Here is a 113804-nt window from a genome sequence, read left to right as displayed (position 1 = left end):
CCGCGAGCGCGCCAAGCCGCTCCTCGGCTTCGCCGAGCGCGGCGTCCTGCAGGTGCTTCCCGGGGGCCTGCTGGCCAACCTCGGCCCGGTCCCCGCTGCGGACGACTCCCCGTCGTCATCGCCGTCCCCCGGCAAGAAGCCGAAGAAGGACGGCGCCGGACCTGCCGGCGTCCCGACGCCGGCCGCAACCAAGTAGAGGAGTCCGAGCGGTGCGAATTCGCAGCAGTGATGATCCCGCGGTGCCCAACTGGGCGCTGCGGCTGGTGCTCGTCGGCGCGGTGCTGGTGCTCGCCGGCGCGGCGACGCCGCAGGGCGCCGTCGCGATCGCGAACGTGCAGTACTTCCTCAACTTCTTCGCGGGCGTCTTCGCGCTCGTGTCCTACACCACCGCGGTGATGGTCGGGGTGCTGGCCACCGACCGGCTGATCCTGGAGATCCGGCACCGGGTCCTGGCGCAGGCCGTGCACCGCGCGGCCGCGACCATGGGAACGGCGATGCTGGTCGCGCACATCTCGGTGAAGGTGATGAACGGCATCGCCGCGCCGATCCAGATCGTCGTCCCGCAGGGGGCGGTCGGACTGGGCACGGTCGCCGCCTGGCTGATGTTCCTCACCTTGATCACCGGTGCGGTGCGGGCGCGGTTCGTGTCCCGCGGCAAAGCCTGGGTGTGGCGGTCGATGCACGTGCTCGCCTACGCGGCCTGGCCGATGGCGATCGTGCACGGCCTGATCACCGGGCGGCCCGCGGCGAACTGGGTGGTGCTCAGCTACGTGATGAGCGTCGTACTCGTCGTGCTCGCCCTGGTCACTCGCATGATCGTGGTGTTCAAGCCGCGGGAGCTGTCCCGCGCCGGCGACGAGATCGACCCGTTCTCGGTGCCCGACGGCGCCGGACGCCGCCGGGACCGGCGCGCCATGGCGGCGCGGCAGCACGAGGAGGGACGCGTCGCCGCGATGGCGCGGGCCAGGGCGGGAGACGACTACCGCGGCATGTTCGACGACCCGCGCGGTCTGGACGACTCGCGCGATTTCGGCGACGCCCGCGACTTCGGGAACCGGAACTTCGACGACAGGGACTTCGGCTCCGGCGGCTACGACGACCCCCGCCGGACCGTCTCCGATCCGCGCGGCATGCCCGTGACCGGGCAGGGCGGTGACACCGAGGTCATCCGATGACCTCGACCGTCACCGTCTCCAACATCGGCGGGCCCCGGCTGACGCTCGGATTCGACCGGTTCGACCGGCTGGACCTCGACCGGCACCTGGCGGTGCACGGCAGGCTTCGGGCGCCGGCGCTGGACGACCTGGTGCGGATGGCCGAGCAGGTCGACCTGAGGGGGCGCGGCGGGGCGGGCTTCCCGTTCGCCCGCAAGCTGATGGCGGTCGCGGCGCGGGTCAACTACCCGACCGCCGACCAGACCGCGCTGCTGCCCGGTGAGCGCGGCGACGAGCGTGGCTCCAGCGAGGACGTCGTCGTGGTGGTCAACGGCGCCGAGGGCGAGCCCGGCAGTTCCAAGGACAAGGTCCTGCTCGGCCGGGCCCCGCACCTGGTGCTCGACGGCGCGCAGATCGCGGCGAACGCGCTCGGCACCCAGCGGATCGTGCTGGCCGTCGAGAGCGACGAGGCCGCCCGGTCGGTCCGCGCCGCGATCAGGGAGCGGCGGATGCCGGCCCGGGTCGTCCGGCTGACCGAGCGGTTCATCTCGGGGGAGAGCGGCGCGGTGATCCGCGCGATCAACGGGGAGACGCCGATCCCGCCGGGCGTCAAGGTCCGCGCGTCCGACTCCGGGGTGGACGGCTTCCCGACGCTGCTGTCCAACACCGAGACGTTCGCGCAGCTCGCGGTGCTCGTCTCCCTCGGCCCCGACCTGTACGCCTCGGCCGGGACGGACGACGAGCCGGGCACCACCCTGCTGACGATCGGCGGGACCCAGGTCGTCGAGGCGCCCCTCGGCACCCCGCTGCAGGCCGTCCTCGACCACTGCGACGTTCCTGCCTCGCCCGGGGTGCTCGTCGGCGGCTACCACGGGATGTGGCTCGACCCGGCCGCGGTGTCGCGGGCGGTGCTGTCGCGCGCCGGGATGCGGCGCGTCGGCGGGACGGTCGGGGCCGGGATCATCCTGCCGCTCACCCAGGGCACCTGCCCGCTCGGCGAGGTCACGCGGATCGCGTCCTACCTCGCCGCTCAGTCCGCCGGGCAGTGCGGGCCGTGCCGGCTCGGGCTGCCCGACGTCGTCCGGTCCCTGATGGCGCTCACCGAGGGGGCCGGGACGGTGGAGGACGTCCGCCGCGCGGCCGGCGTCGGCCGGGGCCGGGGCGCCTGCACCCACCCCGACGGGACGGCCAAGTTCGTCCTGTCGGCGATGGAGGCCTTCACCGCCGACATCGACGCGCACCGGTGGGGCGCCGGGTGCGGCCAGTCGACCTACGGGGTCCTGCCGCTCCCGGTGCCGGACGGCACGGAGGGTCGGGTCGCGATCGACTGGAGCCGGTGCGACGGGCACGGCCTGTGCGCCTACCTCGTGCCCGAGCTGATCCAGCTCGACCGGTACGGCTTTCCCGTCGTGCTCGGCACCGACATTCCCTCGTGGATGGAGAAGGACGTCCAGAAGGCGGTCGCCATGTGCCCCGCATTGGCGCTCCGCGTCGTCGACAGCGTCCCGGGAGCACCGTCGAGGCGGTGAATTGCGGGTCGTGCGGGAAAACGAATTCAGGTGGACACCGTTGAACCTCGCCGTCGACGCGGTGCGTATGTCCTAAGGACTCCGTGCTGTGGGCGACGGAGACCGCGAGAGACGGAGGAGGAATTGTGAAAAGCTCCTACGGAATAGATGAAAAGCGCGGGCCGCGCCTTCTCCAGAGGCGCGGGCTCCTGCTCGCGGGGGCCGGCGGCGCCGTGGCGGCCGCATTCGGGGTGGTCATGAATCCGGTGGGCCTCCCGGCCAGCGGGGCGGCGAACCTCGGCGGCACCGTGAACACCAAATGGGGACGGCTGAGCACCCTCGACAGGACGGTACTCGTCAAGGTCAGGCAGGCCAATCTGTGGGAGATGCCCGCGGGCCAGCAGGCTCAGCAGCGTGCGTCCGCCCCACGGGTGCGGCAGGTCGCCGAAATCATCTGGAGGCAGCACATGCAGCTGGATGTCGCCACCAGGGGAGTCGCGGAGGAGCTCGGCGTGCTCCTTCCCGTCGAACCCAACGGGGCACAGAAGAGCTACCTGAGAGAAATGTCGAGCAAGTACGGCGATGACTACGACAAGACCTTCGTGCTGCGGCTCCGCGCGGCCCACGGGCAGGTGTTCCAACTTCTCGCCAAGGCCCGCGCGCAGACCGAGAACACCAAGATGCGCCCCTTCATCGAAGCCGGTATGAAATTCGTCAACACGCACATCTCGCTGCTGGAGAGCACGGGCCTGGTTCCCAGGCGCGCCTTGCACTGAAGGGGCGGAGGAGGAGCCATGAAGAATTCCTACGGAATGACTGAAATGCGTTGGCTCTCGCGCCTTGGCCGGGGGCGCGCGCTCATGCTTCTGGCGACCGCGGTCGCCATTACGGCCGCCTTTGTGGCCGTCATGAATCCGATCAGGGCTCCCGCCAGCGGCGCGGCGGACACGGGTGGCACCGTGAACACCAAGTGGGGGCCGCTGAGCGCATCGGACAGGCGGCTCCTCGTCGAGGTCAGAACGACCGCACTGTGGGAGATGCCCACGGGTCAACAGGCTCAGCAGCATTCCGAGTCGGCCCGGGTGCAGAAGGTCGGCGAGACCATCTGGACGCAGCACTTGGAGAGGACGGACCCCGATGTCCGCTATGTGGCGCAGCAACTCGGGGTGCTGATTCCCAACGCGCCCGACGGCGCGCAGAGGAACTGGCTGAGAGAGTTGTCGGGCAAGTTCGGCGCCGACTACGACAAGACATTCGTACAGCGGCTCCACACTGCGGACCGGAAGATGTCCCAGCTCATCTCCAAGATTCGTGCGCAGACCAAGAACACGTTGATCCGAGAGTTCTCCGAACGCGTTCTGAAGGTCGTCAACACGCACATTTCCCTGCTGGAGAGCACGGGCTTGGCCTCCTGACGCGTTGAATGCACATCCAATCCCCTCAAAGGGAGCACTTTTCCATGGGACGAAAGAAGAAAGCCTTCGCCGCGGTGATCCCGGCGCTCGCCCTGGTCGCGACGGCCTGCCAGGAGACCCCCGGCGCGGCGGCGCAGCCGTACACCCCCGCGACCACCAGGGCGGCGAACCCGGCCGCCTATCCGGCCCGGCCCGCGGACGGCTCCGGGATTCCGAAGCTCCAGGGCGGCGGCCAGACGACCCCGCCGGCCGATCCGGAGGGCGGCCAGCAGCCCGGCGGAGGCCAGCAGCCCGGCGGTCAGATGGGTGACGGCGGCCAGATGGGTGACGGCGGCCAGATGGGTGACGGCGGTCAGATGGGTGACGGCGGTCAGATGGGCGATGGCGGTCAGATGGGCGATGGCGGCCCGATCGACGGCGGCCAGACGACCCCGCCGGCCGATCCGCAGGGCGGCCAGCAGCCCGGCGGCGGGCAGGACAACGGCCAGAACGGCGGCCAGAACGGCGGGCAGAACGGTGGCCAGAACGGTGGCCAGAACGGCGGGCAGGCCCCGGCGAATCCGGAGCTGCGCGCGGACCAGTTCGTCGACATCCGCAAGGCGCCGCGCGTGCGGCAGCCGCGCCGCAGCCGCCAGGCCTCGACCGGCGTGTTCGCGTCCAGCTGCGGGGTGAACGCGGGGCAGGCCCACAGCAACCCCGACAACGTGCTCGCGGCCCCCGGCGTCGTGAACGGCGCGCACCACATCCACGACTACGTCGGCAACCTGGACACGAACGCGTTCTCCACCGACGAGACCTTCGCCGCCGCGGGGACCACCTGCACCAACGGCGACAAGTCGGCCTACTTCTGGCCGGTGATCCGGCTCCGCGACGGCCAGGACAACTCCGACCGGGCGCAGCAGAGCACGGCGGACGGCAACGTCGGCAGCATCGTCACCCCGTCGAGCGTGAAGCTCCAGTTCCTCGGCAACCCGCGCAGCAAGGTGACCGCGATGCCGCGGTTCATCCGGGTCGCCACCGGTGACGCCAAGGCGGTGACGAACGGCCTGAAGAACGCGCACGCCAGCTGGACGTGCACCGGCTTCGAGAACCGGGCCTTCACCGACAAGTACCCGCTGTGCCCGCAGGGCAGCAAGGTGCTGCGCGTGCTGAACTTCCCGAGCTGCTGGGACGGCCAGAACACCGACAGCGCCAACCACCGCGACCACATCCAGTTCCCGGACCAGCGGACGGGGCAGTGCCCGCAGGGCACGAAGGCCGTGCCGCAGCTGCGGATGACGCTGGCCTACAACCTGCCGGCCAAGCCGCTGGCGTTCGCGCTGGACAGCTTCCCCGAGTCGGGCCACGACCCGGTGACCGACCACGGCGACCTCATCAACGTGATGGACGAGCAGCTGATGGCGAAGGCGGTGAACACGATCAACGGCAGGGCCGGGACGCGGATCAAGCGCCGCCGCTGAGCGGAGACCGGTTCCGAGGGTCCCGGGCGCGCGTCCGCGCGCCCGGGACCCTCGCGTCCTACGATCGCGGCATGAACATCGTGATCGCGGGCGGGCACGGGCAGATCGCGCTGCGGCTGTCCCGGCTGCTGGCCGCACGGGGGGACACCGTGCTGAGCATCATCCGCAACCCCGGCCACGCCGGGGACATCCGGGACGCCGGCGCCGAACCGGTCGTGTGCGACCTGGAGTCGGCGACCGCCGACGAGGTCGCCGGCCACTTCGCCGGGACGGACGCGGTCGTCTTCGCCGCCGGGGCGGGGCCGGGCAGCGGCGTGGCGCGCAAGGACAGCGTCGACCGGGCCGCCTCGGTGCTGACGGCGGACGCGGCCGAGCGCGCGGGCGTCCGCGGCTTCGTGCAGATCTCGGCGATGGGCGCCGGCGAGCCGCCCGCGCCCGGGCGCGGCGAGGTCTGGGAGGCCTACATCAGGGCCAAGGGCGAGGCCGAGGACGACCTGAGGCGCCGCGACGCCCTGGACTGGCTGATCCTGCGGCCGGGCCGCCTCACCGACGACCCGCCCACCGGGCTCGTGGCGCTGGCCGAGCCGCCGATCGGGCACGGCGCGGTCACCCGCGACGACGTCGCGGCGGTCATCGCCGCCCTGCTCGACGCGGGCGACGTCCGCCGCCACACGCTCGACCTGCTCAACGGCTCCACCCCGATCGAGGACGCCGTCGCCGCCCTGCGCCCGGCCCCCGGCGGGCCGGGCGCCTGAGCGCGGGCGGCACCCCGGGTCAGCCGGTGTAGAGGGCGTCGATCTCGTCGGCGAAGTCCTTCATCACCACGTTGCGCTTCACCTTCAGGCTCGGCGTCATGTGGCCGGCCTCCTCGGTGAAGTCGACGCCGAGGATGACGTGCTTCTTGATCGCCTCAGCGCGGCTGACCGACTTGTTGGCGTCGGCGACCGCGGCCTCGACCTCGGCGATGAGGTCGGGGTCGCGCCGCAGCTCGTCCACCGTCATCGCCTCGGGCTTGCCGTGCTGGGCCTTCCACGGGCCGAGCGCCTCCTCGTCGAGGGTGACGAGCGCGCTGATGAACTTGCGGCCGTCCCCGACGACGAGGCACTGGCTGATCAGCGGGTGCGCGCGGAGCCGGTCCTCCAGCGGGGCGGGCGCCACGTTCTTGCCCGCCGCGGTGACCAGGATCTCCTTCTTCCGGCCGGTGATCTTCAGGAAGCCCTCGTCGTCGAGGGAGCCGAGGTCGCCGGTGTGGAACCAGCCGTCGTCCAGGGCCTCCTTGGTGGCGGCCTCGTTGTTCCAGTAGCCGCGCATGATGTTGATGCCGCGGACGAGGACCTCGCCGTCCTCGGCGATGCGCACGTCGACGCCGGGGATGGGCCGCCCCACCGTGCCGATCTTGAGGGCGGAGGGCCGGTTGACGGCGGCGGGCGCCGTCGTCTCGGTGAGGCCGTAGCCCTCCAGGATCGTGATGCCGACGCCGCGGAAGAAGTGCCCGAGGCGCTCGCCGAGCGCGGCGCCGCCCGACACCGCGTACTCCACCCTGCCGCCGACCGCGGCGCGCAGCTTGCGGTACACGAGCGCGTCGAAGACCCTGTGCCTGGCCTTCAGCCCGAGGCCGGGGCGGCCGTCGTCCAGCGCCCGGCTGTAGGCGACCGCGGTCTCGGCCGCCGCCTTGAAGATCTTGCCCTTGCCGTCGGCCGCGGCCTTCTGCTCGGCGCCGTTGTAGACCTTCTCGAACACGCGCGGGACGGCCAGCAGGAACGTCGGCCGGTACGAGGCGAGGTCCGGCAGCAGGTTCGGGACGTCGCTGTGCCCGAGCACGATGCCGCCCTCGATGGTGGCGACCTCGATCAGCCGGGCGAACACGTGCGCGAGCGGCAGGAACAGCAGCGTGGAACTGCCCTCGACGGCGATCTCGGCGATCGCCCCCTGCACGGCGTTGCGGGCGGTCGACACCAGGTTCCCGTGCGTGATCTCGCAGCCCTTGGGGCGCCCGGTGGTGCCGGAGGTGTAGACGAGCGTGGCGATGTCGGCGGCGGTGCGGGACCGGCGGCGCTCATCGACCACGTCGTCCCCGACGTCGGCGCCGAGCCGGGTGACCTCCGCGACCCCGCCCGCGTCGATGCCCCACACGTGCGCCAGCTCCGGGAGCCGGTCCCGGACCTCCGCGACGGCCGCGAGGTGCGCGTCGGTCTCGGCGAACACGGCCTTCGCCCCGGAGTCGCCGACGATCCACTCGATCTGCTCGGCGGAGGACGTCTCGTAGATCGGGACGGAGATCGCGCCCGCCGCCCAGATCGCGTAGTCCAGGACGGTCCACTCGTAGCGGGTCCGCGACAGCAGGCACACCCGGTCGCCGGGTTCGACGCCGGCGGCGACCAGGCCCTTGGCGACCCCCGCCGTCTCGGCCGCGAACTCCGCGGCGGTGACGGCGCTCCACGCGTCGCCGCTCTTGCGGCGCAGCACGATCCGGCCGGGCTCGTCGGCGGCCCTGGTGAAGGGCGCGTCGGTCAGAGTGGCGGAGTCAGGTACCTCCACCATCGCGGGGACGCTGAACTCGCGCACGGCCCACTCCTGTAGTCGATCTGGTCGGCGGGGGCCCGCGCGGACCGGCCGTTGCGGCGGCGATGTGCGGACTCCCTCGATGCCGCATGATACCCACGAGTAGGAATAACGCCGCGAACCCCGGCGGTTAACGGCACGGCAAAGACCGTCCGCCGGCCCCGAGGCGCGCCGCCGGTTCGCCTACGCTTGAGCCGGTCGCACAACGCAAGCGGGTTCCCGGGGGTCGCCATGTCGCTGCTGGAAGTGATCGCGCTGACCGCGGCGGACGCGCGCGCGGCGCAGGAGGGCGGCGCCGACCGCCTCGAGGTCGTCGCCGACATGGCCGCGGACGGGCTCACCCCCGACCCCGACCTGGTCGCGGCCATCCGGGAGGCCACGTCGCTGCCGATGCGGGTGATGCTGCGCGCCAACGCGGGGTTCCGCACCACCGGCGCCGAGCTGGACCGGCTGCGGCGCGCCGCCGCCGGCCTGGCGGACGCGGGCGCCGACGGTTTCGTGCTCGGCTTCCTCGACTCCTCGGGCCACGTCGACGCGGGCGCCACCGGCAAGCTCGCCGCCGACACCGACCCGCTGCCCTGGACCTTCCACCGGGCGGTCGACCACGCCGCCGACCCCGCCCAGGCGTGGGGCGCGGTCCGCGCGTTCGGCGGCCGGCTCGACACGGTGCTGACGGCGGGCTCCGCCCGCGGCGTGGACGCGGGCGTCGACGTCCTCGTCCGGCGCGCCGCCGAGGACCCCGCCGCGGCGAAGATGATCATGGCCGGGGGCGGGCTGCGCCGCAAGCACGTCGCCGTCCTGTCCGCCGCGGGCATCACCGCGTTCCACGTGGGCACGGCCGTGCGGCCGGACGGCGACTGGGAGGCCCCCGTCGACCCCGCCCTGGTCCGGGAGTGGCGCACCCTCGTGGCGGCGGCCGCCGGCTGACCCGCCCTCTCCGCGCCCCCGCCCTCCACGCCCCCGCCTTCCCCTTGACCCGCCCGTTCACCGGAGCGGTGGGCGGCATTACATTCGGTTTCATGCGGATCCATGTGGTGAGCGACGTCCACGGCCGCGCGGACGCGCTGGCGGGCGCGGCGGACGGCGCGGACGCCCTCATCTGCCTGGGCGACCTGATCCTGTTCATCGACTACCACGACCACGGGCAGGGGATCTTCGCCGACCTCTTCGGCCAGGAGAACGCCGACCGCTTCATCGCGCTGCGCACCGAGAAGCGCTTCGCCGAGGCCCGGGAGTTCTCCAGGGGCCTGTGGGCGTCGCTGGACGGGGACGCCCGGCCGCACATCGAGCGCGCCGTGAACCGGCAGTACGCCGAGCTGTTCGCGGCCATGCCCGCCCCGGCGTACCTGACCTACGGCAACGTCGACGTCCCCCGGCTGTGGGACGCGCACCTGCGCGACGGCCACCGCGTCCTGGACGGCGAGACCACCGAGATCGGCGGGCTGCGGTTCGGGTTCGTCGGGGGAGGCCTGCGCACCGAGTACCGCACCCCCTACGAGCTGGACGACGAGGCGTTCGCCGCCAAGGTCGAGGCCGTCGGCGAGGTGGACGTGCTGTGCTGCCACATCCCGCCCGCCGTCCCCGAGCTGCTGTACGACACCGTGGCGCGCAGGTTCGAGCGCGGCAGCGAGGCGGTCCTGGACGTGATCCGCCGCACGCAGCCGAAGTACGTGCTGTTCGGGCACGTCCACCAGCCGCTCGCGAGCCGGGCCCGCATCGGCCGCACCGAATGCGTGAACGTCGGGCACTTCCGCGCGCGCGGTGTGCCCTACGTCCTGAACGTGTGACCCATACTCTCCTAGGGACAGCGGGCCCGCAGGGGCCCGGGGCGAGCCGGAGGGAGACGCAGATGGCGGACCGCACGAGTTCCTCCATCACGGTCAAGGCCGGGAAGTCCGAGATCATGGCGGTGATCGCCGATCTCGAGGCGTACCCGGGGTGGGCGAGCGGGATCCGCGAGTTCACCGTGCAGGAGAGGGGCGAGGACGGGCGGGCCTCGCGCGCCCGGCTCACGTTCGACGGCGGCCCGTTCAGCGACACCGTCGGGCTCGCCTACACCTGGGAGGGCGACGACCGGGTCTCGTGGGAGCTAGTCGAGCCGGGCACGGTCGTCACCGGCCTGCACGGCACCTACGGCCTGGCGGAGCGGGACGGCGTCACCGAGGTGACCTACGAGCTCGCCGTGGACGTGCGCATCCCCATGATCGGCATGGTGAAGCGCAAGGGCGAGAAGCGGATCATCGACTCGGCCCTCAAGGGCCTCAAGCGCCACGTGGAGGGCTGAGCCCCCGCGGGTGGCGGCCCGATCACGGCGCGGAGGCGACAACAGGCGCGGAGGCGATACCGTTCACGCCGACGACGGATGGAAGATGGAGTCATGAGCGACCAACCGGGCGACGTCCTGGACGAGGCGGCCAAGCTCTTCGACGCGCTGATGAAGCGGGTGGGCGGCGGCGGCCGGGGCGAGCCCGCGGGCCGGGAGGAGCCGGCCGGGGACGTGTGGGACCGTGCCATCGCCGAGGAGTCGGCCGAGGGCGCGGCCGGAGGGCCGGCCGCGGGCGGGCACGGGCCGCGCATCGCCACCGGCGCCCCGGAGTGCCGCGACTGCCCGGTCTGCCGGGCCATCGCGATCAAGCGGGAGTCCGGCGGCGACGTGGGACGGCACCTGCGCGAGGCCGGGCGCTCGCTGTTCGCCGCCGCGCTGGACGTCGTGGCGGCGTTCGAGCGGACGGGCGCCTCCGGTGGTGCGGGCTCCGGCAGCTCGGGTTCCGGCAGGGCGGGCTCCGATCGTGCGGCCTCCGACCGGACACGGCCGCCGGAGGGGTCGGAGGGCGCGAGGGCGGGTACGTCCGATCGGTCGGAACGTCCCGATCCGGGCGACCCGTGGTCGGCCGCCACCGGCGGCGGCCCCATCGACATCGGGTAGAGCGGGAGTGGCTCCAGCCAGGGGCGACGCGAGGAGGAGGAAGGGTTACATGACCCTGACCATCGGCGTGGATGTGGGCGGCACGAAGGTGGCCGCGGGGGTCGTCGACGACCGGGGGACGATTCTGGAGAAGGTCCGCCGGCCGACTCCCTCGACGAACCCCAAGGAGACCGCCGAGACCATCGCCGAGGTCGTCGACCTGCTCAAGGGCAAGTACGAGGAGGTCGCGGCGGTCGGGCTCGGCACCGCGGGCTTCGTCGACGAGACCCGCTCCACTGTGCTGTTCGCGCCGAACCTCGCCTGGCGCGACGAGCCGATCAAGGAGAAGGTGGAGAGCCTGGTCGGGCTGCCGGTCGTCGTGGAGAACGACGGCAACGCCACCGCGTGGGGCGAGGCCCGGTTCGGCGCCGGGCGCGGCGAGAACTTCCTCGTCCTGGTGGCCCTCGGCACCGGCATCGGCGGCGGCATCATCATCAACGGCGAGCTCTACCGGGGCCGCTTCGGCATCGGCGCGGAGATGGGGCACTTCCGGGTCGTCCCGGACGGGCGCCGCTGCGGCTGCGGCAACCGCGGCTGCTGGGAGCAGTACGCCAGCGGCAACGCCCTCGTGCACGAGGCGCGCGACCTGGCCCGGGTGGCGCCCGCGATGGCGGGCCGCCTTCTGGAGCTCGGCGGCGGGCGGCCCGAGGGCATCAGCGGCCCCGAGGTGTCGCAGGCGGCCCGCGAGGGCGACAAGGCGGCGCTGGAGTGCTTCCGGACGATCGCGCACTGGGCGGGCCAGGGCCTGGCCGACCTCAGCGCGATCCTCGACCCGGGCGCCTTCATCATCGGCGGCGGCCTGTCGGACGCCGGCGACCTGCTGCTCGACCCGATCCGCGCCGCCTTCGAGGACGCCCTGACCGGCCGCGGCCACCGCCCGCTGCCCGACATCCGGATCGCCGAGCTGGGCTCCGCGGCGGGCATCGTCGGCGCCGCCGACCTCGCCCGCGTCCGCCCGTTCCAGGACGTGGTCGTCTAGGCGTGGCCGCCGTCCGGCTGCTCTCCTACAACGTCCGGTCGCTGCGCGACGACCCCGCCGCCGTGGCCCGCGTCGTCCGGGCGAACGCCCCCGACGTGGTGTGCCTGCAGGAGGTCCCGCGCTTCTGGGGCTGGCGGCTGCAGCGCCGCCGCCTCGCGCGCGCCTGCGGCCTGCGGATCGCGGCGGGGCGGCGGGCCTGCGGGCTCGCCGTCCTGGCCGCGCCGCACGTGCGCCGCGTGGCCCGCGAGTTCCACCTGCTCACTCCGGACCCGGGCCTGCACCGCCGCGCCCTCGCGATCGCCGTCCTGGAGACCGGCGGCGCCCGCCTGATCGCCGCGAGCACCCATCTGGACCTGGCGGACGGGCCGCGCCTGCGGCACGTCCACGAGATCCTCGCCCACCTGGACCGCGCACGCCGCCGCCACGGCGCCCCGGTGGTCCTCGCGGGCGACGTCAACGAGGAGCCGGGCGGCCGGTCCTGGTCGCTGCTTGCCGAGCGCTTCCAGGACGGCTACGCGGCCGCCCCGGCGGGCGGGGAGGCGACCTTCACCGCACGCGCACCGAAACGCCGCATCGACGGGGTCTTCGCCGACCCGGCCGTGCGGGTCACCGCGTGCGGGGTCCCGCCGGACGACGCCGGCGACCACCCCCTGGCCACCGACCACCGGCCCGTCCTGGCCGACCTGGCGGTGCCCCAGGCGATGCCGCCCCTGGACGACGGCCCCTAGACGACGGCTCCGTCGTCGGGGTCGCGCGGCTCGTCGCCCATGCGCAGGACGAGGGTGACGAAGCCGCCGATGAACGCGGCGACGGCGAGGAAGGCGGCCCAGCCGGGGACCTCCCAGTCGAGGATCACGGTGACGAGCAGGTAGACGGGGCCGCCGATCAGCGCGATCCAGGCGCCCTTGGTGAGCGGGTCGGCGCTCGGCAGCGGCGGGGGAGGGGGCGGGACGTAGTGGCCCTCGTCGTCATCGTCGTCGGCGGGGAACTCCGGCGCCTCGGCCGGCCGGATCACGCGGGCCCGGGGCAGCCGCCCGGTGCGGTCCTCGCCCTCGCCCGGGGGGTCGGCGGGCTCGCGGATGTTCTCCTCGTCGGGCCACGGGACCTCGTCGCCCTCCGGCACGGTGTCGAACCCGGCGACGATCTCGGCCCAGATGGCGTCCTCGTCGCGCTCGGCGGGGCCGCCCGGCTCGGCGGCGCCCGCGCCCGGGTCGGCGAGGCCGGTGCGCTCCGCGGCGCCCGGGCGCCCGGCGTCGAGGCGGTCCGCGTCCAGGCGGTCGGCGTCGCCGGCGCCCTCGCCGTCGGCGCCGCGGGCGGAGGCCTCGCGCAGCCGGGCGAGGTGGACGCGCAGGATGCCCTCGGCGGCCGGCTTCATCTCGACGTCCACGTACAGCCGGTCGAGGACGTCGCCGGCGACGGGCTCCACGACCGTCTCGGCCACGTCGGGCAGGCCGGACTGCGACGCCGCGTAGGCCGCGACCCCGGCCTCGCCGAGGGCCGCCAGCATCGCGTCCGCGAGATGCGGCGCGAGGTCGACCAGTGGGGCGTAGGTGTCCGCTGACAGTCCATTGCCACGGCGATTCACGGGGCCGGCTCCTTCGACGACTCCGGCGTGACCGACAGCACCGGCATGGCGGCCTCCGCTCCCCCCATTGACATGTGGTGCCCGGTCGCGCCCCGACGGGCAGGCGCTCCCGGACACCCCGAAACGTGTGTCCCACGGTATTCGCTGCGCCGCCCGGGACAAGCCCTCCGGCGCACCCGATTGAGATTTACCGCTCAGAGCCTACGTTCATTCCCGGTCCGCCGCCGGAGCGCGGCCGGGTTCCGCTGAGAGGTACCGGCCGGTAGATCGATGGGACGGAGAGTGGGAAGATGTCCCATCATCCCCCGTCGGCCAGGACCGGGCAGGCCCGCCCGGAGGCGTCCGCTCGGTCCGAGGAAAGGTGCCCGCGAACGATGCTCTGGTTCTGGATCATGCTGAGGATCGTCCTCTCCCCGGTCATGTACCTGCTGTGGTGGCCGCGGAACCGGGGGGTGCGCAACGTCCCGAAGCGCGGGCCGGCGCTGATGGTGAGCAACCACCTGTCGTTCGCCGACCACTTCTTCGGCCCGCTGCCGCTGATGCGCCCGATCTTCTTCATCGGCAAGGAGGAGTACTTCACCGGCCGGGGGATCAAGGGGCTGATCAGCAAGGGGTTCTTCACCGGCGTCGGGGTGGTGCCGGTCGACCGGACCGGCGGCTCGGCGGCCGAGGCGGCGCTGCAGACGGGGCTGCGCATCCTCGGCGAGGGCAAGCTGCTCGGCATCTACCCCGAGGGCACCCGGGCGCCCGACAACCGGCTGTACCGCGGCAAGACGGGGGTCGCGCGGCTGGCGCTGAAGTCGCGGGTGCCGGTGATCCCGATGGCGATGATCAACACGTTCGAGCTGATGCCGCCCGGCAGGCCGTACCCGCGGCTCGGGATCCGGCCGGGCGTGCGGTTCGGCGAGCCGATGGACTTCTCCCGCTACTACGGGCGCGAGGACGACCACGAGGTGCTCCGCGAGATCACCGACGAGATCATGATGGCGATCCGGAAGCTGTCGGGTCAGGAGTACGTCGACCGGTACTCCGCCGAGGTGAAGGCGGAGCTGGCCGGCAAGGAGGTGCGTCCCGTCGAGGACGACGACGGAGGGCTGAGTGACCGCGGCTGAGCCGCGCGGGACGGGCCTGGAGACCGCCCTGTGGCGGGCCGTCGCGGTCTACCGCGGCCTCGCGCTCTGCTACGCCGCGATCCTGATCGCCATGAACTCCGGCGGTTACGCCCACCCGCTCGGCGGATGGGCCGTCCTCGCCGCCATGGCCGTGTGGACGGGGTACGCGTCGTTCGCCTTCGGCCCCGCCTCGTTCCCCCTGGACGGCCTGGGACGCCGCGCGCGGGCGCTGCTGGCCGCCGACCTGGCCGTCGCGGCGGCCTGCGTCCTGGCGACGGCGTGGGTGGAGACGACCCGGCACATCACGGCCGGGCGCCCGACGCTGCCGGTGTCGTGGGTGGCGGCCGCGGTGCTGTCGTGGGCGGTCGCGGGCGGGCGGCGGGCCGGCCTCGCCGCCGCGGCCGTACTCGCCGCAGCGAACCTGGCGGTGCACGCGGTCGCCGGGACGGCCGGCGGCATCGGCGGGACGACGATCAACGGAATCGTGCTGCTGTTCCTCGCCGGACTCGTCGTCGGGCACGTCGTCCGGCTGGCGCGGGAGGCGGAGGCGCGCCTCGCGCGGGCCGTCGAGCTGGAGGCGGCGACCCGGGAGCGGGAACGGCTCGCGCGCCGCATCCACGACTCGGTGCTGCAGGTCCTCGCGATGGTGCAGCGGCGCGGCGGCGAGCTCGGCGGCGAGGCGGCCGAGCTCGGCCGCCTGGCGGGCGAGCAGGAGGCGGCGCTGCGCTCCCTCATCGGCGCGGGCTCGGCGCCGCCGCCCGAGCCTCCCGGCACGGGCGCCGGGACCGACCTGCGCCCGCTGCTGACCGGGCACGCGTCCACTTCCGTGACGGTCTCGACGCCCGCCACGGAGGTGCGGCTGCCCCCGCACGCCGCCAGGGAGGTCGAGGCCGCGGTGGCGGCGGCGCTCGACAACGTCCGGCGGCACTGCGGCGACGGCGCCCGCGCGTGGGTCCTGCTGGAGGACGGCGCGGGCGAGGTCACCGTCAGCGTCCGCGACGACGGGCCGGGCATGCCCCCCGGGCGGCTCGACCGCGCCGCCGCGGACGGGCGGCTCGGCGTCGCCCAGTCCATCCGCGGCCGCATCGCCGACCTCGGCGGGACCGTCACGATCTTCTCCGCGGAGGGCGACGGGACCGAGATCGAGATGACCGTGCCGCGGGCTAGGGTGTGACCGTGAGCGAGGTTTCCCTCCGGGTCATGGTCGTGGACGACCATCCGATGTGGCGCGAGGCCGTGGCCCGCGACCTGGCCGAGGCCGGCCACGACGTGGTCGCGACCGCCGGGGAGGGCCGTGCCGCCGTCCGCATCGCCGCCGCCGCGCGCCCGCAGGTCGCCGTGGTCGACCTCCAGCTGCCCGATCTCAGCGGCGTCGAGGTGACCCGCCGCCTGGCCGCCGCCGACCCGCCCGTCCGCGTGCTGGTGCTGTCGGCGAGCGGCGAGCAACAGGACGTCCTGGAGGCGGTCAAGGCCGGGGCGACCGGCTACCTGCTCAAGTCCGCGGCCCGCGACGAGTTCCTGGACGCCGTCCGGCGGACCGGTGAGGGCGACGCCGTCTTCACCCCCGGGCTCGCCGGCCTCGTCCTCGGCGAGTACCGCCGCCTCGCCGCCGCCCCGGCCCGCGAGGACGACGGCGCCCCGCGGCTGACCGAGCGCGAGACCGAGGTGCTGCGCCTCGTCGCGAAGGGGCTGACGTACAAGCAGATCGCGCAGCGCCTCGTCCTGTCCCACCGGACGGTGCAGAACCACGTGCAGAACACCCTCGGCAAGCTCCAGCTCCACAACCGCGTCGAGCTCGTCCGCTACGCCATCGAGAAAGGCCTCGACGAAGAGGAGTAGCGCGGGGGGCGAACCGCCGTGGCGCCGCCTGCGTCAAATCGCGCAAAAGTGCATCGCGACGGGAGCGCGCCATGGCGGACGAGATCCTGGGCCCCCAGTTGGGGTTCCTCGCGGCCCACATCCTGGTCGGACTCGTGCTTCTGAAGATCCTTCGGGGCCGCCGGGCGGCGGTGAAGCGCGGCACGCCCCCCTTGCGCAAGCTGCACCCGTACGAGGTCGCCTACCTGCACGGCGGCGGGCGGCACGCGATCGCGGCCTCGATCACGGCGCTGCGGCTGGACGGCGCCGTCGACGCCTACGCCGACGGCCGGCTGATGGCCACCGGGCCGTCGGCCTCCGGCCCGCACGCGGCCGGCAAGCCGCTGGACGCGGCCGTCTTCGGGGCGATCGCGGTCGGCCGGGCCGGGACGCTCGCCGAGCTGACGGCCGAGCCCGGCGTGCGCGCGGCGCTCGACCAGCTCCGCGACGGCCTCGTCGCGCTGGGCATGCTGCTCTCGCCGAGCGGGCGCCGCCGGCTGCGGACCCTCCAGCTGGTCATGTTCGGCTGGGTGCTGGTCGGCGGTGTCGCCTTCGTCCTGAGCGACGCCTTCAGCGGGTTCCCGGCCAAGGCCGTTCCGGTGATCGCGCTGATGGGCCTCACCGCCGGCGCTCTCGGCCTCGACACGTCCGGCGAGCGGACGGATGAGGGCAAGCAGGCCGTGGAGCGGCTCAAGGAGTCCGAGACCGGCCTCGATCCGGAGCACACGCCGTCCTACACCGGGCTGCCGCCCCAGGCCGCGCTCATGGGCGTGGCGCTGTTCGGCACGCCCGCGCTGATGGCGCTCGACCCGACGTTCGCCCAGACCGTGGGGCTCGGCCGCTACCTGGAGATGACCCGGGTCGCGGCCGTCTCCGGGGCCTCGTCGGGGTCGTCCTCCTCGTCGGACGGCTACGTGTGCTCGTCGACCGCCTCGGTGTGCTCGTCGTCCTCCTGCGGTGGCGGCGGCTCGTGCGGCGGCGGAAGCAGCTGCGGCGGCGGGGGCGGCTGCGGGGGAGGCGGAGGCTGCGGCGGTGGCGGAGGCTGCGGCGGTGGGAGCTGACGTGCGGCTGGGCGTGGGGATCGGCTGGCGCCCCGAGATCGCCGGGTTCGTGGGCGCCCTGCCGGGGCTGCGGTTCGCCGAGGTGATCGCCGAGTCGGTGCATCCGGCGGGGCCCGCGCCCGAGCTGCTCGCGCTGCGCGACCGCGGCGCGATGATCGTCCCGCACGGGGTTCGGCTGTCGCTCGGCGGCGCCGAGCCCGTGGCCGCCGAGCGCGTCGCGCACCTGGCCGCCTGCGCCGAGGCGCTCGGCGCGCCGCTGGTGAGCGAGCACGTCGCGTTCGTCCGCGCGGGCGGCGTCGAGGCCGGGCACCTGCTGCCGGTGCCGCGCACCCGGGCCGCCCTGGACGCGCTGACCGCCAACATCCGCCGCACGCAGGCGGAGCTGCCCGTCCCGCTCGCCTTGGAGCCCATCGCCACGCTCTTCGACTGGCCGGACGCCGAGTTCACCGAGGCCGACTTCCTGACCGAGCTGCTGGAGCGCACCGGTGCCCTCCTGCTGCTGGACGTCGCCAACGTGTACGCCAACGCCCGCAACCGGGGCGAGGACCCCGTCCGCCTCCTCGACCGCCTGCCGCTCGACCGCATCGCCTACTGCCACGTCGCCGGCGGCTCGGAAGAGGGCGGGCGGTACCACGACACGCATGCCGCCGCCGTCCCCGCCGAGGTCCTGGACCTGGTCGGGGAGCTGTGCACGCGGCACCGGCCGCCCGGCCTGCTGCTGGAGCGCGACGGCCGCTACCCGCCCGCCGCGGAGCTGCGGGCCGAGCTGGACGCCATCGCCGCCGCCTCCGGACTGGCGCCCGTCACATGAGCGGATCGGAACGCATGAGCGGATCAGGGGCATGAGCGGATCAGGGGCATGAGCGGGTTCGACGCCGGGCTGGCGGCGGCGCAGGAGGCGCTCGTCCGGGCGATGACGGCGGGCGGGCCGCTCCCGGACGGGTTCGACGCCGGGGCGGTGCGGGCGGCCGCGCACGGGATCCTGCTCAAGCGCGCCGGCGAGGTCGCCCGCGCCTGGCCCGCGCTGGCCGCCTCCTACGGGGCGTCCTGGAAGGGGGCCTTCGCGGCGTGGGCGGCCGAGCGCCCGACGCGCGGCTCCTTCCGGGACGGCTGGGACTTCGCGCGCGAGCACCGGGACCGGCTCGCCGGCGACGCGGCGCGGGAACTGGCGCTGGCCGAGGTCCGGTGGTCCTATGACGGGCGGGAGCCGCCGCGCCCGCGCCGGGCGGCGGTGCGGCGCCTGCCCGGGGGAGCGGCGGTGCTGTTCCGGGGGCGGGTCCGCGTCCTCGGCCGGGGCCCGTCCGGCTGAGGCGGCGGTCCGGGCGAACGGTGTGCCGCCGGCGCCCGCGACGGGCTATGGTCTAGACCAATGTCGGCGCGCCGGGACCTTTCGGAAGGCCCGTGCCGCCGCGTGCGGCGACTAGTCTGGAAACCTCGATCGAGGGAGGAGTCCGGTGGCGGGAGAAGGTGACGGCATGCGCGTCGGAGTGCTGACCGGGGGCGGCGACTGCCCCGGCCTGAACGCGGTGATCCGCGCGGTCGTCCGCAAGGGCGTCCAGGTCTACGGCTACGAGTTCGTCGGGTTCCGGGCCGGCTGGCGCGGGCCGCTCGAAGGCGACACCGTGGCCCTCGACGTCCAGGCCGTGCGCGGGATCCTGCCGCGCGGCGGGACGATCCTCGGCTCCTCGCGGACCAACCCGGTCAAGGTCGAGGGCGGCGTCGAGCGGATCAAGGACAACCTCGCCGGCCTCGGCGTGGACGCGCTGATCGCCATCGGCGGCGAGGACACCCTCGGCGTCGCGCGCGAGCTGTACGCCAACGGCGTCAACGTCGTCGGCGTCCCGAAGACGATCGACAACGACCTGAACGCGACCGACTACACCTTCGGCTTCGACACCGCGGTGAACATCGGCATGGAGGCCGTCGACCGGCTGCACACCACCGCCGAGAGCCACCACCGCGCGCTGATCTGCGAGGTCATGGGCCGGCACGCGGGCTGGATCGCGCTGCACGTCGGCATGGCCGCCGGCGCCAACGTCATCCTCATCCCCGAGCGGCCCTTCGACATCGAGAAGGTCTGCGAGTACGTGGAGAGCCGGTTCAAGACCCGCTACGCGCCGATCATCGTGGTGTCGGAGGGCGCGCACCCGATCGACGGCCAGATGCAGCTGCAGACCGGGGAGCGGGACGCGTTCGGCCACGTCCGGCTCGGCGGCATCGGGCAGGCCCTCGCCGACGAGATCGAGAAGCGCACCGGCAAGGAGGCCCGCGCCACCGTGCTCGGGCACATCCAGCGCGGCGGCACCCCCACCGCGTTCGACCGGGTCCTCGCCACCCGCTTCGGCCTCCAGGCCATCGACGCCGTCAAGGACGGCGACTACGGCAAGATGGTGGCCCTCCAGGGCACGAGCATCATCCGGGTCGGGCTCGACGAGGCCACCAAGGAGCTCAAGACCGTCCCGCTGGAGCGCTACTCCGAGGCCGAGGTCTTCTTCGGCTGATCCGCCCGCGCGGGAACAGGGATTCCGGGTCGCGGTGTTGCCTTCTCTGGGCCACACTGGAAGTTCCCCGCTTCCACCCTGTTCGTCCATCTTGTTCGTTCGACCCTGTTCCCGCCAGGAGGATCCCGCATGACCACGCTCGACACCGCGCCGGCGGACGTCCGGGAGCAGTCGCCGGTCGACGGCGAGCCGTGCGTCCTGCTCAAACTGGGCGAGGTCGTCCTCAAGGGCAAGAACCGCGAGCAGTTCGAGCGCCGCCTCGCCGACAACGTGCGCACCGCCGTCCGGCCGATCGCCCGGGTGGACGTCGTCCGGCGGCACGGCGTCTTCATCGTCCGTCGATCCGGTGCTGATCTCGCCACCATGGAGCGGATCGCGCAGCGGATCACCGACGTCATGGGCATCGTGTGGGCGCACCGCGCCTGGCGGGTCGGCAAGGACGTCGCCAGCGTCGAGCGCGCCGCCCTGGAGCTCATGGACGGCCGGACCGGCACGTTCGCCGTCCGGTCGCGGCGCCGCGACAAGCGGTTCCCGATGACCTCCACCGAGCTCGACCGGCACGTCGGCGCGCTCGTCGCCGCCCGCTACGGCCAGCCCGTCCGGCTCAAGGACCCCGAGCACACCCTCTCGATCGAGGTCGACCGCGACGAGGTGTTCGTCTACTCCGGCGGCCTGCCCGGGCAGGGCGGCCTGCCCGTCGGGATGAGCGGCCGCGGCCTGGTGCTGATGTCGGGCGGCATCGACTCGCCCGTCGCCGCGTACCGGATGATGCGCCGCGGCCTGCGGGTCGACTACCTGCACTTCTCCGGCATGCCGTTCACCGGCCCCGAGTCGATCTACAAGGCGTACGCGCTGGTCCGCGAGCTGGACAAGTTCCAGGGCGGGTCCCGGCTGTTCGTCGTGCCGTTCGGCAAGGCGCAGCAGCAGATCAAGTCGTCCGGCGCCGACCGGCTCGCGGTGATCGCGCAGCGCCGGCTGATGCTGCGCACCGGCGAGGTCCTCGCCCGCCGGCTGCGCGGCTCCGCGCTGATCACCGGTGACGCGCTCGGGCAGGTGTCCAGCCAGACCCTCGCCAACATCACCGCGCTGGACGACGCCGTCGAGCTGCCGATCCTGCGGCCCCTCGTCGGCATGGACAAGGTCGAGATCATGGACCAGGCGCGCCGCATCCGGACCCTGACGATCTCCGAGCTGCCCGACGAGGACTGCTGCACCCTGCTCGCGCCCCGCCGCGCCGAGACCCGGGCCAAGATCGGCGACCTGCGCCAGATCGAGAAGCGCCTCGACGTCGGCGAGCTCGCCGACCAGCTCGCCGCGTCCGTCCAGGAGCACCGCCCCGCCTACGGCGCTGTGTGACAAACAGTCCCGGCCCACTTCGCTCGCCTGGCGGCTCGCTGCGTGACCGGGCCTGGGCGAACGCGGCATCGCTTCGCGATCTGCCCGGTTCCGCTCGCCTCCGGCTTCGCTCCACCGGCCAGGTCACGCGTTCGCGCGCGTGGCGAGGCCAGTTCGAGACAGGTTCCAGGTCGCCTCGCGCCGGGCCGCTTTGATCCGCGCGGTCCGGCGCGCGGCTTCGACCCGGGGTTGTCCGATCTCGCCCCGCCTCGGACCGGGGCGTTCCACCCGGCTCGCCTGGCCTGATCTGGCCCGGTGGGCCTGGCCGCCCCGGCCCGGCGGGCCGCCTGGCCGAGTGGGTGTCGGGTGTGCGGGCGGGTCAGCGGGCGTCGAAGTCCGTCCGGCGCGGGGGCTCGGGGCCGTCCGGGCCCAGCAGGGTGATCCGCTCGATGCGGACGATCCGGAAGCGGCGCCCCGCGACGGCGATGCCGTTGCGGCGCGTGCGGTCCTCCATCAGCTCCGCCGCCTCGGCGAACCGGGCGACGTCCACCGCGGCCGGGCTCTCCACCGCGGGCACCACGTGCCTGAAGTAGGTGGCCAGCGAGTCGCGGGCCTGCTGCGGCGCGTCGTACAGCCGGCCCACGGGCCGCCAGCGCCGCTCGCCGCGCTCGGCGACGGTGAACGCGGGCGCCAGCGCGACCGGGGTGAGGAACGCGCCGGACGGCTCGCTCCCCGTGGCCGCCGCCGCGTCCAGCACCTGGCAGAGCAGCTCGGCGGTCGCGAGGTCGGACGCCGGGCCGTCCTCCGGCAGCAGCTCGTACGCGCGGGCGGGCGGGACGCGCCCGGCCGCGGGCAGCGGGTCCAGGTCGGTCGGGCGGGGCGGCTCGGGCCCGTCCGGGCCGGTGCGGACCAGCTGCTCGATCCGCACGATCCGGAACCGCCGCCCGCCCGCGGCCACCTCGTCGGCCGGCTCGTGCCGCAGCGTCCGGGCCGCGGCCGCGAGCCCGCGCGCCGCCGCGCCGGAGCCGGGCGCCGCCCGGTCCTCCAGATGGTCGGCGAGGATCTCGCGCGTGCCCTGCGGCAGCGGGTCGAACGGGGTCACGACCTGCCAGCCGCCCGGAACCTGCTCGGCGGCCGCGAACACGGCCCCCAGGGCCACCAGTTCCGGGTAGGCGGACAGGGCGCGGCGGGCATCCGCCAGCAGCACCGCGGCGACCGGGTCGACCCCGTCCAGGTCCTCCGGGAAGAGCCGCCCCCCGGCGTCACCATCTCCCGTCGTCATGCCGGTCATCATCCTCGCCGCGCCGCGCCCGGCCAATGGTTCAGACCAATTCGTTACCGCCCTGTGCGCCCGAGCGGCGGCCGCGCCGCCGCCCGGGCGCCACGAGGACCACGAGGCTCGCCGCCAGCAGCACGAGGCCGCCCAGCGCCGCGCCGCCCAGCCGCTCGCCCAGCAGGGCCGTGCCGAGCACCGCTGCCACCGCCGGCTCCGCGAGGGTCAGGGTCGTCGCCGTCGTGGCGGGCGTCGTGCGCAGGCCCCGGGCGAACAGCAGGTAGCCGCCGCCCGTGGTGACCACGCCGAGGTAGAGCGCGATGAGCGAGCCGCTCCCGGTGAGCAGCCAGCCCGTCGGCCCGGCGAGCAGGACGGGGAGCAGCGGGACGGCCGCCGCCCCGAACAGCGCCGCGGCGACGGCCCGGTCCTCCTCGCCGCGGGTGATGAGGACGGACGCCACCGTCGCGTACACCGCGTACGACAGCCCGGACAGCAGCGCCAGCCCGATGCCGAGCGGCTCGGCGCCCGCGTCCCGGCCGCCGCCGACGAGCAGCGCGCAGCCCGCGACGGCGCCCGCCGTGGCGAGCGTCCACCGCCCGGTCAGGACGGCCCGGCGCGCGAGCAGCCCGAGCACGCCGCTGAACACGGGCGCGCTCCCGATCGTGACGACGGTGCCGACCGCGACGCCGGTACGGCCCGCGGCGACGAAGAACGCCGTCTGGTAGACGGCGATGGAGACCGCGCCGATGCCGACGAGCGGCAGGTTGCGGCGGTCGCCCAGCAGGCGGCGCAGCCCGGCGCCGCCGCGCGTGGACGCGGCGAGGGCCAGCAGCACCAGCCCGCCGATGACGATGCGGACCGCGGCGACCGAGTAGGGGGAGGCGCCGTCCGCGAACGTGCGGACGGTGCCGGTCGTCCCCCAGAGGGCGGCCGCCAGCAGGACGTCGGCGCCGCCGCGCCGGGCGCGGGCGGGCGAAGGCTTTTCGGACGCGCGCCGAAGAGAGGTGTTGTGCGACACGGAGAAGGGCTCCTGGGCTCGAATCGGAGGAGATGGTCCGGATTCGGGGCGCAGGACGGCGCGGCCGGGCGCACGCTCGCGCCGGGCCGTGTCGTGATCAGCAGGGAATGCGGTCGCCGCGCCCCGTCAGGAGCGCGGCGGTCCGCAATCAGGTGCCCAGTAAGCCATGGTTCAGGACGATACCCGCTACCGGGTCAGGCGGGGACGCGCGGTCACGCGGGGACGGCGTCGGGGTCCTCGCTCCTGGTGAGGGAGCGGCCGACGATCGGGGGCAGGTCGCGGACGAGCTTGGCGAGCTCGCGCAGGTCGCCGTCCACCAGGGCCTGCGAGCCGTCGCACAGCGCGGTCTCCGGGTGCGGGTGCACGTCGATGATCACGCCGTCGGCGCCGACCGCGATCGCCGCGCGGGTCAGCGGCAGGACGAGGTCGCGGCTGCCGCCCGAGTGCGACGGGTCCACGATCACCGGCAGGTGGGAGAGGCGCTGCGCCACCGGCACCGCGGAGATGTCGAGGGTGTTGCGGGTCGCGCGCTCGAAGGTGCGGATGCCCCGCTCGCACAGCACGATGTCGAGGTTGCCGCGCTGCGCGACGTACTCGGCGGCCATCAGCCACTCCTCGATCGTCCCGTTCATGCCGCGCTTCAGCATGACCGGCTTGCCGGACTCGCCGGCCGCCTGCAGGAGGGCGAAGTTCTGCGCGTTGCGGGTGCCGATCTGCAGCATGTCGGCGTAGGAGGCGACGAGGTCGACGTCGGCGGCGTCCACGACCTCGGTGACGATCGGCATGCCGGTCTCCTCGCGGACGTCGGCGAGGATCCGCAGCCCCGCCTCCCCGAGGCCCTGGAACGCGTAAGGGGACGTCCGCGGCTTGAACGCGCCCCCGCGCAGCAGCGTCGCGCCCGCGGCCTGCGCCATCTGCGCCGCGCCGAGGGTCTGCTCGGGGGTCTCCACCGCGCACGGGCCGGCGATCAGCGTCATGGTGCCGGGGCCGATGGGCACCCCGCCGACCCGGACTACCGAGCGTTCGCCGTGGTTCTCGCGGCTCACCAGCTTGTAGGGCGCCGAGATACGGATGACGTCGCTGACGCCGCGCATGCCGCGCAGGTTCAGCGTGCCGAACTGCTGGACGTCGCCCACCAGCCCGACGATGGTCCGCTCCACGCCGCGGCTGATGAAGGCGTCGCCTCCCGCCGTCTCGACCAGTGAGACGACGGCTCTGACATCCGCTTCGCTGGCCTCCGGGGCCATGACGACGACCATGGGTGTGCTGCCTCTCCTTCAGGCCCCGGGAAGCCGGTCCGTCCCCGGAACGGCGAAAGCCCCGGGCCGGCCGGCCCGGGGCTTTCGCCTTCGTGGTCTGTCAGCGCAGCGTCTGGCAGACCAGCCGTCCGGGCTGGTCGAGCCAAAAGAAATACACGACGTTGCGCACGGGCCCAAGCGTAGCCGATGTCCGGACGCGCGGCCCGCACGCACCCCGGATATGGCTCAGGTCACGCCGGATGGCAGGATGGCCGCGTCATGACGCACCCCGAACAGTCCGCGCCGCAGCCGGGCGAACTGCCCCCCGGGCAGTACGTCCCCCGGGGCTGGCCCGTCCTGCACTACGGTCCCGTGCCGAAGTTCCGTCCCAAGGACTGGGACTTCCGCGTCTTCGGCGCCACCGAATCGGGGGAGCAGCACCGCTGGACCTGGGACGAGTTCGACGCGCTGCCGAAGGCCCGGTCGGTCGCCGACTTCCACTGCGTCACCAAGTTCACGATCCCGGGCAACGAGTGGGAGGGCGTCCCCGGCACGGCGATCACGGAGCTGGCGCCGCCCGCGCCCGACGTCACGCACGTCATGGTCTGGGCCGAGTACGGCTACAGCGCCAACATCCGGATGAGCGACTTCCTCGCCGAGGGGACGATGTTCGCCACCCACCACGACGGCGAGCGGCTCACGCCCGACCACGGCTTCCCCCTCCGCATCGTCATCCCGCACCTGTACGCGTGGAAGAGCGTGAAGTGGGTCCGGGGCGTCGAGTACCTGGTGAAGGACCGCCGGGGCTTCTGGGAGGAGCGCGGCTACCACAACGTCGCCGACCCGTGGCGCGAGCAGCGCTACTCCTACCAGGAGGACGAGGGCGAATCGCCCCCGCTGTGATTGGTCCGCCGGGCGGGCCGGCCGCGCGGGCCGAGCGTGTCCCATTCGAGACCTCGGTATATCGGCAACAGCCGCACCCGCGGCGATGATAGCCATTACCGTACGTTTCCATGGACCTACCGTCCGTCACAGATGTCGTGGTGTGCGCCGCGGCGGCCGGGGTCAGCGGGGTCTGGGCGCCGCGCAGGTGGTGCCTCCTGCCGCGGCGCGGGCCCGCCGAGCCCGCGGAGTCGGCGGCGTTCGCCGCCCTGCACCTGATCGCGCACGCCGCGCCCCCGCTGCGGGCCGGGCTCACCGGCGACGCGGCGCGCAGGTCGACCCGGCTGCTGCGGGCGCTGCTCGGCGCCGAGGCGGTCGCGATCGTGGCGGTGCGCCCGCCGGACGACCCGGACGGCCCCGACGATCCAGGTGATCCCTCCGAGCCGGACGGTCCGGCCCAGGCGGGGGCGGGCGGGCGCGACGCCCCGCGCTTACTGGCCTGGGACGGCGCCGGCCGCGGCGCCCACGCCGACGAGGCGGTCGCGCACGCGCTGCCGGTCCTGGCCTCCGGCCGGCCCCGGGTCATCGCGCCCGAGCCGCTCGCGTGCGGCGACCCGCGCTGCGGCGTCCAGGTGGCGATGGTCGCCCCGCTCACCGTCGAGGGCCGCGTCGAGGGGGCGCTGACCGCGTACTGGCCGAGCCCGTCCACCGCGCGGGTCCGCGCGGTCGGGGAGGCGGCCCGGCTCGTCACCGGCCAGCTCGAACTGGCCGAGCTCGACTCCGCCCGCGTCCGCCTCGCCGAGGCCGAGCTGCGGGCGCTGCGCGCGCAGATCTCCCCGCACTTCGTCTACAACTCGCTGACCACGATCGCCTCGTTCGTCCGCACCGATCCCGAGCGCGCCCGCGGCCTGCTGCTCGACTTCGCCGACTTCGCCCGCTATTCGTTCCGCAACCCGCGCGACTTCACCACGCTCGCCGACGAGCTCCGCTCGATCGACCGCTACCTGCTGTTGGAGCGCGCCAGGTTCGGCGACCGGCTGCGGTGCGACGTCGAGGTCGCGCCGGAGGTCCTGCCGGTCGCCGTTCCGTTCCTGGCGCTCCAGCCGCTCGTGGAGAACGCCGTCCGGCACGGCATGGCGGGCGGGCGCGAGGCGTTCCACATCTCGATCACGGCCCGCGACTCGGGCGCCGAGGCCGCGATCAGCGTCGAGGACGACGGGATCGGCATGGACCCCGAACGGCTCGAGGAGATCCTCTCGGCGCCGCTCGGACGCCCCGGGCCCACCGGCTGGGGGAGCGTGGCGACCCACGACCGGCCGGAGGGCGGCCCCGGCATCGGCCTCGCGAACGTCGACGCGCGCATGCGCCAGGTCTACGGCGAGGAGTACGGGCTCACCGTCGAGACAGCGCTCGGCGCCGGAACCAAGGTCAATCTGCGCGTTCCGAAGTACCGTCCCGGCGTCTTTCCCGACTGAGGGGCGATCCGGGCGACACGCCACTCACTTTTTGGAACCGATTGCGGACAGACGGTAATCGCGGCAAAGTCGCCCTCATGCTTCACGTCCTCGCCGTCGACGATGAACGCCCCGCCCTGGAGGAGCTGACCTACCTGCTCCGCAAGGACCCGCGGATCGGGCGGGTCACCGGGGCGGCGGACGCCTCGTCCGCGCTGCGCGACCTGAGCCGCATGCTCGTCGACGGCGAGCGCCTCGACGCCGTGTTCCTCGACATCCGCATGCCGGGGCTCGACGGGCTCGACTTCACCCGGCTGCTCACCGGGTTCGCCGCGCCGCCGCCCGTGGTGTTCGTGACCGCGCACGACGACTGCGCCGTCGCAGCCTACGAGCTCGGCGCCCTCGACTACCTGCTGAAGCCCGTCCGCCCGGAGCGGCTCGCCGTGGCGGTCGGGCGGGTGGCGTCGGCCGCGCGCCGGACGTCCGGGACCGCGGGGGAGGCCGCCCCCGACCCCGACGACGAGATGATCCCCGTCGAGCTCGGCGGGCGGACGCGCCTGGTGTCCCGCCGCGCGGTGACCCACGTCGAGGCGAAGGGCGACTACGTCCGGCTGCACACCGCCGACGGCGGCTACCTGGTCCGCATGCCGCTGTCGGCGCTCTCCAAGCGGTGGGAGGGGGCGGGCTTCATCCGGATCCACCGCAGCACCCTCGTCGCGGCGGCGCACATCACCGAGCTGCGCTTCGACGGCGGCCGGGCGGCCGTCCAGATCGGCGACGAGCTGCTGCAGGTCAGCCGCCGCCACACCCGCGAGGTCCGCGACCTGTTCGTCCGCAGGTTCCACCAGCCGGACGGGGACCCAGGAGGCCCCGGAGACGCCGGGGAGGGTACCGATGACCGATGAACGCCGCGAGACCGCCGCCGGAGGGGCGGCCGTCCGCCCCCGCGCGCTGCCGGAGGGCGCGGCGCCGGGCACTGCGGAGAGCGCCGGGACCGGCACCGCCGGCGCCGAGGCGCCCGCGGCCGACCAGGCGGACCCCGATCCGCCCGATACCGCCCTGGCCGATCCCGCGCCGTTCGATACGGACCCGGCCGATTCCGACCTGACCGATATCGATGCGGTCCGCGCCGTCCCGCCCCTTCCCGGTCCGCCCATCGGCGCCGCCGAGACCCGCGCCCTCATCCGCACCCAGCTGCGCACCGCCCTCGGCACCGGCGCGTTCGTCATGGCCGTGGTGACGGCGCTCCCGGTGCTGATGGCGCTCGTCCCGGCGGTGGCCCGCGCCCGCGTCCACGGCGTCCCGCTGCCCTGGCTCGTCCTCGCGTTCGGCATCCAGCCGGTCTGGGTCGCGGTGTCGCTCCGCCAGTTCGCCCGGGCCGAGCGCGCCGAGCGCGAACTGGCGAGACCGGCGGGCCGGCGATGACCGCCGTGGCGGTCGCGGCGCTCCTCGCACTGCTGGTGACGACCGCCGCCGTCGGCGCCTACGACCGCCGCTCCGCCTGCGCCGCGGGCGACCTCCTGACCGCCTCCCGGGGCGTCACCCCCTGGCGGAACGCCTCGGCGATCAGTGGCGAGTACCTGTCCGCCGCCGCGTTCCTCGGCACCGCCGGGCTGGTGCTCGCCTACGGCGCCGACATGCTGTGGCTGCCGGTCGCGGCGACCGCCGGATACGTCCTGCTCCTGGCGTTCGTGACCGCGCCCCTGCGGAGGTCCGGCGCCTACACCGTCTCCGACTTCGCCGAGTGGAGGCTCGGCTCGCCGGCCGTGCGGCGCATCGTCACCTGCTGCGTCTGCTTCATCGGCTGGTTCTACCTGCTGCCCCAGTTCCAGGGCGCGGGCGTGACGCTGCGCGTGATGACCGGCGCCCCGGTGTGGGCGGGCTGGGCTGTCGTCGTCGCGGTCACGCTGCTGCTGGTCACCTCCGGCGGGATGTACAGCATCACCGCCGTCCAGAGCTTCCAGTTCTGGGTGAAAGTGGTCGCCCTCGCCGTGCCCGCCGCGGCGCTGCTGCTCATGTGGAACATGGACGGCCGCCCCGACCCCGTAGGCGAGGGGCCCGCGCGGTTCGCGCACACCACCCGGGTCCACGTGCGCACCGAGGTCGAGGTGGTCGCCCCCGCCGCCGTCATCGTCACCGCCCGCGGACGCGTGGACGGCGTCCGCCGCGACGGCGGGGCGATGACCCTGACCGCGGGCCGGCACGCCATCGGCCAGGCCACCGAGGTGGTCTTCCCGGCCGGCGCGCCGGTGCCCCATGCCGACCGCCTGCCCGTCCAGGACGGCGAGACCTGGGCCACCCCGTTCGGCCGCGGCCAGGAGCACGGCCTCTACCGCACCTACTCTGCGCTCCTGGGCATCCTGCTCGGCACCATGGGGCTGCCCCACATCCTCATGCGCTTCTACACGAACCCGAGCGGAAGCACCGCCCGCCGCACGGCGGCGCTGGTGCCGGTCCTCCTCGCGCTCTTCTGGGTCTTCCCCGCCATCTACGCGGCCATGGGACGCCTCTACGCGCCCGAACTGCTGATGACCGGCGACACCGACGCGACCGTCCTGCTGCTGCCCCAGCGCGTCCCCGGACCGGCCGGAGCGCTGCTCACCGCGCTCATCACCCTCGGCGCCTTCGCCGCGTTCATATCCACCTCCTGCGGCCTCGTCGTCGCCATCGCCGGGACGGTCACCCAGTGCGCCCGCCGCAGAGGCACCGCGTCCTTCCGCACCGCCACGGTGCTCGCGCTCGCCGTCCCGCTCGTCCTGCTCCCCAGGATCGGCGCGCAGAGCGCCGCGGGCCTCGTCGCCCTCGCCCTGTGCGTGTCGGCGTGCTCCCTGTGCCCGCTCCTCGTCCTCGCCATCTGGTGGCGCGGCCTGACCGCCGCCGGCGCCGCCGCAGGCCTGCTCGTCGGCGGCGGCCTCGCCGTCGCGGCCGGCGTCCTGCACCTCTACGAGGTCCCCCTGACCGGCTGGCCCGCCGCCGCCGTGGCCGAGCCCGCCGCGCTGGTCGCCCCCGCCGCGTTCGCGGTCATGGTCGCCGTGTCCCTCCTGACCCGCCGCCGCGTCCCCCGCCGCGCCGACCGCGCCCTGACGAGACTGCACCTCCCCGAGGACGTGTACGCGCGTTGAGTCCCGCCTTGCGGCATTTGCGACGCCCCCACCTGCCGCGACCCGGCAGCGGGAACCGCTCGTCCCGCCTCACGGACCGCTCATCGACTGACTACGCTCCGTATATCTCTGACTACACACCGTTCATCGAGTGCCGGGCCGTCTTGGGGCCCACAGGCGGCGCCGCCCCTCTAGTGTTCTCAGTGGCACCACACGCCACACCGCCCAAGGAGGGGCGGGCGGCCCCCCGGCCGCGAACCCTCCCACAAGAGCAAATCCGGAGATCCGGCGCCACATGCCGGATCGTGAGTCGCAGGATCCCGTACCGGGGGGGTGGGATCCCGCGACCTGTGGCTCGGGCGTCGCTGAACAGTCGGGGGGTTGTCCAGCGGCGCCCGAGCTGTTTTTATTGCTTTTTTCTCCTCCTTCGGGCCTGGCGGCCCTCCATCGTCGATAAAAGCGGGCGATCGCTGGCATCGCTCCGTCTCGCCTTGCGGCTCGCTGCGCGATCAGTTTCTTGCTTCGCTCGAAACTGCCTTCGGACGCGATCGCGGCCCCCAGGTTGTCGCGTGGTGCTGTAGTGGCTGAAGTCGTTGCAGTAGTGGGTTTCTGCTTGTGGGCGGGGCTCGCCTGGCGGCTCGCTGCGATTTGATTCTCGCTTCGCTCGAACCTGGCCTGGGGGGCGATCGCAGATACGCGGCGTCGGAACCGGAGCAGGCTGACTGGATCCGCGATGTGCCTAGTGCGCTGGGGATGGATCAGGAGCCCTAGGCGTGGCCTTGTGCCCGGCGGTCGGGTTAGGGGGTGTCTCTAAGGCGTTTTAGGGTTTCTATGTCTTTGGCGTGGGGGGCGGGGGCTCGGCCTGGGGTTTCGATTATGAAGGGGACGCCTGTTGTGGCGGGGTGGTTGAAGAGGTCGGCGAAGGGGGGCTCGCCTATTTGGCCGGCGCCTATGTTCTCGTGGCGGTCCTTGGCGGAGGCGCAGGCGTCCTTGGAGTCGTTGGCGTGGACCAGTTTCAGGCGGCCTTCGCCTACAGCGGCCACCAGGGCGTCGAGGGTGTCCTTGGCGCCGCCGGGGGCGGTCAGGTCGTGGCCGGCGGCCCAGGCGTGGCAGGTGTCGAAGCAGACGCCGAGCTTCGGGTGGTGGTCGAGGCGCTCGAAGAAGGGGCCCAGGTCCTGGACCTTGGCGCAGAGCATGTTGTTCTGGCCGGCCATGGGCTCCAGGAGCAGGTCGGGGCCGTCCTCGGGGATCTCGTCGAGGAGGGGGAGGACGTGGTCGCGGATCTGGGCCATGGCCTCGTCGTAGGTCCGGGTCACGGCGGAGCCGGTGTGGACGACGACGCCGCGGGCGCCGATGGCGCGGCCCCGGGTCAGGGAGTGGCGGACGGCCGCCAGCGACTTCTCCAGCGTCTCCGGGGTGGGGGAGCCGAGGTTGACCAGGTACGGGGCGTGCACGTAGACGGGGAGGCCGCCGTCCCGGAGCTTGGCGTCCTCGGCGGGCTTGCCCTCGGGCAGGGCCCAGCCGCGCGGGTTGGAGACGAACACCTGGAGCGCCTCGGCGCCGATCTCCGCGGCGTACTTCAGGCCGCCGGTGGCGAGGCCGCCGGCCACGGGCACGTGTGCCCCGACGGGGCTGATGGGTGAGGTCATGGCGCGTTCAGACTAGCCGCTCAGGGACCCCGGACGATCGTGATGGTGGAGCCGCGCGGGGCCTCGCCGCTGTTCGGGGACTGGAAGCGCACGGTGTTGCCGCCGAAGCCCGTCACGTTCACCCGGAAGCCGGAGTCCTCCAGGGCGCGCTTCGCCTCGCCCACGCGGCGGCCGGTCAGGTCCGGGACGGGGACGTTCTGGTTGCCGTCGCCGTCCTTGCAGCCGAGATGGACGTCGCCCACGTCGAGGATGCAGTCGCGCTTGTTGACGACGATGGTGACCTCGTCGCCGCGGGAGACGCCGGTGCCCTCGGACGGGTCCTGGCTGATGACCGTGTCGGGCTGCTTGCCCTCCACCTGCTTCTTCTGGACGGTGACGTTCAAGCCCATGGAGCGCAGCTGGTTGGCGGCGGAGTCGCCGTTCTGGCCGAGGAGGCCGGGCATCGACATGCCGCTGGAGACGACGACGGCGACCGGCTCGTCGGGGGACTGCTTCTCGCCCGCGCCCGGGTCGGTGCTGATGACGTCGCCCCTGGCGACGGTCTGCGAGGGGGTGGTGCTCGTCCGGCCGACGGTGAAGCCCTTGTCCTCCAGGGTCTTCTTGGCGTCGGCGACGGACTTGCCCTCGACGTCGGGCACCTCGCGGGGCGTGATGCCCTTCGACGGCGTGAGCGTGACCGTCTGGCCCTTGGCGACGCGTGCGCCGGCGGGCGGGTCGGACTTGGCGACGCCGCCCTTGTGGACGCGGTCGCTGTAGACCGCCTTGGCGGTGCGCACGTCCAGGCCGTCGGACTCCAGCTGGTCGCGGGCGTCGGCGACCTTCATCCCGATGATCGAGGACGGGACGTGCTCGTACTGGCCGGACGTCTGGTACCAGACGGCCCAGCCGAGGATGACGGCCGCGATCAGCCCGAGGGCGACCATGACGTAGCGGCCGGTCAGGGCGCCGATCGCGCGGTCGGTGCGGGTGGGGCGCGGGACGTACTCGGGCGCCATGGTGTCGGCGTCCAGGAGGGCGGTGCGGCCGTGGGCGGGCGGCGGCGCCTCCAGCACGCTCGTGGCGTTGCGGGACGACTCCTCGACGCGCCGGTCGAAGTCGCGCGGCAGGCCGCCGAACACCTCGGCGACCTCGGCCAGGTACTGGTTCGCGTCCTGCGGGCGGCGGGCCGGGTCGTGGCTCGTGGCGTCGGTGACCAGGGCGTCCACCCGCGCGGGGATGCCGGGGACGACGCTCGACGGCGGCGGCACCGTCTCGTTCACGTGCTTGTAGGCGACGGCGAGGGGCGTGTCGCCCTGGTGCGGCAGCCGCCCGGTCATCAGCTCGAACAGCATGGTCCCGGCGGCGTACACGTCGGAGCGGACGTCGGCGTTGCCGGACAGCACCTGCTCGGGCGCCAGGTAGCCGACCGTTCCGATGATCATGCCGGTCTTGGTCATCTTGCTCGCGGTCTCGGCCCGCGCGAGGCCGAAGTCGGCGACCTTGACCTGGCCGTCCTCGGTGATCAGTACGTTCTCGGGCTTGACGTCGCGGTGCACCAGGCCGGCCCGGTGCGCGGCGCCGAGCGCGGCCAGCACCGGCTGCATGATCTCCAGGGCGGCGCGCGGGCCGAGCCTGCCGAGCGAGTTCAGCGCGTCGCGCAGGGTGCGGCCGGCGACGTACTCCATCACCAGGTAGACGTGCTCGCCGTCGGTGCGCTGGTCGTAGACGGCGACGACGTTCGGGTGGGACAGCGCCGCGGCCGCCTTGGCCTCGCCGATGAAGCGGGCGACGAAGTCCTCGTCGGAGGCGAGCCCCGCGTGCATCACCTTGATCGCGATGATGCGGTCGAGCCGGAGGTCGCGCGCGAGGTAGACCGTGGCCATGCCGCCGCGGGCGATGCGGGACTCAATGCGGTAGCGCCCGTCGAGCACCCGCCCGACGAGTGGATCAGCAACCGTCGTGTCCATCGATGCGAGTTTACGGGGGAATCCCCGCGGATCTCATCAGTCGCGAGTATGAGCATCGACGAGTCCGGAGGGCGACTCCTCCGGGGCGGCGGGTGCGGGAGCGACGGGCGGGACGCGGCGGCGGAGCGTCCGCGTGCTGCGGGAGACGGCCACGCCGGTGAGGCACAGCAGCCCGCCGCCGAGGGTGACCAGGCCGGGGACCTCGTCCAGGAACAGCCACGACATCATGACCACGAGGGCGGGCGCGGCGTAGGTGGTGGCGCCCATCTTCCCGGCGGACGTGCGGGCCAGCGCGTACCCCCAGGTCGTGAACGCGAGCGCGGTCGGGAAGACGCCCAGGTAGACCATGTTGAGGGTGGCGCCCGCGGGGGCGTCCGCGGCCTGCGAGACGAGCTGCCCGGAGAACGGCAGGCAGGCCGCCGCGCCGATCGCGCAGGCGAAGGTGGTGAACTGGAGCGACGACGCGTGCCTCAGCGCCGGCTTCTGGGCGACGACGCCCGCGGCGTAGGTGACCGCGGCCGCCAGGCAGAGCAGCACCCCGCCGACGGACGAGCGGCCCTCGCCCGACATCGACAGCCCCACGACGGCGGCGCCGGTGAACGAGACGGCCATGCCGAGCACCAGCCGGGACGACAGGCCCTCCTTCAGCAGCCAGCCGCCGAGCAGCGCGATGAGGATCGGCCCGATGTTGACGACGAGGGCGGCGGTGCCCGCGTCCACGAGCTGCTCGCCCCAGTTCAGCACGACCATGTAGCAGCCGAACCACAGGAGGCCCGCGGTGACGATGCCGGGCCAGGCCGCCTTGGGCGGCAGGCCCTCGCGCCGGACGAGCCAGAGCGCCCCCAGCACGACCGTCCCGGAAAGGAGGCGGCCGAGGGCGAGCGCGCCGGGGCTGTACTCGTCGCCCGCGCTGCGGATCGCGACGAAGGCCGAGGCCCAGAACACCACCGTGACCGTTGCCGCCGCCACCGCTAGCTTGTCGACGCGCGCGCCGCTTTCCTGCTGCATGTCACGCACCTTAGGTAGGGGATGTTTCCACCGACACCGAAGCGTTTCGCGCGGTTGCGGCTCCGGTGGACGGATTCAGTCTGTGGTGCCCGACATTTCAGGTCTAGCGAATATTTCTACAGGTGGGTCTTTAGCGTCGCTACGACGTCGCCAGGCCCTCGAACGGGGAGGACGCCTGGGCGTAGCGGCGCTTGGGGATGCGTCCGGCGAGCCGCGCGAGCCGCCCCGCCTCGACCGCGTGCCGCATCGCCGCGGCCATCCGCGCCGGGGACTGCGCGCGGGTGACGGCGGTCGCGAGGAGCACCGCGTCGCAGCCGAGCTCCATGGCGAGGGCGGCGTCCGACGCCGTGCCGAGCCCCGCGTCCAGGATCACCGGGACGTTCGCGCGCTCCACGATCAGCTCGATGTTGTGCGGATTGCGGATGCCGAGCCCCGACCCGATCGGGGAGCCGAGCGGCATCACGGCGGCGCAGCCGAGCTGCTCCAGCCGGTGCGCCAGCACCGGGTCGTCGTTGGTGTAGGGCAGGACGGTGAAGCCGTCGTCGACGAGCTGCTCGGCGGCCTCGACCAGCTCGATCGGGTCGGGCAGCAGCGTGCGCTCGTCGGCGATCACCTCCAGCTTGACCCAGTCGGTGCCGAGCGCCTCCCGGGCGAGCTTGGCGGTCAGGACGGCCTCGCCCGCGGTGAAGCAGCCGGCGGTGTTCGGCAGCACCCGGATGCCGCACTCGGCCAGCACGTCCAGCACCGAGCCGCGCGCGGCCGGGTCCACCCGGCGCATCGCGACCGTGGTGAGCGCGGTCCCCGACGCGGTGAGCGCCTCGCGCAGCACCGCCATGCTGGGCGCCCCGCCCGTGCCCATGATCAGCCGCGAGTCCAGCTCCTCGCCCGCGATGACCAGCCCGTCGGTGCCGGTGTTCCCTGTGCCGCTGTTCCTCGTGTCCATCCTCACCCTCCCTGGACCGCGGTCAGCACCTCGACGCGGTCGGCGTCCTTCAGGGGCGTGGCCTCCCAGGCCGAGCGCCGGACGACCTCGTCGTTCAGCGCCGCGGCCACGCCCGTCGCCGCGGCCGTGACGGACGCGACGACCTCGGCCACGCTCGCGCCCTCGGGCAGCTCGCGCGGCTCACCGTTGACGATCACCTTCATGCGCTCACCTCGGGGGAGAAGCGGTCGGGGGCGAACGGCCCGGCGACCTCGGGGACGGGCCCGTCCAGCAGCATCGCGGACAGGATGTCGGCGCTCACCGGCGTGAGCAGGATGCCGTTGCGGAAGTGCCCGGTGCCGACGAACAGGCCGGCCAGCGAGGTCGGCCCCATCACGGGCGCGTTGTCGGGGGAGCCGGGCCGCAGCCCGGCGGTGACCTCCGCGAACTCCAGCTCGGTGATGCCGGGCAGCAGCTCGCGGGCGTCGCGCAGCAGCTCCCACAGCCCGCCGGCGGTGACGCGCGTGTCGAAGCCCAGCTCCTCCTGCGTGGCGCCGAGGACGATCTCGCCGTCCGGGCGCGGCACCAGGTAGACCGAGGATCCCCGGACGAGGCCGCGGGTAGGCCGCCGCAGGAACGGCGTCCGGGTGCGCAGCCGGATCACCTGCCCCTTCACCGGGCGGACGGGTGGAACGGTCCCGGGGGGCAGCCCGCCGACGTCGCCCGACCACGGGCCCGCGGCCAGCAGCACCCGGTCCGCGCGGATCACGGTGCCGTCGTCCAGGCCGACTCCGACGGCCGCGTCGTTCTCGACGACGACGCGCGCGGCCCGCCGCCGGACGAGCCGGACGCCCAGCCGCTCGCACGCGGCCAGCAGCGCGGGGGCGAGCCTGCGGGGGTCGACCGATCCGTCCCGCGGAGCGAGCAGGCCGCCGCGCACGCCGGGCGCGAGCATCGGCTCCAGCCGCCGGCACTCCCGGCCGGTGAGCGCCTCCGCGGGGATGCCGAGGTGCTCCTGGAAGCGGCGCAGGTCGTCCAGGTACCGCAGGTCGTCGGAGTCGAACGCGACCTCGATGATCCCGTCGGTGCGGTAGCCGGTCTCCAGGCCGGTCAGCTCCTCCAGCTCCGCGACGAACGCGCCGTAGCGGTCGCGGGAGGCGAGGCCGAGCCGCAGCAGCGGCTCCTCGCCGTAGGTCAGCTCGCTGACGGGGGTCAGCATGCCCGCCGCGACGGAGGAGGCGCCCGACGCGGGCGCGGGGTCGACGAGGGTGACGGCGGCGCCGCCGGCGGCGGTGCGCCAGGCGGTGGCCAGGCCGACCACCCCGGCGCCGATGATCGCTATCTCCATGCGCGCTCCCTTCGCCGGCATGATCCGGATCAGGTCCTGGCGGTCGGCGGCCCGTTCAGCCGCCCTCTCAGCCCGGTCGCACCGGACTCCCGCGCTTTGTTCTGTTCTGTGCAGGTTTCTGCTCGTCACCACCTTACGACCTCGGGGGAGCGGGCGGCTGATTGGACACCTGTCCACCCACCTGTCCGTCCGCGGAACGCGGGCCGTTAATGTGGCCTTCCATGGACAGGGTCATCGTCGTGGGTGGTGGGCTGGCCGGCGTGCGCGCCGTGGAGGCCCTGAGGAGCAAGGGGTACGAGGGCGCGCTGACCCTCCTGTCGGCGGAACGGCACCGGCCCTACGACCGGCCGCCGCTGTCGAAGGCCGTCCTCGCGGGAGAGTCCGACGACACGACCGTGGACGCCGACTGGGACGCGCTGCGCTGCGAGCTGCTGCTCGGCGAGCGCGCCACCGGCCTGCGGCTGGACGAGCCCGGACGCGGCGGGACGGTGGCCTCCACGGTGGGCGACCTCCCCTTCGACGGCCTGGTGATCGCGACCGGTGCCGCCCCGATCACCCTGCCCGGGGACGGGCGCCAGCACGTGCTGCGCACCATCGACGAGGCCCGCGACCTGCGCGCCCGGCTCGTCCCGGGCGCCCGCATCGTGATCGTCGGGGCGGGCTGGATCGGCGCCGAGGTCGCCACCACCGCGGCCCGCAAGGGCTGCGCGGTCACCGTCGTCGAGGCGGCCGACACGCCCCTGGCGGGCGCGGTCGGGCCCGAGGTCGGCGCGCTCACCGCCCCCTGGTACGCGGAGGCCGGCGTCGAGCTGCGGACCGGGGTCAAGGTCGCCGAGGTGCGCGGGGGCGGCCTCGCCCTCGCCGGGGGCGGGCGCATCGACGCCGACGAGGTGGTAGTGGGCATCGGGGTCAGGCCCGTCCTGTCGTGGCTTGAGGGCTCGGGGCTGCTGCTGGAGCGCGGCGTCGTGACCGACGGCTCGTTCCGGACCTACGCGGGCGAGGAGGCCCCCGGCGCGCTGCGCCCGGACGTCGTCGCGGTCGGCGACTGCGCCGCCTGGTGGTCGCACCGGTACGGCCGGCGGCTCCTCGTCGAGCACTGGGACACCGCCCTGAACGCCCCCGAGACCGCCGCCCTGGCCCTCCTCGGCCGGGAGGCCGTCTACGACGCCGCCCCGTACTTCTGGTCGGAGCAGTTCGGGCGCATGGTCCAGTACGCGGGCGACCACTCGGCGTCCGAGCGGCTCGTGCGCCGGGGCGACCCGTCCGGCCGCAAGTGGGCGCTGGTGTGGCTGACCGGCGACCGCCTCGACGCGGTCCTCACCGTCGACCGGCCCCGCGACCTGGTGCAGGCGCGGCGGGTGATCGCGGCGGGGACGCCCGTGGATCCGGAGGCGATCGCCGACCCGGACGTGCCCGTCCGGCAGGCCGTTCGCGGATAGCGATCGGCGATGGAGGGTAACGGCTGCGCACCGGGTTTGAGTCTTCCGAAGGCGTGGTAGCAAGGGGGCGTGACGCAGATGCACGCAACCGTTGACAGCGCACTGGACCCCCGCACCGACGCCCTGGCCGGCGAGTGGCTCACCCTCAAGGAGACCGCCGACAGGCTCGGGATCAAGCCCAACCGGATCAAGCAGCTCATCCACGAGCACCGCATCCTCGCGGTGCGCCGGGGCGGGGAGCCGATGGTCCCCGCGGCCTTCATCAAGGACGGCCAGGTCATCAAGGGTCTGCCCGGCACGCTGACCCTCCTGTCGGACGCCGGCTTCGACGACGCCGAGACGATCCGGTGGCTGTTCACGGCCGACGACACGCTGCCGGGGACGCCGGTGGACGCGCTCACCGAGAACCGGGGGACCGAGGTCCGCCGCCGCGCCCAGGCGCTCGCCTTCTAGGCCGCCTCCGGCGCCGTACGACGCACGTGACACGATCGCGGGGTCGCGCGCGGCAGGTCAGCACGCGCGCGATCCCTTGATCATCTGTCGAAAGGACGTTCCCCGGCCGTGTCCAGGCATCTCCCGTCCGAGCACGCCGTCGCGCTGCGCGCCCGGCTCAGCCGCGCCCGCCTCTACCTCTGCACGGACGCGCGGGAGCGCCAGGGGGACCTGCCGGCCTTCCTCGACGCGGTGCTCGCGAACGGCGTCGACATCGTCCAGCTCCGCCAGAAGGGCCTGGAGGCCCGGCAGGAGACGGCCCACCTGGAGGTGTTCCGCGCGGCGTGCGAGCGGCACGGGGCGCTGCTGGCCGTCAACGACCGCGCCGACATCGCGCACGCCGTCGGCGCGGACGTGCTGCACCTCGGCCAGGACGACCTGCCCGTGCCCGCCGCCCGCGAGATCGTCGGGGGCGACATGCTGATCGGCCGGTCGACGCACTCCGGGGAGCAGGCGTCGGCGGCGGCGGCCGAGCCCGGCGCCGACTACTTCTGCGCGGGCCCGGTGTGGCCCACGCCGACCAAGCCCGGCCGTCCCGCGCCCGGCCCCAAGCTGCTGGAGTACGTCGCGGCGCAGCGCGTCGCGCGGCCGTGGTTCGCGATCGGCGGCATCGACCTCGGCAACCTGGACGAGGTCCTCGCCGCGGGCGCGGAGCGCGTCGTGGTGGTCCGGGCGATCACCGAGGCCGGTGACCCGGGCGCCGCCGCGGCGGAGTTCGCGCGCCGGCTGGCCGCCCGGCCGCTCGGCACGGCCTGACCGGAACGATCGGAACAGCACGGGCGGATCCGCGCGAATTGCCGCGGATCACGGTGCGGACTCCGGCCGGATCGCCGACAATGGGGATCATGAGCGTGGGACCCGACGACGACCGCACGGTCGAGCTGGACGACGACCTGGAGATCCTGCCGGACCAGACGTCCGACGACACCGACACCGGGTGGGGCGAGTGGCGCGCCGGCGGCGACGACGACTCGCGCCTGCTGGAGGACCGCCCGCCGCACTGGTGACGGGCCCTTCTGCTCGGACCGGGACGCCGCTCAGACCAGGACGCCGAGCAGGAACCCGGCCGCCACGACGGCGCCGAGCGCGACCATCATCCGCCACCGGTAGCGCGGGATCCGCGTCGGGCGCGGCTTCGGCGCCGGGGCCTGCCCCTCGCGCAGCGCCCGGACGATCTGCGGCGCCGTCGGGCGCGCGGCGGGGTTCTTGTCCAGGCAGCGGGCCGCGAGCTCGCGCAGCGGGCCCTCCATGTCGCCGAGGTCGGGCCGGCGCGACGTCACGCGCCGCATCACGGCCGCGCTCGGCCCGGTCCCGAACGGCGGCCGCCCCGTCGCGGCGAACACCATCGTGGCGCCCCACGCGAACACGTCGGCGGGCGGCCCGACCGGCTCGTCCTCGATCTGCTCGGGCGCCATGTAGGCGGGCGTCCCGACCGGGCCGGTGGTCAGCGGGGTCGCGTCGGCGGTGCGGGCGATGCCGAAGTCGATGACCTTGGCGCCGTCCGGGCCGAGCAGCACGTTCCCGGGCTTGAAGTCGCGGTGCACGATCCCGGCGCGGTGGATCGCGGCGAGCGCGGCGGCGGTGCGCAGCGCGAGCTTGCGGAGCCGCGGCGGGGCGAGCGGGCCGCGGTCGGCGACGACGTCCTGGAGTGAGGGCCCCTCGACGAACTCGCTGACGATGTAGGGGCGGTCGCCGGTCATGTCGGCGTCCAGGACGCGGGCCGTGTGCCGCCCGGACACCCGCAGGGCCGCGTCCGCCTCCTTGACGAAGCGGCTGCGCGCCCGCTGCCCGGCCGCCACGCCGCCGCGCAGCAGCTTGACGGTGACGAGCTCGCCGTCGCCGTCCCGGCCGAGGTAGACGACGCCCTGGCCGCCCTCGCCGAGGCGTCCGAGCAGCGTGTACTCGCCGAGGCCGCGCGGGTCGTCGGGACCGAGCGGGGCGTCGGGCCGGTGGTCGCAGCCGTGCGCGGGCCGGGACGCGCCGCGTCCGGGCCCGGGGCGCGCCGCGGCGGGCCGGCCGGCGTGGCCCCGGTCGGCGCGCGCGGCGCGGCCGGGGCGGTTGGAAGAGGAACGCGGGGGATGGGGGTCCGTCCTCCCGCGGGAGGTGTCGTGCGGCACTGGGGGACTCCGACTCGGCGGGGGCGGACGAAGATCTCCCCATTTGTACCCTGTAACCGGGGAGCGGGACAGCGGAACGGCGATCTTCGCCGTCAGCGGCACGTCCCGAGCGTCCCGGTCCGCGCGATGCGCCGGGACGAGTCGCCCACCATGATCTTGTAGCAGCCGGGGGCGACCTTCCACGCCTTCGCCGCCTGGTTCCAGTAGGCGAGCGAGCGCGGCGACAGCGGGAACGTCACCTTCGCGCTCTGCCCGGGCCCGAGGGCGACCTTGGCGTACCCCTTGAGCTGCTTGGGCGGCTGGGGGACCTCCACTCCCGGCGACGGCATGCCGATGTAGAGCTGCGGCACGGCCACGCCGGCGCGCCGGCCGGTGTTGGTGACCGTCACCCGCACGGCCTTGGACGTCACGGACAGCCCGCCGTAGGCGAACGTCGTGTAGGACAAGCCGTGCCCGAACGGGAACCGCGGCGCGATGCCCTTCGCGTCGTAGTGCCGGTAGCCGACCATGACGCCCTCGGAGAACGTGGCGCTCTTGCCGAGACCGGGGTACTGCGCCGGGTTCCCGGACGCGGGCGCGTCGTTCTCGCTGACGGGGAACGTCACGGGGAGCCGCCCGCCGGGGTCCACGTCCCCGTAGAGGACGCGCGCCAGGGCGTCCCCCGCCTCCTGGCCCGGGTACCAGGCCTCGACGATGCCCCTCACCTGCCCGGCCCAGGGCGTCAGCACGGGCCCGCCCGTGTTCAGCACGACGATCGTGTTGGGATTGGCCTTGGCGACCTCGGAGATCAGCCCGTCCTGGTCGCCTCTGAGCGGGTCGCCGCACTGCAGCGTCAGGCACGACTTGTCGAAGAACTCGCCCTGGCTGTCGGTCGCGAACACGATGGCGAGGTCCGCGCCGCGGGCCGCCTCGGCGGCGCCTCCGCGGTCGTCGCCGTCGTGGTAGGTGACCTTGGTTCCGGCCCCCGCGCGGCGGGCGATGCCGTCCTGCGCGCTCACGGTCCCGAACGGGACGACCTTGGCCGAGCCGAAGCCGCTCGGGCTCTGCCGGGCGGCCCGGCCGATCAGCGCGATCGACCTCGGGGCCGCGAGCGGCAGGACGCCGTCGTTCTTCAGCAGCGTGATCCCGCCCTCCGCGATGGCCCGCGCCGCGTTCCGGCTGCCCGTCCGGTCGATGCGGGTGAGGTCGTTGGGGTACGCCTGCCGGTCGAACACGCCGAACCGGAACATCGTCCGCAGGATGTTGCGCACGTGCGCGTCGATCGTCGCCTGCGCGACCTTCCTCTGCGCGACGGCCGACTTCAGCAGGAGCGCGTTGTACCTCCTGCCCATCGGCAGTTCCATGTCGAGGCCGCCGTTCGCGGCGCCGGCGGCGTCCTGCGCGGCGGTGTGGTCGGACGGCACGAACCCCGTGAACCCCCACTCCGACCGCAGGATCCCGTTGAGGACGGCGCCGTCCTGGCAGGCCCACCGGCCGTTCAGCCGGCCGAACCCGCACATCACCGTCGCGGCGCCCGCGTCCTTCACCGCGGCCTCGAACGGCGGCAGGTAGATCTCGCGGAGCGTGCGCGGGTCGACGTTCATGCCGAGCGACAGCCGGTCGGTCTCCTGCGTGTAGACGGCCATGTGCTTGACCGAGGTCATCACGCCCTGCGCCTGCGCGCCCTGGATCCACGGCACGCCGAGGGTCGCCGACAGGTAGGGGTCCTCGCCGAAGCCCTCGAACGTCCGGCCGTTGCGGGGCGTGCGCAGGACGTCCACCGTCGGGCCGAAGACCAGGTCGTTGCCCCGGTGCCGCGCCTCCCACCCGACCGTCCCGCCGTACAGCCGCGCGGCCTTCGGGTCGAAGGCCGCGGCGAGCGCGATCGGCGCGGGCAGCGCCGTCGCCTTGCCCTGCCGGACGCCGGCCGGCCCGTCGGCCATGAGGACCGGCGGGACGCCGAGCCGGGGGATCCCGCCGGCGGTGTCGGCGTGGGCGTCCTCGGAGAACCCGCCGAGCGGCCCGCCGAACGGGTCGTCCGCCGCCAGCAGCGCGATCTTCTCGTCGGCGGTCAGCCGCGGCAGCAGCAGCGCCGCCCGCCGGTCGGGCGCCAGCGCGGCGTCGCACCACGGCCGCGAGGCCGGGTCGCCGCAGCGCCCGGCCGCCGCCCGCGCCTCGCCGGGCGCGGAGGCCGCGGTCAGCACCGCCGTCAGCGCCAGCGCGGAGGCGACCGCGAGCGCCCCCGGCAGCCCGCGCCCGGGTTTCGTCCCCCTCATCCGCCCGCCCCGTCCTCGTGCTGGACCCGCAGGGCGTTCAGCGCGAAGGCGACCATGTGGTAGTGGCCGATCAGCATCACCAGCTCGATCAGCTCGCGCTCCCCGAAGCGCGTCGACAGCTCCGTCCACGTCGCGTCGCCGATCGTGCCGTGCTCGTGCAGCTCGTCCGCGGCGGCCAGCACCATGCGGTCGCCGCCGCTCCAGCCGTGCTCGTCCGGATCCTTCCGGAGCGCGGCGATCTCGTCCTCGGTGAGCCCCGCGTCCAGCGCGACCCGCCGGTGGTGGTCCCACTCGTACTCGCAGGAGCGGTGGTGCGCCGTCCGCAGGATCGCCAGCTCGCGGTCGCGGGCGCCCAGCGTCCCGTTCATCAGCAGCATCGAGCCGAGCCCGATCCACGACCGGAACAGCTCCGGGTGCCGGGCGAGCGTGGTGATGACGTTCAGCGGGCCGATCGTCTCGGTCACGGCCTTGACCACGTCGTCCCACTCCTGCTCGGGGAGCGGGTCGACGCGCGGGACGCGTTCTCCTGGGGTGGCGGCGCACATGGCGACCTTTCTGCCACCAATTGGTGGGAAAGTTCTAGTGCGCCGCGAAAACTTGGCCGGATCGTGTCACGGGGGGCCGCCGAACCTCACCGGGACGACCGCGCCGCACCGGGACCGCCGTGCCGGAAGCGGCTCAGGTGCTGCGCGTGGTGGCCGCCACCGCGAGGTCCGCCAGCGCCTCCCGGGCGTCCTCGGTGATGGGGGCCGCCGCCAGGGCCTGCTCCGCCTCGGTGAGGTAGCTCTTGATCATGGCCTCGCACGCGGCCAGGCCCCCGGTCTCCTCGATGATCGCGCGCAGCTCGTCCACGCCGGGGCGGTCCAGCGCGGGGTCGCCGAGCCGGCGCTCCAGGGCCGCGGCCTGGGCCGCGCTCGCCCGCTCCAGGGTGAGCGCGACCAGGACGGTGCGCTTGCCCTCGCGCAGGTCGTCGCCGGCGGGCTTGCCGGTCTCGGCCGGGTCGCCGAACACGCCGAGCACGTCGTCGCGGAGCTGGAAGGCGATGCCGAGCGGCAGGCCGTAGCCGGTGAGCGAGGCCGCCACGTCCGGGCGTGCGCCGGCCAGCGCCGCGCCGAGGTGCAGCGGCCGCTCGATCGTGTACTTGGCGCTCTTGTACTCCACCACGCGCAGCGCCGTGGCGACGTTCGCCTGGCGGCGCGCCCCCTCCAGCATGTCGAGGTACTGGCCGCACATGACCTCGGTGCGCATGAGGTCGTACACCGCCCGGCCGCGCAGCCGGCTGGCACCGTCCAGCCCGGAGGTCTCGAACATCTCGCTCGACCAGGCCAGGCACAGGTCGCCCAGCAGGATGGCGGCGCCGCCGCCGAACGACTCGGCGTCGCCGGGCCACCCCTGCGCGCGGTGCAGCGCCTCGAACCGCCGGTGGGCGGACGGCTGGCCGCGCCGGGTGTCGCTGGAGTCCATCACGTCGTCGTGGACCAGCGCGCTCGCCTGTAGCAGCTCCAGGGACGCGGCGGCGGCCACGATGCCGGGCCCGTCCTCGCCGCCCGCCGCGCGCCACCCCCAGTAGCAGAAGGCGGGCCGCAGCCGCTTCCCGCCGCCGAGAAGGGCGTCCAGGGCGGCCAGCAGCGGCTCGAGGTCGTCGCTGATGGCGCGCAGGGCGGGGCGCCGGCGGTCGACGAAGGCCAGCAGCGCCTCGTCGACCTCCTTGCGGATCTGGCTGGTCGACATGCCGAGATCGTATCCAGCTGGGTGCTTTCCACCCTCCATCAAGAACGTGAGATGTCACTAGATCTTCGGGAATACGGACATAACGCCCGTCCGGTGTGGCGAGCATCACGCGGATCGGCTGTCGGGCGCCGCCGCCCGCTCCCTCCGCACGCAGAGTGCTTCCGCAGGGCGCTTCTGTAGGCTTGGGGGATGCGACGCGTACGCCCTGACAGGCCCCCCACCGTCCGAGAACTGCTCGCCTCGGGCGAGCGCTCGTTCTCGTTCGAGTTCTTCCCGCCCAAGACCGACAAGGGCGCGCGGAACCTGTGGCGTACGATCCGCGAGCTGGAGTCGCTGCACCCGACGTTCGTGTCGGTGACCTACGGCGCGGGCGGCGGCACCCGCGACACGACCGTCGACATCGTCGAGCGCATCGCCACCGACACCACCCTCACCCCGGTCGCGCACTTCACCGCCGTGAACCACTCCCAGGCCGAGCTGCGCAACCTGGTCGGCCGGTTCGCTGCCGCCGGCGTCCGCAACGTCCTCGCGCTGCGCGGCGACCCCCCCGGCGACCCGATGGGGGAGTGGGTCAAGCACCCCGACGGCGTCGAGTACGCCGCCGAGCTGGTCCAGATGATCCGCTCCTACGGCGACTTCTGCGTCGGCGTGGCCGCGTTCCCCTACAAGCACCCGCGCTCGCCCGACATCGAGAGCGACACCCGCTACTTCGTGGACAAGTGCCGGGCCGGCGCCGACTACGCGATCACCCAGATGTTCTTCCGCGCCGAGGACTACTTCCGGCTGCGCGACCGCGTCGCCGCCGCCGGCTGCGACGTGCCGATCCTGCCCGGCATCATGCCGGTCACCCAGCTCAGCACGATCGAGCGGTCCGAGCAGCTGTCGGGCGCGCCCTTCCCGCCCGAGGTGCGGGCCCGGTTCGAGGCCGTCGCGGACGACCCGGAGGCCGTCCGCCGGCTCGGCATCGAGCACGCCGCCGAACTGTGCGGGGAGCTCCTCGACCAGGACGCGCCGGGGATCCACTTCATCACGTTCAACAAGTCCACGGCGACGCGCGAGGTCTACTCGCTGCTGGACGGCGCCGGGTACGGCGCCAGCGGCAGGGTCCCGCCCATGACCGCGTAGCGGGGCCCGCCGCCCGGGAACTCGAAGTCGGTCAGCAGGTCGACCATGCCGACCGAGCGGTAGAGGTGGCGGGCCGGTGTCTCCGGCCGCCTGTCGAGCGTCGACAGCACGACCGTGCGCTCCGTCCGCCCGCCGCACAGCGCGTTGAGCAGCGCCCGGCCGAGGCCCTTGCCCTGCGCCTGCGGATGGACGTGCAGCTCGGCGACCTCGAAGGCGTCCTCCAGCCACGTGTCGGCGTGCTCGGGCCCCTCCCGGTCGGCCAGCGCCTGGTAGACGACGTCGTGCCACCACTGGCCGCGCGCCCCGTGGAACCCGTAGGCGAACCCCTGGACGGGCGCCGGCATGACGGGCAGCGCGCCCCGCCGCTCGACCACGAACGCGCGGAACCCCGGATACGAGGCGTGCCGTTCCATGATGGTGTGCCGGCCCGGGAGCTGCTCGTTCGGCGGCTCCATCGCGGCCGCGTACACGTCCAGCATGGGGCTCAGCCTGCGTAGGAAGGCGCGTTCGTCGATCTCGCGCAGCTTCGGGTCCCTCACCCGACAGAGACTAGACCCGCGTGACGGTCCGCTGGGTGGCGGAGAGCCGATCGTAGAGGTCCCAGAGGATCCGGTCGGCGGCCTTGCGCAGCGTCCCGCGGTTCGCGTCGAGCTGCCCGCCCCACTCCCGCGCCTCCGGGCCGAGCCACGCGTCCGTCCCACCGAGCGTCCGCGCGGGCGCGTCCAGCGCCTGCCGGAGCCGGTCGATGCTGCCGTAGGCGTCCGCGTACGCCTGGTAGAGCTGCTGGTACTCCGGATTGGGCTGCTCGGCGGGCGACAGCCGGGCCGCCGCGGCGCCGCTGATCGGCGGGGGCAGGCTGCCGGGGGGCGGTGGAGCGGCCATGGCGACCTCTCAGGCGGTGTCGGTCTTTCAGGCGGTGGCGGCGGACGGGTGCAGGTCGAGCCTGGCGACGGCCTCGCGCGTGCGGGCGCTCATGTCGGCGCCCAGGAGCACCTGGACGGCGACGGGACGGATCCCGGCGCGGTCGGCCTCGGCCAGGAAGGCGCGCAGCCACTTCACGTCCATCGGCAGGTGGTGGCTGGCCATGCCGAGGGACTGCTGGACGGCCGTCAGCCTCGCGCGGTCCCCCTGGGCGGCCTTCAGCAGCTCGGCGGCGGCCGCCGGGCCGAGCCGCTCGTACAGCTTCTCGGTGTAGTCGGGGTCGCCGGCGTCGGCCTTCAGGTGCCTCCACACCGAGTCCGGGACGGGCCGGCCCTCCTGGACGGCCGTCGTCACGGCCACCGCGTCGGCCCTGGCGGCGCGGGCGGCGGCGGGCCGGTCGGGGAAGTTCCCGATGTCACCGGCGCCGTGCGGGGTCGGCTGCGGCACCGCCTTGGCGGGCGGGGTCCGGTGCGGCGGCGCCTTCACGGGACGCGGCGTCCCGACCGGGCCGCCTCCGGTCTTCCGCGGCGAGGGGGCCGGGGCGGGCGCCGGCGGTACGTCGACGCCCCCGCCGGGAGAGGGATGGGTGACCGCGAAGTTGTACCGCCGCGTCAGCATCCCGAGCTGCTCGACGGCCCACCGCGCCACCTCGTCGGCCTGCCGGTACCCGGCCGCGGACACCCCGGGCGGCGGGCGGTGGCCGTTCAGCCAGCCCTGGATCGCGTTCTGCGCGTCCTGGAGCTGCCTGATCACCTGGTTGAGCGCGGGCGGGTCGATCCCCCGGAACTCCGGGTCGCGCGCCGCCGGACCCGTCCGCATCTGCGCCGCCATCACCCCTCCGGAGGCCGTCCTTCGCCGTATCCCGACTCCCCAGAATCACACCGGTGTCACTGGCTGTCGAGGGCCTTGCGCACCGATTCGGCATCGCGCGCCACGACGGCGCTCTCGCCCGTCAGGACGATCGGACGCTGGATCAGCACCGGGTTCGCCACCATGACCTCGATCCAGCGGGCCCGGTCGCGCTCCATGTCCTTCAGCCCGAGCTCCTTGGCGACCGGCTCGTTCAGCCGCGCCACGTCCCAGGGCTCGGCGCCGATCCGGGTGAGGACCTCGTCCAGCTCCTGCGCCGTGGGCGGCCGGTCGAGGTAGCGGCGTTCGGTGTACTCCACGCCCGCCTCGTCCAGCGCGGCCTTGGCGGCGCGGCTCTTCGAGCAGCGCGGGTTGTGCCACAGTTCCATCACTCCGCCTCTCCGTATCTTCACCTGCGCGTCACATCGCCTGCGTCACTCCGGCGGTGTCACTTCAGCCGGGTCACTCCACCTCCGCGGGAGTCCCGCCGGTGATCCTCAGCAGTTCGCCGTACGAGGTGGGGAAGACGGTGTGCGGGTGCCCGCCCGCCGCCCACACCTCGTCGTACCGGTCCAGCCAGACGTCCACCAGCGTGCGGATCGGCGCCGGGTGGCCGACCGGCGCGACGCCCCCGATGGGCTGGCCCGTCGACTCCCGGACGAACTCCGGCGTCGCCCGCCGCACCTTCGCCGCGCCGACGAGCGCCGCGACCTTCACCGTGTCGACGCGGTGCGCGCCGCTGGTCAGCACCAGCAGCGGCGACCCGTCGGCGTCGAACACCAGGCTGTTGGCGATCGCGCCGACCTCGCAGCCCAGCTGCTCCGCGGCGGCCCGCGCCGTCGGCGCGGAGTCGGGAAGCTCGACGACGGCCCCGGCCGCGCCCAGGTCGAGCAGAGCCTTCGCGACGATTTCGGCATTCGGATGCATGGGTAGAACTTTAAGGTCAGCGCATGCGAGGGAGACCGATCGACGTGCGGAAAAGCGCGGTTCTGCTCATAGCGGCCGTCGTCCTGACGGGCTGCAACGACATCGACGCGGCGGCTCCCGCCCCGTCGAAGGGGTCGCCGGAGGGGACGCCGTCCAAAGCGCCGGCGACGCCCCGCCCCAGCCCCACGCACCGGAAGCTGAAACCGGGCGCCAAGGGGGCGGACGTGAAGGCGCTCCAGCGCCGCCTCAAGGAACTGCACTACGACCCGGGCAAGGCGGACGGGAAGTACGGGCCGTCCACGGAGACGGCCGTGTGGGCATTCCAGGCGGTGAACCGGCTCAAGCAGAAGAGCACGCTCACCGCGTCGTTCTGGAAGGCCCTGGACGCTCCCAAGGAGCCCCGTCCGATGGCCAAGAAGCGCGAGAAGAACCGCGTCGACGTGGATCTGAAGCGCCAGTACCTCGTCCTCTACAAGAACGGCGCGCCGCGGCTCATCACGCACGTCTCGTCGGGCTCGGGGGAGTACTACTGCGCCAAGGACCGCGGCGCGACCTTGGCGCGCTGCCGCTACGCCACGACCAGCACGGGCGACTTCCGGACGGGGCGCCGCGCCTCCGGGTGGGAGACCTCGCCCCTGGGGCAGCTCTACAACCCCATCTACTTCAACGGCGGCATCGCCTTCCACGGTGCGCTGGACGTGCCCAAGTACCCCGCGTCGCACGGCTGCGTCCGCATGCCGATGCACATCGCCGAGTACTTCCCCGACCTGGTCGGTACGGGCGTCCCCGTGCACGTCAGGAGGCCTGGCTAGCCGCCTGCGGGGCCTGCCGACGGACCCGCCGAGCCGGGGGACGCGACGTGCATTCGAACACGTTGACGAATCGCCGTCAGGACGGTTTACTGTGAAGCGCGTCGAACTTATGTTCGATGTGGTGCGGGACTCGCGGCCCGCACCAGGGCGACGTCCCCGCCGATCGCGGTGTTTCGGCGGGACGGACGGCCGGGCGGAGTGAGGGGAAGCTCTCCGCCCGGCCGGCCCGAGCCCCGGAAGGAGGCAGACATGTCCGGAACGATGACCGCACGCGGAATCCACTCCGCAGCCCAGTCCGTCCCGTCCCCGAGTCCTCGCCCACGCCACCGCCCGATGCCCGCGCCGCGCCCGGCGCACACGGCCGTCGGGCAGTTGCACGCCGCCCGCATGGGCCTCGCCGAGGCGGCCGAGGCCACCTCGCCCGCCGTCCGCTACGTGTGCGCCCACCTGGCGGCGCTGCGCGCGGCGGCCGCCGTCCTGGCGTCCAAGGAGCCCCTGGAGACCCACCGCCGCGGCCGTCCGCGCAGCGTCTGGGTCCTGCTGCCCGAGGCCGAGCCCGCGCTGCGCGAGTGGGCCGCCTTCTTCGCCGCCGGCGCCGACAAGCGCGCCGCCGCCGAGGCGGGCCTGCCGCGTGCCGTCACCCCGCGCGAGGCCGAGGAGCTCCTGCACGACGCGGAGGTCTTCGTCACCCTCGTCGAGGACACCCTCGGCGTCGACGGGCAGCCCACCCTGCCCGTCCCCGAAGCCGGCTGAGCCACCTCGGAGGCCGTCCCACTCCCTCCCCTCGGGACGGCCCCCCGCCGGAGGCCGGGGACGCCGCCGCGCCATGGGGAGCGGCGTCCCCGGCCTCCGGCGGCCGCCTCGGGCCTTCGGACCGATCGCGCCGGCGGGACCGCCACCCCCCGAGCCGGCCCCGCCGGCGCGATCCCAACCGCCCGTCTCACCTCGCCCCGTGGCGCTGTCCCGTTTCCGCCCGGCGGCGCGTCTCCCTGCGCCCCCGAGGCGGTCCTGCGCGTCCCGCGGGGTGGCTCACCCCGGCTCCCGGCGCCGGGCGGGGCGTTGGTAGACATGGCCGATGACCGACCTGCCACCGCCGTCTGATCCAGCAGAGCCGACCGAGCTGCCGCTGGACGGGATGCGCGTCATCGAGCTGTCCAGCTTCGTCGCCACGCCGCTGGGCGGGATGACCCTGGCGCAGCTCGGCGCGGACGTCATCCGCGTCGACCAGATCGGCGGCGGGCCCGACATCGACCGGTGGCCGCTCGCGCCGTCCGGGCGGAGCCTGTACTGGGCCGGGCTGAACAAGGGCAAGCGCTCGGTCGCCGTCGACCTGCTCTCGCCCGAGGGGCGCGGCCTCGTCGCCGGGCTCGTCGCGGACGGCGGCATCCTCCTCACCAACGCGCCGCCGCGGCCGGGGCTGGGCTACGAGGAGCTGAAGGCCGCCCGGCCCGACCTGATCCACGTCCGGCTCCAGGGGACGAGGGAGGGCGGCAACGCCGTCGACTACACGGTGAACGCCGCCATGGGGTTCCCGACGATCACGGGACCCCCCGACCGGGAGGCCCCCGTCAACCACGCGCTGCCCGCCTGGGACGTCGCGTGCGGCCTCTACATGGCCGTCGGGCTGCTCGCGGCGGAGCGGCACCGGCTGCGCACCGGCGAGGGCCGGCGGATCCAGGTCGCGCTGCAGGACGTCGCCCTGGCCACCGCGGGCAACCTCGGGTACCTCGCGGAGGCCCAGCTCGGAGCCGCCAGGCCGCGCCTGGGCAACCACCTCTTCGGCGACTTTGGGCGCGACTTCGCCACGGCGGACGGACGGGTCATGGTCGCGGTCCTCACCGCCCGGCACTGGCGCGACCTGGTGGAGGCCGCCGGCCTCGGCGAGGTGGTCGAGGCCCTCGAACGCGCCCTCGGCGCCGACTTCCGCCGCGCCGGCGACCGCTACGGCCACCGCGAGGCGCTCGGCGGCGTGCTCGCGTCGTGGTTCGCGTCCCGTACCTGCGAGCAGGTCGCGGCCGGGCTGAAGGGCACGTCCGTCCTGTGGTCCCGCTACCGCGACTTCGCGGAGGTGGCCGCCGGGCTGCGGGACGAGCCGCTCATGGCGCCGCTCGACCAGCCCGGCGTGGGCCCGCACCTGGCGCCGGGCTCACCGGTGCGGCTCGGCGAGGCCTCCCTGCCGCCGGTCCCGGCCCCGACCCTCGGCGAGCACACGGAGGAGGTGCTCCGGGACGTCCTGGCCCTGCCCCCCGAGCGCGTCGAGGCGCTGCGAGCCAACGGGACGATCATGGGTTTGTGATCACCGCGGGCGTGGAAATCCTTCCCGTAGGCATTCCGAAAAGTGGGTTTCGTTTGGCCTGCCGTGAAGGTCGGGCCGGCGTGCCCCGTCGCGTCCGAACGACGAAGGGATCCGCCGGATGGCCCTCGACGCCGCCCCGGAGCAGTCCGCGCCCGCCCACATCCCGCACCCGCTCGACAGCGACGCCGACGGCGTCAACCGTCCGGGACTGCACAAGAACGCCCGGTACCACGAGATACGCGAGACCGGCACCGGCGTCGCCGAGGTGCGGCGCCACGACGGGACCACCGCCAAGCTCGTCACCCGCTACCACGACGTCGAGCAGGTGCTGCGCAACCAGGAGGTCTTCTCCCGCGAGGCGGCCCTCGACGCCGACGCCGTCGACCTCGAGGGGACGATGCTCGGCCTGGACCTGGACGGGCACGCGGCCGTCCGCGGCGCCGTCAAGGACTGGTTCTCCCCGCAGGCCACCGAGCGGCTGCGGCGCACGGCGCGGGAGCGGGCCGCCGCCCAGCTGCGGACGATGCTCGCCGGCGAGGAGCCCGCCGACCTCGTCACCGCCTTCGCGCTGCCGTTCTCGCTCGACCTGATCTGCGACATGATGGGGCTGCCGCAGGAGGACCGGCTGCGCTTCCACGCGTGGGGCGACGCGTTCCTCGGCACCAGCGCCCAGACCCGCGTCGACGCGGCCGAGGCGCAGATGGCGATGGTCGGCTACCTGAGCGGCCTGGTGGAGGAGCGGCGGCGCGACCCGTCCGGCGACCTGCTCTCCCAGGTCGCCGCCGGCGCCGCGGACCTGCCGTTCGACCGGCAGGTCAAGCTGCCGATGACCCTCGTGCTCGGCGGCTGGGAGACCGTCGCGAGCAGCATCGGCACGCAGATCCACGTCCTGCTCACCCACCCCTACGAGGACCACGAGACCGCCTACGCCTACCTCACCGGCCACCCCGAGGCCGTCCCCGGGGCCGTCACCGAGCTGGAGCGCCTGTTCTCCACCACCGCGGCGGACGACCTGCCGCGCCGGGTCACCCGCGAGGTGACGCTGCCGAGCGGTGAGCGGCTCCTGCCCGGGGACCTGGTCATCCCGTCCCACGACGCCGCCAACTGCGACCCCCGCGTCTTCACCGACCCGCACCGCATGGACTTCGGCCGGTCCCCGAACCGGCACCTGTCCTTCGGCTACGGGCCGCACCACTGCATCGGACGGCACCTCGGGCACATGGAGGTGGAGACGGCCGTCGCGCTGCTCACCCGCGAGCTGCCGTCCCTGCGCCTGGCGGTGCCGTCGGACGAGATCACCCGCAAGCCGGGCCACGTCATCAACGGCCCCTCCGCCCTCCCCGTGGCCTGGAGCGCGCCCGCGGACTGACCGCACCCCGCCCGCCCCGCCCCGCGCTTGAAGGCGTTTCGCCCCGGTATGAGATTGTTAGGGAGGCGAACCAAGGAGGGCACGGTGGCGGGGCGGGAGGTGCGCGGGCTGGTCCCGCTGCTCGCCTTCCTCGGCGTGATGGCGTACTCGCTGTCGATGGCCGTGGTGACGCCCGCCCTGCCGCAGATCCAGGACGGCCTGCACACGACCCCGGCGGGGGCGGCGTGGGCGCTCACCGCGATGACGCTGTCCGCGGCCGTCGCCACCCCGGTGGTCGGGCGGCTCGGCGACCTGTACGGGCCGCGCCGGGTGCTCCTCGCCGTGCTCGCCGTCGCGACCGCGGGGACGGTCGTCGCGGCCCTGGCCGGCACGGTCCCGGTGATGCTGGCCGGTCGGGTCCTCGGCGGCATCGGCGGCGGCGTCTTCCCGCTGGCGTACACGATCATCCGGGACATCGTCCCGGCCGCCCGGCGGGCCCCGGCCGTCGGGCTCATGTCGTCCATGCTGGGGCTCGGCGGCGCCGTGTCGTGGTGCCTGGCCGGGCCGATCATCGACTTCCTCGGCTGGCGGTGGCTGCTGTGGGTGCCGGTCACGGGCCTGGTGCCCGGCATCGTCCTCGCCTGGTGGATCGTCCCGGCCGCGGACCGCCGCGGGGCCTCGCGCACGGCCGCCGCGCGGGTCGACTGGTGGGGCGCGGCCCTCTTCGCCGCCTGGCTGGTGGCCGCGCTCACCGCCCTCACCCAGGGGATGGACTGGGGCTGGACGTCCCCCGGCGTGCTCGGCCTGCTCGCTCTCGCACTCGTTGCGGCAGGCGCGTGGCTCTGGGTGGAGGGCCGCGTGCCCGAGCCCCTGATCGACCTGCGCCTCATGCGGGTGCGCGGCGTGTGGACGGCGAACGCCGCCTCGCTCCTGTCCGGCTACGCGCTCATGGCGGGCGGGCTGCTGTTCCCCCTGCTCGTCCAGCTCCCGGCGGACACCGGGTACGGCTTCGGAGGGACGGCCACGCAGGCGGCGCTGCTCCAGCTTCCCGCCAGCATCGGCATGACCGTCGCCGGCATGACGGCGGGCCTTCTCGACCGGCGTGTCGGCTCGCGCGCGGTCCTGCTCGGCGGCGCGGCGCTGACCGGCCTCGGCTACGCGTTCGTGGCGGTCGAGCACGGCGCCATGTGGCACCTCTACGTGGGCGGCCTGGCGCGGGGCGTCGGCCTGGGCTTCGCCTACGCCGCCGTGGCGACCCTGGTGGTCGCCGCCGTGCCGCCCGGGGAGACCGGCGTGGCCACCGGCATCAACACGCTGCTCCGCACGGTCGGCGCGTCCCTCGGGACGCAGATCAGCGCGGTCATCGTGGTGGCGGTCCCCGGCGAGGGCGGGTTCTCCGGCGGGTTCGCGGTGAGCGCCGCCGTCGCGGCGGCCGTCGTCCCGCTGGCCCTGCTCGTCCCGCGTCCGGGACGGCGCGGACGCGGAAGGGGCCCCGGACGCGGAACGGGGCCCGGCGCGGTGCCGGACCCCGTCACGGTCGTGCGGTGAAGCGGGTCGTGCGGTGAAGCGGTGGAACAGGCGGGTCGATCAGAACGACTCGACGGCGCGCCGCGCCTCCGGGTCGAGGACGCCCCAGCCGATCAGCTCCTCGGTGAGCTCGGTCGGGGACTTGTCATAGATGACCGCGAGTGAACGCAGGTCCTCCTGGCGGATGGACAGGACCTTTCCGTTGTAGTCGCCCCGCTGGCTCTGGATCGTCGCGGCGTAGCGGGCGAGAGGACCGGCCTTGTCTTTCGGAAGCTGCTGCAACCGCTCTAGATCGATCACGAGCTTGGGTGTAGGCCCGAGCGGGCTCGGCGCGGCTCCGCCGGGCAGCAACTCGGAAACCGGCACGCCGTAGAAATCGGCGAGCTCGGCCAGCTTCTGAACGGTGACGGCGCGGTCGCCCCGCTCGTACGAACCCACGACGACGGCCTTCCAGCGGCCGCGGGACTTCTCCTCCACGCCGTGCAGGGACAGGCCCTGCTGGGTGCGGATGGCGCGCAGGCGCGCGCCGAGAGCCTTAGCGTATTCAGACGGCATTATGCGGCCCCCAGGCTCACTTTCGTCGTCGTCGGACCCCGGCTTGTCACCGGGGGGAGACAGATTCGCGAAGCCCGGGGGCTCCAAGAGTCTGTCTCCAGGGATGGTTACGGACAGTGACGGTAAAACGGGTACGGCCCCAGGTCAAGCTGATTGGAAAAAAGCGGTCGAATCCGCAGGACTCGATCCGGCCGGTCCGGATCCCCTCCTCCCCGTGCGCGCGGGGCTCCGGCGGCCCTGCCGCGCGTCCGCGCCCCCGTCCGGCATGCCCCCGAATGTGACCCCTCTCACCTGCGAAGACGCGGGCCGGTCCGGGGTGCGGGGCAAGCGTGACCGGCTGCTAACGTGTGGGGGACACGACGTCCTTTAAGGCCCGTCCCGTGAGGCGGGGAAGGAGGTTTCGGCGGTGAATGCTGCCTCCAGGCAGGAGCAGCGCGTGGCGGACGGTGACCCCCGGCCCAAGGCCGTTCTCGAGGGTCCCGACATCAGACGCGCGCTGACCCGCATCGCACACGAGATCCTCGAGCGGACCAAGGGCGGCCACGACGTCCTGCTGCTCGGCATCCAGACCCGCGGCGTGACGCTGGCCGAGCGGCTCGCCGGGGCGCTGCGCGAGGTCGAGGGCCGCCCGGTGCCCTGGGGCTCGCTCGACGTGACCATGTACCGGGACGACCTGCGCATGCGTCCCGCGCGCGCCCTCGGCCGCACGGAGCTGCCCCCCGAGGGGATCGACGACAGGGTCGTCGTGCTCGTCGACGACGTGCTGTTCTCCGGGCGGACGGTGCGCGCCGCGCTGGACTCGCTGAACGACCTCGGCCGGCCCCGCGCCGTCCAGCTGGCGGTGCTGGTCGACCGCGGGCACCGGCAGCTGCCGATCCGCGCCGACTACGTGGGCAAGAACCTGCCCACCTCGATGCGCGAGACCGTGAAGGTCCTGCTGGACGAGAACGACGGGCGCGACGCGGTGCTGCTCGGCCCGACGGGGGGTGCCGAATGAACCGCCATCTGATCTCCGCCGCCGACCTCAGCCGCGACGACGCGCTGCTCGTGCTCGACACGGCCGAGGAGCTCGCGCAGATCGCGGGCCGCTCCATCAAGAAGCTGCCGACGCTGCGCGGCCGGACGGTCGTCAACCTGTTCTTCGAGGACTCGACCCGCACCCGCATCTCGTTCGAGGCCGCGGCCAAGCGGCTGTCCGCCGACGTGATCAACTTCTCCGCCAAGGGCTCCAGCGTGTCCAAGGGCGAGAGCCTGAAGGACACGGCGCTCACGCTGGAGGCGATGGGCGCGGACGGCGTCGTCATCCGGCACAACGCCTCCGGCGCGCCGCACCGGCTGGCCGGATGGGTGCAGGGCAGCGTGGTCAACGCCGGGGACGGCACCCACGAGCACCCCACGCAGGCGCTCCTGGACGCGTTCACGATGCGCAAGCGCCTGGGCGACCTGGAGGGCCGCAAGGTCACCATCGTCGGCGACGTGCTCCACAGCCGCGTGGCACGATCCAACGTCCTGCTGCTCGACACGCTCGGCGCCGACGTGACCGTGGTCGCGCCGCCGACGCTGCTGCCGGTCGCGATCGACACCTGGCCGTGCGCGGTCTCCTACGACCTCGACGCCGTCATCCCCAAGAGCGACGTCATCATGATGCTGCGCGTCCAGCAGGAGCGCATGAACGCCGCCTACTTCCCGACCGTGCGCGAGTACAGCCGCCGCTACGGGCTGGACGCCGAGCGCATGGCCGAGCTGCCCGAGCACGCGATCGTCATGCACCCCGGGCCGATGAACCGCGGCGTCGAGATCGCCGCCGAGGTCGCCGACTCGGTCCGCTCCACGATCGTCGAGCAGGTCGCCAACGGCGTCAGCGCGCGCATGGCCGTCCTCTACCTGCTGCTCGGAGGCTCCGAGCCCGCCATCGGCCAGGAGGTCCCCCAGTGAGCACCTACATCATCAAGGGCGCCCGGATCCTCGGCGGAGAGGCCGCCGACATCCTCGTCCGCGACGGCGCCATCGCCGCGGTCGGGGCCGGGCTCGACGAGGCCGGGGCCGAGGTCGTCGAGGCCGGGGGGCTGGTCGCGCTGCCCGGTCTCGTGGACCTGCACACCCACCTGCGCGAGCCGGGCCGGGAGGACGCCGAGACCGTCGAGTCCGGGACGCGGGCCGCCGCGATGGGCGGGTACACCGCCGTCCACGCGATGGCCAACACCGACCCCGTCGCCGACACGGCCGGCGTGGTCGAGCAGGTGTGGCGCCTCGGGCGCGAGGCCGGGTACTGCGACGTCCAGCCGGTCGGGGCCGTCACCCGCGGCATCGCCGGCGAGCAGCTCGCCGAGCTGGGCGCGATGGCCGACTCCGCCGCCGAGGTGCGGGTCTTCTCCGACGACGGGCACTGCGTGTCGGACGCGGTCATCATGCGCCGGGCCCTGGAGTACGTGAAGGCGTTCGACGGCGTCGTCGCCCAGCACGCCCAGGAGCCGCGCCTCACCGAGGGCGCCCAGATGAACGAGGGCGAGATGTCCGCGGCGCTCGGCCTGCGCGGCTGGCCCGCCGTCGCCGAGGAGGCGATCATCGCCCGGGACGTGCTGCTCGCCCAGCACGTCGGGTCGCGGCTGCACGTGTGCCACGTCTCCACGGCCGGCTCGGTGGAGATCATCCGCTGGGCCAAGAGCAAGGGCTGCCCGGTGACCGCCGAGGTCACCCCGCACCACCTGCTGCTGAACGACGCCAAGGCCGGGTCCTACGACCCGATCTTCAAGGTCAACCCGCCGCTGCGCACCGCCGACGACGTCACCGCGCTGCGGCACGCCCTCGCCGACGGGACGATCGACTGCGTCGCCACCGACCACGCCCCCCACCCGGTCGAGGCCAAGGAGACCGAGTGGGCCGTGGCCGCCATGGGCATGATCGGCCTGGAGACGGCGCTGCCGGTCGTCCAGGAGGCGATGGTCGAGACCGGCCTGCTCGACTGGGCCGGGGTCGCCGACCGCATGTCCGTCCGCCCCGCCCGCATCGGCCGCCTTTCCGGACAGGGTCGTCCGCTGGAGGCAGGTTCGCCCGCCAACATCACGCTGTACGACCCGTCGCCGCGCCGCGCCGTGGACCCGTCCGCGATGACCTCCAAGAGCCGCAACACCCCGTTCGCGGGGCTGGAGCTGCCCGGCCGGGTCGTCGCGACGTTCCTGCGCGGCAAGCCGACCGTCCTCGAAGGGAAGCTCCAATGAACCCTGCTCTGCTCGTTCTGGAAGACGGCAGGGTGTTCCGCGGGGCCGCGTACGGGGCCGAAGGCGAGACCTTCGGCGAGATGGTCTTCAACACCGGCATGACCGGCTACCAGGAGACCCTCACCGACCCCTCGTACGCGCGCCAGATCGTGGCGATGACCTCCCCCCACATCGGCAACACCGGCGTCAACGCCGAAGACCCCGAGTCCCGCCGCATCCAGGTGGCCGGCTACGTGGTGCGCGAGCCCGCCCGGGTGGCGTCCAACTGGCGCGCCACCGGCTCGCTCGGCTCCGCGCTGCGCGAGCAGGGGGTCGTGGGCATCGCCATGCCCGGCACGCGGGCGCTGACGCGGCACCTGCGCGACAGGGGCGCGATGCGCGCCGGCATCTTCAGCGGCGCCGCCGCCGCCGGCGGCGAGGACGCCCTCGTCGAGCGCGTCCGGCAGAGCCCCTCGATGGAGGGCGCCGACCTGGCCCGGGACGTCTCCACCACGGAGCCCTACGTCGTCCCGGCGCGGGGCGAGAAGCGCTACACGGTCGCGGCCGTCGACCTCGGCATCAAGTCGATGACGCCGTACCGGATGTCCGAGCGGGGCTGCGAGGTGCACGTCCTGCCGGCGACCAGCACGGCCGCGGACATCCTCGCCCTCGCCCCCGACGGCGTGTTCTTCTCCAACGGCCCGGGCGACCCGGCCGCCGCGGGCTACGCCGTGGAGGCGCTGAAGGGCGTCCTCGACACCGGGACGCCGTTCTTCGGGATCTGCTTCGGCAACCAGATCTTCGGCCGCGCGCTCGGCCTCGGCACCTACAAGCTGAGGTTCGGCCACCGGGGCATCAACCAGCCCGTCCAGGACCGGACGACCGGCAAGGTCGACGTGTCGGCGCACAACCACGGGTTCGCGGTGGACGCCCCCGTCGGCGGGCCGTTCGACACCCCCTACGGACCCGGCGAGGTCAGCCACGTCAACCTCAACGACGGGTGCGTCGAGGGGCTGAGGCTGCTGGAGCGCCCGGCGTTCAGCGTGCAGTACCACCCGGAGGCAGCGGCAGGTCCGCACGACGCGTCCGGGCTCTTCGACCGTTTCTGCGACCTGATGGAGGCGTCGAAGTAATGCCGCGCCGCGAAGACCTGAACTCCGTCCTGGTCATCGGCTCCGGGCCGATCGTCATCGGACAGGCGTGCGAGTTCGACTACTCCGGCACCCAGGCGTGCCGGGTGCTGAAGGCCGAGGGCCTGCGGGTGACGCTGGTGAACAGCAACCCGGCCACGATCATGACCGACCCCGAGTTCGCCGACGCGACCTACGTCGAGCCGATCACCCCCGAGGTCGTCGAGAAGATCATCGCCAAGGAGCGGCCGGACGCGCTGCTGCCGACCCTCGGCGGCCAGACGGCCCTGAACACCGCCATCGCGCTCTACGAGGGCGGCGTCCTCGCCAAGTACGGGGTCGAGCTGATCGGCGCCGACGTGGACGCGATCCAGGCCGGCGAGAACCGGGAGCGGTTCAAGGAGGTCGTCGCCAAGGTCGCCCGGGAGCAGGGCCTGAACGCCGAGTCGGCCCGGTCGGTCATCTGCCACTCGATGGCCGACTGCCTGGCCGCGGCGGGCGGGCTCGGCTACCCCGTCGTCGTCCGGCCGTCCTTCACGATGGGCGGGCGGGGCTCCGGCTTCGCCCACGACGAGGCCGACCTGCGCCGCATCGCGGGCGCCGGGCTCGACGCGTCCCCGACCGGCGAGGTGCTCCTGGAGGAGTCGATCCTCGGCTGGAAGGAGTACGAGCTGGAGGTCATGCGCGACCGCCACGACAACGTGGTGATCGTGTGCTCGATCGAGAACCTCGACCCGATGGGCGTGCACACCGGCGACTCGATCACGGTCGCGCCCGCGCTGACGCTGACCGACCGCGAGTACCAGAACATGCGCGACGTCGCGATCGCGGTGATCCGCGAGGTCGGCGTCGACACCGGCGGGTGCAACATCCAGTTCGCCGTGCACCCCGGCACCGGCCGGATGATCGTCATCGAGATGAACCCGCGGGTGTCGCGGTCCTCGGCCCTGGCGTCCAAGGCCACCGGCTTCCCGATCGCCAAGATCGCGGCGAAGCTGGCCATCGGCTACACGCTGGACGAGATCCCGAACGACATCACCCGGGAGACGCCCGCGTCGTTCGAGCCGACGCTCGACTACGTCGTGGTGAAGGTGCCCCGGTTCGCGTTCGAGAAGTTCCCCGGCGCCGACGGCACGCTCACCACGCACATGAAGTCCGTGGGCGAGGCCATGGCCATCGGGCGGTGCTTCACCGAGGCCCTGCAGAAGGCCCTGCGGTCGCTGGAGCAGAAGGGCACCTCGTTCAGCTGGGCGGGGGAGGCCGACGCCGCCGCGCTGGTCGAGTCGGCCGGGCGCCCCCACGACGGGCGGCTCCGGGACGTCCAGCGCGCGCTCTGGGCCGGCGCCTCCATCGAGGAGGTGTACGAAGCCACCGGCATCGACCCCTGGTTCCTGGACCAGATCGCCGCCATCAACGAGGTCGCGGAGGAGATCCGCACCGCCGACGACGCGCTCACCAAGGACAAGCTGCTGCGCGCCAAGCGGCACGGCTTCTCCGACGCGCAGATCGGCGAGCTGCGCAACCTCTCCGAAGAGGTCGTGCGCGAGCTGCGGCACGCGCTCGGCATCCGCCCGGTCTACCTGACCGTCGACACCTGCGCCGCCGAGTTCGAGGCGCAGACCCCCTACCTCTACTCCGCCTACGACGAGGAGACCGAGGTACCGCCGGGGACGAAGCCGAAGGTCATCATCCTGGGCAGCGGGCCCAACCGCATCGGCCAGGGCGTCGAGTTCGACTACTCCTGCGTCCACGCGTCGTTCACGCTGGCCGAGGCCGGCTACGAGACCGTGATGGTCAACTGCAACCCCGAGACGGTCTCCACCGACTACGACACCTCCGACCGGCTCTACTTCGAGCCGCTCACGCTGGAGGACGTCCTCGAGGTCGTCTACGCCGAGCAGCAGTCCGGCGAGGTCGCGGGCGTCATCGTCCAGCTCGGCGGGCAGACGCCCCTCGGGCTCGCCCAGAAGCTGAAGGACGCCGGCGTGCCGATCGTGGGCACCTCGCCGGAGAGCATCCACCTCGCCGAGGAGCGGGGGGCGTTCGGGCGCGTCCTGCACAGGGCGGGCCTGCTCGCGCCCAAGCACGGCACGGCCACGTCCTACGAGGAGGCTCTGGAGATCGCCGCCGAGATCGGCTACCCCGTGCTGGTCCGCCCGTCCTACGTGCTGGGCGGGCGCGGCATGGAGATCGTGTACGACGACGCCACGCTGGAGTCGTACATGGCGCGGGCCACGGAGGCGAGCCCCGAGCACCCCGTCCTGGTCGACCGCTTCCTGGACGAGGCCATCGAGATCGACGTGGACGCCCTGTTCGACGGCGAGGAGCTTTACCTCGGCGGTGTCATGGAGCACATCGAGGAGGCCGGCATCCACTCCGGCGACTCGGCGTGCGCCCTGCCGCCCATCACGCTGGGGCACGACGACATCCGCCGCATCCGCGAGTCGACGGAGGCGCTCGCGCGCGGCGTCGGCGTGCGGGGGCTGATGAACGTCCAGTACGCGCTGTCGGCGGGCGTCCTGTACGTGCTGGAGGCGAACCCGCGGGCCTCCCGCACGGTGCCGTTCGTCTCCAAGGCGACCGCCGTGCCGCTCGCCAAGGCGGCGGCCCGCGTGATGATGGGCGCCACCATCGCCGAGCTGCGCGCCGAGGGCATGCTGCCGGAGGCCGGCGACGGCGGGTCCCTGCCGCTGGACGCGCCGATCGCGGTGAAGGAGGCCGTCCTGCCCTTCGACCGGTTCCGCAACGAGCACGGGCAGGGCGTCGACATCGTCCTCGGCCCCGAGATGCGCTCCACCGGCGAGGTCATGGGCATCGACGAGGTGTTCGGCACCGCGTTCGCCAAGTCGCAGCAGGCCGCCTACGGGTCGCTGCCGACCAAGGGGCGCGCGTTCGTGTCCGTGGCGAACCGCGACAAACGGCACATGGTGTTCCCGGTGAAGCGGCTGGCTGACCTGGGCTTTGAGATTCTTGCCACGGAAGGGACCGCGGAGGTCCTGCGCCGCAACGGCGTGCGTGCCAAGATCGTGCGCAAGCACAGCGAGGGTCCGGGCCCGTCCGGCGAGCCCACGATCGTGCGGCGCGTCCTGGACGGCGAGGTCGACCTCATCGTCAACACTCCCTTCGGCAGCCCCGGCCAGTCCGGGCCGCGGCTCGACGGCTACGAGATCCGTACCGCGGCCGTGCTGCGGGGCGTACCGTGCGTGACGACGGTCCAGGGGCTCGCGGCGGCCGTGCAGGGCATCGAGGCCGTCACCGGCGGCCAGGTCGGCGTCCGCTCCCTCCAGGAGCACGCCGAGCGGCTGAGCGGCGCGCACGGCCGCGCCGGCGCGCCGGACCCGGACGGGCAAGGCACTGTGACGCCCGGCTGAGAGTGACCGGGCGGGCCGGGCGCATGCCGTGCGCCCGGCCCGCCCGGAGTACGCGACGAGGAGAGGGAGACGGGTGTCCGACACGCCGGTGCAGACCTCGGCGACGGTCCTGACGGTCCGCCAGGTGCAGGACTACCGCGCGATGACGCTGGTGGCCCCGGCCATCGCCGAGCGCTTCAGGCCCGGCCAGTTCGTGGCGCTCGCGGTGGGCGGCGAGCACACCTCCCGCCTGGTCCGCCGGTGCTTCGGGGTCCACGAGGTCAAGTCCGACTACGGCGGCACCGTCGAGCTGGTGTTCGCCGACACCGAGCCCGGCACCGCCTGGCTCGCCGGCCGCCGCTCCCGCGACCAGCTCGACCTCGTCGGCCCGCTCGGCCGCCCGTTCCGGCTGCCCCGCGACCCGGTCACCTGCCTGCTCGTCGCCGGCGGGCCCGGCGGCGCGGCCGTGTTCGCGCTGGCCGACACGCTGCTGCGGCGCGGCTGCCAGGTGCACTTCGTGCTCGCCGGCGCCTCCGCCCGGCAGGTGTTCGGCTCCCGTATGGCGCAGCGCATCGGCGACAGCTCCGCCGTCGTCACCGAGGACGGGTCGATGGGGGAGAAGGGCGCCGTCCGCGACGTCCTGCCCCGGGTCATCGAGGAGACGGGCGCGGACGTCGTCTACGGCTGCGGCCCCACGTCCCTGCTCCGCTCGGTCACGCAGATCGCCGGCGCCTTCGGGCTGCCCTCGCAGGTGTCGGTCGAGGAGTTCCTCCAGCAGACGGGCGCGTGCGGCATCGGCGTGTGCATGACGTGCATGCTCCCCGTCCACGGCGAGGACGGCGTGACCCGCATGATCCGCGCCTGCGCGGACGGGCCCGTCCTGCGCGGCGACCGCGTCCGCTGGGGCGACCTCGGCACCATCCCGTTCGACGCGCTCGGCGCGCCGCGCGTCCTGAGCGTCTCTGAAGGGGGCTCCCAGTGAGCGACCGGGTCATGACCGCACTCGGGCCTCTGGAGCTCCCCAATCCCGTCCTGACGGCCTCCGGGTGCGGCGGGACGGGACGGGAGCTCGCCCAGTTCTTCGACCTCACCCGCCTCGGCGCCTTCGTCACGACGTCGGTCATGGCGCAACCGCGCGCGGGGCGCCCCACGCCCCGGGTGACCGAGACCCCGAGCGGCCTCCTGACCGCGATGGGCCTGCCAGGCCCCGGGCTGGAGACGTTCCTGGAACGCGACCTGCCCTGGCTCATCGAGCAGGAGGTCCGCACGATCGTGTCCGTCGCGGGCAACAGCGTCGAGGAGTACGGCGACCTCGCGCGCCGCCTCCGCAACGTCCCGGGCGTCGCCGCGATCGAGGTCAACGTCGCCTGCCCCAACGTCGAGGACCGCGGCCGCATGTTCGGCTGGCACCCGGCCGCCGCCGCGTCCGTCGTGCGGGCCGTGCGCGCGCACGCCCGGCCCGGCGTCCCGATCTTCGCCAAGCTCGCCCCCGACGTGACCGACATCGTCACGATCGCGCTCGCCTGCGTCGACGCGGGCGCCGACGGCCTCACCCTGATCAACACCATGGAGGCCATGGCGATCGACCCGCAGACGCTGCGTCCGGCCCTCACGGGCGTGTCCGGCGGCCTGTCCGGGCCCGCCGTGCGGCCCATCGCGGTCCGCTGCGTCTACCAGGTGCACGCCGCGCTGCCCAGCACCCCCGTCATCGGGGTCGGCGGCATCTCCACCGGCCTGGACGCGCTGGAGTTCATCCTCGCCGGGGCCTCCGCCGTCGCCGTCGGCACCGCCCTGTTCCACGACCCCACGGCCGGCCCCCGCGTGCTGCGGGAGCTGGAGGAGGCGCTCGCGGCCCGCCGCATCGCCCGCCTCGCCGACGCCGTCGGCCTCGCGCACAAGCCCGCCGGGTACGTCCCGCCCCAGGTGCGCCCGCAAGAGCCCGAGAAGGAGAAGCTGTGACCGCCCCCATCGCCGTCGCGCTGGACGCGCCCGACCTGGAGACGGCCGCGCGCTGGGCCACCCTGGTCACGCCGCACGTCTCCACCGTCAAGGTCGGCCTGGAGCTGTACCTGCGGTACGGGCCGGACGTCGTCGCCAGCGTCCGGGGCGCCAGCCGCGTCCAGGTCTTCCTCGACCTCAAGCTGCACGACATCCCCGCCACCGTCCGCGGCGCCGCCCGCGCCGTGGCGCGCCTCAAGCCGGCCTACCTGACCGTGCACGCCGCCGGAGGGCCCTCGATGATCCGCGAGGCGGTGGAGGCCGTCCCCGCCACCAAGATCGCCGCGGTCACGGTCCTGACGTCGCTCGGGGACGCCGATCTCGCCGCCCTCGGCCTCGCGGGGCCCGCCCCGGACGCCGTCCGCCGGCTCGCCGTCCTCGCCGTCGAGGCGGGCGCCCAGGCGCTCGTGTGCTCTCCGCAGGAGGCCGCCGCCGTCCGCGCCGAGGTCGGGCCGGACATCACGCTCATCACGCCCGGTGTCCGCCCCGCGGGCTCCGGCAACCAGGACCAGGCCCGCGTCGCCACCCCCGAGGACGCCCTCGCCGCCGGCGCCGACCTGCTGGTCATCGGCCGCCCCATCACCGCCGCCCCCGATCCGGGCGCCGCCGCGGCCGGGATCGCCGCCGCGCTGCGCCGCACGTCCGCCGGCACGGCCTGAACGGGCACGGCCTGAACGGGCATGGGCCAGGCCAGGCCGCGGGCCGGGCGGGCACGGGGCGGGCGGGCACGGGGCGGGCGGGCACGGGGCGGGCGGGCACGGGCCGGCGGCCGGGGCAGGGCTCGGCAGGGGCAGGCGGCTCGGGCGATGGCCGCGCGGGCGCCGGCGCGCGCGGCGTCCCCGCCCGCGGACATCCCCGGCGCCATTGGTGCGCGGGTGCACAGAACGCTTTGCGGGCGAGTTTTGTGGCGTGCGCCATCGCGCTTTGTGGTTTTAGTCGCATGCGAATGCGGGGGCCGAGTCGTCGCTTTGCGATACGTGCCGAACGGTGAACTCGGTCACGCGGAGGCGCGATTCCGGACCGGGGGGAGTCTCCGGAGGGGCGGCCGGCGCTTCCGCGTCCGTGGCGGTGCCCTGGCGGCGGGCTGGGGGAGCTGGTGCGGTGGGGGTGTCCTCCGGGCCGAACGAACGATCTTGGCGGTGTGTTGTCGAGGATGACAGTAACGGTGCCGGGGCGACGTGCGGAACGGCGCGGCGTGACGAGTGTCACTCGGTCGGGATCACTTGTGGGAGCCCCCGCGGGGACGGCCGGGACGGCGTCCCGGGGCGGTGGCGGGACCGTGGCGCAGGGGCCGCTCAGGGGAGCGAAGCGCAGCGGCGAACGGGTACCGAGTGCCACATGTGCGGGCAGAATGGGCGGATTTTCACGATCATGCGAAAGTCCCAGCAAGCCAAGGGGTTGGGGCTCTGAGGGGCCGGAGTTGGGTACACTCTGTATTCAGGACACTCCGAGGAGTGATTTTCGTGAATTTGTGGTGGGCTAAACGGCACTTCACGTTGCCTTATGGGTGGTGAACTCGCTAGTTTCCCAACCCGTCCGACTCCGTCGAGTGGAAACCTGAGGTGACCCGGCGTGGCTCTTCCGCCCCTAACCCCCGAACAGCGCGCCGCAGCCTTGGAGAAGGCTGCCAAGGCTCGCAAGGAGCGGGCCGAGGTTAAGAACAAGCTGAAGCACGGGGGAACCTCGCTCGCCGAGGTTCTCAAAGAGGGTCAGTCCGACGACGTCATCGGAAAGATGAAGGTGTCGGCCCTCCTGGAATCGCTGCCCGGTGTGGGCAAGGTCCGTGCGAAGCAGATCATGGAGCGCCTGGGCATCGCCGAGTCCCGCCGTGTGCGGGGCCTCGGCGCCAACCAGCGCGCTTCCCTGGAGCGTGAGTTCGGCGGAAGTGCGAACCGCTGACGTGCGACTCACGGGCGGGCGCGGCGGCCAGACCGCCGCGGCCGGCTCGGGGCGACCCGGGAACGGCACCATCCCGTCCGGCTCCGGCGCACCCATCGCTGCGCCGGAGGGCTCCAGGCCGAATGGCCCGCTCGCGCGGCGGCTGACGGTCCTGTCCGGGCCGTCGGGCGTCGGCAAGAGCACGGTCGTCGCCGAGATCCGGCGCTCACACCCCCGGGTGTGGCTGTCGGTCTCGGTGACCACCCGGGCCCCCCGCCCGGGTGAGACCGACGGTGTGCAGTACTTCTTCGTCGACGACGCCGGTTTCGACCGGCTCGTCGCCGAAGGGGAGCTCCTCGAATGGGCCGAGTTCGCGGGCAACCGCTACGGCACCCCGCGCCGGCCCGTCGAGGAGCGCCTCGCCCGCGGCGAGCCGGTCCTCCTGGAGATCGACCTCCAGGGCGCCCGGCAGGTCCGGCGGTCCATGCCCGAGGCGCAGCTGGTGTTCCTCGCTCCCCCCAGCTGGGAGGAGCTCGTCCGCCGCCTCACCGGACGCGGCACCGAGCCCCCCGAGGTCATCGAGCGCCGCCTCGACGCGGCCCGCGTCGAACTCGCCGCCGAGAAGGAGTTCGACGTCACGCTCGTCAACACGGCCGTGCAGGACGTGTGCGACGAGCTGCTAGCCTTGATGGCTGACCAGTAGCCGTTCTACCTAGCGGAAGGCCACCGAGTGGCAGCCAGCAACGAGGGCATCACCAACCCTTCGATCGACGAGCTCCTCGAGGTCGTCGACACCAAGTACGGCCTCGTGAGCATCGCGGCCAAGCGCGCCCGGCAGATCAACGCCTACTACGCCCAGCTGGGCGAGGGCCTGCTGGAGTACGTCGGCCCGCTCGTCGAGACGCAGGTCCAGGAGAAGCCGCTGTCGATCGCCCTCCGCGAGACGCGCGAAGGCCTCCTGAACGCCGAGCCCATCGAGGGCTAGGGGCTACCGGGGGCGACCGATGCTGCTCGTCGGCCTCCGGCCGCCTTCGCCCAGGCCGCGTCCGCTGCGCCGCCTGGGGGGCGACCCCCAGACCCCCGGGCCGGGGCGACCGATGCTGCTCCTCGGCCTCCGGCCGCCTTCGCCCAGGCCGCGTCCGCTGCGCCGCCTGGGGGGCGACCCCCAGACCCCCGGGCCGGGGCGACCGATGCTGCTCGTCGGCCTCCGGCCGCCTTCGCCCAGGCCGCGTCCGCTGCGCCGCCTGGGGGCGACCCCCAGACCCCCGGGCGAGCCAAGGCAGCCTCCGGCAGGACCCCGGCATGAGGGCGGGGGGCGTGTGATGGGATCGTGGGCCGTATGACCTCCCCCAAGCCGCGCGTCGTGCTCGGAGTGAGCGCCGGAATCGCCGCGTACAAGGCGTGCGAGCTGCTCCGGCGGCTCACCGAGTCGGGCCACGACGTCACCGTCGTGCCGACCGCCGACGCGCTCCGCTTCGTCGGAGAGCCCACCTGGGCCGCGCTGTCCGGCAAGCCGGTGTCCCCGCGGGTGTGGGACGGCGTCGCCGAGGTCCCGCACGTCCGGCTGGGGCAGCAGGCCGACCTCGTGTTCGTCGCGCCGGCCACCGCCGACCTGCTCGCCAAGGCGGCGCACGGACTCGCCGACGACCTGCTCACCAACACCCTGCTGACCGCCCGCTGCCCCGTCGTGTTCGCGCCCGCGATGCACACCGAGATGTGGCAGCACCCCGCCACGCAGGCCAACGTCGCGACGCTGCGGGCACGCGGCGCCGTCGTGGTGGAGCCCGCCTCCGGGCGCCTGACGGGCAAGGACACCGGGCCCGGGCGGCTGCCCGACCCCGCCGAGCTGTTCGAGATCGCCCGGCACGTGCTCGCCCGCGGCGCCGGCGGGCGCGACCTCGCCGGACGGCACGTGGTGGTCTCCGCCGGCGGCACCCGCGAGGCCATCGACCCCGTCCGCTTCATCGGCAACCGCTCGTCCGGCCTGCAGGGCTACGCCCTCGCCCGGACCGCGGTGGCCCGCGGCGCCAGGGTGACGCTCGTCTCCGCGAACGTCGCCCTGCCCGACCCGGCGGGCGCCGAGACCGTCCCGGTCGGGTCGGCCGAGGAGATGCGCAAGGCGGTGGTGGAGGCGGCCGGGTCGGCCGACGCGGTCGTCATGGCGGCCGCGGTCGCGGACTTCCGGCCGGCCGACTACCGCGGCTCCAAGATCAAGAAGGCCGAGGGGGCGGAGCCGGAGCCGATCCGGCTCGTCAAGAACCCCGACATCCTGGCCGAGCTGGGAGCGAGCCGCCGTCCCGGCCAGGTGATCGTGGGCTTCGCCGCCGAGACCGACGACGTCCTCGCCAACGGCCGGGCCAAGCTCGCCCGCAAGGGCTGCGACCTCCTCGTCGTCAACCAGGTCGGCGAGAACCTCACCTTCGGCCGCCCCGACAACGCCGCGACCGTCCTCGGGGCGGACGGGTCGGCGACCGAGGTGCCGCGGGGCGCCAAGGAGGCGCTCGCCGAGGTCGTCTGGGATCTCGTCTCGGCGCGGCTGGAGGGCCCGCCGTCAGGCGTTCGTCAGGGCGAAGGGCGATGATCCGGCTAGACTTCTGGCCCTAGCGTCCATTGGCCCTAACATCCATGGGGAACCATGGCGGGGGGCGGCGTCCCTCGCCGAAGTCGACAAAGAATCCGTTCTGCGACGTCAGTCAGCAGCCGCTGCAAGGAGTTCACGTACGTGTCTCGCCGCCTGTTCACCTCCGAGTCGGTGACCGAGGGTCACCCGGACAAGATCGCGGACCAGATCAGCGACGCGATCCTCGACTCGATGCTCAAGGACGACCCGAAGAGCCGGGTCGCCGTCGAGACGATGATCACGACCGGTCAGGTCCATGTGGCCGGTGAGGTCACCACCGAGACCTACGTGGACATCCCGGGCGTGATCCGGGAGAAGATCCTGGAGATCGGCTACGACTCGTCCAAGAAGGGCTTCGACGGCCACTCCTGCGGCGTCTCGGTGTCGATCGGCGCGCAGTCGCCCGACATCGCGCAGGGCGTCGACGACGCCTACGAGACCCGCGAGGGCGAGGGCGTCGACGACCTCGACCGGCAGGGCGCGGGCGACCAGGGCCTGATGTTCGGCTACGCCACCAGCGAGACGCCCGAGCTGATGCCGCTGCCGATCACGCTGGCGCACCGGCTCGCCCGGCGGCTGTCGGCGGTCCGCAAGAGCGGCGACGTGCCGTACCTGCGCCCCGACGGCAAGACCCAGGTCACCATCGAGTACGACGGCGACCGCGGCGTCCGCCTCGACACCGTCGTCGTGTCCAGCCAGCACGCTCCCGACATCGACCTGAAGGAGCTGCTCGCCCCGGACGTGAAGGAGCACGTGGTCGACCCGGTGCTCGCCGAGTTCGACCTCGACACCGACAACTACCGGCTGCTGGTGAACCCGACCGGCCGCTTCGAGATCGGCGGCCCGATGGGCGACGCCGGCCTCACCGGCCGCAAGATCATCGTGGACACCTACGGCGGCATGGCCCGGCACGGCGGCGGCGCGTTCTCCGGCAAGGACCCGTCCAAGGTGGACCGCTCCGCCGCGTACGCGATGCGCTGGGTCGCCAAGAACATCGTCGCCGCGCAGCTCGCCGACCGCGCCGAGGTGCAGGTCGCCTACGCGATCGGCAAGGCCCACCCGGTCGGGGTGTTCGTGGAGACGTTCGGCACCGAGAAGGTCGCCCCCGAGAAGATCGAGAAGGCCATCGGCGAGGTCTTCGACCTGCGCCCGGCCGCGATCGTCCGCGACCTCGACCTGCTGCGCCCGATCTACTCGCAGACGGCGGCCTACGGCCACTTCGGCCGCGAGGAGCCCGACTTCTCCTGGGAGTCGACCGACCGCGCCAAGGACCTGGCCTCCGCCGCCGGCCTGTAACCGGTCTCAACGAAGAAGGGCCCCGGGACGCCCCGGGGCCCTTTCTCGTCCCACGCCGCTGTGTCAGCGACGCCGCTGTTTTGGCCCCCGGGATGGTGGCTCCTGTGACGGTGGCTCCTGTGACGATGGCACCCGGTTGTTTCGGCCAGGGCGCTCGTTCGGGGCAGTGCGGCGCTGTGCTCGGGCTGGGCTCGGCCGGGTCAGGGGGCGCAGTGGTTGCCGCGGTGCAGGCCGTAGCGGGCGGCGATGGTGTAGCGGCCCTGGGCGCGCGCCTGCAGCCGGACGAACTCGCCCTCGCGCGCCAGGCAGGCGTCCCCGCCCGTCACGCTCAGCCAGGGGGACCAGGAGACCCGCACCAGGAAGGATCCGCTCGACGGCACGTCGACGACGAGCTTCCCGGAGTTGAGCGTGCTGACGAAGGCGGGCCGGTCGACCAGCGGCGTGGGGCTCGCCACGCGGTACAGCCGCCAGTGCTCGTCCCGCCAGATCTCCGTCAGGTACGGCTGGCCCTTCTCGACGAGGGCGGCCTCCTCCTGCGACGACCAGTCGACCTCCTGCTCGGGCAGGACGACGTACTGGACGGCCCACTTGTGCAGCCAGTCGCGGTACGAGGCGGGCGTCAGCGCGCCCTCCTCGTAGAACAGTGCGTGGCGCTCGGCGTCGACCTGGCGGTTCCAGCCGCGGGCGAGCGCGAAGTGGCGGCTGAGGCCGGAGGACTCCCAGTGGGAGCGCAGCGGGACGGCCTCGATGCGCGCGTCGCCCGCGCCGACGGCGTTCAGCTCGCCGATGAGGCCGCGGGCGTGGTCGGCGGCGGCGTCCGCGGGCTCGGTGTGGATGAGGTCGTCGACGGGCTTCACGACCTGCCAGGACGCCGTGACGATGAACGCCAGCGACAGCACGGCGATCCGGAGCCGCCCGTGTGCGCGCGCCACGGCCGACAGCAGGAACATGCCGCCGAACAGCAGCGAGAGGCGTTCGACGTTGCTGCCGATGGGGGAGGGGATCAGCCAGGTCAGGATGATCCCGGCGAGGTAGACGCCGGCGCCGATCCGGACGAACGTCCAGGTCTTCGGCGCGCAGAGCAGGATCGCGATCACGCTGGTGACGGCGGGCAGCACGATCGCGTCGAGGGAGATCGGCTGGACGCCGCTGAACGGGAAGAGCAGGCTGGTCGTCCCGACCACGACGGGCAGGCCCACGGCGACGCAGACCCCGGCGCGGCGGCGCCCGGTCAGGAACAGCGCGGCGGCCAGCACCAGCAGGAACAGGCCCGCGACGGGGCTCGCGAGGGAGGCCAGCACGCTCAGGACGGCCATCGCCGCCGCGCGCAGGGCGGGCGTGCCGCGCGGGGTGAACGCCACGATGGTCGCCATGAGCGCGAACATCAGCCCGAGGCCGAACGTGACGCGTCCGGAGGCGGCGTTGCAGGCCAGCGCGAAGGCGGCCCAGAGCGACGCGGGCAGCGCGACCGGGGCCCTGAACTGCTTGAGCAGGTACCCGGTGAGCGCGGCGCAGATCGTGCCCGTCACCACCGCGACCGTGCGGATGCCGAACACCGCCATCAGGTACGGCGACATGACGCTGTAGGAGGCGGGGTGCATCCCGCCGTACCAGGCGAAGCTGTACGCCGCGCCGGGGTGCTTCCAGACGAAGTCCGTCCACGCGGCCTGTGCCGCCAGGTCGCCGCCCTCGGTCGCGAGGAGCAGCCCCCACACCAGATGCAGGACGGCCGCGGCCAGCGTGGCGGCCACCACGGGGTGGCGCGCCCACTTCTTCCACTTCTTCCGCCTGGAGGCGGCTGAGGGGCTTGGGGAACGGCGTGACGCCCCGCCGCCGGCGGGGGAGTCCGTCCGCTCATGGGTATGAGCTGTGGTCACTTCGCCTGCAGGGGCTCGTCGGACGGCGAGGGTGCGGACGGGCGTCGGGCAATGGGCCGGAGGACGCGCACCCGTTCAAACGGGTCAACCCTAGCGCGCGGGATCGGCTGTCGGCTCGATCTGGTAGGACGGGGACGTGACGAAGGACGGCGGGGGAACGGACCTGATCCCGGGGCTGGACGCCCTCCCCGGCGCGGCCGCCGGCAAGCCGGACGACTCCGGAAAGCCCGGCGCGTCCGGCAGGTCGTCGGGCAAGTCGTCGGGCAGGTCGTCGGGGAAGAAGGGGGCCCGCCGGCCGGCCGCGGAACTGCCCGTCGCGCGGATCGCGGTCGACATGTCGCTCCCGCACCTGGACCGTCCGTTCGACTACCTGGTGCCCGCGGAGCTGGACGCCAAGGCGGTCCCCGGGTGCCGGGTGCGGGTGCGCTTCGCGGGCCAGCTCGTCGACGGCTTCCTCCTGGAGCGGGTCGCGGAGAGCGCCCACGGCGGCAAGCTGCTGTTCCTGGAGCGGGTGACCTCCCCCGAGCCCGTCCTGGCGCCGGAGATCGCCACGCTGGCGCGGGAGGTGGCCGACCGGTACGCGGGGACGTTCGCCGACGTCCTGCGCCTCGCCGTCCCGCCCCGGCACGCCCGTGTGGAGGCCGAGCCCGTGGAGGAGGCCGCCCCCGCCTCCCCGGAGGCGCCGGACGCCGGCGTGTGGCGGGAGTACCCGGCGGGGGAGTCGTTTCTGAGCGCGCTGGCAGGCGGCAGAGCACCGCGCGCCGTGTGGACCGCGCTCCCTGGGCCCGACTGGACGGCGGCCATAGCGCGCGCGGTGGCCGCCACCTTGAGCGGTGGGCGGGGAGCTCTCGTCGTCGTCGCCGACGGCCGCGACGTGGCGCGTGTCGACGCCGCCTTGGAGGCGGAGCTGGGGGAGGGGCTGCACGTCGCCCTGACGGCGGAGCTCGGCCCGGCGGAGCGCTACCGGAGATGGCTCGCCGTCCGGCGCGGCATGGCACGGGCGGTCGTCGGCACCCGCGCGGCCATGTTCGCGCCGGTCGCCGACCTGGGGCTGGTCGTGCTCTGGGACGACGGCGACGACGTCCACGCCGAGCCGCACGCGCCGTATCCGCACCCCCGCGACGTGCTCGCCCTGCGCGCGCACCGGTCGGGGGCCGGGGCGCTGATCGGCGGGTTCACCCGCACCACCGACGCGACGCAGCTCGTGGAGACCGGCTGGGCCCATGCGCTTGCCGCCGACAGGAACCGCGTCCGGGCGAGGATGCCGCGTGTCCGCTACGTGGGGGAGGACGCCCAGCTCGCGCGGGACGCCGCCGCCCGCACCGCGCGCCTGCCGAACATCGCCTTCGAGGCCGCCCGGCAGGCGCTGGAGACCGGGCCCGTCCTCGTCCAGGTGCCGAGGCGCGGTTACGTCCCCGGCATCGCGTGCGGAAGGTGCCGCACGCCGGCCCACTGCCGGACCTGCCAGGGGCCGCTGGCGCTGGCCTCGTCGCACGCGGCTCCGTACTGCCGCTGGTGCGGCGCCATCGCCGGCGACTGGCACTGCCCCGAATGCGGCTTCTTCCAGGTGCGCGCCCTCGTGGTGGGTGCGAAACGCACGGCGGAGGAGCTCGGCCGGGCGTTCCCCGGCGTGCCCGTACGCACCTCGGGGCGCGATGCCGTCCTCGACAGGGTGGGGCCGGAACGGGCGCTCGTGGTGTCGACGCCCGGGGCCGAGCCGCCTGCGGAAGGGGGGTATCCGGCCGCTCTGCTGCTGGACGGCTGGGTCCTCCTAGGGCGGCCGGATCTACGCGCCGGAGAGGAGACGCTGAGGCGCTGGATGAACGCGGCGTCGCTCGTCCGCCCGCAGGGCCCGGTGATCGTGGCCGCCGAAGGAGCGCTGCCGGCGGTCCAGGCCCTCGTGCGCTGGGACCCCGTCACGTACGCGGAGCGGGAGCTGGCCGAACGCAGGGAGGTGGGCTTCCCGCCCGCCGCGCGCATGGCGTCGCTGACCGCGTCCCCGGCCGCCATACGGGAGCTTCTGGCCGACACCCGGTTGCCCGATGGCGCGGAGGTTCTCGGGCCCGTCCCCATCCCCGTCCCCCAGTCCGGCACGGAGGCTCAAGAGAAGGAGCGCGCTCTGATACGCGTTCCGCGCGCCGCAGGGCCTGCGCTGGCGCGCGCGCTGAAGGAGGCCCAGGGAGTGCGCAGCGCGCGCAAGGTTACGGAGACCGTACGGGTCCAGATCGAACCCCTTGAGCTGATCTGACGGGGGACGAACCGCCCCCTGGAACCGATCCGGCCCCGTGCGACCGGACTGCCCCGTAGGGTTCTGGCGTGGCCGACAACTGGGTGGAGACCACCGTGGGCGACCTGCGGCGGTGGTCGGACGAACGCGGTGAAGCGCTGGACGAGCAGGGCGTCCGCATCCTGCTCGACCTGGCGCGGGAGGAGATGGGCCTCGCGGGCCCCGAGGCGCTGGAACCGCGGCACGTGCGCGAGCTGCTCCTGGAGGTCTTCCCCGAGTCCGTGGTCGCCGGGCGCGACGACGTCCCCACCGTCCTGGACGCCCTCCGCGGGATCGTCGCCTACCTTCGCGACACCGGCGCCGTCGCCGAGGCCGCCGCAGGCGGCCTGGAGGCCGAGATCGAACGGACCGGGGCCGAGTTCGCCGAGGTCGTCGCCGCCGTCGACAGCGAGGAGCGGCAGGCGGCCGCCGAGGTCGTCGCCGGGCTGATGCAGGCCGACGGGGTCGACCTTGACGACCAGGCCGCCGTCGACGCGTGGGTCCGCGACTTCGAGGCGCAGCCGGAGGAGGAGCGCTTCGCCCGCACCGAGGAGTACCTGCGGCAGGCCGGGGAGCTGGTGGTCCCGCCCGTCCGGCTGGCGCCGCAGGCCGAGGTCGCGGACGCTGCGCGGCGCTCCGGCCTCACCTCCGCCGTCCTGGCCCTGGCCCGCTGGACGGGCGAGCGCCCGCTGACCGAGCACGGCGTGCTCGCCGGCCCCGACGCCGAGGCCGCCCGCCTCGCCCTCGGCCTCGGCTCTCCGCGGCGCCACGGGCGGATGGAGGACGACGGCGCGCTGGAGCGGCTGTGGTGGGCCGCCGTCGAGGCGAAGGCGATCAGCGCCGAGAAGGGCGCGGCCGCCCCGGGCCCCGCGCTGCCGGGCCTGGAGTCCGATGACGACATGGCGCTGCTCACCGCCTGGCTCCCGCTGTTCGACGCCCTGGTCGTGCCAGGCCACGACTACGACGACGGCCTGGACGCCGTCGAGCTCGTCCAGAACGAGCTGACCGGCGTCCTCATCCACCTGTACGAGCAGGAGGAGCCGACAGGGCCCGAAGCCCTGGCCGAGGCGCTGCTCGGCCACATCGAGGAGGCGTACGACCTCACCGACGCCGACGCCATGTCCGAGCTGGTGGGGGACGCCCTCGCACTGGAGCTCGCCACCCTCGAGGACTGGGGCGTCATCGAGGCGTCCGGTGCGGGGCGGTCGCTGACCCCGCTCGGGGTGTGGGCGGTCCGGGAGCTGCTGCTCGCGGACGGGTTCACCGCCCCCGTCATCGGCGAACTGGCCGGCGCCCGCGCGTCCGAGCTCATCGCGGGGCTCACCTGGTACCGGCCGGAGGCCGCCGACGAGGAGATCGACGGCTGGCTGGCGTCCCACGACCCCAAGGACGCCGCCGCCGACCTGCTGGACGTCATGCGGACCGGCGGCCCCGGCGCCCGCAACCTCGCCGCCGCCGTCCTGCACCGCGTCGGCCCCGAGGCCGCCGGCGTGGTCCGCGCCGCGCAGGAGCACCCGCTGGTGTCGCCCTATGCCGCGATGTGGCTGAACGCCGCCGGCGACCCGGCGGGGCGGGAACTGGCCCGCGAGGAGTACCTCTGGGTGTTCGTCGACACGGTCGCCGGGATGCTGGAGACCGCCGAGCCGGCGGAGGCCGTCGAGGCGGCGCTCATCGACGCGCCGCCCGGGGCGGAGATGAAGGCCATGGTGGACGAGCTCTGGCGCACCCATCATCCCGGTGCGGCCGACGTCCTGGAGGCTTTGGGCGCGCACCATCCCGACAAGGCGACGGCCAAGGCCGCCCGTACCGCCGCCTACAAGGCGCGCTCGGCTCGCCAAGGGGAGCACCGCGGCGTGTGAACCCCGTGTTCGAACGCCGCGCGTGAACATGGCGTGAATGTCAGGGTGCGCGCCTCCGTAGACTGGAGGCGCCTTTCAGTCCCCAGCGACACTTGCAGGAAACGGAGTCCCCGTTGGCCGTCAAGCCCATCCGCCTCTTCGGCGACCCCGTGCTGCGCACGCCCGCGGAGCCGGTGAAGGACTTCGACAAGGAGCTGCGCCAGCTCGTCAAGGACCTCACCGACACGATGATCGACGCCCCCGGCGCGGGTCTGGCCGCCCCCCAGCTCGGCGTGGGGCTGCGGGTGTTCACCTACTACGTCGACGACCGCCTGGGGCACGTGGTCAACCCGACGCTCGACCTGTCGGACGAGCAGGAGACCGACGACGAGGGCTGCCTGTCCCTGCCCGGCCTGGCGTTCCCCACGCCCCGCTCCGTCGGCGTGGTGGCGAAGGGCTTCAACATGCACGGCGAGCCGATCACGCTGGAGGGCACCCACCTGCTGGCCCGCTGCGTCCAGCACGAGACCGACCACCTCGACGGGATCATCTTCATCGACCGGATGGACGCCGAGCAGCGCAAGGCCGCGATGAAGGCGATCCGCGAGGCCGAGTGGTTCGGCGAGCCGGCCCCCGTCGTGAAGGAGTCGCCGCACCGCACCTTCGGGAAGGCGATCTAGATGCGGCTGGTCTTCGCCGGGACGCCCGAGACCGCGCTCCCGGCCCTGAGGGCGCTTCTGGGGTCCTCGCACGAGGTCGCGGCGGTCGTGACCCGGCCGGACGGCCGTGCGGGGCGTGGGAGGCATCTGAGCCCCAGCCCGGTCGCCGCGCTCGCCGCCGAGGCCGGCGTCGAGGTGCTGAAGCCCGCGAAGGCCCGCGACCCCGAGTTCCTCGACCGGCTCCGGGAGATCGCGCCGGACTGCTGCCCGGTGGTCGCCTACGGCGCGCTGCTGCCCCGCGAGGCCCTGGAGATCCCCCGGCACGGCTGGGTGAACCTGCACTTCTCGCTGCTGCCCGCCTGGCGCGGGGCCGCGCCCGTGCAGCGCGCGATCCTGCACGGCGACGACGTGACCGGCGCGGCGACGTTCCAGATCGAGGAGGGCCTCGACACGGGCCCGGTCTACGGCGTGCTCACCGAGCCGATCCGTCCGACCGACACCAGCGGCGACCTGCTGGGACGGCTTGCCGTCGCCGGCGCCGACCTCCTGCTGGACACCATGAACGGCATCGAGGCGGGCGTCCTGGAGCCCCGGCCGCAGCCGACCGAGGGCGTGTCCCACGCGGCGAAGCTGACGCCCGAGGACGGCCGTGTCGACTGGGGGAGCCCGGCCCTGCACATCGACCGCCTGATCCGCGCCTGCACCCCCGCGCCGGGCGCGTGGACCAACTTCCGCGACACGCGGGTCAAGCTCGGCCCCGTCCGCCCGGCCCCCGACGCCGCGAAGCTGGCCCCCGGCGAGATCGGCGCGGGGAAGAAGGAGGTGCTGGTCGGCACGGCCACGCACCCCGTCGCCCTGGGCGAGGTGCAGCCGCAGGGCAAGCGCCGCATGGCGGCCGCCGACTGGGTCCGCGGCCTCGACCTCTCCGACAAGGACGCGCTGCACTGATGCCGCCCGCACGCAACCGCCGACGCGTCCCGAACCGCCGACCGGGAGGTCCCCGCAAGACGGGCCGTCCTCAGGACCTCGTCCGCCGTACCGCGTTCGACGTGATCCGGGCGGTCGAGACCCGCGACGCCTACGCGAACCTCCTCCTGCCCGCGCGCCTGCGCGACCGCGACCTGTCCGGACGCGACGCCGCCCTCGCCACCGAGCTGACGTACGGGACCCTGCGCGGCAAGGGCACCTATGACGCGGTGCTCGCGCTGTGCAGCGACCGCGAACTGCGCCGTATCGACGCCCCGCTCCTGGACGTCCTGCGCATCGGGGCCCACCAGATCCTCGCCACCCGCATCCCGCCGCATGCCGCGGTGGGGACGACGGTGGAGCTGGCCCGCTCGGTCGCGGGCCCGGGCCAGGCCAAGTTCGCCAACGCCGTGCTCCGCAAGGTCGCCACACGCGACATGGACGCCTGGCTGGAGATCGTGGCGCCCGCCGACGCCGACGCGACGACGCGCCTGTCGATCGCCCACAGCCATCCGAAGTGGATCGTGTCCGCCATGCGGGACGCCGTCGGGCGGGACGAGATCGAGGACCTCCTCGCGGCCGACAACGCCCGCCCCCGCGTGACACTGGTCGCGCGCCCCGGCCGGGCGACGCTCGAAGATCTGTACGACGCGGGCGCCGAGCCCGCCCCTTACTCGCCCTATGCCGCCGTCCTGGCCGAGGGCGACCCGGCGGGCATCGCGGCCGTCCGCGACGGGCGCGCCGCCGTCCAGGACGAGGCCAGCCAGATGGTCGCCTTGGCGCTGACCGAGGCTCCTCTGGACGGCAGGGACGCGCGCTGGGCCGACCTCTGCGCGGGGCCTGGAGGCAAGGCAGGGCTCCTGTCGGCTCTCGCCACCCAGCGCGATGCCCGGCTCCTCGCAGCGGACGTCCAGCCGCACCGCGCGGGGCTCGTCCGGAGCGCGGTCGACGACAGGGCGGGAGTCATCGCCGCGGACGGCACCGCACCCGCCTGGCACCCGGGCTCCTTCGACCGCGTGATGGTGGACGCCCCCTGCACCGGCCTGGGCGCGCTCCGCCGCCGTCCAGAGGCACGCTGGCGCCGGGGCCCCGAGTCGGTCGCCGAACTCGGGCCGCTCCAGCGGAAGCTGCTCGCCACGGCGCTGGAGTCCGTGCGGCCCGGCGGTGTGGTCGCCTACGTCACCTGCTCGCCCCACCTGGCGGAGACCCGCGTGGTGGTGGACGACGTCCTGCGCCGCCGTGACGACGTCGAGCGGCTCGACGCGCCCGCGGTCCTGACGGGGATCGCCTCAGGCCTCACCGGTCTGGGGGACGGCCCCTACGCGCAGTTCTGGCCCCACCGCCACGGCACGGACGCGATGTTCCTGGCCCTGCTGCGCCGCACCTGATGCCGTACCCGACCACTGGGGAGGTTCTCTGCTGACCGGCTTCATGGTCTTCATGTCCTACCTGGGCAGCGCGGCCTTCTACGTCCCGCTGCTCCTGGCGCTGTTCTGGTGCGTGGCGCCGCGGCTCGCCGCGCGGGCCGCGGTCGTCCTGCTGTTCGGCGCGGTCGTCAACGCCCTCCTCAAGCTGGTCTTCCACGCTCCCCGCCCGTACTGGACGGACCCGAACATCCGGGGCAGGCAGTCGCTGTCGTCCTTCGGGATGCCGTCCGGCCACGCTCAGAACAGCGTCGCGGGCTGGGGCTTCTTCGCCGCCCAGACCAGGCGGTGGTACCTGTGGGCGGGCGCCGTCGTCGTCATCGTCCTGATCGGGGTGTCACGCGTCTACCTCGGCGTCCACTCGCTGGGGCAGGTCCTGGCGGGCTGGGGCGTCGGGCTGGCCGTCCTGGTCGCCGCCCTCGGGCTGGAGCCCATCGTCGTCCCGTGGTGGCGCCGGCAGCATCTGGCCGTGCAGATGGCCCTCTCCCTCGCGGTCCCCTTGCTGCTGCTCGCGGCGTCGTGGGGCGCGCTACGGCCGCTGCGCAACTGGCAGTGGCCACAGGCATGGGCCGAGTCCATCAGGGCGGCCGGAGGCGTCACCGACCCCGTCACACTGACCGATTCGGCCCAGGCGTGCGGTGCTCTGTGCGGCCTCCTGATGGGCGTGTCCATAGTCGCCTGGCGCGGCTGGTTCGATCCGGGAGGCAAGGCCTGGCAGCGCCTGGCACGACTTCCGGTGGGCCTCGCCGGGGCCGCGGTCATCGCCCTCTTCGAGGGGACGAACCTGATCCAGGCGTTCGTCGTCCAAGCCGTGCTCGTGCTGTGGGTGATGGCGGGCGCGCCGGAGGTCTTCGTCCGCGCGCGCCTGGCGGCCCGGCCCACCCCCAGTCTCACCCGGGCGGGTGACGATCGGGCGGGCCTGCGCCAATAGACTCTGGGCATCATGGCTCCTCAGATCGCACCCAGCATCCTGTCCGCCGACTTCGCCCGCCTGGCCGAGGACGTCGCGCGCATCGCCGACTCCGCCGACTGGGTCCACGTCGACGTGATGGACAACCACTTCGTCCCGAACCTCACCCTGGGACTGCCCGTCGTGGAGTCGCTGCTCCGCAGCAGCGCGCTTCCCCTCGACTGCCACCTGATGATCGAGGACCCCGACCGCTGGGCGCCGCAGTACGCCGAGGCGGGAGCCGGGAGCGTCACCATCCACGCCGAGGCGGCGAAGGCGCCCATCCGCACCCTGCGCACCATCCGCGCCGCGGGCGCGCGCGCCGGGCTGGGCGTCAACCCGGCCACCCCGGTGGACGGCTTCGAAGACCTCCTCGGCGAGATCGACATGCTCCTGCTGATGACCGTCGAGCCCGGTTTCGGCGGCCAGAAGTTCCTGGACGTCGTCCTGCCGAAGGTCCGCCGCGCGCGGGAGCTCATCAAGGGCCGCGACCTGCCCGTCTGGCTCCAGGTGGACGGCGGCGTCAGCGCCGAGACGATCGAGCGCTGCGCGGAGGCGGGAGCGGACGTCTTCGTCGCGGGCAGCGCCGTCTACGGGGCCGACGACCCGGCCGAGGCCGTCCGACGGCTGCGCGGCCAGGCCGAGGAGGCCACGGCCAAGGCGGACTGGTGAGCACTCCCACAGTGACTCTGCCCTGCGCCGCCGTCCTGTTCGACGTGGACGGCACCCTGGTCGACTCGACGCCTCTCGTCGAGCGCGCGGGGCGTGCATGGGCCGTCGAGTACGGCATCGACCCGGACGAGTTCATGTCGGGCGCCCATGGCCGCCGCACGAGCGACCGTGTAGCCGACTTCCTCCCAGCCGAACTCGTCCGTGAGGCCACCGCGCATCTGGACGCTTTGGAGGCGGCCAGCACAGACGGCATCACCGCCCTGCCCGGCGCCGTCGAGCTGCTGGCGGACATGAGCGGCCTGCTCCACGCCTTCGTCACGTCCATGGACCGGGCGCAGTTCAAGGTCCGCACCGACGTGGCCGGCATCCCCGCTCCGCCGATCGTGGTCACCGCGGAGGACGTGCAGGCCGGCAAGCCCGACCCCTCCGGCTACCTCCAGGCGGCCCGCCGCCTGGGCGTGGACCCGTCCGCCTGCGTGGTCGTCGAGGACGCCCCCGCCGGGATCGCCGCGGGCCGCGCCGCCGGCGCCATCGTGGTGGCGCTGGTCACGAGCCATCCGGAGGAGTCCCTCGCGGAGGCCCACCACGTCGTCCGGGACCTGAGCCGCGTGAGGTCCACCCCGACCGGCCTGCACCTCGCCCTCGGCTGAGCTCCCGGGCTCACCAACCCCTGGAGTGCCCGGCCCCGGCGGTGCCGCCGCTCCAGGCGGTGTGCTCGCCCCCCGAGGCCTCCGTCTTCGCCCCGGACCGGACGCGGCGGTAGGCGGCGGACTCCACGAAGTACTTCTCCAGGCCCCGGGAGATGTCGCGCTCCGCGGACGGCGTACCGAAGTCGAGAACGTCAAGGATCTTGGGCGACAGGTTCAGCTTCGCCATGAGGCTTCCCAAATGAACGGCAGGGGGTCAGGTAACAACTTGCATCGAGCCCCCCGCTCCCGGCAAGACCCGCCGTCAAGCACTGTCTCCGCCGTGGGGCACGGCGCGCCGGCCTGTTCGGCGGCCTTCTGGCGGTGTCCGACTCGGTGGTGTTTGTGGCGATGGCCACACGGGCGCGGAATGGAATGCGTGGCACACTGGTTGGCAAAGCATGAACGCGTGCTCCGGGGTCGGTGAAATTCCGAACCGGCGGTGACAGTCCGCGACCCGGCCGAAGCCATCGGCCGGTTGACCCGGTGGAACTCCGGGACCGACGGTGAAAGTCCGGATGGGAGGCAGCGCGCGGTACGCCCCTGGCCAGGGGTGTATTCGGACGCACGTACGTCCACCAGCGTCCCCCGGAGCCCTGATCTAGGAGGCCCGGGAGATGTTCACCGGCATCGTCGAGGAGCTCGGCGAGATCGTGGCGGTCGACCCCCAGGGGGACTCGGTCGCGCTCGCGGTCCGCGGGCCGCTGGTCACCCAGGACGCCGTCCACGGCGCGTCGATCGCGGTCAACGGCGTATGCCTCACCGTGGTGGCCGTCAAGGACGGGGTCTTCACCGCCGACGTCATCAAGGAGACGCTCGACAAGTCCAGCCTGGGCGTGCTGGAACCCGGCTCCAAGGTCAACCTCGAACGCCCCGTGCGGCTGTCCGACCGGCTCGGCGGCCATCTCGTCCAGGGCCACGTCGACGGCGTCGGCGCGATCATCTCCCGCGAGCCGGGGGAGCGGTGGGACGTGGTGACGGTCTCCCTCCCCGCCGAGTTGAGCCGCTACCTGGTCGACAAGGGCTCCATCACCGTCGACGGGATCAGCCTCACGGTCGTCGAGGCCGGCGCCGACCGGTTCAGCGTCGCCCTCATCCCGACGACGCTCGCGCTGACCACCCTCGGCCACAAGCGGCCCGGCGACCCGGTGAACCTCGAAGTGGACGTCGTGGCCAAGTACGTCGAGCGCATGCTGGGAGACCGGTCATGAGCTGGCTTGGCGCCGGTTTCGAGGTCTTCGGCGAGCACATCCTCTGGACCGACCTCGTCGGCAACGTCCTGTCGCTCGCCGTCGTCTGGCTCGCGATGCGCAAGACCCTCTGGACGTGGCCGGTGCAGCTGGTCGGCGCCCTCCTGCTGCTCGCGGCCTCGCTGCACGCCCACGTCCCTGGCAACGCGCTCAAGCAGGTCCTCTTCTGCGGTCTCGCCCTGTACGGGTGGTTCATGTGGACCCGCGGGCGGCGCGAGGCCGAAGGACTGGTCGTCCGGCAGGCGACGCTCAGGGAACGCGTCGTGCTGGTGGCCGCGCTCCTGGCCGGCACGGCCGTGGTGGCCGAGCTGTTCGTCCACCTCGACTGGCTGAAGGTCGCCTGGTCGCCGTGGGCGAACGCCTACATCTTCGTCGGCAGCGCGGTCGCGACGTTCGCGCAGAGCCGCGCGCTCGTCGACTTCTGGATCGTCTGGGTGCTGGTCGACCTGGTCGGGGTGCCGCTGGCGCTCAAGTCCGGGCTGTACGTCTCCGGTGCGGTCTACGGGATCTTCTTCGTGATGGTGATGGTCGGGTTCAGGAACTGGCTCCGGGAGTCCCGGGGCACGCGCAACCCCAGGCAGAAGGCGGTGACCGCATGAGCGGCAACGACACAGTGCTCGACGACGCAGGGATCGGTACGGGCATCTTCGACTCCGTCGAGTCGGCGGTCGCCGACATCGCGGCGGGGCGCCCCGTCGTGGTAGTCGACGACGAGGACCGCGAGAACGAGGGCGACATCATCTTCGCGGCGTCGAAGGCGACGCCCGAGCTGCTGACGTTCACGATCCGCTACACCAGCGGCGTCATCTGCGTCCCGATGGAGGGCCCCGACCTCGACCGGCTGCAGATCCCGCTGATGACCGCGCAGAACACCGAGCGCATGCGCACCGCGTACACGGTCAGCGTGGACGCCCGGCTCGGCGTCTCCACCGGCATCTCCGCCGCCGACCGGGCGCACACGATCCGCACCCTGTGCGACTCGGCGTCGGAACCGAGCGACTTCGTCCGTCCCGGCCACATCTTCCCGCTCCGCTACCGCGAGGGCGGCGTCCTGCGCCGGCGCGGCCACACCGAGGCCGCCGTCGACCTCGCCCGGCTCGCCGGGCTGCCCCCGGCCGGCGTCCTCGCCGAGGTGGTGAACGAGGACGGCACCATGGCGCGCCTGCCCGAACTCCAGGTCTTCGCCAAGGAGCACGGGCTCAAGCTCGTCTCCATCGAACAACTCGCCGAGTACCGCAGGCGCACCGAGTCGATGGTCACCCGCGTCGTCGAGACCCGCCTGCCCAACCGGTACGGGATGTGGCGCGCGGTCGGGTTCTCCAGCGCCATCGACGGCGGCGAGCACATCGCCCTCGTGCTCGGCGACCTCGGCGACGGCGAGAACGTCCTGGTCAGGGCCCATTCCGAGTGCCTCACCGGCGACGTCCTGCACTCCGAGCGCTGCGACTGCGGCACCCAGTTGGACGCGGCGATGGAGCGGATCGCCGAGGAGGGCCGCGGCATCGTGCTGTACCTGCGCGGGCACGAGGGGCGCGGGATCGGCCTGCTCGCCAAGCTCCAGGCGTACGCGCTCCAGGACAACGGCTCCGACACCGTCGACGCCAACCTGGAGCTGGGGCTGCCCGCCGACGCGCGCGAGTACTCCAACGCCGGCCACATGCTGCGCGAGCTGGGCGTACGCTCGGTCCGGGTGCTCACCAACAACCCCGACAAGCTCAAGGGCCTGGGCGGCTTCGGGGTGGACGTGCGGGGGCGGGAGGCCATGCCCGTCATCGTCACCGAGCACAACCGGCGCTACCTGACGGTCAAGCGCGACCGCCTGGGCCACCAGATCGAACTGGGACACGAGAACGAGGGACTCTCATGAGCGGCGCGGGACGCCCCGAGGACATCACGGTCGACGCGGCCGGGCTCACGCTCGGCATCGTCTGCACCCGCTGGCACGGGCAGATCACCGACCGGCTGCTGGAGCGGGCGCTCGCGGCGGCGAAGGCGTGCGGCGTGGACCAGCCGGTCGCGGCCCGCGTGGCCGGCGCGCTCGAACTGCCCGTGATCGCCCAGCAGATGGCCCGCGAGTTCGACGCCGTCGTGTGCCTGGGCGCGGTCATCCGGGGCGCCACCGCCCATTTCGACTACGTGTGCGACTCGGTGACCGCCGGTGTGACCCGGGTCGCGCTGGACGAGTCGACTCCGGTGGGCAACGGAGTCCTCACATGTGACACCATTGAGCAGGCACTGGAACGCAGCGGGCTGCCAGGCAGCTCCGAGGACAAGGGATGGGAGGCGACTGTGGCCGCACTCGACACGGCACTGACCCTGCGAGGTCTGCGGCATCACGGTCACGCCGGGCACGGCCTGGAGCATCTGGGCTCCTAGCCATGGGGCGGCTCCCGAGCGGGGAGCAGTTCCGAAGCAGAGGGCGTCAGCGCTCCTGAACGTCCCGGTATCCCGTACACATCCTCATCGAAAGGCCGATCCGTGCTGTCACTCGTTCTGCCCAAGGGGTCGCTGGAGAAGGCGACCATGCAGCTGTTCGACGCCGCCGACCTCACCGTCCAGCGGGCCTCGGACCGCGACTACCGCGCCTCCATCGACGACCCCCGCATCGACCGGGTCCGCGTCCTGCGCCCGCAGGAGATCCCGACCTACCTCGAACAGGGCCTGTTCGACCTCGGCATCACCGGCCGCGACTGGATCACCGAGACCGACGCCGACGTCGTCAGCCTCGGGGAGCTGAAGTACTCCAAGGCCACCTCCAACCCGGTCCGCGTGATCATGGCGGTGCCCGAGGGCGCGCCCTGGCAGTCGGTGGCCGACCTGCCGGAGGGCGTCCGGATCTCCACCGAGTTCCCGGCGATGACCAAGCGGTTCCTCGACCAGCACGGCGTGAAGGCCACGGTCGTCCCGTCCTACGGCGCGACCGAGGCGAAGGTGCCCGACATCGTGGACGCGATCGTCGACCTCACCGAGACCGGCTCGTCGCTGCGCAAGAACGGCCTGCGCATCCTCGACACGCTCCTGACCAGCTACACCGAGCTGGTCGCGAACCGCGACGCCTACGAGGACGCCGAGAAGCGCGCCGCGATGGAGGACGTCGCCCTGCTGCTCCAGGGCGTGATCCGCGCGCGGGGCAAGGTGCTGCTGAAGCTGAACGTCGCGCACGCCGACCTGCAGAAGGTCCTCGACATCATGCCCGCGATGGCGTCGCCCACGGTCACCTCGCTCGCCGGCGGGGAGTCCAACGCCGTGGAGTCGGTGGTCGCCAAGCGCGGCGTCAACACGCTGATCCCGGCGCTGAAGGCGGCGGGCGCCCACGACATCCTCGAGATCCCCATCGCGAAGATCGTTGACTGACGTCCCGGCCCTGCCGGCGGTGTGGCGCCCCCGCACCACCCGGCTCGTCGCCTACACCACGGCGGGCGTGATCGTGCTCGGCATGATCGTGCTCGCCGTGGTGGTGGCGCCGCAGTTCAAGCTGTTCGACCGGCTCCTGATGGTCGCGTTCGGCGCGGGGGTCGCCTGGATCCTGCACATGCTGGCCCGCTGCCGCGTCAGCGCCGACGAGTCCGGCCTCACGGTCGTCAACGCCTTCCGCACCCGCCGCCTCGAATGGCCCGAGGTCGTCGACGTCTCCATGACCGTCGGCGACCCGTGGCCCACGCTCGACCTGGCCGACGGCACGTCCCTCGGCGCCATGGGCATCAACGGCGCCGAGAAGACCCTCGCCGCCCACCAGCTCGCCGAGCTCCGCGCCCTCCTCCACGCCCGGGGCGAAGCCCCCGACCCCGCCTGACCCGCGCCGTCCGCCCCGCCGCTTGAACGGTCGCCGTTCTAGGCTGATGCCAGGACCGAGGGAGCGTCCGTGTGCGAAGGTGGGCACATGACCGCTCAGAGTGTCGAGGCGATTGCGGAAAGTTGCCACATGGACCTTGAGGCGCTGCCAGACTGGGTGATCCCCCCGCCGGACGGCTTCACCGCCGACGACTTCCTCCGCATGCGCGGTCTGCCCCGGCACACGGAGCTGATCGACGGGAGTCTGGTCTTCGTGAGTCCGCAGCGCAAGTGGCACGTGCGTGTGATCAACCTGCTGCGGGACGAGCTCAACCGGCAGGCGCCCGCGGCCCTGTGCGCCGACCGGGAGATGACCGTGAGGCTCTCCGACCGGCATGCGCCCGAGCCGGACGTGCTGGTCGTCACGGCGGAGGCCTACGAGCGCGACGAGCCGTCGACCTACTACCTTCCCGAAGACGTCGTCCTCGTGGTCGAGGCGGTCTCCCCCGATTCGCGGATTCGCGACCGGGAGGTCAAACCGCGCAGGTACCGGGAGGCCGGCATCAGGCACTTCTGGCGTGTCGAAGAGGACGAGGGCAGGACCATCGTCTATGTCTACGAGTTCGATCCGGCCTGCGCCGCGTACGTCATGACCGGAATTCACCACGACCAGCTCAAGGTGACGGCGCCTTTCCCGATCGAGATCGATCTCTCGGCCGTCGGCAAGCGCCGGTAGAGCCAGGCGCGGGCCGCCGCGTCCGGCCCAGGATCACCAGGCGGTCAGGGCGGTGACGGCGCCGGCGCCTATCAGGGCCACCGCCCACAGGCGGTCGAGGTTGAACCAGGCGCGGCGCAGGACGGCCAGGCCGACGATCTCGTAGACGAGCACGGCGATCACTCCGGCGACGGCGAACATCGACAGGGTGTGCACCGCCGTGACGAACACGCCGGTCGACAGGGCGCTCCCGGACGACGAGGCCAGGCCGTGGCCGTGGCCCGCCGGGGCCGTTCCGGAGGAGGTGAGCACGGGCAGCAGCATCAGGCCCGCGCCGTGCACCGACGACATCAGGAACGACCAGCCGGCGAGCTGCCACAGCGAGATCCGCATGCCGACCCACCGGAAGTGCCGTTGCGACAGCAGCCGCCACAGGCCGAACCCGACGAGCACCGCCCCGCCGCCGATCGCGACCGCGCGGGTCGCGACGACGGAGCGGGTGAGGGCGACCAGGACGGCGACGGCGCCGACGGAGGCGGCGTGGCCCGCGGCGATGGCCGGGAGCGACTGCAGCACGAGCGACCGGCTGCGCTCCTGGAGGCCGCGGGCAACCGCGAACAGCCATCCCATGGCCGGGTTGAGGCCGTGGAACGCGCCGAGCGCGACCAGCGCCGCGAGCGACCCGTCGTTCACGGGTAGCAGTAGGAGTCCGAGGACGCGTCGCCGCCCTGGAGGCGCGTCTGGTGCGGCCGCAGGCCCCGGAAGTCGTCGCCGCTCGGGAAGAACCGCTCGTCGAACGAGAAGCCCTCCGGGGTGGAGTCGAGCTTGGCCATCCACGCGCCGACGCCGTCGGGGTAGAACTGGTCGTCCCACGAGCCGTAGAGCGAGTTGGTGACGTAGACGCGCTTCCCGTCGCGGCTGACCTCGACCATCTGCGGCCCGCCCGCGAGGGGGCGGCCGGGGCCGGCGGGATGCGGGGTGCGGCGCACGATGCCGCCGATGCGCACCGAGCCCGCCTCCACCGGGTGGAACGGGTCGCTGACGTCGTAGCGCTTCAGCTCCCCGGTGCCCCAGCACGAGACGTACAGCCACTGGTCGTCCACGGACAGGTCGATGTCCGTCACGAGCGGGGGCACGGCCCCGAACGGGCGGATGACGGGCGGCAGGTCGTCCGGGTCGGCCGGCTCGGCGGGGATTGTGATCACCTTCGTCGCCGCCCACCGGTCGCCGTCGCGGTGCCAGACCCAGACCGACGCCGACAGGTCCTCGACGCTGACGACCACGCCCGCGAACCCGTAGAGCTTCGTCGGGTCGTGCGCCGGACGCAGCTCCAGGACCATCTGGTGCTCGTCCCCGAGGTCGACCGTCTGGACGTGCTTGCGCTTGCGCAGGTCGAAGAAGTTCAGCGAATGGCCGTACTCGCGCCCGAGCAGCAGTTCGCCGACGACACCGTCCTCGACCATGGACGGCGTGCCCCACTCGGACGTGATGAGAACGTCGTGCGCGATGTGCCACCAGGCGTCGTAGGCGTAGTACTGCGGCCCCCGGTCGACCTCCCACCGCCCGAGCACCTCGAAGGAGGTGTGGTCGAGCAGCGCGATCCCGCCCGGCCCGTCCTCGCCGTTCGCCCCGCCGAGGGCGGTCAGGTAGAGGCCCTCCGGCCCGCAGTGGACGGTGTGCGGGCGCGAGTACCCGGCGCGCTTGGCCAGCTCGTCCGCCTCCAGCGTCTTGACGATCTTCGGGGCGGTCGGGTCGTCCTTGGTGTCGATGACGTAGACCCGCGACGACCGCAGCCCCGGGACGATCAGGTACCGGCGCTCGACGTGCGGATGCGGCGACCCGGGGCACAGGGCGCTGCTGCACGCGTTCCACCCGAAGTGGTGCAGCTCGTCGCCGAGGTTGGGCAGCTCGGTCCACCCCACCACGGAGCCGTAGGCGGCGGAGCCGGGGTCCACGTCGAGCACCGCGATCGCGTCCGGCTTCTCGGCGGCCCGGTCGAACGCCGCGACATAGGCGAGCTTCTCCGGCGGCGCGGAGGCGGCGTCGCGGGGTGACGCGTAGAACGTCGGGTCCGGCTTCCACAGTGCCATGGGGGTCCTTTCAGACGGTGCTGAGGTGATGGCGGGGTGTCAGACGATGGTGACCGGGTGCCGTACGACGGCGCCGAAGAGATAGCCGAGGGTGTTGTAGGGGGCGGTCGCGGGCTGGGTCGCGCCGGTCTCGTCGGTCGCGCGCGCCAGGAGCTCGTGGCGGCCCGGCCTTTCCGGGCGCCACGGCAGTTCCCAGCGGACCCAGCCGCGCGGGTTCGGGTGACGGTCCCGCGGGCGCGCGCGGCGCCACGTCCGGCCGCACGCGATCCCCGCCCATGAGGGCACGACCAGGCGCACCGGGTAGCCGTGGTCGGGCGGCAGGGGAGCGCCGTTCATCTCGTAGGCGAGGAGTGCGTCCTTCATGGCCTTCGCCACCGGCAGGGGGCGCCGCACGCGGCCCAGGTTCTCGCCCTTGTCCACAAAGTCAGCGTCCAACCCGCGCGGCATGATGTCCACGGCCTCGGGGGTGATACCTGCGCGACGCAGGACGGTCGCCAGGCGGACCCCGCGCCAGCGGGCGACCCGACCGCGCCGAGCCGCCAGGCCGTCCCCGACACCTCCTGGCCCCGCTGGGAGGTGTAGAACCCGCGCCCGTTGCCCGTGCACTCGATGAACGCGGTGACCTTCTCCGACGGGAGCCGGAGAAGGTCCTCGTAGGTGAACTCGACGGGGCGGTCCTCGGCCGGTGCGCCGCGCAGGCCGGTGCCCCACAGCCTCAGCCGCCAGGTCCGCGCGTCGATGAGCGGTGTGGCGACGTGGTTGCGGACGAAGAACCGGTCGGCGGGCGTGAGCTCCCCCTGCCCGCGGATGGCCTCCCACCGCATCTCGGCGTTCGTGCCCTGCGGGACGAACAGCTCCGGTTCGCGGACGCGCCTGGCCCGCCCGTCCGCCCTGAACCGCATGTCCGGTGAAGCCGGATGTGTGACTTGGGTCTCGGGCTGAGTAGCCTGTGATCCGTGGGGGAGGCGGCGCCGATGACCGTGGACCAGGTCGGATCGCCCGCGGAGCTCGCGGGCCTGCTCGACAGGCATGGCTACCTGAGCGACGAGGGGCTGGCCACGGCCTGCTTCCTCGCGCTGCGGATGGGGCGGCCCCTGTTCCTGGAGGGGGAGGCCGGCGTCGGCAAGACGGAGCTGGCCAAGACCCTCGCCCGGGGGCTCGACGCGCCGCTGATCCGGCTGCAGTGCTACGAGGGGCTCGACGCGTCGCAGGCGCTCTACGACTGGGACTTCCCCCGCCAGCTCCTGCACCTGCGCGCGGCGGAGGCCGCGGGCGTCAGCGACGTGGCGCGGCTGGAGGGCGAGCTCTACGACCGGCGGTTCCTGCTGGCGCGGCCGCTGCTCCAGGCGCTGGAGACGTCGCCCAGCGTGCTGCTCGTCGACGAGCTGGACCGCGCCGACGACGAGTTCGAGGCGTTCCTGCTCGAGGTCCTCAGCGACTTCACGATCACCGTTCCGGAGCTGGGCACGATCCGGGCCGAGCGGCCGCCGGTCGTCGTGGTGACCTCCAACCGCACCCGCGAGGTCCACGACGCGCTGAAGCGCCGCTGCCTGTACCACTGGCTGGAGCATCCGGACTTCGACCGCGAGGTCGCGATCATCAGGCGGCGGCTGCCGGACGCGTCGGAGCGGCTGGCCGGGCAGGTGGCGCGGGCCGCGCAGCGGATGCGCGAGACCGACCTGCTGAAGCCGCCGGGCGTCGCCGAGACCCTGGACTGGACGGAGGCGCTCGTCGCCCTCGGCGTCCGCGACCTCGACCCGGGGACGGCGGCGGTGACGCTCGGCGCCGTCCTGAAGTACCGCGAGGACCAGCAGCGCGTGCTCGGCGGAGCGGCCGGCGCCGGCGGCGCCGTCGGGCTAGAGGCCCTGCTCAGCGGGGGTTAGCCGTGGACCGGGACGTCACCGAGACGATGGTCGGCTTCGCCCGGACGGTGCGCGCGGCGGGCGGGGCGGCCGATCCCGAGCGGGTCCAGGCGATGCTCGCCGCGCTCGACCACCTCGACGTGCTCGACGCCGGCGACGTGTACTGGGCGGGGCGGCTCACCCTGTGCGCCGACCCCGACGACCTCGCCCGCTACGACCGGTGCTTCGCCGCGTACTTCTCGGGCGCGACCGCCCGGCCGGGGCGCAGGACGCCGCCCGTGGTGGTGCGCCGGGTCCCGACGGCGGAGCCGGGCGGGCCGGGCGGCGACCGGGAGGGGGACCTGGAGGCGGCGACGGCCAGCGACGTCGAGGTGCTCCGCGACCGGGACGTGGCGCGGCTCGGCGCCGCCGAGCGCGCCGAGGTCGCGCGGCTCATCGCCCTGCTGGACGCGGGGGCCGAGCGGCGCAGGTCGCGGCGGTTCGCCCCGGCGACGTCCGGGCGGCTCGACCCGGCGCGCACCGTCCGGGAGACGCTGCGGCGCGGCGGCGAGACGTCCCTGCTGCGGCACCGGAGCCACCGCACCCGGCCGCGCCGGGTCGTGCTGATCGTGGACGTCAGCGGGTCGATGAGCCCGTACGCCGACGCGCTGCTGCGGTTCGCGCACGCCGCCGCCCGCTCCGGCGGCCGGGACGTCGAGGTGTTCAGCGCCGGGACGCGCCTCACCCGCCTCACCCGGGAGCTGCGGCACCGCGACCCGGACGCGGCGATGGCGGCGGCGTCGGCGGCCATCCCGGACTGGAGCGGCGGCACCCGGCTCGGCGAGGAGCTGAAGGAGTTCCTCGACCGGTTCGGGCAGCGGGGGCTGGCGCGGGGCGCGGTCGTGGTGATCGCCTCGGACGGGTGGGAGCGCGGCGACGCCGGCCTGCTCGGCGCGCAGATGGCGCGGCTGCACCGGCTCGCGCACCGGGTGGTGTGGGCGAACCCGCACAAGGCGCGGCCCGGGTACGAGCCGCTGACCGCGGGGATGGCGGCGGCGCTCCCGCACGTCGACGACTTCACCTCCGGGCACAGCCTCGCTGCCCTGGAGGAGCTGGCCCGCATCGTCGCGGGCGCCGGAAAGGGGAGGTCCCATGCGTGACGTGCTCGGCGACATCGCCGACTGGTACGGGTCCGGGCGGACGTTCGCGCTCGCGACCGTCGTGAACACCTTCCGCAGCGCGCCGCGCCCGCCGGGCGCGGCGATGGCCGTCTCGCCGGACGGGGAGGTCGCGGGCAGCGTGTCGGGCGGCTGCGTCGAGGGCGCCGTGTACGAGCTGGGGCAGACGGTGCTGGAGACCGGCGAGCCCGTCGTCCAGCGGTACGGGGTGAGCGACGACGACGCGTTCGCCGTCGGCCTGACCTGCGGCGGCATCCTGGACGTGCTGGTGGAGCCCGTCGGCCCGGACACCTTCCCCGAGTTCCCGGAGGTCGCCGCCGCGATCGAGGCGCGCGAGCCGGTCGCGGTCGCCACCGTCGTGGCCGGGCCCGGGCGGATCGGCGCCCGCCGGGTGGTCTTCACCGACCGGGCGTCCGGGTCCCTCGCGCCCGGCGCCCCGCACGCGGCCCGCCTCGACGCGGCGGTGGACGACGACGCGCGCGGCATGCTCGCCCAGGGCCTCACCGGGCAGCGGCACTACGGGCCCGAGGGGGAGCGGCGGCTGGACGACCTCAGCGTCTTCGTGCACTCGTTCGCGCCGCCGCCGCGGCTGCTGGTGTTCGGCGCGATCGACTTCGCGGCGGCCGTCGCCCGGATCGGCAAGTTCCTCGGCTACCACGTGACGGTGTGCGACGCGCGGCCGGTGTTCGCGACGCCCAAGCGGTTCCCCGAGGCCGACGAGGTCGTGGTGAAGTGGCCGCACAAGTTCCTGGAGGAGACGCGCGACGCCATCGACGGGCGGACCGCGATCTGCGTCCTCACCCACGACCCCAAGTTCGACGTGCCGCTGCTGGAGGTGGCGCTGCGCACCGATGCCGGGTACGTCGGCGCGATGGGTTCGCGCCGTACCCATGACGACCGGACGGCCCGGCTCCGTGAGGCCGGCCTGTCCGATGCCGAACTGGCCCGGCTGCGCTCGCCGATCGGCCTGGACCTCGGGGCCCGCACGCCGGAGGAGACGGCCGTGTCGATCGCGGCGGAGCTGGTCCAGCTGCGCTGGGGCGGTTCCGGCCGCCCGCTCACCGACACCAGCGGCCGGATCCACACGGAGTCGGATTCACACGAGCCGGGTCCCGGCGCGTCGGATACCGGGAAGGGCGACGTGAGCGCACTACCCTCGCGGGATGACGTTGCACGGTGAGGAGTCCCCGGCCGGCCTGCTGCTCGCCGCCGGGGAGGGCAGCCGCCTCGGGCGGCCCAAGGCGACGCTGGAACTGGACGGCGAGCGGCTCGTCGACCGGGGCGTCCGCACGCTGCGGGACGGCGGCTGCTCCCCGGTCCTGGTGGTGGCGGGGGCCGCGCAGATCGAGGTCATCGGCGCCGTCGTCGTCCCCAACCCCGACTGGCGGGACGGCATGGGCTCGTCCCTGCGCACCGGGCTCGCGGCGCTGCCGCCCCGCTGCCCCGCCGTGGTCGTCGCGCTGGTCGACCAGCCCCTGGTGACGCCCGCCGCCGTCGCGCGGCTCATCGCCGCGTACGAGGAGGGCGCCGCGATCGCGGTCGCCGCCTATGGGGGAGCGCCGCGCAACCCCGTCCTGCTGACCGCCGCGCACTTCGCCGGCGCCGCCGAGGCCGCGGTCGGCGACCAGGGGGCGCGCGGCTACCTGCGCGCCCACCCGGAGCTGGTGACGCAGGTCCCGTGCGACGACGTCGCCGCCCCCGACGACATCGACACCCCGGACGACCTGTCCGCGCTCAAGGAGACCCCTGAGCTCAACCGCCTTCGGGCAGAACGCTCTCGTCCAGCGCCCCGCAGTCGACCGCACGGCGCAGCCGGGCGGTGAGCGCCCTGATGGTGGCGGGCTCGTCCAGGACGCCGTTCGCGTTCCCCGCCTGCTCGTGCCAGGCCCGCACCCGTCCGATCACGTCGTCGACGCCGCCCAGGTGGAACGCGTACACCGCCGCGTACCGGCTCGGCAGGTGCGCGGGGTGCAGGTCCCAGCCCTGGTAGAAGCCGTGCGCCAGCGAGTGCCGGACGTGCGCGGCGTGCACGGCCCAGGTCGCGTTGACCTCGTCGGGCCCGTCGTTGCGGGGGATGACGTTGGTGGAGCCGTCCGACAGCCGGACCCCGGTGCCCGCCAGCGACACCTGCATGATGTGCCGGGCGAAGTCGCAGGCGGGGTGGTCGAGGCGCTGCTCGTGCGGCGGCAGCCCGAGCGCGGCGGTGTAGTCGAACACGCCGAAGTGGGCGGCGGTGATGCGGCCCTGCGCCTGGGAGACCAGCGACTGGAGCCCGATCCGCTTCTCCTCGTCGTCCATGAGCGCCTGCGGCGTCTCGATCTGGATCTCGAACCGCAGGATGCCCTGCGGGAGCCCGAGCGAGGTCTCCAGCCGGTCGAGGAACTCCACGAACAGGCGGACGTGCTCGATCGAGGTCACCTTGGGGAAGGTGATGGTGAAGCCGCCGGGCAGCCGGCCGAGCCGGTCGCGCAGCGCGGTCAGGAACCCGTCCAGCGTCCGCATCGCGCGCTCGTGGCCGCCGTCGGCGAACGACTTGACCCGCAGCCCCCAGTAGTGCGGCAGGCCCTTCACCTGGTACGCGGCGCCGACCGCCTCGACGACCTGGTCGACGTGGGCGTCCTCCTCGGTGTCGTCGCGGACCCCGTAGCCGTCCTCGAAGTCGATCCGGATGTCCTCGACCGGCTCGGCGGCCAGCTTCGCCGCGACGCGCTCCCGCACCGGCCCGGCGAGCTCGGGGTCGAGCCCGAACGCCGCGCCGAACGATCCGGCGCCCGGCGTGTGGGTGTTCAGCAGCCGCAGCGCCTCGGCGCCGAAGTCGGCGGGCGTCGAGCGGGAGAACCGGTCCGCCGGGACGTACACCGTGTGGACCGGTTGGCGGCCTTCCGCGCCGCCGGGGAAGCGCTCGCCGTGGGCGTCGCGGACGGCGGCGATGCGCGCGGACAGGTCGTCGTACGAGGAGACGCTGAGGTTCACCCCGCAATGATCCCCCAACCCCCACCGGCTAGGGAACCGATACCGCGTGATCAGGCCGCCTGGATCCCCCAGCTTCCGCTGAACTCCTCGCCCGGTGCGAGGTCGACGACGCCCTCCCCGGACGCGAACGCGTTGGGCGGGCACGTCATGGGCTCGACGCCGAGGCCGGAGCGCGGGTCCGGGGCGTTGTCGGCGGTGTAGACCTCCATCCACGGGTGCGCCTCGTCGGCCCAGAGCCGCACCGTGCGGTCGCCGCCGGACAGCGTCACCCAGGCGCGGCCGTGGCCGTCGCGGTTGAGCCCGGTGTAGGCGTTGTCGATCCGCCGGTCCCCGAACACGGGCCCGGTGCGCAGGTCGTACTGGGTGCCGGTCACGTCCTGGGACGGCCCGGACGGGATCATCCGCTCGTCCACCGGGAGGTACCGGTCGGCGCCCAGCGTGACGGTGCAGCCGTCGATGGGCTCGCCGACCGTCAGGTAGGGGTGCGCGCCGTGCCCGTAGGGGGCGGTCCTGGTGCCGGTGTTGCGGGCCGTCATCCGCACGCGCAGCCCTTCCTCGGCGTCCAGGGTGTACTCCGCCTCCAGGTCGAGGCGGAACGGGTACCCGGCCGTGCCGAGCAGCCGGTGCGTGAGCCGCACCCGGTCGGGCTCGTGCTCGGCCGCCGTCCACGCCGCCCACCGGACGAGCCCGTGGATCGCGCAGTCGCGCTCGGGCTCGGACAGGTCGAGCCGGTGCGAGGCCCCGCCGTACTCGTAGGTGCCGCGGTCGACGCGGTTCGGCCACGGGATCAGCAGGTGCCCGAACGCGGCGGGGGCCGGCTCGTCGGCGCCGTGCGTCAGCACGAGCGGGCGCCCCTCGCGGGTCAGCTCGCGCAGGCTCGCGCCCGACTCGGTGACGACGGCCTGGTAGTGCCCCGCGCTGAGGGCGTACTGCTCGCCGGTGAGGGCGGACCGCTCCCCGCTGATCGACTCGCTCATGCGTGCGACGTTACCCCCGCCGCCACGGCTACGCGATCTCCGCCGCGGCGGCCCGGCCGACTCCGCCTCGGCGGTCAGGCCGGCTCCGCGAGGGCGTGCAGGGCGTCGGTGAAGACGTTCGCCGGCGGCTCGACCAGTCCGGCGCCGACCTGGCCCGTGCCGGCCTCCCGCCCGGCGATGCCGGTGTCGATGACGGGCAGGATCCCGGTGCGGACGACCCGCGTGACGTCCACGCCCACCGGGGTCCCGCGGAACGACAGCAGCGGGATCTGCAGCACCGGGTGCTCGGCGAGGGTGATCTCGTACATCCGCTGGGTGGCGGCCACCGCGTCGGGGACCTCCCCGCCGACGAACCGGACGATCGCGGGCGCGGCGGCGAGCGCGAACCCGCCCATCCCGGCCGTCTCGGTGATCGCCGAGTCGCCGATGTCGGGGTTGGCGTCGTCCGGGCCGTAGCCGCCGAGGTAGAGGCCGTCCGGGACGCCGGCAGGGCCGGTGAACCAGCGGTCGCCCGTCCCCGACACCTGGATGCCGAAGTCGGTGCCGTTGCGGGCCATCGCCACGACGAGGCTCGACCCCGGCACGCCGCGGGCCGCGTCCGCGCAGGCCTTCGCCGCCGCCATCCCCGCGTTGAGGAAGAAGTGGTCGTTGCCCGCCGCGAACCGCAGCGCCTCGGCGGCCCTCGCGCGGGGCACCTCCTCGGCCGCCGCGAGCGCGGGCGCCAGCTCGCGCAGCAGCAGCGACGTCGCCGCCCGGTTGCGGTTGTGCAGCTCGTCGCCCATCTGCAGGGCCTGCGCGATGAGCGCCATCAGGTCTATCGGCCCGTGCCGCCGGACGGCCTCGCGCAGCGCCGGGCCGAGCACCTCGCCCATCCACGCCAGCCGCTCGATCACCTCCGGCCCGTACGCCCCGTACCGCAGCACCTTCCCGAGGCCCTCGTTGAGCGAGCAGTAGGACGTCCCGCCGTGCTCGGCGTCCTCGACCACGAGCATCCACATGGACGGGCTGACGACGCCCGCCATCGGGCCGACCGCGGCGTGGTGGTGGCACGGCTCGAACACCGCCGCGCCGCGCTCCAGTTCGCGCTCGGCGCCGCGCGGCGTCTCGGCGAGCCCCTCCAGGAGCATCGCGCCGATCAGCGCGCCGCGCATCGGGCCGGACGCCCGCTCCCATTCCAGCGGCGGGCCCGCGTGCAGGAACTTCCCCGGCTCCAGGCCGAGCACGTCGCGCGCGGGGCGCACGTCCACCAGGTGCGGGCGCGCCGTCACCATCCGCTGGACGGCGCGGGCGTTGGCGTCGGCGTGGCCGGGGTCGCCGAGGACGGCCGCGAGCGCGGCCTCCGTCCCGGCAGGCGGCGGCCGCCAGTCGACCGACTCCACCGGGACGGCCTGCTCGGCGAGCGCGCTCGCGAGCACCTCGACCCCGGTCGCGACGACGCGCGGCTCGCGCGAGAGCAGCCCTCCCAGCCGGTGCCCGCGGTGCTGGTCCCGGTTGTCGCTCATCCGGGCATCCCTTCGACGATCGACCCGTCCACCAGCGCCAGCGCGTGCCGGGTCGCCTGCGCGTTGGAGGCGAACACCTCCGCGCCCGCCTCGCACAGCGCGGCGGCCTGCCGGTCGCGGTCCTGCGGGTCCGCCGGCGTCCCGCAGAGCGACACGACGACGGCGAGGTCGGGCCGGTCCCGCACCGCCGCGGTGACGGCCGGGACGAGCGCGGCGGCCGGATCGGGCTCCGCGCCGTGGCCGAGCACCACGTCCAGGAGCAGGACGCCGCAGCCGTCGTCGGCGGCCTCGGCGCGCAGCGCCTCCAGCCGCAGCGTCGGGTCGATCATCGGGTGCGCGCGGCCGCGCGTGTAGGCGTCGTCGCCGAAGTCGGTGAACCGGTGGCCGCGCGCCTCCAGGTCCCGGCCGAGCGCGTCCCGCGCGATCATCTCGGCCTCGTCGCGCAGCGTCCCGCCCGCGAACAGCCCGCGCAGCGCCAGGCCGGGAGCGGGCGCGGCGCGCCGGGGCGAGACCCAGCGCGGCCACGTCGGGACGGGACGGCCGAGCGCCCGCAGCGCCTTCTCCGCCGCGCGCGTCAGGTCGTCCTCGCCGGGCAGCGGCAGCGCGAACACCACCGGGGTGTCCAGCCGCCGGGCGGCCTCCCGGATCAGGTCCAGCACCTGCGGCGTGGGCGGCTTGGACACCAGCACGATCAGCTCGGTGCCGGGGTCGGCGTCCAGCGCGGCCAGCGCGGCGAGCGCCGACCGGCCGCTCACCTCGGGCGACAGGTCCCGCCCGCCGACGCCGAGCACGTGGCTGACGCCGGTGCCCGCCGCGTCCAGCAGGCACATCAGCTGCTGCGCGCCCGTCCCGGACGCCGCGACGACGCCGACCGGGCCGGGCCGCACCGCGTTGGCGAACCCGAGGCCCGCGCCGCCGATCACGGCGGTCCCGCAGTCCGGGCCCATCACGATCAGCCCGCGCCGCGCCGCCGCCTCCTTCAGCGTGATCTCCTGCCCGACCGGCACGTTGTCGCTGAAGATCATCACGTTGAGGCCGGCGTCCAGGGCGTCCATCGCCTCCGGGAAGACGTGCGGGCCCGGCACCGACAGCAGCGCCACGGTCGCGTCGCCGCGGGCCGCGGCGGACCCGGTCGTCCTGGCCGGCGCGGGCGCGCCCAGGATCCCGCCCCCCGCGGGCGGGCGGGACGCCTCGCGCAGCAGCGCGTCCAGCGCTTCCCGCACACCCTCCAGCCCGCCCTCGCCGGGCCCGTCCTCGTCGACACGGACCGCCACGACCAGGTCGTCCGGCCCGGCGCCGTCCGGCACGGCGAAGCCCATGCGGCCGAACATCTCGCGGTTCAGCTCGGTGCCCATCGCCACCATGGCCGCGGCGACGCCGGACCGTTCCGACAGGAGCCGGCTCACCCGCATCAGCGTGACCGAATCGTGGTAGCCCCCCCGCCGCACCTCGACCCAGTCCGTCATGCGGTGGCCCTCGGGGTGTGGAGGTGCTGTACCGGGATGCGCGGCACCTGGAGGTGCTGGACCCGGAGATACGCGGAGGCGCTGAGGGCGAGGGCGGCGCGGCATCCGGCGAGGACGCCGTGCGCGAGGTCCGCGCCCGACGTGTGGCCCACCGCGAGCAGGCGGCGGACGGCGGCCTGTGGCGGCTCGTGGCCCGCGACGCAGCGCAGGACGGCGGTCACCTCGGCGCCCGCCTGGCCCGCCGCCGCGCAGTGCAGCAGCGTTGCGGCCAGCGCCGTCGTGCGGGTGCCGGCGTCGGCGGTGACGGCCGCGCCGAGCCAGTCGGCCAGCCCCACCGCGGCGTCGCCGTGCCGGACGGCGCCGCCGACCAGCCTTAGCGCGGCCAGCAGGCCGCACAGGATGTCGTCGCCGCTCGGTGTCAGCCCGGGGCCGAGGCCGACGATCCGCTCGGCCGCCTCCACGGCGCCCGCGAGGTCGCCCGCGGCGCAGGACGCGGCGAGCGCGTCCGGGTCGGGATGCCCGGCGAGGCCGCCGCCCGACGGGCCTTCGGCGGTGAGCGCGCCGGCCGCGGTCAGTTCGGCCTCCAGGGCGCGGATTCCCCGGGAGAGCGAGGCGGGCTGCATCGCGCCGAGCACGGGGGAGGGGTCCCACCAGCGGCGCACGCGCACGTTGAGGCCCTCCGCCTCGATCCGGCCGTCGCCGACGAACGCGTCCGCGCCCTCGCGGACGGACCGGAACGGGTGCTCGCGCCGGTGGGCGACGACCACCACCGCGTTCGGAAGCCGGCCGGCGTCGGAGGTGACGACGGCGAGCACGCGCGGCTCGCGGCGCCCTCCGGGGCCGCCCCCGCGCATCTCCAGGTACAGCGCCGCGGGGAAGACCGCGATGACGCGGGCCGCGCGGCGCGGCGGGTCGAGCAGGGGCCGAAGCGCGAGGCTCGCGGCGCCGGCGGCGGGGGGCCGCCCTCCGGGGCGGTCCGGGAGCCGGATCGGGTCGCGGACGAGAGCGGTCACGGATCCTCCCGAGGCCGGTGTCGGCGGCCGCCCGGCGTGCGGACGGCCCGGCCTCCGGCATGACGGTAGAACGGGGCCGCCATTGGACGTATGGATAAAACTGCCAAGGATGGTTGTCATCGTTCGTCTTTGTTGTCAGTGTTGATCAGGCATCGGTAGCGATCACGCCGTCACGGGCGATGTACGCACCAAAAGGCGAGGTGACCCCTGGCATGAGTTACACCACTGCGGACCCGGGCCCACCGGCCCTCCGGCTCGCGAGTACCGGAACCCTGACCTACGGCCTTTCGGTCGGCGAGGTCCTCGGCGTCAGCACCCTGAACGGCGCCCGCCTCATCGCCGGACGGGCCGGACTCGAGCGCGTCGTCCAGCGGCTGAACGTGATGGAGGTCCCCGACATCCTGTCGTGGGTCAAACCGAACGAACTGCTGCTCACCACCGGCTACCCCCTCCGCAACACCCCCCAGTCGCTCGACAACCTGGTCGCCGACCTGGACGAGCGCGGCCTCGCGGCGCTGGCCATCAAGCTGGGCCGCTACCTGGACTCGCTGCCCGCCGAGATGATCGCGCAGGCGGACCGGCGCGGCTTCCCCCTGATCCTGCTCCCGAACGACGTCGGCTTCGACGACATCCTGAACCAGGTGCTGACCGACATCCTGAACCGGCAGGCGGCCGTCCTCGCCCGCACCGAGGAGGTGCACCGGGCGCTCGTGCAGATCGTGCTGTGCGGCGGCGGCCTCCAGGAGGTCGTGGACGAGGTCGCGACGCTGCTGGACGTGGCGGTCGTGGTGCTGGACGGCGAGCAGCGGGTGCTCGCGGGCGCCGGCCCCGACGAGCACGTCCAGGCGATGCGGGCCTTCGACGCGGGCCGGCACGCGGCGTGCGGCCGCGGCGGCTGCGGCATCATCGGCGCGCACGGCACCGGCGACCACCTGGTCGTGCCCGTGATGGCGGGCGGGTTCGACCACGGCCGGATCGTCGCGTTCAGCCCCGGCGGCACCCTGCGCGGCACCGACCTCGGCATCCTGGAGCGCGCCGCGACCGTCGCCGCGCTCGTGGTGACCAAGCAGCAGGCCGTCGCGGCGGTGGAGAGCAAGTACCGCGCCGACTTCCTGCGCGACATCCTCGCGGGCCGGGCGGGCGGCGACGACCGGATCGTGTCGCACTGCGGCGGGTTCGGCTGGGACCTCGACCGGCCGATGATGGTGGTCGTCGCCGAACTGGACGGGCGCCCCCGCGGCGCCTCGGGCCAGGAGGCCGAGGGCAAGGGCCGGGCCCTCCCGGCGGGCAGGGCCGTCGAGCCCGACGGCGGCGCGCGCGGCGTCCGCGGCGCCGAGGAGCGGGCCGCGCAGGAGCGGCTCGCCGCGGCCTGGACGACGGCCGTCCGGCGGCACGACCGGGGCGCGGCCGTCGCGAGCTTCGCCCACGAGGTCGTGGCGATCGTGGGCGCCGAGGGCGGCGACCCGGCCGAGTGGACCGCCGGACCGGTCCAGGCGATGGTCAAGGAGGCCTCGTCGATCTTCGCCGAGCACCTGCCGGTGCGGCGCACGTTCTCCACCGGGATCAGCCGGACGGTGAGCTCGCCGGCCGCGCTGCCCGAGGCCTACGAGCAGGCGGTGAAGGCCGTGCGGGTCGGGCGCCAGCTCAACGGGGCGGGCGCGCGGGCGCACTTCGACCAGCTCGGCGTGTACCGGCTGCTCAGCCTCGTCTCCGACCCGGACGAGCTGCACGCGTTCGTCCGCGAGACGCTGGGCGACCTCGCCGCCGACGACGAGCCGGAGCTGGTCGACCTGCGCCGCACCCTCCAGGTGCTGCTGGAGACGAACCTCAACGTCGCGGAGACGGCCCGCCGGCTGCACTTCCACTACAACACGCTGCGCTACCGCATCGGGAAGCTGGAAAGGATGCTCGGAGCGTTCACCGAGGACGCCCATCTGCGGCTCAACCTCACCCTCGCCCTTCACGTGCTGCGCATGCGGGGTATCTGAGGGTAGCGCCACCGCCCCGGACCCCCGGGGCGCCACACCGGAGCCGGACGGCCGTCGCCCCAGCTCGGCGCGTCCGCGCACCGGCCGGTCCTCCCAATCCTGGACGCGCGGTTTGGCAGATGTCGCCGATGCCCGCCCACCAGGGTAGATCTACCTTGCCCGCATGAAAGGCCCGCGGGAACGCGGCCGGCTGAGCAGGAGGACCCCCATGGTGATCGGCTGGAAGCTGCACGGCGACGGACGGACGCCGCCGCCCGGGGAGGTCGTGCGGCCGGACGAGCGGCTGTCGTGGCCGCGGACCGCGGGCATCGGCGCCCAGCACGTGGTCGCGATGTTCGGGGCGACCTTCGTGTTCCCGGTCGTGATGGGCCTGGACCCCAACCTGGCGATCATGATGTCCGGGATCGCGACGATCCTGTTCCTGCTGATCGTGGGCGGCCGGGTGCCGAGCTACCTCGGCACGAGCGCCTCGTTCGTCGGCGCGGTCGCGGCGATCCGCGCGGCGGGCGGCGACAGCGCCACCGTCACCGGGGCGATCCTCGTCGCGGGCCTGGTGCTCGCGGTGATCGGCGTGCTCATCCACGTGGTGGGCGGCGAGGTCATCCACAAGGTGTTCCCGCCGGTGGTCACCGGCGCCGTGGTCATGCTGATCGGGTTCAACCTGGCCCCCGTCGTCGCGACCGTGTACTGGCCGCAGGACCAGTGGGTGGCGCTGGCGACGCTGGCGTTCGCGGTGCTCTGCGCGGTGCTGCTGCGCGGCTTCTGGGCGCGGATCACGATCCTGCTGGCGCTGGTGTTCGGCTTCGTCCTGTCGTGGCTCCTCGACGCCGCGGCCGGGAAGATCACCTCCGTGCTGCCCGGCCAGAACCTGCTGGACGGCGCCGGCAAGCCGTGCGCGGCGGAGGGCCCCTTCTGCGTCGCCACCGCGTTCCCGCACGACCGGGTGAACCTCACGAGCGTGAAGGCCGCCGACTGGTTCGGGTTCCCCGACCTGCACGCCCCCGACTTCAAGACCTCGGCGATCCTGCTGGCGCTGCCCGCCGTCATCGCGCTGATCGCGGAGAACACCGGGCACGTCAAGGCCGTGGCCGCGATGACGCACGACGACCTGGACCCGGTCCTCGGCCGGGCCATCGCCGCGGACGGCGTCGGCACCGCCCTCGCCACCGCCGTGGGCGGCTCGCCCACCACCACCTACGCCGAGAACATCGGCGTCATGGCGGCGACCAGGATCTACTCGACCGCCGCCTACTTCGTCGCCGCGATCGTGGCGATCCTGTTCGGGCTGTGCCCGAAGTTCGGTGCCCTCGTCGCCGCGACGCCGGGCGGCGTCCTCGGCGGCATCACCGTCGTCCTCTACGGGATGATCGGGCTGCTCGGCGCGAAGATCTGGATCGAGAACCGGGTCGACTTCGCCGACCCGGTCAACCTCGTCCCGGTGGCCGCCGCGATCATTCTGGCGATCGGGAACGTGACACTCCAGGTGACCGACGACTTCCCGCTCCAGGGCATCGCGCTCGGCACCATCGCCGTGCTGGTCGGCTACCACGTCCTGAACGTGCTGCGCCGGCCGGAGGACACGGGCGGCGGCATCATCGCCCCGGCGGAGGAGGAGATCGGCGGCCCCGTCAGGCACGCCGACCACGATCGGCCGGGTACACCCAGGACCGATGAGAGCTGACGAGGGGCCGCGGTGAAACCACCTCCGTTCGGGTACCACGCGCCGGGCACGCTCGGCGAGGCCCTGGACGCGCTGGCCGCCGCGCCCGGCGGGAAGGTGCTGGCGGGCGGGCAGAGCCTCATCCCGCTGCTGAACATGCGGCTGGCCGCGCCGTCCGACCTGGTCGACATCAACCGGGTCGCGGAGCTGGACACCCTCCACGTCGGCGACCAGGGCGTGCGGGTCGGCGCGCTCGCCCGGCACGCGCGGGTGGAGCGCTCGGCGGAGGCGGCGGCCGTGCAGCCGCTGCTCGGACGGGCGCTGCGGCACGTCGCGCACCCGGTGATCCGCAACCGGGGGACGGTCGTCGGCAGCCTGGTGCACGCCGACCCCGCCGCCGAGATGCCCGCCGTGCTGGCCGTCCTCGGCGGGACGGTCGAGGCGGCCTCGGCGCGGGGCCGCCGCACCATCGCGGCCGAGGCGTTCTTCCGCGGCCCCCTGGAGTCGGCGCTCGAACCCGGCGAGCTGGCCGTCGCGGCGTTCTTCCCGGCCGCGCCGCCGCGCACCGGGACCGCGTTCGCCGAGACGGCGCGGCGGCACGGCGACTACGCGCTCAGCGGCGTCGCCGCCGTCGTCGGCCTCGACGAGGACCTGCGCGTCGGCTCGGCGCGCGCCGGGTTCCTCGGCATCGCGCCGACGCCGCTCGTGCTCGACCTGACCGCCGCCGCGGGCCCCCGCGGCGACTGGGCGGCGGCGGCCGCGCACGTCCGGGAGCGGATCGACCCCGAACCCGACATCCATGCGGGCGCCGCCTACCGGCGCCACCTGACCGGCGTGCTCGCGGAGCGCGCCCTGAACGCGGCCGCGGCCGAGGCGCTGCGGAGGGCGGAGGACTGATGGCGGAGAGCTTCGAGGTCGCGCTGACCGTCAACGGGACGCACCGCACGGCGCGCGTCCCGGCGCGGCGGTTGCTGTCGGACCTGCTCCGGCACGACCTCGGGCTCACCGGCACGCACGTCGGCTGCGAGCACGGCGTCTGCGGCTGCTGCACCGTCCTGCTGGACGGGGAACCGGTCCGCTCGTGCCTCATGCTCGCCGTCACCGCCGCGGGCCACGCGGTCACCACCGTCGAGGGGCTCGCGGCGCCGGACGGGACGCCCTCGCCGGTGCAGCGCGCGTTCCGCGAGTGCCACGGCCTGCAGTGCGGGTTCTGCACGCCCGGGTTCCTCTGCACGGTCACGGCGCTGCTGCGGGAGACGCCGAGGCCCACCGAGGACGAGGTCCTGGAGGGGATCTCGGGGAACCTGTGCCGCTGCACCGGCTACCAGAACATCGTCAAGTCGGTGCACCGCGCCGCCGACCTGCTCAGCAGTTCCGGGGGGTGCGGGGGGTCGTCCCCCCGCAATGAACACAGCGGTTCCGGGGGGTGTGGGGGGGCGTCCCCCCACAGTGAACACAGCAGTTCCGGGGGGTGCGGGGGGTCGTCCCCCCGCAATGAAACAGCTGAGGGGTCGTCCCCCCTCAAGGCAACAAAGGCGACAGCTGAGGAGTCGTGAATGGGCACCCGGGTCTTCGGTGAACCGGTCCAGCGGCGCGAGGACGGCAGGCTCCTCACCGGGCGCGGCCGCTACCTCGACGACCTCGGGCGGGACGCGCTCGCGGCGGCGTTCGTGCGCTCCCCGCACGCGCACGCCCGGATCGCCGACATCGACGTGTCGGGGGCCCTCGACGTCGAGGGGCTGGTCGCCGTCTACACCTGGGAGGACCTGCCGGGGAAGGTCGGGGACCCGCTGCCGCTCCTCATCCCGCACCCCGCGCTGACCCACGGCCGCACCGGGTACCCGCTCGCCCGCGACACCGTCCGGCACGTCGGCGAGCCCGTCGCGATGGTCGTGGCCCGCGACCGCTACCTGGCCGAGGACGCCGCAGAGCGCATCCGCGTCGAGTACGAGCCGCTGCCGCCCGTCGTCGGCATCGAGACGGCGGAGCGGGCCGAGCACCTGGTCCACGACGACGTGCCCGGCAACGTGGGCGCCGTCCTGGTCCAGGAGAACGGCGACGCGGCCGCGGCGATCGACGCCGCGCCGCACGTGCTGGAGTTCCGGCTGTCCATCGAGCGCAGCGCGTCCATGCCGCTGGAGGGCCGCGGCGTCTACGCGCGGTGGGACGCCGACGACGGGTCGCTGCGCGTGTACTCCTCCACGCAGGCGTCCACGAGCGTGCGGGCGGCGATCGCGGCGCGGCTCGGGATGCCGAACGGCAAGGTCGAGGTGGTCGCGCCGGACGTCGGCGGCGGCTTCGGCGTGAAGATCGTCCACCCGTGGCCGGAGGAGGTCCTGGTGCCGTGGGCGGCGCGGCTGCTGGACCGCGAGATCAAGTGGACCGAGGACCGCCGCGAGCACTTCGTCTCCGCCGCGCACGAGCGCGGGCAGTTGCAGGACGTGCGGGTCGGGTTCGACGACGAGGGCCGCGTCCTCGGCCTGGACGTGCGGATCCTGCACGACCACGGCGCCTACACCCCGTACGGGATCATCATCCCGATCGTCACCTCCACCCAGCTCCTCGGCCCCTACAAGATCGGGGCGTACCGGGCGGAGGTCGTCAGCCTCTACACCAACACCCTCATCGTCACCCCGTACCGGGGCGCGGGCCGCCCGCAGGGCGTGTTCTGCATGGAGCGGACGATGGACCGCATCGCCCGCCACCTCGGCCGCGACCGCGCCGACGTGCGCGCCGCCAACTTCATCCAGCCCGACGAGTTCCCCTACGACCAGGGCCTGACGTTCCAGGACGGCCGGCCGCTGATCTACGACTCGGGGAACTACCCCGAGCTGCTCCGCAAGGCGCGGGAGCTGATCGGCTGGGACGGCTTCGAGGCCGAGCGCGCCGCCGCCGCGGCCCGGGGCCGCCGCATCGGCATCGGCCTCGGCGTCTACGTCGAGGGCACGGGCGTCGGCCCGTACGAGGGCGGCCACGTCGAGATCGACACCGCGGGGCGGGTGCACGTGTCGACCGGGCTCACCTCCCAGGGGCAGGGCCACGAGACCGTGTTCGCGCAGATCGCGGCCGCCGAGCTGGGCGTCCCCATCGAGGACGTCCACGTCACGACGGGCGACACCCGGCGGTTCGGGTACGCGGTCGGCACGTTCGCGTCCCGCGCCGCCGTGATGAGCGGCAACGCGATCGCGCTGGCGTGCCGGAAGGTCCGCGGCAAGGCGCTGCGCATCGCGGGCGAGGCGCTGGAGGCCGACCCGGACGACCTGGAGATCACCGACGGGGTCGTGCACGTGCGCGGCGACCGGTCGGCGGCCGTCCCGCTGCGGACGGTGGCGGTGCTGTCGAACCCGCTGCGGTACGCGTTCGACGAGGAGGCCGCGGCGGCGACGCAGTTCGCGGTGGGCCGCCCGGCCACCGAGCCGCCCGTCGCGGCCGGGGACGAGCCCGGCCTGGAGGGCCGCGACTACTACTCGCCGGTGCGCTCGACGTTCGCCTCCGGGGCGCACGCCGCGATCGTGGAGGTCGACCCCGACACGGCGGAGGTCGCGATCCTGCGGTACGCGGTCGTGCACGACTGCGGGCGGCTCGTCAACCCGATGGTGGTGGAGGGCCAGATCCACGGCGGCGTCGCGCAGGGCGTCGGCGGCGCGCTGTACGAGCGGATGGTGTACGACGAGTCGGGCCAGCTGCTCAACGCCTCGTTCATGGACTTCCTGATGCCGTACGCGACGGAGGTCCCGCGCATCGAGACCGACCACCTGGAGACGCCGTCACCGCTGAACCCGCTCGGCATCAAGGGGGCGGGGGAGGCCGGCGTCATCCCGGTGTCGGCGGTGGTCGCGTCGGCGGTCGAGGACGCGGAGGGGATCCGGGTGGACGCGATGCCGCTGTCCCCGGACGACCTGTACACGCTCCGGCTGCGCGCCGCGGACGACCCGTCCCTGCGCGTCAAGGAGGACGCCGAGGTGTCCTGACGGCGAGCCGGACCCGTCACGGGTGCGGGCCGGGGCACGGGTCTGGCTGGCGGGGCCGGCTCGGGAAAGCAGGGGACCTCGGCCCCGCCAGCGTGCCGACCTTGGCACAGACCGCCCCGGGACTCCGGCCCAACCGGGTTTCCTCCGGGAAGGTCGCTTTCAGGCGTGGGACGGCTGGTCAGGGGCGTTTCCGCCGAGGGAGCGCGGCAGGTAGTTCTCGACCGCGGCGGGCCGGAACCCGGCCTGCCTGATCCAGCCGAGGATCATCTGGAACTCCTGGGCGAGGCCCTTGCGGTAGTGCATGAGGATGATGTCGCCGGGCTTGAACCCCTTGCCTCCGTCGCCGCGCGCGAAGCCGTTGTAGCCGACGCCGGGCCCGGAGGTGCCGTTGTAGAACTCCGCCGACCACAGCAGCACCGACTTGATGCCGCAGTCCTTCGCCGCCTGCAGGGTGGTCTGGTTGTAGCTGCCGAACGGAGGGCGGAAGACCTGGGGGCGGCGCCCGTACTGCTTCTGGATGGCGTCGGAGGAGTCGCAGATCTCCTTCTTCTGCGACTCGGCGCTGAGCGTCGCCATGTTGGGGTGGGTGACGGTGTGGTTCTCCATCTGCGACCCGGCGTTGCGCATGGCCCAGAAGTACTGTCCCTGCCCCTTGATGTAGGTGGAGGTCAGGAACGTCAGGATGGGGACCTTCTCCTTGCGGACGAGGTTCACGAACTCCGAGTCGTAGGTGTAGCCGTCGTCGATGGTCAGGAAGACGACGCGCTCCTGCGTCTCGATGTGGTTGATGACGGGCGGCAGGCCGTTGGCGGCGGGCTTCGGCATCGTCCACGACCCCGGCTTGGGCGTCGCCCACCGCTGGTCGTCGAGCACGGACGCGAGCTGAGTCCGCATGGACGGGCCTGAGTCGCCGCCCAACCCGGAGGTCACGACGGGCCAGCCGCCCGCGGCCACGCCGAACACTCCGGCGGCGACCATGGCGATCACGGGCGTCTTTCCTGGCATCGACCGCGTACTCCGTTCGCTGGGGGGTCTGAAGTTCTCTGGGGGGTTCTGAAGCTCTTTGGGGTGCAGTGGTCCGCATCGGTTGACGCGCGAGGGGCGGTCCAGGTTCGCCCCAGCGCGGAACCTGCCGGACATATCTGACCATTCCCAGGCGTCGGGGGAGTGCATCTCACCAATCCTCGGCGTGTACTCGGCAGAAGTTGCCGTTCGGCGAGGGGGCCGGGTTCTCTAAAGTCGGGTCATGCAGCTCACCGGCAGTGCCAGCGTCGCCGCGCCGCTCGACCGCGTCTGGGACGCGCTCCAGGACCCGGCCGTGCTGGCGAGGACGATTCCCGGGTGCCGTTCCCTGGAGGAGACGGGGGACGGCACCTACCGCATGACGGTCACGGCGGGCGTCGCGTCGATCCAGGGCACCTACGTGGGGCAGGTCGAGCTTGCCGACCCCGACCCGCCGCGCTCGTTCGTGCTGCGCGCCCGCGGCCAGGGCGCGCCCGGCACGGTGGACGCCACGGTCCGCGTCCGGCTGACGGACGGCGACGGCACCACCCGGATCGACTACGACGCGGACGCGGTCGTCGGCGGGATGGTCGGCGGCGTCGGGCAGCGGATGCTCGGCAGCGTCGCCAAGCGCACCGCGGGCGAGTTCTTCTCCGCCGTCGAACGCGACCTCATCGCGCTCGCGGCCCCGTCCCCGGTACCCGCCGGGGAACCGGCGCCCGTGGCCCCCGCGCCGTCCGCCGCCGGGACTGCGACTCCGGGACGCGCCGTGTACCCGGGACGCGTCGCGGCCGAGCCGGCGCCCTCGGGGGCCTGGCTCCCGATGGCCGCCGCGTTCGGCACCGGCGGAGCGGTCGCCCTCGCGGGCGTGGCGGTCGGCTACCTCATCGGCCGCCGCTCCCGCTGAGACGCGCCGCGAAGGCCTCGCGAACCCGGGAAGGTCGGACGACCACCCCTGGAAACGGCGACGGCGGGCGCCCCGGGAGACTTCCCAGGACACCCGCCGTTCGATCCGGTCGGCCGACCGCCGACCGGTGGCCGCGTGCTAGCTGACGGCCACGAGGTCGACGACGAAGATGAGCGTCTCGCCGGGCTTGATGGCGGGGCTCGGGCTGCGGTCGCCGTAGGCGAGGTGCGGCGGGATGACGAGCTTGCGGCGCCCGCCGACCTTCATGCCGGCGATGCCCATGTCCCAGCCCTTGATGACGCGGCCGGAGCCGAGCTCGAAGTCCAGCGTGCCGCCGCGGTTCCAGGACGCGTCGAACTCCTCGCCGGTCGACCACGACACGCCGACGTAGTGCATCGACACCTGCGAGCCCTTGACGGCCTCGGGGCCGTCGCCCTCGGTGATGTCGGTGATGTCGAGGTAGGCGGGCGGCTGGCCCTCGGGGAAGTCGATCTCGGGGCGTTCAAGCGCCATGAACGGGCTCCAGCGGTCTCGTCGGATGCAAGGACAGAACAGAGCTGCTCAGCCTATCCGCACGCGGGTCACGAAAGAACGGCCCTTCCGTTGGCAGATTGCGACGGTTTCGCAGGTGGGCGGCGTCCGGTAGACCCTATGACCATGGTGAGGCGGTGTTCCTGGTGAGGCGGGGCCTGTGGTGACGCGGTTGCGGATCGGCATCGACACGGGCGGGACGTTCACCGACGTCGTCGCCCTGGACGGCGACGGGACCCTCGTCACCACGAAGACGCCCTCGACGCCCGCCGACCCGGCCGAGGGGTTCGCCGACGGCGTCGCCAAGATCCTCCGGCTGACCGGCGCGGGGCCGCAGGACGTCGCGGCGCTGTCGCACGGCACGACGGTCGCGACGAACCGGCTCCTGGAGGACCGGATCGACGACCTCGGGTTCGTCACGACCGAGGGCTTCGAGTCGGTCCTGGAGATCGCCAGGCAGAGCGTCCCGGACGGCTACGGCAACAGCTACTTCTGGGTGAAGCCGCCGCGGATCGTCCCCGCGCACCGCGTGCGGGCGGTCGGCGGGCGGCTCGACCACACCGGCGCCGAGCTGCGCCCGTTCGACGAGGAGTCGGCGGTCGCGGCGGCCCGCTGGTTCCGCGACCAGGGGATCCTCGCGATCGGGGTGTGCTTCCTGCACTCCTACGCCGACCCGTCGCACGAGCTGGCGATGCGGGACGTGCTGGCCCGCGAGCACCCGGACGCGGTCGTGTCGCTGTCGTGCGAGGTGCTGCGCGAGTACCGCGAGTACGAGCGGTCGGTGACGACGCTCGTCGACGCCGCCGTCAAGCCCGCGATGAACGGCTACCTCGCGCGGATCGCCGAGCGCGTCGCGGCGCGGCTGCTGGTGATGAAGAGCAACGGCGGCGTGCTGTCGGCGGACGAGGTGGCGCGGCAGCCGATCACGACCGTCCTGTCCGGCCCGGCGGCCGGGGCGCTCGGCGCGGCGTTCGTCGTCTCGCGCAGCGGGCACGGCTCGGTCGTGACGCTGGACGGCGGCGGGACGTCCACCGACGTCGCGGTGGTCCTGGACGGCGAGCCGACCCTCACCACCGAGGGCTCCATCGGCCGCCACCCCGTCAAGATCCCGATGATCGACATCGTGACCGTCGGCGCGGGCGGCGGGTCGGTCGCGTGGCGCTCGCCGGAGGGCGCGCTGAAGGTCGGGCCGCGCAGCGCCGGGGCCGATCCCGGGCCGCTCTGCTACGGGCGCGGCGGCGCCGAGGTCACGGTGACCGACGCGCACGCCGTCCTCGGCCGCATCCCGCCGCACCTGCTGGGCGGCGAGGTGCCGCTGGACGTGGCCGCCGCCCGCCGGGGCCTGGAGGCGCTCGCCGCGGAGCTCGGCCTGCCGGTCGAGCGGGCCGCCGCCGGGATCCTGGAGATCTCCGCGTGGAACCAGGCCAACGCCATCCGGCAGATCACCGTGAAGCGCGGCCTGGACGTGCGCGACTACCCGCTCGTCGCGTTCGGCGGCTCCGGCCCCCTGCTGGCGTGCCGGCTGCTCGACGTCCTCGGCCTGCCCGCCGCCGTCGTCCCGGAGAACCCCGGCAACCTGTCGGCGTTCGGGCTGCTCACGGTGGACGTGAAGAACGACTACGTCCGGACCCGCGTGGTCGGCGACGCCGAGCTCGACCCCGCGCTCCTCGCCGAGGTCTACGCCGACCTCGAAGCCGAGGCCGCCGAGGCGCTGGCCCGCGAGGGGTTCCCCGAGGACCGCCGCCGCTTCGCCCGCTCCGCCGACCTGCGCTACTACGGCCAGGCGTTCGAGGTGCGGGTCGCCGCGCCCGCCGGACCGCCGGACGGGGAGCTGCGCGCCGAGGTCGTCCGCCGGTTCCACGACGCGCACGAGGCCCTCTACGGCTACTGCTACCGGGACGACCCGCGCCACCCGGTCGAATGGGTCAACCTGCGGGTCTCCGGCATCGGCCCCATCGAACGGCCGCGCCTGACCGAGCGCCCGCCCGGGGACGGCGACGCGTCCCGGGCCCGCACCGGAACCCGGACGGTCTACTTCGACGCGTGGGAGGAGTCGGCCGTCTACCGGCGCGAGAAACTCGCGCCCGGCGACACCGTCGAAGGCCCGGCCGTCATCGAGGAGTTCGGCTCGACGCTTCCGCTGCACCCCGGCTTCACGGCGACCCTCGACGGCCACGGCAACCTGGTGGTGACGCGATGACCGGCCCTCTTACCGCACCCGTGACGGACCCGATCCTGCTGGAGATCGTCGAAGGGACGCTGGCGTCGGTGGAGCGCGAGGTCGAGACGGCCATCGCCCGCACCGCCCGCTCGCCGATGATCCGCGACGCGCACGACTTCCGCGCCGGGATCCACGACCGGCGCCTGCGCAAGCTGACCGGGCGGTCGTACTCGGCGCTCGTCCAGCCGGTCGCCCGCGACTTCCCGCCGGAGGAG

107 protein-coding genes, 2 pseudogenes and 2 riboswitches (2 of these 111 cut by a window edge) are annotated in these 113804 nt (G+C 73.9%); of the genes and pseudogenes, 76 read left to right on the top strand and 33 right to left on the bottom strand.

Features of this window, described 5'->3' with window-relative positions; translation table 11 throughout:
* From K4S16_RS04185 to K4S16_RS04155, 7 genes are all read left to right on the top strand, one after another.
* Positions 1 to 196 carry the 3' end of a peptidoglycan DD-metalloendopeptidase family protein gene (locus K4S16_RS04185; RefSeq protein WP_149257423.1) on the top strand. Its footprint begins 2024 nt before the window's first position, so the window shows 196 of its 2220 coding nt (coding positions 2025–2220); its start codon lies beyond the left edge, outside the window; it ends in the stop codon at positions 194 to 196.
* 13 nt (positions 197 to 209) lie between these two features.
* Positions 210 to 1175 (top strand): hypothetical protein, encoded by a 966-nt coding sequence (locus K4S16_RS04180; protein ID WP_149257422.1) that lies wholly within the window; start codon positions 210 to 212, stop codon positions 1173 to 1175.
* Positions 1172 to 2683 carry an NADH-quinone oxidoreductase subunit NuoF family protein gene (locus K4S16_RS04175; protein ID WP_149257421.1) on the top strand — a complete coding sequence of 504 codons (1512 nt, stop codon included), beginning with the start codon at positions 1172 to 1174 and terminating at the stop codon, positions 2681 to 2683. The genes K4S16_RS04180 and K4S16_RS04175 overlap by 4 nt, the downstream gene beginning before the upstream one ends.
* Positions 2684 to 2808: 125 nt before the next feature.
* A complete protein-coding gene (locus K4S16_RS04170; RefSeq protein ID WP_149257420.1) occupies positions 2809 to 3438 on the top strand; it encodes a DUF4142 domain-containing protein in 630 nt (209 codons plus the stop codon).
* Between the two features lie 18 nt (positions 3439 to 3456).
* Positions 3457 to 4077: a DUF4142 domain-containing protein gene (locus tag K4S16_RS04165; RefSeq protein ID WP_149257419.1), complete on the top strand. Its 621-nt coding sequence runs from the start codon at positions 3457 to 3459 to the stop codon at positions 4075 to 4077.
* A 44-nt stretch (positions 4078 to 4121) separates the two neighbouring features.
* Positions 4122 to 5537 (top strand): DUF1996 domain-containing protein, encoded by a 1416-nt coding sequence (locus K4S16_RS04160; RefSeq protein WP_149257418.1) that lies wholly within the window; start codon positions 4122 to 4124, stop codon positions 5535 to 5537.
* Between the two features lie 71 nt (positions 5538 to 5608).
* A complete protein-coding gene (locus tag K4S16_RS04155) occupies positions 5609 to 6292 on the top strand; it encodes an SDR family oxidoreductase (RefSeq protein ID WP_149257417.1) in 684 nt (227 codons plus the stop codon).
* Positions 6293 to 6311: 19 nt separating this feature from the next.
* Here K4S16_RS04155 and K4S16_RS04150 read toward each other — a convergent pair whose 3' ends face one another.
* Entirely contained in the window at positions 6312 to 8102 is a 1791-nt protein-coding gene (locus K4S16_RS04150; RefSeq protein ID WP_200841676.1) for a long-chain fatty acid--CoA ligase, read from the bottom strand.
* Between the two features lie 228 nt (positions 8103 to 8330).
* Here K4S16_RS04150 and K4S16_RS04145 point away from each other — a divergent pair, with 228 nt between their 5' ends.
* From K4S16_RS04145 to K4S16_RS04120, 6 genes are all read left to right on the top strand, one after another.
* Positions 8331 to 9026 (top strand): copper homeostasis protein CutC, encoded by a 696-nt coding sequence (locus K4S16_RS04145; RefSeq protein WP_149257416.1) that lies wholly within the window; start codon positions 8331 to 8333, stop codon positions 9024 to 9026.
* Positions 9027 to 9118: 92 nt separating this feature from the next.
* On the top strand, positions 9119 to 9886 hold the full coding sequence (locus K4S16_RS04140) for a metallophosphoesterase (protein ID WP_149257415.1): 768 nt from the start codon (positions 9119 to 9121) through the stop codon (positions 9884 to 9886).
* Positions 9887 to 9948: 62 nt separating this feature from the next.
* Positions 9949 to 10383, top strand: a complete 435-nt coding sequence (locus K4S16_RS04135) for an SRPBCC family protein (RefSeq protein ID WP_149257414.1) — start codon at positions 9949 to 9951, stop codon at positions 10381 to 10383.
* A 93-nt stretch (positions 10384 to 10476) separates the two neighbouring features.
* The gene (locus tag K4S16_RS04130; protein WP_149257413.1) at positions 10477 to 11025 is read left to right on the top strand and encodes a hypothetical protein; all 549 of its coding nucleotides are present in this window, start codon (positions 10477 to 10479) and stop codon (positions 11023 to 11025) included.
* Positions 11026 to 11074: 49 nt separating this feature from the next.
* Positions 11075 to 12043 (top strand): ROK family glucokinase, encoded by a 969-nt coding sequence (locus tag K4S16_RS04125; protein ID WP_149257412.1) that lies wholly within the window; start codon positions 11075 to 11077, stop codon positions 12041 to 12043.
* A 2-nt stretch (positions 12044 to 12045) separates the two neighbouring features.
* Positions 12046 to 12771: an endonuclease/exonuclease/phosphatase family protein gene (locus tag K4S16_RS04120; protein ID WP_149257411.1), complete on the top strand. Its 726-nt coding sequence runs from the start codon at positions 12046 to 12048 to the stop codon at positions 12769 to 12771.
* Here the strand turns inward: K4S16_RS04120 and K4S16_RS04115 are convergent.
* Positions 12768 to 13628, bottom strand: coding sequence for a hypothetical protein (locus K4S16_RS04115; protein WP_149257410.1), 861 nt, complete (start codon positions 13626 to 13628; stop codon positions 12768 to 12770). The genes K4S16_RS04120 and K4S16_RS04115 overlap by 4 nt on opposite strands.
* A 374-nt stretch (positions 13629 to 14002) precedes the next feature.
* On the opposite strand from K4S16_RS04115, the gene K4S16_RS04110 reads away from it, so the two are divergent.
* The 8 genes from K4S16_RS04110 (at position 14003) to thiI (ending at position 21515) form a co-directional block, all read left to right on the top strand.
* Positions 14003 to 14740 carry a 1-acyl-sn-glycerol-3-phosphate acyltransferase gene (locus tag K4S16_RS04110; RefSeq protein ID WP_149257409.1) on the top strand — a complete coding sequence of 246 codons (738 nt, stop codon included), beginning with the start codon at positions 14003 to 14005 and terminating at the stop codon, positions 14738 to 14740.
* Complete coding sequence (gene macS, locus K4S16_RS04105; protein ID WP_235036554.1) at positions 14727 to 15914, top strand: MacS family sensor histidine kinase; 1188 nt, start codon at positions 14727 to 14729, stop codon at positions 15912 to 15914. The genes K4S16_RS04110 and macS overlap by 14 nt, the downstream gene beginning before the upstream one ends.
* A 26-nt stretch (positions 15915 to 15940) precedes the next feature.
* The gene (locus K4S16_RS04100) at positions 15941 to 16579 is read left to right on the top strand and encodes a response regulator transcription factor (RefSeq protein WP_149258019.1); all 639 of its coding nucleotides are present in this window, start codon (positions 15941 to 15943) and stop codon (positions 16577 to 16579) included.
* Between the two features lie 71 nt (positions 16580 to 16650).
* Complete coding sequence (locus tag K4S16_RS04095) at positions 16651 to 17658, top strand: TIGR04222 domain-containing membrane protein (RefSeq protein ID WP_149258018.1); 1008 nt, start codon at positions 16651 to 16653, stop codon at positions 17656 to 17658.
* A complete protein-coding gene (locus K4S16_RS04090) occupies positions 17648 to 18469 on the top strand; it encodes a DUF692 domain-containing protein (RefSeq protein ID WP_200841675.1) in 822 nt (273 codons plus the stop codon). The genes K4S16_RS04095 and K4S16_RS04090 overlap by 11 nt, the downstream gene beginning before the upstream one ends.
* A 48-nt stretch (positions 18470 to 18517) precedes the next feature.
* Positions 18518 to 18967 carry a hypothetical protein gene (locus tag K4S16_RS04085; RefSeq protein ID WP_149257408.1) on the top strand — a complete coding sequence of 150 codons (450 nt, stop codon included), beginning with the start codon at positions 18518 to 18520 and terminating at the stop codon, positions 18965 to 18967.
* A gap of 166 nt (positions 18968 to 19133) precedes the next feature.
* Entirely contained in the window at positions 19134 to 20159 is a 1026-nt protein-coding gene (locus tag K4S16_RS04080) for a 6-phosphofructokinase (RefSeq protein WP_149257407.1), read from the top strand.
* Positions 20160 to 20288: 129 nt separating this feature from the next.
* Positions 20289 to 21515, top strand: coding sequence for a tRNA uracil 4-sulfurtransferase ThiI (thiI, locus tag K4S16_RS04075; RefSeq protein ID WP_149257406.1), 1227 nt, complete (start codon positions 20289 to 20291; stop codon positions 21513 to 21515).
* A gap of 358 nt (positions 21516 to 21873) precedes the next feature.
* Here the strand turns inward: thiI and K4S16_RS04070 are convergent, their stop codons facing one another.
* From K4S16_RS04070 to aroF, 3 genes are all read right to left on the bottom strand, one after another.
* Positions 21874 to 22776, bottom strand: a complete 903-nt coding sequence (locus K4S16_RS04070) for a DUF5954 family protein (protein ID WP_149257405.1) — start codon at positions 22774 to 22776, stop codon at positions 21874 to 21876.
* 40 nt (positions 22777 to 22816) lie between these two features.
* Positions 22817 to 23785, bottom strand: coding sequence for a DMT family transporter (locus tag K4S16_RS04065; protein ID WP_149257404.1), 969 nt, complete (start codon positions 23783 to 23785; stop codon positions 22817 to 22819).
* A 212-nt stretch (positions 23786 to 23997) separates the two neighbouring features.
* Positions 23998 to 25044: a 3-deoxy-7-phosphoheptulonate synthase gene (gene aroF / locus K4S16_RS04060; RefSeq protein ID WP_149257403.1), complete on the bottom strand. Its 1047-nt coding sequence runs from the start codon at positions 25042 to 25044 to the stop codon at positions 23998 to 24000.
* 258 nt (positions 25045 to 25302) lie between these two features.
* Between aroF and K4S16_RS04055 the strand changes: the two genes are divergently transcribed.
* The 5 genes from K4S16_RS04055 to K4S16_RS04030 all read left to right on the top strand — a co-directional run bounded on the left by K4S16_RS04055 (position 25303) and on the right by K4S16_RS04030 (position 30481).
* On the top strand, positions 25303 to 25926 hold the full coding sequence (locus K4S16_RS04055; protein WP_149257402.1) for a sulfite oxidase-like oxidoreductase: 624 nt from the start codon (positions 25303 to 25305) through the stop codon (positions 25924 to 25926).
* 110 nt (positions 25927 to 26036) lie between these two features.
* Positions 26037 to 27380 carry a histidine kinase gene (locus K4S16_RS04050; RefSeq protein ID WP_149257401.1) on the top strand — a complete coding sequence of 448 codons (1344 nt, stop codon included), beginning with the start codon at positions 26037 to 26039 and terminating at the stop codon, positions 27378 to 27380.
* A 77-nt stretch (positions 27381 to 27457) separates the two neighbouring features.
* Complete coding sequence (locus K4S16_RS04045) at positions 27458 to 28264, top strand: LytTR family DNA-binding domain-containing protein (protein ID WP_149257400.1); 807 nt, start codon at positions 27458 to 27460, stop codon at positions 28262 to 28264.
* Positions 28254 to 28784: a hypothetical protein gene (locus K4S16_RS44230; protein WP_160160847.1), complete on the top strand. Its 531-nt coding sequence runs from the start codon at positions 28254 to 28256 to the stop codon at positions 28782 to 28784. Before K4S16_RS04045 ends, K4S16_RS44230 begins: the two co-directional genes overlap by 11 nt.
* Positions 28781 to 30481: a cation acetate symporter gene (locus K4S16_RS04030; RefSeq protein WP_149257398.1), complete on the top strand. Its 1701-nt coding sequence runs from the start codon at positions 28781 to 28783 to the stop codon at positions 30479 to 30481. The genes K4S16_RS44230 and K4S16_RS04030 overlap by 4 nt, the downstream gene beginning before the upstream one ends.
* A gap of 776 nt (positions 30482 to 31257) precedes the next feature.
* On the opposite strand, the gene K4S16_RS04025 is transcribed toward K4S16_RS04030, so the two are convergent.
* The 6 genes from K4S16_RS04025 to thiO form a co-directional block, all read right to left on the bottom strand.
* Positions 31258 to 32109 (bottom strand): deoxyribonuclease IV, encoded by an 852-nt coding sequence (locus K4S16_RS04025; protein ID WP_149257397.1) that lies wholly within the window; start codon positions 32107 to 32109, stop codon positions 31258 to 31260.
* A gap of 20 nt (positions 32110 to 32129) precedes the next feature.
* On the bottom strand, positions 32130 to 34055 hold the full coding sequence (gene pknB / locus K4S16_RS04020; protein WP_149257396.1) for a Stk1 family PASTA domain-containing Ser/Thr kinase: 1926 nt from the start codon (positions 34053 to 34055) through the stop codon (positions 32130 to 32132).
* 36 nt (positions 34056 to 34091) lie between these two features.
* Positions 34092 to 35063: a DMT family transporter gene (locus tag K4S16_RS04015; RefSeq protein WP_149257395.1), complete on the bottom strand. Its 972-nt coding sequence runs from the start codon at positions 35061 to 35063 to the stop codon at positions 34092 to 34094.
* A gap of 139 nt (positions 35064 to 35202) precedes the next feature.
* Positions 35203 to 36006 (bottom strand): thiazole synthase, encoded by an 804-nt coding sequence (locus K4S16_RS04010; protein ID WP_149257394.1) that lies wholly within the window; start codon positions 36004 to 36006, stop codon positions 35203 to 35205.
* Positions 36007 to 36008: 2 nt separating this feature from the next.
* A complete protein-coding gene (gene thiS, locus K4S16_RS04005) occupies positions 36009 to 36209 on the bottom strand; it encodes a sulfur carrier protein ThiS (protein ID WP_149257393.1) in 201 nt (66 codons plus the stop codon).
* Entirely contained in the window at positions 36206 to 37333 is a 1128-nt protein-coding gene (thiO, locus tag K4S16_RS04000; protein ID WP_149257392.1) for a glycine oxidase ThiO, read from the bottom strand. Before thiO ends, thiS begins: the two co-directional genes overlap by 4 nt.
* A riboswitch (TPP riboswitch) is annotated at positions 37323 to 37436 on the bottom strand. Its footprint overlaps the gene before it by 11 nt.
* A gap of 118 nt (positions 37437 to 37554) precedes the next feature.
* Here thiO and K4S16_RS03995 point away from each other — a divergent pair.
* From K4S16_RS03995 to K4S16_RS44935, 4 genes are all read left to right on the top strand, one after another.
* A complete protein-coding gene (locus K4S16_RS03995; protein ID WP_149257391.1) occupies positions 37555 to 38772 on the top strand; it encodes an NAD(P)/FAD-dependent oxidoreductase in 1218 nt (405 codons plus the stop codon).
* Between the two features lie 78 nt (positions 38773 to 38850).
* Positions 38851 to 39225 carry an Rv2175c family DNA-binding protein gene (locus tag K4S16_RS03990; protein ID WP_149257390.1) on the top strand — a complete coding sequence of 125 codons (375 nt, stop codon included), beginning with the start codon at positions 38851 to 38853 and terminating at the stop codon, positions 39223 to 39225.
* Between the two features lie 108 nt (positions 39226 to 39333).
* On the top strand, positions 39334 to 40020 hold the full coding sequence (thiE, locus tag K4S16_RS03985) for a thiamine phosphate synthase (RefSeq protein WP_149257389.1): 687 nt from the start codon (positions 39334 to 39336) through the stop codon (positions 40018 to 40020).
* Between the two features lie 89 nt (positions 40021 to 40109).
* Complete coding sequence (locus K4S16_RS44935; protein WP_200841674.1) at positions 40110 to 40271, top strand: hypothetical protein; 162 nt, start codon at positions 40110 to 40112, stop codon at positions 40269 to 40271.
* 30 nt (positions 40272 to 40301) lie between these two features.
* Here the strand turns inward: K4S16_RS44935 and K4S16_RS03980 are convergent, their stop codons facing one another.
* The 4 genes from K4S16_RS03980 to K4S16_RS03965 all read right to left on the bottom strand — a co-directional run bounded on the left by K4S16_RS03980 (position 40302) and on the right by K4S16_RS03965 (position 45367).
* Positions 40302 to 41381, bottom strand: coding sequence for a serine/threonine-protein kinase (locus K4S16_RS03980; protein WP_235036553.1), 1080 nt, complete (start codon positions 41379 to 41381; stop codon positions 40302 to 40304).
* 92 nt (positions 41382 to 41473) lie between these two features.
* Positions 41474 to 43636, bottom strand: a complete 2163-nt coding sequence (locus K4S16_RS03975) for a beta-glucosidase (RefSeq protein ID WP_149257388.1) — start codon at positions 43634 to 43636, stop codon at positions 41474 to 41476.
* Complete coding sequence (locus K4S16_RS03970; RefSeq protein ID WP_149257387.1) at positions 43633 to 44181, bottom strand: carboxymuconolactone decarboxylase family protein; 549 nt, start codon at positions 44179 to 44181, stop codon at positions 43633 to 43635. The genes K4S16_RS03975 and K4S16_RS03970 overlap by 4 nt, the downstream gene beginning before the upstream one ends.
* Positions 44182 to 44314: 133 nt before the next feature.
* On the bottom strand, positions 44315 to 45367 hold the full coding sequence (locus K4S16_RS03965) for a polyprenyl synthetase family protein (protein ID WP_149257386.1): 1053 nt from the start codon (positions 45365 to 45367) through the stop codon (positions 44315 to 44317).
* A gap of 189 nt (positions 45368 to 45556) precedes the next feature.
* Here K4S16_RS03965 and metF point away from each other — a divergent pair, with 189 nt between their 5' ends.
* A complete protein-coding gene (gene metF, locus K4S16_RS03960; protein ID WP_149257385.1) occupies positions 45557 to 46492 on the top strand; it encodes a methylenetetrahydrofolate reductase [NAD(P)H] in 936 nt (311 codons plus the stop codon).
* Here the strand turns inward: metF and K4S16_RS03955 are convergent.
* The 5 genes from K4S16_RS03955 to K4S16_RS03935 form a co-directional block, all read right to left on the bottom strand.
* Positions 46429 to 47031: a GNAT family N-acetyltransferase gene (locus K4S16_RS03955; RefSeq protein ID WP_149257384.1), complete on the bottom strand. Its 603-nt coding sequence runs from the start codon at positions 47029 to 47031 to the stop codon at positions 46429 to 46431. The genes metF and K4S16_RS03955 overlap by 64 nt on opposite strands.
* Positions 47032 to 47041: 10 nt before the next feature.
* Positions 47042 to 47374, bottom strand: coding sequence for a hypothetical protein (locus K4S16_RS03950; RefSeq protein ID WP_149257383.1), 333 nt, complete (start codon positions 47372 to 47374; stop codon positions 47042 to 47044).
* A 27-nt stretch (positions 47375 to 47401) separates the two neighbouring features.
* Positions 47402 to 48244 carry a hypothetical protein gene (locus tag K4S16_RS03945; RefSeq protein ID WP_149257382.1) on the bottom strand — a complete coding sequence of 281 codons (843 nt, stop codon included), beginning with the start codon at positions 48242 to 48244 and terminating at the stop codon, positions 47402 to 47404.
* 56 nt (positions 48245 to 48300) lie between these two features.
* Positions 48301 to 48651, bottom strand: a complete 351-nt coding sequence (locus K4S16_RS03940; RefSeq protein WP_149257381.1) for an arsenate reductase family protein — start codon at positions 48649 to 48651, stop codon at positions 48301 to 48303.
* A gap of 73 nt (positions 48652 to 48724) precedes the next feature.
* Positions 48725 to 49189 (bottom strand): YbaK/EbsC family protein, encoded by a 465-nt coding sequence (locus K4S16_RS03935; RefSeq protein WP_149257380.1) that lies wholly within the window; start codon positions 49187 to 49189, stop codon positions 48725 to 48727.
* 23 nt (positions 49190 to 49212) lie between these two features.
* On the opposite strand from K4S16_RS03935, the gene K4S16_RS03930 reads away from it, so the two are divergent.
* The 5 genes from K4S16_RS03930 to K4S16_RS03910 all read left to right on the top strand — a co-directional run bounded on the left by K4S16_RS03930 (position 49213) and on the right by K4S16_RS03910 (position 55193).
* Complete coding sequence (locus tag K4S16_RS03930) at positions 49213 to 50001, top strand: L,D-transpeptidase family protein (protein ID WP_149257379.1); 789 nt, start codon at positions 49213 to 49215, stop codon at positions 49999 to 50001.
* Positions 50002 to 50250: 249 nt separating this feature from the next.
* A complete protein-coding gene (locus K4S16_RS03925; protein WP_149257378.1) occupies positions 50251 to 50754 on the top strand; it encodes an SAV_6107 family HEPN domain-containing protein in 504 nt (167 codons plus the stop codon).
* A 322-nt stretch (positions 50755 to 51076) separates the two neighbouring features.
* Complete coding sequence (locus tag K4S16_RS03920) at positions 51077 to 52297, top strand: CoA transferase (RefSeq protein ID WP_149257377.1); 1221 nt, start codon at positions 51077 to 51079, stop codon at positions 52295 to 52297.
* A gap of 118 nt (positions 52298 to 52415) precedes the next feature.
* The gene (locus tag K4S16_RS03915; RefSeq protein WP_149257376.1) at positions 52416 to 53666 is read left to right on the top strand and encodes a cytochrome P450; all 1251 of its coding nucleotides are present in this window, start codon (positions 52416 to 52418) and stop codon (positions 53664 to 53666) included.
* 84 nt (positions 53667 to 53750) lie between these two features.
* A complete protein-coding gene (locus tag K4S16_RS03910; RefSeq protein ID WP_235036552.1) occupies positions 53751 to 55193 on the top strand; it encodes an MFS transporter in 1443 nt (480 codons plus the stop codon).
* Positions 55194 to 55232: 39 nt separating this feature from the next.
* Here the strand turns inward: K4S16_RS03910 and K4S16_RS03905 are convergent, their stop codons facing one another.
* Positions 55233 to 55727, bottom strand: coding sequence for a transcriptional regulator (locus K4S16_RS03905; RefSeq protein WP_021597992.1), 495 nt, complete (start codon positions 55725 to 55727; stop codon positions 55233 to 55235).
* A 436-nt stretch (positions 55728 to 56163) separates the two neighbouring features.
* Here K4S16_RS03905 and pyrR point away from each other — a divergent pair, with 436 nt between their 5' ends.
* From pyrR to metK, 13 genes are all read left to right on the top strand, one after another.
* On the top strand, positions 56164 to 56724 hold the full coding sequence (gene pyrR, locus K4S16_RS03900) for a bifunctional pyr operon transcriptional regulator/uracil phosphoribosyltransferase PyrR (protein ID WP_149257374.1): 561 nt from the start codon (positions 56164 to 56166) through the stop codon (positions 56722 to 56724).
* Positions 56721 to 57662, top strand: coding sequence for an aspartate carbamoyltransferase catalytic subunit (locus K4S16_RS03895; protein WP_149257373.1), 942 nt, complete (start codon positions 56721 to 56723; stop codon positions 57660 to 57662). Before pyrR ends, K4S16_RS03895 begins: the two co-directional genes overlap by 4 nt.
* Positions 57659 to 58945, top strand: coding sequence for a dihydroorotase (locus K4S16_RS03890; protein ID WP_149257372.1), 1287 nt, complete (start codon positions 57659 to 57661; stop codon positions 58943 to 58945). Before K4S16_RS03895 ends, K4S16_RS03890 begins: the two co-directional genes overlap by 4 nt.
* Positions 58942 to 60057 carry a glutamine-hydrolyzing carbamoyl-phosphate synthase small subunit gene (gene carA, locus K4S16_RS03885; protein ID WP_149257371.1) on the top strand — a complete coding sequence of 372 codons (1116 nt, stop codon included), beginning with the start codon at positions 58942 to 58944 and terminating at the stop codon, positions 60055 to 60057. The genes K4S16_RS03890 and carA overlap by 4 nt, the downstream gene beginning before the upstream one ends.
* Complete coding sequence (carB, locus tag K4S16_RS03880) at positions 60057 to 63425, top strand: carbamoyl-phosphate synthase large subunit (RefSeq protein ID WP_149257370.1); 3369 nt, start codon at positions 60057 to 60059, stop codon at positions 63423 to 63425. The genes carA and carB overlap by 1 nt, the downstream gene beginning before the upstream one ends.
* A gap of 73 nt (positions 63426 to 63498) precedes the next feature.
* Positions 63499 to 64386 carry a dihydroorotate dehydrogenase electron transfer subunit gene (locus tag K4S16_RS03875; protein WP_149257369.1) on the top strand — a complete coding sequence of 296 codons (888 nt, stop codon included), beginning with the start codon at positions 63499 to 63501 and terminating at the stop codon, positions 64384 to 64386.
* Positions 64383 to 65363 (top strand): dihydroorotate dehydrogenase, encoded by a 981-nt coding sequence (locus tag K4S16_RS03870; protein WP_149257368.1) that lies wholly within the window; start codon positions 64383 to 64385, stop codon positions 65361 to 65363. Before K4S16_RS03875 ends, K4S16_RS03870 begins: the two co-directional genes overlap by 4 nt.
* Positions 65360 to 66061 (top strand): orotidine-5'-phosphate decarboxylase, encoded by a 702-nt coding sequence (pyrF, locus tag K4S16_RS03865; RefSeq protein WP_149257367.1) that lies wholly within the window; start codon positions 65360 to 65362, stop codon positions 66059 to 66061. Before K4S16_RS03870 ends, pyrF begins: the two co-directional genes overlap by 4 nt.
* 913 nt (positions 66062 to 66974) lie before the next feature.
* A complete protein-coding gene (gene mihF / locus K4S16_RS03860) occupies positions 66975 to 67301 on the top strand; it encodes an integration host factor, actinobacterial type (RefSeq protein ID WP_021597647.1) in 327 nt (108 codons plus the stop codon).
* Between the two features lie 94 nt (positions 67302 to 67395).
* The gene (gene gmk, locus K4S16_RS03855) at positions 67396 to 67983 is read left to right on the top strand and encodes a guanylate kinase (RefSeq protein WP_149258015.1); all 588 of its coding nucleotides are present in this window, start codon (positions 67396 to 67398) and stop codon (positions 67981 to 67983) included.
* A 27-nt stretch (positions 67984 to 68010) separates the two neighbouring features.
* Positions 68011 to 68265, top strand: coding sequence for a DNA-directed RNA polymerase subunit omega (gene rpoZ, locus K4S16_RS03850; RefSeq protein ID WP_021597645.1), 255 nt, complete (start codon positions 68011 to 68013; stop codon positions 68263 to 68265).
* A 354-nt stretch (positions 68266 to 68619) separates the two neighbouring features.
* Entirely contained in the window at positions 68620 to 69861 is a 1242-nt protein-coding gene (gene coaBC / locus K4S16_RS03845) for a bifunctional phosphopantothenoylcysteine decarboxylase/phosphopantothenate--cysteine ligase CoaBC (RefSeq protein WP_149257366.1), read from the top strand.
* Between the two features lie 141 nt (positions 69862 to 70002).
* Positions 70003 to 71196 (top strand): methionine adenosyltransferase, encoded by a 1194-nt coding sequence (gene metK / locus K4S16_RS03840; RefSeq protein ID WP_149257365.1) that lies wholly within the window; start codon positions 70003 to 70005, stop codon positions 71194 to 71196.
* A gap of 200 nt (positions 71197 to 71396) precedes the next feature.
* On the opposite strand, the gene K4S16_RS03835 is transcribed toward metK, so the two are convergent.
* On the bottom strand, positions 71397 to 72947 hold the full coding sequence (locus tag K4S16_RS03835) for an MFS transporter (RefSeq protein ID WP_235036551.1): 1551 nt from the start codon (positions 72945 to 72947) through the stop codon (positions 71397 to 71399).
* Positions 72948 to 73209: 262 nt separating this feature from the next.
* On the opposite strand from K4S16_RS03835, the gene K4S16_RS03830 reads away from it, so the two are divergent.
* The 8 genes from K4S16_RS03830 (at position 73210) to K4S16_RS03795 (ending at position 82497) form a co-directional block, all read left to right on the top strand.
* On the top strand, positions 73210 to 75321 hold the full coding sequence (locus tag K4S16_RS03830) for a primosomal protein N' (RefSeq protein WP_149257363.1): 2112 nt from the start codon (positions 73210 to 73212) through the stop codon (positions 75319 to 75321).
* Between the two features lie 68 nt (positions 75322 to 75389).
* Complete coding sequence (locus K4S16_RS03825) at positions 75390 to 77198, top strand: hypothetical protein (protein ID WP_149257362.1); 1809 nt, start codon at positions 75390 to 75392, stop codon at positions 77196 to 77198.
* 113 nt (positions 77199 to 77311) lie between these two features.
* The gene (gene def, locus K4S16_RS03820) at positions 77312 to 77857 is read left to right on the top strand and encodes a peptide deformylase (RefSeq protein WP_149257361.1); all 546 of its coding nucleotides are present in this window, start codon (positions 77312 to 77314) and stop codon (positions 77855 to 77857) included.
* A complete protein-coding gene (gene fmt / locus K4S16_RS03815) occupies positions 77858 to 78784 on the top strand; it encodes a methionyl-tRNA formyltransferase (protein ID WP_149257360.1) in 927 nt (308 codons plus the stop codon). It begins immediately after the preceding gene.
* The gene (locus tag K4S16_RS03810) at positions 78784 to 80190 is read left to right on the top strand and encodes an RsmB/NOP family class I SAM-dependent RNA methyltransferase (protein ID WP_200841672.1); all 1407 of its coding nucleotides are present in this window, start codon (positions 78784 to 78786) and stop codon (positions 80188 to 80190) included. Before fmt ends, K4S16_RS03810 begins: the two co-directional genes overlap by 1 nt.
* Before the next feature lie 52 nt (positions 80191 to 80242).
* Complete coding sequence (locus K4S16_RS03805) at positions 80243 to 81157, top strand: phosphatase PAP2 family protein (protein ID WP_160160846.1); 915 nt, start codon at positions 80243 to 80245, stop codon at positions 81155 to 81157.
* 12 nt (positions 81158 to 81169) lie between these two features.
* Positions 81170 to 81847, top strand: coding sequence for a ribulose-phosphate 3-epimerase (gene rpe, locus K4S16_RS03800; RefSeq protein ID WP_149257358.1), 678 nt, complete (start codon positions 81170 to 81172; stop codon positions 81845 to 81847).
* Positions 81844 to 82497 carry an HAD-IA family hydrolase gene (locus K4S16_RS03795; RefSeq protein ID WP_235036550.1) on the top strand — a complete coding sequence of 218 codons (654 nt, stop codon included), beginning with the start codon at positions 81844 to 81846 and terminating at the stop codon, positions 82495 to 82497. The genes rpe and K4S16_RS03795 overlap by 4 nt, the downstream gene beginning before the upstream one ends.
* 10 nt (positions 82498 to 82507) lie before the next feature.
* Here the strand turns inward: K4S16_RS03795 and K4S16_RS03790 are convergent, their stop codons facing one another.
* Entirely contained in the window at positions 82508 to 82723 is a 216-nt protein-coding gene (locus tag K4S16_RS03790) for a hypothetical protein (protein WP_149257357.1), read from the bottom strand.
* A 215-nt stretch (positions 82724 to 82938) separates the two neighbouring features.
* Positions 82939 to 83069: riboswitch (FMN riboswitch) on the top strand.
* Positions 83070 to 83150: 81 nt separating this feature from the next.
* Here K4S16_RS03790 and K4S16_RS03785 point away from each other — a divergent pair.
* From K4S16_RS03785 to K4S16_RS03755, 7 genes are all read left to right on the top strand, one after another.
* Positions 83151 to 83744: a riboflavin synthase gene (locus tag K4S16_RS03785; protein ID WP_149257356.1), complete on the top strand. Its 594-nt coding sequence runs from the start codon at positions 83151 to 83153 to the stop codon at positions 83742 to 83744.
* The gene (gene pnuC / locus K4S16_RS03780; RefSeq protein WP_149257355.1) at positions 83741 to 84382 is read left to right on the top strand and encodes a nicotinamide riboside transporter PnuC; all 642 of its coding nucleotides are present in this window, start codon (positions 83741 to 83743) and stop codon (positions 84380 to 84382) included. Before K4S16_RS03785 ends, pnuC begins: the two co-directional genes overlap by 4 nt.
* A complete protein-coding gene (locus K4S16_RS03775) occupies positions 84379 to 85650 on the top strand; it encodes a bifunctional 3,4-dihydroxy-2-butanone-4-phosphate synthase/GTP cyclohydrolase II (RefSeq protein WP_149257354.1) in 1272 nt (423 codons plus the stop codon). Before pnuC ends, K4S16_RS03775 begins: the two co-directional genes overlap by 4 nt.
* A complete protein-coding gene (gene ribH / locus K4S16_RS03770; protein WP_149257353.1) occupies positions 85647 to 86159 on the top strand; it encodes a 6,7-dimethyl-8-ribityllumazine synthase in 513 nt (170 codons plus the stop codon). Before K4S16_RS03775 ends, ribH begins: the two co-directional genes overlap by 4 nt.
* 102 nt (positions 86160 to 86261) lie before the next feature.
* On the top strand, positions 86262 to 87137 hold the full coding sequence (gene hisG, locus K4S16_RS03765) for an ATP phosphoribosyltransferase (protein WP_149257352.1): 876 nt from the start codon (positions 86262 to 86264) through the stop codon (positions 87135 to 87137).
* Positions 87130 to 87576 carry a PH domain-containing protein gene (locus K4S16_RS03760; RefSeq protein ID WP_235036549.1) on the top strand — a complete coding sequence of 149 codons (447 nt, stop codon included), beginning with the start codon at positions 87130 to 87132 and terminating at the stop codon, positions 87574 to 87576. Before hisG ends, K4S16_RS03760 begins: the two co-directional genes overlap by 8 nt.
* Before the next feature lie 87 nt (positions 87577 to 87663).
* The gene (locus K4S16_RS03755; protein ID WP_235036548.1) at positions 87664 to 88290 is read left to right on the top strand and encodes a Uma2 family endonuclease; all 627 of its coding nucleotides are present in this window, start codon (positions 87664 to 87666) and stop codon (positions 88288 to 88290) included.
* Between the two features lie 33 nt (positions 88291 to 88323).
* On the opposite strand, the gene K4S16_RS03750 is transcribed toward K4S16_RS03755, so the two are convergent.
* The 3 genes and pseudogenes from K4S16_RS03750 to K4S16_RS03740 form a co-directional block, all read right to left on the bottom strand.
* Positions 88324 to 88962 carry a hypothetical protein gene (locus tag K4S16_RS03750; RefSeq protein WP_149257351.1) on the bottom strand — a complete coding sequence of 213 codons (639 nt, stop codon included), beginning with the start codon at positions 88960 to 88962 and terminating at the stop codon, positions 88324 to 88326.
* On the bottom strand, positions 88959 to 90359 hold the full coding sequence (locus tag K4S16_RS03745; protein ID WP_149257350.1) for a selenium-binding family protein: 1401 nt from the start codon (positions 90357 to 90359) through the stop codon (positions 88959 to 88961). Before K4S16_RS03745 ends, K4S16_RS03750 begins: the two co-directional genes overlap by 4 nt.
* A gap of 39 nt (positions 90360 to 90398) precedes the next feature.
* A pseudogene (locus tag K4S16_RS03740) lies at positions 90399 to 91183 on the bottom strand (molybdopterin-dependent oxidoreductase).
* Positions 91184 to 91333: 150 nt separating this feature from the next.
* Between K4S16_RS03740 and K4S16_RS03735 the strand changes: the two are divergent.
* From K4S16_RS03735 to K4S16_RS03720, 4 genes are read left to right on the top strand one after another with little or no spacing between them, the layout of a single operon-like run.
* On the top strand, positions 91334 to 92242 hold the full coding sequence (locus K4S16_RS03735) for a MoxR family ATPase (protein ID WP_149257349.1): 909 nt from the start codon (positions 91334 to 91336) through the stop codon (positions 92240 to 92242).
* Between the two features lie 2 nt (positions 92243 to 92244).
* A complete protein-coding gene (locus tag K4S16_RS03730) occupies positions 92245 to 93360 on the top strand; it encodes a VWA domain-containing protein (protein WP_308800776.1) in 1116 nt (371 codons plus the stop codon).
* A complete protein-coding gene (locus K4S16_RS03725) occupies positions 93353 to 94558 on the top strand; it encodes an XdhC family protein (protein WP_149257348.1) in 1206 nt (401 codons plus the stop codon). The genes K4S16_RS03730 and K4S16_RS03725 overlap by 8 nt, the downstream gene beginning before the upstream one ends.
* Complete coding sequence (locus K4S16_RS03720) at positions 94542 to 95201, top strand: NTP transferase domain-containing protein (protein ID WP_149257347.1); 660 nt, start codon at positions 94542 to 94544, stop codon at positions 95199 to 95201. The genes K4S16_RS03725 and K4S16_RS03720 overlap by 17 nt, the downstream gene beginning before the upstream one ends.
* On the opposite strand, the gene K4S16_RS03715 is transcribed toward K4S16_RS03720, so the two are convergent.
* From K4S16_RS03715 to K4S16_RS03695, 5 genes are all read right to left on the bottom strand, one after another.
* Positions 95131 to 96351, bottom strand: a complete 1221-nt coding sequence (locus K4S16_RS03715) for a DUF6986 family protein (protein ID WP_149257346.1) — start codon at positions 96349 to 96351, stop codon at positions 95131 to 95133. The genes K4S16_RS03720 and K4S16_RS03715 overlap by 71 nt on opposite strands.
* Before the next feature lie 50 nt (positions 96352 to 96401).
* Positions 96402 to 97328: an aldose 1-epimerase family protein gene (locus K4S16_RS03710; protein WP_149257345.1), complete on the bottom strand. Its 927-nt coding sequence runs from the start codon at positions 97326 to 97328 to the stop codon at positions 96402 to 96404.
* 74 nt (positions 97329 to 97402) lie between these two features.
* The gene (locus tag K4S16_RS03705; RefSeq protein WP_149257344.1) at positions 97403 to 98830 is read right to left on the bottom strand and encodes a DUF1116 domain-containing protein; all 1428 of its coding nucleotides are present in this window, start codon (positions 98828 to 98830) and stop codon (positions 97403 to 97405) included.
* Entirely contained in the window at positions 98827 to 100296 is a 1470-nt protein-coding gene (locus tag K4S16_RS03700) for an FdrA family protein (protein WP_149257343.1), read from the bottom strand. The genes K4S16_RS03705 and K4S16_RS03700 overlap by 4 nt, the downstream gene beginning before the upstream one ends.
* On the bottom strand, positions 100293 to 101309 hold the full coding sequence (locus K4S16_RS03695) for a DUF2877 domain-containing protein (protein ID WP_149257342.1): 1017 nt from the start codon (positions 101307 to 101309) through the stop codon (positions 100293 to 100295). The genes K4S16_RS03700 and K4S16_RS03695 overlap by 4 nt, the downstream gene beginning before the upstream one ends.
* Before the next feature lie 212 nt (positions 101310 to 101521).
* Here K4S16_RS03695 and K4S16_RS03690 point away from each other — a divergent pair, with 212 nt between their 5' ends.
* The 5 genes and pseudogenes from K4S16_RS03690 to cutA all read left to right on the top strand — a co-directional run bounded on the left by K4S16_RS03690 (position 101522) and on the right by cutA (position 108928).
* Positions 101522 to 103297, top strand: coding sequence for a PucR family transcriptional regulator (locus K4S16_RS03690; protein ID WP_149257341.1), 1776 nt, complete (start codon positions 101522 to 101524; stop codon positions 103295 to 103297).
* Positions 103298 to 103505: 208 nt separating this feature from the next.
* Entirely contained in the window at positions 103506 to 104978 is a 1473-nt protein-coding gene (locus K4S16_RS03685; protein ID WP_149258009.1) for a uracil-xanthine permease family protein, read from the top strand.
* 12 nt (positions 104979 to 104990) lie between these two features.
* Positions 104991 to 105854: a xanthine dehydrogenase family protein subunit M gene (locus tag K4S16_RS03680; protein ID WP_149257340.1), complete on the top strand. Its 864-nt coding sequence runs from the start codon at positions 104991 to 104993 to the stop codon at positions 105852 to 105854.
* A pseudogene (locus tag K4S16_RS03675) lies at positions 105854 to 106327 on the top strand ((2Fe-2S)-binding protein); the annotation flags it as partial. The gene K4S16_RS03680 and the pseudogene K4S16_RS03675, both read left to right, overlap by 1 nt.
* Positions 106328 to 106513: 186 nt before the next feature.
* The gene (gene cutA, locus K4S16_RS03670; RefSeq protein ID WP_149257338.1) at positions 106514 to 108928 is read left to right on the top strand and encodes an aerobic carbon-monoxide dehydrogenase large subunit; all 2415 of its coding nucleotides are present in this window, start codon (positions 106514 to 106516) and stop codon (positions 108926 to 108928) included.
* Positions 108929 to 109087: 159 nt separating this feature from the next.
* On the opposite strand, the gene K4S16_RS03665 is transcribed toward cutA, so the two are convergent.
* Entirely contained in the window at positions 109088 to 109933 is an 846-nt protein-coding gene (locus K4S16_RS03665) for a polysaccharide deacetylase family protein (protein WP_149257337.1), read from the bottom strand.
* 241 nt (positions 109934 to 110174) lie between these two features.
* Here K4S16_RS03665 and K4S16_RS03660 point away from each other — a divergent pair, with 241 nt between their 5' ends.
* Positions 110175 to 110837, top strand: a complete 663-nt coding sequence (locus K4S16_RS03660) for a carbon monoxide dehydrogenase subunit G (RefSeq protein ID WP_149257336.1) — start codon at positions 110175 to 110177, stop codon at positions 110835 to 110837.
* 138 nt (positions 110838 to 110975) lie between these two features.
* Here the strand turns inward: K4S16_RS03660 and K4S16_RS03655 are convergent, their stop codons facing one another.
* Entirely contained in the window at positions 110976 to 111350 is a 375-nt protein-coding gene (locus K4S16_RS03655) for an FKBP-type peptidyl-prolyl cis-trans isomerase (RefSeq protein WP_149257335.1), read from the bottom strand.
* Positions 111351 to 111528: 178 nt separating this feature from the next.
* Between K4S16_RS03655 and K4S16_RS03650 the strand changes: the two genes are divergently transcribed.
* Positions 111529 to 113568, top strand: a complete 2040-nt coding sequence (locus K4S16_RS03650; RefSeq protein ID WP_235036547.1) for a hydantoinase/oxoprolinase family protein — start codon at positions 111529 to 111531, stop codon at positions 113566 to 113568.
* Positions 113565 to 113804: the start of a hydantoinase B/oxoprolinase family protein gene (locus K4S16_RS03645; RefSeq protein ID WP_149257334.1), read on the top strand. It continues 1602 nt past the right edge of the window; only the first 240 of its 1842 coding nucleotides appear in the window; the start codon lies at positions 113565 to 113567; the stop codon falls past the right edge of the window. Before K4S16_RS03650 ends, K4S16_RS03645 begins: the two co-directional genes overlap by 4 nt.

It is taken from the genome of Actinomadura sp. K4S16 (assembly GCF_008327685.1).
Lineage (GTDB): Bacteria > Actinomycetota > Actinomycetes > Streptosporangiales > Streptosporangiaceae > Spirillospora.
The sequence above is the reverse complement of the archived record's forward strand: the minus strand, read 5'-3'. Positions and strand labels throughout refer to the sequence as shown.

Coding starts and splice junctions, on each gene's coding strand:
- coaBC (WP_149257366.1), top strand. CDS start 68,620: ATGACCTCCCCCAAGCCGCGCGTCGTGCTCGGAGTGAGCGCCGGAATC.
- K4S16_RS04025 (WP_149257397.1), bottom strand. CDS start 32,109: ATGACCTCACCCATCAGCCCCGTCGGGGCACACGTGCCCGTGGCCGGC.
- thiS (WP_149257393.1), bottom strand. CDS start 36,209: ATGAAGGTGATCGTCAACGGTGAGCCGCGCGAGCTGCCCGAGGGCGCG.
- K4S16_RS44230 (WP_160160847.1), top strand. CDS start 28,254: ATGACCGATGAACGCCGCGAGACCGCCGCCGGAGGGGCGGCCGTCCGC.
- K4S16_RS04080 (WP_149257407.1), top strand. CDS start 19,134: ATGCGCGTCGGAGTGCTGACCGGGGGCGGCGACTGCCCCGGCCTGAAC.
- rpe (WP_149257358.1), top strand. CDS start 81,170: ATGGCTCCTCAGATCGCACCCAGCATCCTGTCCGCCGACTTCGCCCGC.
- K4S16_RS03805 (WP_160160846.1), top strand. CDS start 80,243: ATGTCCTACCTGGGCAGCGCGGCCTTCTACGTCCCGCTGCTCCTGGCG.
- K4S16_RS03790 (WP_149257357.1), bottom strand. CDS start 82,723: ATGGCGAAGCTGAACCTGTCGCCCAAGATCCTTGACGTTCTCGACTTC.
- fmt (WP_149257360.1), top strand. CDS start 77,858: ATGCGGCTGGTCTTCGCCGGGACGCCCGAGACCGCGCTCCCGGCCCTG.
- K4S16_RS03665 (WP_149257337.1), bottom strand. CDS start 109,933: ATGCCAGGAAAGACGCCCGTGATCGCCATGGTCGCCGCCGGAGTGTTC.
- K4S16_RS03690 (WP_149257341.1), top strand. CDS start 101,522: ATGAGTTACACCACTGCGGACCCGGGCCCACCGGCCCTCCGGCTCGCG.
- K4S16_RS04135 (WP_149257414.1), top strand. CDS start 9,949: ATGGCGGACCGCACGAGTTCCTCCATCACGGTCAAGGCCGGGAAGTCC.
- K4S16_RS03925 (WP_149257378.1), top strand. CDS start 50,251: ATGTCCGGAACGATGACCGCACGCGGAATCCACTCCGCAGCCCAGTCC.
- K4S16_RS03990 (WP_149257390.1), top strand. CDS start 38,851: ATGCACGCAACCGTTGACAGCGCACTGGACCCCCGCACCGACGCCCTG.
- K4S16_RS44935 (WP_200841674.1), top strand. CDS start 40,110: ATGAGCGTGGGACCCGACGACGACCGCACGGTCGAGCTGGACGACGAC.
- K4S16_RS04175 (WP_149257421.1), top strand. CDS start 1,172: ATGACCTCGACCGTCACCGTCTCCAACATCGGCGGGCCCCGGCTGACG.
- K4S16_RS03915 (WP_149257376.1), top strand. CDS start 52,416: ATGGCCCTCGACGCCGCCCCGGAGCAGTCCGCGCCCGCCCACATCCCG.
- thiI (WP_149257406.1), top strand. CDS start 20,289: ATGACCACGCTCGACACCGCGCCGGCGGACGTCCGGGAGCAGTCGCCG.
- cutA (WP_149257338.1), top strand. CDS start 106,514: ATGGGCACCCGGGTCTTCGGTGAACCGGTCCAGCGGCGCGAGGACGGC.
- K4S16_RS04110 (WP_149257409.1), top strand. CDS start 14,003: ATGCTCTGGTTCTGGATCATGCTGAGGATCGTCCTCTCCCCGGTCATG.
- K4S16_RS04070 (WP_149257405.1), bottom strand. CDS start 22,776: ATGACGACGGGAGATGGTGACGCCGGGGGGCGGCTCTTCCCGGAGGAC.
- K4S16_RS03930 (WP_149257379.1), top strand. CDS start 49,213: ATGCGAGGGAGACCGATCGACGTGCGGAAAAGCGCGGTTCTGCTCATA.
- K4S16_RS03920 (WP_149257377.1), top strand. CDS start 51,077: ATGACCGACCTGCCACCGCCGTCTGATCCAGCAGAGCCGACCGAGCTG.
- K4S16_RS03685 (WP_149258009.1), top strand. CDS start 103,506: ATGGTGATCGGCTGGAAGCTGCACGGCGACGGACGGACGCCGCCGCCC.
- K4S16_RS04155 (WP_149257417.1), top strand. CDS start 5,609: ATGAACATCGTGATCGCGGGCGGGCACGGGCAGATCGCGCTGCGGCTG.
- K4S16_RS03940 (WP_149257381.1), bottom strand. CDS start 48,651: ATGGAACTGTGGCACAACCCGCGCTGCTCGAAGAGCCGCGCCGCCAAG.
- K4S16_RS03700 (WP_149257343.1), bottom strand. CDS start 100,296: ATGACGGACTGGGTCGAGGTGCGGCGGGGGGGCTACCACGATTCGGTC.
- K4S16_RS04165 (WP_149257419.1), top strand. CDS start 3,457: ATGAAGAATTCCTACGGAATGACTGAAATGCGTTGGCTCTCGCGCCTT.
- K4S16_RS03995 (WP_149257391.1), top strand. CDS start 37,555: ATGGACAGGGTCATCGTCGTGGGTGGTGGGCTGGCCGGCGTGCGCGCC.
- K4S16_RS04085 (WP_149257408.1), top strand. CDS start 18,518: ATGAGCGGGTTCGACGCCGGGCTGGCGGCGGCGCAGGAGGCGCTCGTC.
- K4S16_RS04100 (WP_149258019.1), top strand. CDS start 15,941: ATGGTCGTGGACGACCATCCGATGTGGCGCGAGGCCGTGGCCCGCGAC.
- K4S16_RS03725 (WP_149257348.1), top strand. CDS start 93,353: ATGCGTGACGTGCTCGGCGACATCGCCGACTGGTACGGGTCCGGGCGG.
- pknB (WP_149257396.1), bottom strand. CDS start 34,055: ATGGACACGACGGTTGCTGATCCACTCGTCGGGCGGGTGCTCGACGGG.
- K4S16_RS04160 (WP_149257418.1), top strand. CDS start 4,122: ATGGGACGAAAGAAGAAAGCCTTCGCCGCGGTGATCCCGGCGCTCGCC.
- K4S16_RS03975 (WP_149257388.1), bottom strand. CDS start 43,636: ATGAGGGGGACGAAACCCGGGCGCGGGCTGCCGGGGGCGCTCGCGGTC.
- carA (WP_149257371.1), top strand. CDS start 58,942: ATGAACCCTGCTCTGCTCGTTCTGGAAGACGGCAGGGTGTTCCGCGGG.
- K4S16_RS04125 (WP_149257412.1), top strand. CDS start 11,075: ATGACCCTGACCATCGGCGTGGATGTGGGCGGCACGAAGGTGGCCGCG.
- K4S16_RS03970 (WP_149257387.1), bottom strand. CDS start 44,181: ATGTGCGCCGCCACCCCAGGAGAACGCGTCCCGCGCGTCGACCCGCTC.
- metF (WP_149257385.1), top strand. CDS start 45,557: ATGCGACGCGTACGCCCTGACAGGCCCCCCACCGTCCGAGAACTGCTC.
- K4S16_RS04010 (WP_149257394.1), bottom strand. CDS start 36,006: ATGGACACGAGGAACAGCGGCACAGGGAACACCGGCACCGACGGGCTG.
- K4S16_RS04055 (WP_149257402.1), top strand. CDS start 25,303: ATGACGCACCCCGAACAGTCCGCGCCGCAGCCGGGCGAACTGCCCCCC.
- K4S16_RS03775 (WP_149257354.1), top strand. CDS start 84,379: ATGAGCGGCAACGACACAGTGCTCGACGACGCAGGGATCGGTACGGGC.
- K4S16_RS03720 (WP_149257347.1), top strand. CDS start 94,542: ATGACGTTGCACGGTGAGGAGTCCCCGGCCGGCCTGCTGCTCGCCGCC.
- K4S16_RS03810 (WP_200841672.1), top strand. CDS start 78,784: ATGCCGCCCGCACGCAACCGCCGACGCGTCCCGAACCGCCGACCGGGA.
- K4S16_RS03710 (WP_149257345.1), bottom strand. CDS start 97,328: ATGAGCGAGTCGATCAGCGGGGAGCGGTCCGCCCTCACCGGCGAGCAG.
- K4S16_RS03755 (WP_235036548.1), top strand. CDS start 87,664: ATGACCGCTCAGAGTGTCGAGGCGATTGCGGAAAGTTGCCACATGGAC.
- K4S16_RS03735 (WP_149257349.1), top strand. CDS start 91,334: ATGACCGTGGACCAGGTCGGATCGCCCGCGGAGCTCGCGGGCCTGCTC.
- K4S16_RS03785 (WP_149257356.1), top strand. CDS start 83,151: ATGTTCACCGGCATCGTCGAGGAGCTCGGCGAGATCGTGGCGGTCGAC.
- K4S16_RS03660 (WP_149257336.1), top strand. CDS start 110,175: ATGCAGCTCACCGGCAGTGCCAGCGTCGCCGCGCCGCTCGACCGCGTC.
- K4S16_RS04030 (WP_149257398.1), top strand. CDS start 28,781: ATGACCGCCGTGGCGGTCGCGGCGCTCCTCGCACTGCTGGTGACGACC.
- pnuC (WP_149257355.1), top strand. CDS start 83,741: ATGAGCTGGCTTGGCGCCGGTTTCGAGGTCTTCGGCGAGCACATCCTC.
- aroF (WP_149257403.1), bottom strand. CDS start 25,044: ATGGTCGTCGTCATGGCCCCGGAGGCCAGCGAAGCGGATGTCAGAGCC.
- thiO (WP_149257392.1), bottom strand. CDS start 37,333: ATGGAGATAGCGATCATCGGCGCCGGGGTGGTCGGCCTGGCCACCGCC.
- K4S16_RS04015 (WP_149257395.1), bottom strand. CDS start 35,063: ATGCAGCAGGAAAGCGGCGCGCGCGTCGACAAGCTAGCGGTGGCGGCG.
- K4S16_RS04095 (WP_149258018.1), top strand. CDS start 16,651: ATGGCGGACGAGATCCTGGGCCCCCAGTTGGGGTTCCTCGCGGCCCAC.
- K4S16_RS04045 (WP_149257400.1), top strand. CDS start 27,458: ATGCTTCACGTCCTCGCCGTCGACGATGAACGCCCCGCCCTGGAGGAG.
- K4S16_RS04145 (WP_149257416.1), top strand. CDS start 8,331: ATGTCGCTGCTGGAAGTGATCGCGCTGACCGCGGCGGACGCGCGCGCG.
- K4S16_RS04140 (WP_149257415.1), top strand. CDS start 9,119: ATGCGGATCCATGTGGTGAGCGACGTCCACGGCCGCGCGGACGCGCTG.
- K4S16_RS03935 (WP_149257380.1), bottom strand. CDS start 49,189: ATGCATCCGAATGCCGAAATCGTCGCGAAGGCTCTGCTCGACCTGGGC.
- K4S16_RS03945 (WP_149257382.1), bottom strand. CDS start 48,244: ATGGCGGCGCAGATGCGGACGGGTCCGGCGGCGCGCGACCCGGAGTTC.
- K4S16_RS03655 (WP_149257335.1), bottom strand. CDS start 111,350: ATGGCGCTTGAACGCCCCGAGATCGACTTCCCCGAGGGCCAGCCGCCC.
- ribH (WP_149257353.1), top strand. CDS start 85,647: ATGAGCGGCGCGGGACGCCCCGAGGACATCACGGTCGACGCGGCCGGG.
- K4S16_RS03905 (WP_021597992.1), bottom strand. CDS start 55,727: ATGCCGTCTGAATACGCTAAGGCTCTCGGCGCGCGCCTGCGCGCCATC.
- K4S16_RS03895 (WP_149257373.1), top strand. CDS start 56,721: ATGAACCGCCATCTGATCTCCGCCGCCGACCTCAGCCGCGACGACGCG.
- K4S16_RS03745 (WP_149257350.1), bottom strand. CDS start 90,359: ATGGCACTGTGGAAGCCGGACCCGACGTTCTACGCGTCACCCCGCGAC.
- K4S16_RS03950 (WP_149257383.1), bottom strand. CDS start 47,374: ATGGCCGCTCCACCGCCCCCCGGCAGCCTGCCCCCGCCGATCAGCGGC.
- carB (WP_149257370.1), top strand. CDS start 60,057: ATGCCGCGCCGCGAAGACCTGAACTCCGTCCTGGTCATCGGCTCCGGG.
- K4S16_RS03965 (WP_149257386.1), bottom strand. CDS start 45,367: ATGTCGACCAGCCAGATCCGCAAGGAGGTCGACGAGGCGCTGCTGGCC.
- K4S16_RS04050 (WP_149257401.1), top strand. CDS start 26,037: ATGGACCTACCGTCCGTCACAGATGTCGTGGTGTGCGCCGCGGCGGCC.
- K4S16_RS03705 (WP_149257344.1), bottom strand. CDS start 98,830: ATGAGCGACAACCGGGACCAGCACCGCGGGCACCGGCTGGGAGGGCTG.
- K4S16_RS04130 (WP_149257413.1), top strand. CDS start 10,477: ATGAGCGACCAACCGGGCGACGTCCTGGACGAGGCGGCCAAGCTCTTC.